At 63.6% G+C, this 111,193-nt stretch carries 112 protein-coding genes and 3 pseudogenes (1 of these 115 cut by a window edge); 54 read left to right on the forward strand and 61 right to left on the reverse strand.

Annotation, left to right across the window (positions count from 1 at the left end; translation table 11 throughout):
• Positions 1 to 107: 107 nt before the first annotated feature.
• From HCN50_RS26765 to HCN50_RS26780, 4 genes are all read left to right on the forward strand, one after another.
• Positions 108 to 578, forward strand: a complete 471-nt coding sequence (locus HCN50_RS26765; protein WP_171712896.1) for a chemotaxis protein CheW — start codon at positions 108 to 110, stop codon at positions 576 to 578.
• Between the two features lie 56 nt (positions 579 to 634).
• Positions 635 to 1,000, forward strand: coding sequence for a response regulator (locus HCN50_RS26770; protein ID WP_028347253.1), 366 nt, complete (start codon positions 635 to 637; stop codon positions 998 to 1,000).
• Positions 1,001 to 1,083: 83 nt separating this feature from the next.
• Positions 1,084 to 2,253, forward strand: coding sequence for a protein-glutamate methylesterase/protein-glutamine glutaminase (locus HCN50_RS26775; protein WP_171712897.1), 1,170 nt, complete (start codon positions 1,084 to 1,086; stop codon positions 2,251 to 2,253).
• The gene (locus HCN50_RS26780; RefSeq protein WP_171712898.1) at positions 2,250 to 3,128 is read left to right on the forward strand and encodes a CheR family methyltransferase; all 879 of its coding nucleotides are present in this window, start codon (positions 2,250 to 2,252) and stop codon (positions 3,126 to 3,128) included. Before HCN50_RS26775 ends, HCN50_RS26780 begins: the two co-directional genes overlap by 4 nt.
• A gap of 149 nt (positions 3,129 to 3,277) precedes the next feature.
• Here HCN50_RS26780 and HCN50_RS26785 read toward each other — a convergent pair whose 3' ends face one another.
• The 4 genes from HCN50_RS26785 to ctrA all read right to left on the reverse strand — a co-directional run bounded on the left by HCN50_RS26785 (position 3,278) and on the right by ctrA (position 6,136).
• On the reverse strand, positions 3,278 to 4,435 hold the full coding sequence (locus HCN50_RS26785; protein ID WP_171712899.1) for a glutathionylspermidine synthase family protein: 1,158 nt from the start codon (positions 4,433 to 4,435) through the stop codon (positions 3,278 to 3,280).
• 5 nt (positions 4,436 to 4,440) lie between these two features.
• Positions 4,441 to 4,863, reverse strand: a complete 423-nt coding sequence (locus HCN50_RS26790) for a hypothetical protein (protein WP_171712900.1) — start codon at positions 4,861 to 4,863, stop codon at positions 4,441 to 4,443.
• A gap of 2 nt (positions 4,864 to 4,865) precedes the next feature.
• Positions 4,866 to 5,270, reverse strand: a complete 405-nt coding sequence (locus HCN50_RS26795; RefSeq protein WP_171712901.1) for a DUF350 domain-containing protein — start codon at positions 5,268 to 5,270, stop codon at positions 4,866 to 4,868.
• Between the two features lie 164 nt (positions 5,271 to 5,434).
• Positions 5,435 to 6,136 (reverse strand): response regulator transcription factor CtrA, encoded by a 702-nt coding sequence (gene ctrA, locus HCN50_RS26800; RefSeq protein ID WP_016848562.1) that lies wholly within the window; start codon positions 6,134 to 6,136, stop codon positions 5,435 to 5,437.
• Positions 6,137 to 6,502: 366 nt separating this feature from the next.
• Here ctrA and fliI point away from each other — a divergent pair, with 366 nt between their 5' ends.
• The 4 genes from fliI (at position 6,503) to HCN50_RS26820 (ending at position 9,985) form a co-directional block, all read left to right on the forward strand.
• Entirely contained in the window at positions 6,503 to 7,828 is a 1,326-nt protein-coding gene (fliI, locus tag HCN50_RS26805) for a flagellar protein export ATPase FliI (RefSeq protein ID WP_171712902.1), read from the forward strand.
• A 108-nt stretch (positions 7,829 to 7,936) separates the two neighbouring features.
• Positions 7,937 to 8,353, forward strand: coding sequence for a flagellar export protein FliJ (fliJ, locus tag HCN50_RS26810; RefSeq protein ID WP_171712903.1), 417 nt, complete (start codon positions 7,937 to 7,939; stop codon positions 8,351 to 8,353).
• 180 nt (positions 8,354 to 8,533) lie between these two features.
• On the forward strand, positions 8,534 to 9,079 hold the full coding sequence (locus HCN50_RS26815; RefSeq protein ID WP_171712904.1) for a sigma-70 family RNA polymerase sigma factor: 546 nt from the start codon (positions 8,534 to 8,536) through the stop codon (positions 9,077 to 9,079).
• Between the two features lie 18 nt (positions 9,080 to 9,097).
• Entirely contained in the window at positions 9,098 to 9,985 is an 888-nt protein-coding gene (locus HCN50_RS26820; RefSeq protein ID WP_171712905.1) for an anti-sigma factor, read from the forward strand.
• Between the two features lie 322 nt (positions 9,986 to 10,307).
• Here HCN50_RS26820 and HCN50_RS26825 read toward each other — a convergent pair whose 3' ends face one another.
• Both HCN50_RS26825 and flhA read right to left on the reverse strand, forming a co-directional pair.
• Positions 10,308 to 10,514 (reverse strand): hypothetical protein, encoded by a 207-nt coding sequence (locus tag HCN50_RS26825; protein WP_171712906.1) that lies wholly within the window; start codon positions 10,512 to 10,514, stop codon positions 10,308 to 10,310.
• Between the two features lie 317 nt (positions 10,515 to 10,831).
• Positions 10,832 to 12,967, reverse strand: coding sequence for a flagellar biosynthesis protein FlhA (flhA, locus tag HCN50_RS26830; protein WP_171712907.1), 2,136 nt, complete (start codon positions 12,965 to 12,967; stop codon positions 10,832 to 10,834).
• 973 nt (positions 12,968 to 13,940) lie between these two features.
• Here flhA and HCN50_RS26835 point away from each other — a divergent pair.
• Entirely contained in the window at positions 13,941 to 14,228 is a 288-nt protein-coding gene (locus tag HCN50_RS26835; RefSeq protein WP_171712908.1) for a hypothetical protein, read from the forward strand.
• Between the two features lie 218 nt (positions 14,229 to 14,446).
• Here the strand turns inward: HCN50_RS26835 and HCN50_RS26840 are convergent, their stop codons facing one another.
• Together HCN50_RS26840 and HCN50_RS33800 are read right to left on the reverse strand one after the other, a co-directional pair.
• Positions 14,447 to 14,998 carry a hypothetical protein gene (locus HCN50_RS26840; protein ID WP_171712909.1) on the reverse strand — a complete coding sequence of 184 codons (552 nt, stop codon included), beginning with the start codon at positions 14,996 to 14,998 and terminating at the stop codon, positions 14,447 to 14,449.
• A gap of 117 nt (positions 14,999 to 15,115) precedes the next feature.
• Entirely contained in the window at positions 15,116 to 15,415 is a 300-nt protein-coding gene (locus HCN50_RS33800; RefSeq protein ID WP_235977257.1) for a hypothetical protein, read from the reverse strand.
• Between HCN50_RS33800 and HCN50_RS26845 the strand changes: the two genes are divergently transcribed.
• Positions 15,320 to 16,426, forward strand: coding sequence for an OpgC domain-containing protein (locus tag HCN50_RS26845; RefSeq protein ID WP_311968230.1), 1,107 nt, complete (start codon positions 15,320 to 15,322; stop codon positions 16,424 to 16,426). The genes HCN50_RS33800 and HCN50_RS26845 overlap by 96 nt on opposite strands.
• A gap of 50 nt (positions 16,427 to 16,476) precedes the next feature.
• On the opposite strand, the gene HCN50_RS26850 is transcribed toward HCN50_RS26845, so the two are convergent.
• The 4 genes from HCN50_RS26850 to HCN50_RS26865 form a co-directional block, all read right to left on the reverse strand.
• Complete coding sequence (locus HCN50_RS26850; protein WP_171712911.1) at positions 16,477 to 18,186, reverse strand: Na/Pi cotransporter family protein; 1,710 nt, start codon at positions 18,184 to 18,186, stop codon at positions 16,477 to 16,479.
• A gap of 233 nt (positions 18,187 to 18,419) precedes the next feature.
• Positions 18,420 to 18,845 carry a hypothetical protein gene (locus HCN50_RS26855; protein WP_171712912.1) on the reverse strand — a complete coding sequence of 142 codons (426 nt, stop codon included), beginning with the start codon at positions 18,843 to 18,845 and terminating at the stop codon, positions 18,420 to 18,422.
• Entirely contained in the window at positions 18,842 to 19,030 is a 189-nt protein-coding gene (locus HCN50_RS26860; protein WP_171712913.1) for a hypothetical protein, read from the reverse strand. Before HCN50_RS26860 ends, HCN50_RS26855 begins: the two co-directional genes overlap by 4 nt.
• Positions 19,031 to 19,553: 523 nt before the next feature.
• Positions 19,554 to 19,970 (reverse strand): hypothetical protein, encoded by a 417-nt coding sequence (locus HCN50_RS26865; RefSeq protein WP_171712914.1) that lies wholly within the window; start codon positions 19,968 to 19,970, stop codon positions 19,554 to 19,556.
• Between the two features lie 324 nt (positions 19,971 to 20,294).
• Between HCN50_RS26865 and HCN50_RS26870 the strand changes: the two genes are divergently transcribed.
• A complete protein-coding gene (locus tag HCN50_RS26870) occupies positions 20,295 to 21,137 on the forward strand; it encodes a GNAT family N-acetyltransferase (protein WP_171712915.1) in 843 nt (280 codons plus the stop codon).
• Positions 21,138 to 21,151: 14 nt separating this feature from the next.
• Here the strand turns inward: HCN50_RS26870 and HCN50_RS26875 are convergent, their stop codons facing one another.
• Both HCN50_RS26875 and HCN50_RS26880 read right to left on the reverse strand, forming a co-directional pair.
• Complete coding sequence (locus HCN50_RS26875; protein WP_171712916.1) at positions 21,152 to 22,222, reverse strand: AI-2E family transporter; 1,071 nt, start codon at positions 22,220 to 22,222, stop codon at positions 21,152 to 21,154.
• Between the two features lie 298 nt (positions 22,223 to 22,520).
• Complete coding sequence (locus HCN50_RS26880) at positions 22,521 to 23,273, reverse strand: hypothetical protein (RefSeq protein WP_171712917.1); 753 nt, start codon at positions 23,271 to 23,273, stop codon at positions 22,521 to 22,523.
• A gap of 289 nt (positions 23,274 to 23,562) precedes the next feature.
• Between HCN50_RS26880 and HCN50_RS26885 the strand changes: the two genes are divergently transcribed.
• Positions 23,563 to 24,762: an MFS transporter gene (locus HCN50_RS26885; RefSeq protein WP_235977243.1), complete on the forward strand. Its 1,200-nt coding sequence runs from the start codon at positions 23,563 to 23,565 to the stop codon at positions 24,760 to 24,762.
• Here the strand turns inward: HCN50_RS26885 and HCN50_RS26890 are convergent.
• Positions 24,713 to 25,000 (reverse strand): mercuric transporter MerT family protein, encoded by a 288-nt coding sequence (locus HCN50_RS26890; RefSeq protein WP_171712919.1) that lies wholly within the window; start codon positions 24,998 to 25,000, stop codon positions 24,713 to 24,715. The two genes, HCN50_RS26885 and HCN50_RS26890, sit on opposite strands and share 50 nt — an antisense overlap.
• A gap of 48 nt (positions 25,001 to 25,048) precedes the next feature.
• On the opposite strand from HCN50_RS26890, the pseudogene HCN50_RS33805 reads away from it, so the two are divergent.
• Both HCN50_RS33805 and HCN50_RS33810 read left to right on the forward strand, forming a co-directional pair.
• Positions 25,049 to 25,141, forward strand: a pseudogene (locus HCN50_RS33805) (MerR family transcriptional regulator); the annotation flags it as partial.
• Between the two features lie 92 nt (positions 25,142 to 25,233).
• A complete protein-coding gene (locus tag HCN50_RS33810; protein WP_311968231.1) occupies positions 25,234 to 25,485 on the forward strand; it encodes a MerR family DNA-binding protein in 252 nt (83 codons plus the stop codon).
• A gap of 22 nt (positions 25,486 to 25,507) precedes the next feature.
• Here HCN50_RS33810 and HCN50_RS26900 read toward each other — a convergent pair whose 3' ends face one another.
• Complete coding sequence (locus HCN50_RS26900) at positions 25,508 to 25,912, reverse strand: DUF4864 domain-containing protein (protein ID WP_171712920.1); 405 nt, start codon at positions 25,910 to 25,912, stop codon at positions 25,508 to 25,510.
• 153 nt (positions 25,913 to 26,065) lie between these two features.
• Here HCN50_RS26900 and HCN50_RS26905 point away from each other — a divergent pair, with 153 nt between their 5' ends.
• On the forward strand, positions 26,066 to 26,344 hold the full coding sequence (locus tag HCN50_RS26905; RefSeq protein ID WP_171712921.1) for a DUF1488 family protein: 279 nt from the start codon (positions 26,066 to 26,068) through the stop codon (positions 26,342 to 26,344).
• Between the two features lie 13 nt (positions 26,345 to 26,357).
• On the opposite strand, the gene HCN50_RS26910 is transcribed toward HCN50_RS26905, so the two are convergent.
• Positions 26,358 to 26,789: a cupin domain-containing protein gene (locus HCN50_RS26910; protein WP_171712922.1), complete on the reverse strand. Its 432-nt coding sequence runs from the start codon at positions 26,787 to 26,789 to the stop codon at positions 26,358 to 26,360.
• 111 nt (positions 26,790 to 26,900) lie between these two features.
• On the opposite strand from HCN50_RS26910, the gene HCN50_RS26915 reads away from it, so the two are divergent.
• Positions 26,901 to 27,791: a LysR family transcriptional regulator gene (locus HCN50_RS26915; protein ID WP_171712923.1), complete on the forward strand. Its 891-nt coding sequence runs from the start codon at positions 26,901 to 26,903 to the stop codon at positions 27,789 to 27,791.
• A gap of 24 nt (positions 27,792 to 27,815) precedes the next feature.
• Here the strand turns inward: HCN50_RS26915 and HCN50_RS26920 are convergent, their stop codons facing one another.
• Both HCN50_RS26920 and HCN50_RS26925 read right to left on the reverse strand, forming a co-directional pair.
• Positions 27,816 to 28,595, reverse strand: coding sequence for a crotonase/enoyl-CoA hydratase family protein (locus HCN50_RS26920; protein WP_171712924.1), 780 nt, complete (start codon positions 28,593 to 28,595; stop codon positions 27,816 to 27,818).
• A gap of 52 nt (positions 28,596 to 28,647) precedes the next feature.
• Positions 28,648 to 29,136, reverse strand: a complete 489-nt coding sequence (locus HCN50_RS26925) for a tautomerase family protein (protein WP_171712925.1) — start codon at positions 29,134 to 29,136, stop codon at positions 28,648 to 28,650.
• A 118-nt stretch (positions 29,137 to 29,254) separates the two neighbouring features.
• Between HCN50_RS26925 and HCN50_RS26930 the strand changes: the two genes are divergently transcribed.
• Positions 29,255 to 29,866: a TetR/AcrR family transcriptional regulator gene (locus HCN50_RS26930; protein ID WP_171712926.1), complete on the forward strand. Its 612-nt coding sequence runs from the start codon at positions 29,255 to 29,257 to the stop codon at positions 29,864 to 29,866.
• Between the two features lie 7 nt (positions 29,867 to 29,873).
• Here HCN50_RS26930 and HCN50_RS26935 read toward each other — a convergent pair whose 3' ends face one another.
• A complete protein-coding gene (locus HCN50_RS26935; protein ID WP_446471643.1) occupies positions 29,874 to 31,436 on the reverse strand; it encodes an ATP-binding protein in 1,563 nt (520 codons plus the stop codon).
• Here HCN50_RS26935 and HCN50_RS33815 point away from each other — a divergent pair.
• Together HCN50_RS33815 and HCN50_RS26940 are read left to right on the forward strand one after the other, a co-directional pair.
• Complete coding sequence (locus HCN50_RS33815) at positions 31,329 to 31,760, forward strand: hypothetical protein (protein ID WP_235977258.1); 432 nt, start codon at positions 31,329 to 31,331, stop codon at positions 31,758 to 31,760. The genes HCN50_RS26935 and HCN50_RS33815 overlap by 108 nt on opposite strands.
• Before the next feature lies 1 nt (position 31,761).
• Complete coding sequence (locus HCN50_RS26940; RefSeq protein WP_171712927.1) at positions 31,762 to 32,595, forward strand: protein-L-isoaspartate O-methyltransferase family protein; 834 nt, start codon at positions 31,762 to 31,764, stop codon at positions 32,593 to 32,595.
• 150 nt (positions 32,596 to 32,745) lie between these two features.
• Here the strand turns inward: HCN50_RS26940 and HCN50_RS26945 are convergent, their stop codons facing one another.
• Entirely contained in the window at positions 32,746 to 33,294 is a 549-nt protein-coding gene (locus HCN50_RS26945) for a cupin domain-containing protein (RefSeq protein WP_171712928.1), read from the reverse strand.
• Between the two features lie 154 nt (positions 33,295 to 33,448).
• Between HCN50_RS26945 and aptA the strand changes: the two genes are divergently transcribed.
• On the forward strand, positions 33,449 to 34,777 hold the full coding sequence (aptA, locus tag HCN50_RS26950; protein ID WP_171712929.1) for an omega-aminotransferase AptA: 1,329 nt from the start codon (positions 33,449 to 33,451) through the stop codon (positions 34,775 to 34,777).
• Between the two features lie 69 nt (positions 34,778 to 34,846).
• Entirely contained in the window at positions 34,847 to 36,112 is a 1,266-nt protein-coding gene (locus HCN50_RS26955; protein WP_171712930.1) for a D-amino acid dehydrogenase, read from the forward strand.
• Positions 36,113 to 36,203: 91 nt separating this feature from the next.
• Here the strand turns inward: HCN50_RS26955 and HCN50_RS26960 are convergent, their stop codons facing one another.
• The gene (locus HCN50_RS26960; protein WP_376700327.1) at positions 36,204 to 36,887 is read right to left on the reverse strand and encodes a cupin domain-containing protein; all 684 of its coding nucleotides are present in this window, start codon (positions 36,885 to 36,887) and stop codon (positions 36,204 to 36,206) included.
• A 163-nt stretch (positions 36,888 to 37,050) separates the two neighbouring features.
• Here HCN50_RS26960 and HCN50_RS26965 point away from each other — a divergent pair, with 163 nt between their 5' ends.
• The 5 genes from HCN50_RS26965 to HCN50_RS26985 all read left to right on the forward strand — a co-directional run bounded on the left by HCN50_RS26965 (position 37,051) and on the right by HCN50_RS26985 (position 41,935).
• Positions 37,051 to 37,818, forward strand: coding sequence for an ABC transporter substrate-binding protein (locus tag HCN50_RS26965; RefSeq protein ID WP_171712931.1), 768 nt, complete (start codon positions 37,051 to 37,053; stop codon positions 37,816 to 37,818).
• Positions 37,818 to 38,471, forward strand: coding sequence for an amino acid ABC transporter permease (locus HCN50_RS26970; protein ID WP_171712932.1), 654 nt, complete (start codon positions 37,818 to 37,820; stop codon positions 38,469 to 38,471). Before HCN50_RS26965 ends, HCN50_RS26970 begins: the two co-directional genes overlap by 1 nt.
• Entirely contained in the window at positions 38,468 to 39,199 is a 732-nt protein-coding gene (locus HCN50_RS26975; RefSeq protein ID WP_171712933.1) for an amino acid ABC transporter ATP-binding protein, read from the forward strand. The genes HCN50_RS26970 and HCN50_RS26975 overlap by 4 nt, the downstream gene beginning before the upstream one ends.
• 10 nt (positions 39,200 to 39,209) lie before the next feature.
• Positions 39,210 to 40,502, forward strand: a complete 1,293-nt coding sequence (locus HCN50_RS26980; RefSeq protein WP_171712934.1) for an NAD(P)/FAD-dependent oxidoreductase — start codon at positions 39,210 to 39,212, stop codon at positions 40,500 to 40,502.
• Between the two features lie 110 nt (positions 40,503 to 40,612).
• Positions 40,613 to 41,935 carry a DUF1236 domain-containing protein gene (locus tag HCN50_RS26985; RefSeq protein ID WP_171712935.1) on the forward strand — a complete coding sequence of 441 codons (1,323 nt, stop codon included), beginning with the start codon at positions 40,613 to 40,615 and terminating at the stop codon, positions 41,933 to 41,935.
• Positions 41,936 to 42,045: 110 nt separating this feature from the next.
• Here HCN50_RS26985 and HCN50_RS26990 read toward each other — a convergent pair whose 3' ends face one another.
• The gene (locus HCN50_RS26990; protein WP_171712936.1) at positions 42,046 to 43,638 is read right to left on the reverse strand and encodes a gamma-glutamyltransferase; all 1,593 of its coding nucleotides are present in this window, start codon (positions 43,636 to 43,638) and stop codon (positions 42,046 to 42,048) included.
• A 282-nt stretch (positions 43,639 to 43,920) separates the two neighbouring features.
• On the opposite strand from HCN50_RS26990, the gene HCN50_RS26995 reads away from it, so the two are divergent.
• From HCN50_RS26995 to HCN50_RS34835, 3 genes are all read left to right on the forward strand, one after another.
• Entirely contained in the window at positions 43,921 to 44,646 is a 726-nt protein-coding gene (locus HCN50_RS26995; RefSeq protein WP_171712937.1) for a Crp/Fnr family transcriptional regulator, read from the forward strand.
• Positions 44,647 to 44,855: 209 nt separating this feature from the next.
• Positions 44,856 to 45,134, forward strand: coding sequence for a DUF6894 family protein (locus HCN50_RS27000; protein WP_171712938.1), 279 nt, complete (start codon positions 44,856 to 44,858; stop codon positions 45,132 to 45,134).
• Between the two features lie 125 nt (positions 45,135 to 45,259).
• Positions 45,260 to 45,400: a gamma-glutamylcyclotransferase gene (locus HCN50_RS34835; protein WP_376700330.1), complete on the forward strand. Its 141-nt coding sequence runs from the start codon at positions 45,260 to 45,262 to the stop codon at positions 45,398 to 45,400.
• Positions 45,401 to 45,489: 89 nt separating this feature from the next.
• On the opposite strand, the gene HCN50_RS27010 is transcribed toward HCN50_RS34835, so the two are convergent.
• The 3 genes from HCN50_RS27010 to HCN50_RS27020 form a co-directional block, all read right to left on the reverse strand.
• Positions 45,490 to 46,341, reverse strand: a complete 852-nt coding sequence (locus HCN50_RS27010; protein ID WP_171712940.1) for a phytanoyl-CoA dioxygenase family protein — start codon at positions 46,339 to 46,341, stop codon at positions 45,490 to 45,492.
• A 67-nt stretch (positions 46,342 to 46,408) separates the two neighbouring features.
• Entirely contained in the window at positions 46,409 to 49,087 is a 2,679-nt protein-coding gene (locus HCN50_RS27015) for a flavin-containing monooxygenase (RefSeq protein ID WP_171712941.1), read from the reverse strand.
• A 166-nt stretch (positions 49,088 to 49,253) separates the two neighbouring features.
• Positions 49,254 to 50,198: a LysR family transcriptional regulator gene (locus tag HCN50_RS27020; RefSeq protein WP_171712942.1), complete on the reverse strand. Its 945-nt coding sequence runs from the start codon at positions 50,196 to 50,198 to the stop codon at positions 49,254 to 49,256.
• A 224-nt stretch (positions 50,199 to 50,422) separates the two neighbouring features.
• On the opposite strand from HCN50_RS27020, the gene HCN50_RS27025 reads away from it, so the two are divergent.
• Positions 50,423 to 51,400 carry a Bug family tripartite tricarboxylate transporter substrate binding protein gene (locus HCN50_RS27025; protein WP_171712943.1) on the forward strand — a complete coding sequence of 326 codons (978 nt, stop codon included), beginning with the start codon at positions 50,423 to 50,425 and terminating at the stop codon, positions 51,398 to 51,400.
• A 90-nt stretch (positions 51,401 to 51,490) separates the two neighbouring features.
• Positions 51,491 to 52,159 carry a thiaminase II gene (gene tenA / locus HCN50_RS27030; RefSeq protein WP_171712944.1) on the forward strand — a complete coding sequence of 223 codons (669 nt, stop codon included), beginning with the start codon at positions 51,491 to 51,493 and terminating at the stop codon, positions 52,157 to 52,159.
• 69 nt (positions 52,160 to 52,228) lie between these two features.
• Here tenA and HCN50_RS27035 read toward each other — a convergent pair whose 3' ends face one another.
• From HCN50_RS27035 to HCN50_RS27155, 25 genes are all read right to left on the reverse strand, one after another.
• Positions 52,229 to 53,419 carry an ABC transporter permease gene (locus HCN50_RS27035; RefSeq protein ID WP_171712945.1) on the reverse strand — a complete coding sequence of 397 codons (1,191 nt, stop codon included), beginning with the start codon at positions 53,417 to 53,419 and terminating at the stop codon, positions 52,229 to 52,231.
• A gap of 2 nt (positions 53,420 to 53,421) precedes the next feature.
• The gene (locus HCN50_RS27040; RefSeq protein ID WP_171712946.1) at positions 53,422 to 54,582 is read right to left on the reverse strand and encodes an ABC transporter permease; all 1,161 of its coding nucleotides are present in this window, start codon (positions 54,580 to 54,582) and stop codon (positions 53,422 to 53,424) included.
• Positions 54,579 to 55,259 carry an ABC transporter ATP-binding protein gene (locus tag HCN50_RS27045; RefSeq protein WP_171713119.1) on the reverse strand — a complete coding sequence of 227 codons (681 nt, stop codon included), beginning with the start codon at positions 55,257 to 55,259 and terminating at the stop codon, positions 54,579 to 54,581. Before HCN50_RS27045 ends, HCN50_RS27040 begins: the two co-directional genes overlap by 4 nt.
• Before the next feature lie 49 nt (positions 55,260 to 55,308).
• On the reverse strand, positions 55,309 to 56,382 hold the full coding sequence (locus HCN50_RS27050) for an efflux RND transporter periplasmic adaptor subunit (protein ID WP_171712947.1): 1,074 nt from the start codon (positions 56,380 to 56,382) through the stop codon (positions 55,309 to 55,311).
• A gap of 361 nt (positions 56,383 to 56,743) precedes the next feature.
• Positions 56,744 to 57,757 carry a zinc-dependent alcohol dehydrogenase family protein gene (locus HCN50_RS27055; RefSeq protein WP_171712948.1) on the reverse strand — a complete coding sequence of 338 codons (1,014 nt, stop codon included), beginning with the start codon at positions 57,755 to 57,757 and terminating at the stop codon, positions 56,744 to 56,746.
• Between the two features lie 75 nt (positions 57,758 to 57,832).
• A complete protein-coding gene (locus tag HCN50_RS27060) occupies positions 57,833 to 58,459 on the reverse strand; it encodes an FMN-dependent NADH-azoreductase (RefSeq protein ID WP_171712949.1) in 627 nt (208 codons plus the stop codon).
• A gap of 13 nt (positions 58,460 to 58,472) precedes the next feature.
• On the reverse strand, positions 58,473 to 60,050 hold the full coding sequence (locus HCN50_RS27065) for an isochorismatase family protein (RefSeq protein ID WP_171712950.1): 1,578 nt from the start codon (positions 60,048 to 60,050) through the stop codon (positions 58,473 to 58,475).
• Positions 60,051 to 60,070: 20 nt separating this feature from the next.
• Complete coding sequence (locus HCN50_RS27070) at positions 60,071 to 60,919, reverse strand: MBL fold metallo-hydrolase (RefSeq protein WP_171712951.1); 849 nt, start codon at positions 60,917 to 60,919, stop codon at positions 60,071 to 60,073.
• 39 nt (positions 60,920 to 60,958) lie between these two features.
• Positions 60,959 to 61,846 (reverse strand): amidohydrolase family protein, encoded by an 888-nt coding sequence (locus HCN50_RS27075; protein WP_171712952.1) that lies wholly within the window; start codon positions 61,844 to 61,846, stop codon positions 60,959 to 60,961.
• Positions 61,843 to 62,961: a vWA domain-containing protein gene (locus HCN50_RS27080; protein ID WP_171712953.1), complete on the reverse strand. Its 1,119-nt coding sequence runs from the start codon at positions 62,959 to 62,961 to the stop codon at positions 61,843 to 61,845. The genes HCN50_RS27075 and HCN50_RS27080 overlap by 4 nt, the downstream gene beginning before the upstream one ends.
• On the reverse strand, positions 62,958 to 63,839 hold the full coding sequence (locus HCN50_RS27085; RefSeq protein ID WP_171712954.1) for an AAA family ATPase: 882 nt from the start codon (positions 63,837 to 63,839) through the stop codon (positions 62,958 to 62,960). Before HCN50_RS27085 ends, HCN50_RS27080 begins: the two co-directional genes overlap by 4 nt.
• A gap of 9 nt (positions 63,840 to 63,848) precedes the next feature.
• Positions 63,849 to 64,871, reverse strand: a complete 1,023-nt coding sequence (locus HCN50_RS27090) for a xanthine dehydrogenase family protein molybdopterin-binding subunit (protein WP_171712955.1) — start codon at positions 64,869 to 64,871, stop codon at positions 63,849 to 63,851.
• Between the two features lie 2 nt (positions 64,872 to 64,873).
• Positions 64,874 to 66,460: a xanthine dehydrogenase family protein molybdopterin-binding subunit gene (locus HCN50_RS27095; protein WP_171712956.1), complete on the reverse strand. Its 1,587-nt coding sequence runs from the start codon at positions 66,458 to 66,460 to the stop codon at positions 64,874 to 64,876.
• A 12-nt stretch (positions 66,461 to 66,472) separates the two neighbouring features.
• Positions 66,473 to 66,952 carry a (2Fe-2S)-binding protein gene (locus tag HCN50_RS27100; RefSeq protein ID WP_171712957.1) on the reverse strand — a complete coding sequence of 160 codons (480 nt, stop codon included), beginning with the start codon at positions 66,950 to 66,952 and terminating at the stop codon, positions 66,473 to 66,475.
• Between the two features lie 3 nt (positions 66,953 to 66,955).
• Positions 66,956 to 67,774 carry an FAD binding domain-containing protein gene (locus HCN50_RS27105; RefSeq protein WP_171712958.1) on the reverse strand — a complete coding sequence of 273 codons (819 nt, stop codon included), beginning with the start codon at positions 67,772 to 67,774 and terminating at the stop codon, positions 66,956 to 66,958.
• A 16-nt stretch (positions 67,775 to 67,790) separates the two neighbouring features.
• A complete protein-coding gene (locus HCN50_RS27110) occupies positions 67,791 to 68,234 on the reverse strand; it encodes an SRPBCC family protein (protein ID WP_171712959.1) in 444 nt (147 codons plus the stop codon).
• A gap of 1 nt (position 68,235) precedes the next feature.
• Positions 68,236 to 68,673: an SRPBCC family protein gene (locus HCN50_RS27115; protein ID WP_171712960.1), complete on the reverse strand. Its 438-nt coding sequence runs from the start codon at positions 68,671 to 68,673 to the stop codon at positions 68,236 to 68,238.
• Positions 68,674 to 68,682: 9 nt separating this feature from the next.
• Positions 68,683 to 71,574, reverse strand: coding sequence for a flotillin family protein (locus HCN50_RS27120; protein WP_171712961.1), 2,892 nt, complete (start codon positions 71,572 to 71,574; stop codon positions 68,683 to 68,685).
• Positions 71,575 to 71,598: 24 nt separating this feature from the next.
• A complete protein-coding gene (locus tag HCN50_RS27125; protein WP_171712962.1) occupies positions 71,599 to 72,432 on the reverse strand; it encodes a phosphoenolpyruvate hydrolase family protein in 834 nt (277 codons plus the stop codon).
• 2 nt (positions 72,433 to 72,434) lie between these two features.
• Positions 72,435 to 74,666: an ABC transporter permease gene (locus tag HCN50_RS27130; protein ID WP_171712963.1), complete on the reverse strand. Its 2,232-nt coding sequence runs from the start codon at positions 74,664 to 74,666 to the stop codon at positions 72,435 to 72,437.
• Positions 74,659 to 75,441, reverse strand: coding sequence for an ABC transporter ATP-binding protein (locus tag HCN50_RS27135; RefSeq protein WP_171712964.1), 783 nt, complete (start codon positions 75,439 to 75,441; stop codon positions 74,659 to 74,661). The genes HCN50_RS27130 and HCN50_RS27135 overlap by 8 nt, the downstream gene beginning before the upstream one ends.
• Positions 75,434 to 76,519 (reverse strand): branched-chain amino acid ABC transporter permease, encoded by a 1,086-nt coding sequence (locus tag HCN50_RS27140; protein ID WP_171712965.1) that lies wholly within the window; start codon positions 76,517 to 76,519, stop codon positions 75,434 to 75,436. The genes HCN50_RS27135 and HCN50_RS27140 overlap by 8 nt, the downstream gene beginning before the upstream one ends.
• A 1-nt stretch (position 76,520) precedes the next feature.
• The gene (locus HCN50_RS27145; RefSeq protein ID WP_171712966.1) at positions 76,521 to 77,531 is read right to left on the reverse strand and encodes a branched-chain amino acid ABC transporter permease; all 1,011 of its coding nucleotides are present in this window, start codon (positions 77,529 to 77,531) and stop codon (positions 76,521 to 76,523) included.
• A 129-nt stretch (positions 77,532 to 77,660) separates the two neighbouring features.
• Positions 77,661 to 78,488: a helix-turn-helix transcriptional regulator gene (locus tag HCN50_RS27150; RefSeq protein ID WP_171712967.1), complete on the reverse strand. Its 828-nt coding sequence runs from the start codon at positions 78,486 to 78,488 to the stop codon at positions 77,661 to 77,663.
• Positions 78,489 to 78,642: 154 nt separating this feature from the next.
• On the reverse strand, positions 78,643 to 79,893 hold the full coding sequence (locus tag HCN50_RS27155; RefSeq protein ID WP_171712968.1) for an ABC transporter substrate-binding protein: 1,251 nt from the start codon (positions 79,891 to 79,893) through the stop codon (positions 78,643 to 78,645).
• 446 nt (positions 79,894 to 80,339) lie between these two features.
• Between HCN50_RS27155 and HCN50_RS27160 the strand changes: the two genes are divergently transcribed.
• Complete coding sequence (locus HCN50_RS27160) at positions 80,340 to 81,188, forward strand: DUF2066 domain-containing protein (protein ID WP_311968225.1); 849 nt, start codon at positions 80,340 to 80,342, stop codon at positions 81,186 to 81,188.
• Between the two features lie 11 nt (positions 81,189 to 81,199).
• Here the strand turns inward: HCN50_RS27160 and HCN50_RS27165 are convergent, their stop codons facing one another.
• The gene (locus tag HCN50_RS27165; protein WP_171712970.1) at positions 81,200 to 81,934 is read right to left on the reverse strand and encodes an SDR family NAD(P)-dependent oxidoreductase; all 735 of its coding nucleotides are present in this window, start codon (positions 81,932 to 81,934) and stop codon (positions 81,200 to 81,202) included.
• Positions 81,931 to 82,962: a LacI family DNA-binding transcriptional regulator gene (locus HCN50_RS27170; protein ID WP_235977229.1), complete on the reverse strand. Its 1,032-nt coding sequence runs from the start codon at positions 82,960 to 82,962 to the stop codon at positions 81,931 to 81,933. The genes HCN50_RS27165 and HCN50_RS27170 overlap by 4 nt, the downstream gene beginning before the upstream one ends.
• Positions 82,963 to 83,182: 220 nt before the next feature.
• On the opposite strand from HCN50_RS27170, the gene HCN50_RS27175 reads away from it, so the two are divergent.
• The 8 genes and pseudogenes from HCN50_RS27175 (at position 83,183) to HCN50_RS27210 (ending at position 91,528) form a co-directional block, all read left to right on the forward strand.
• A complete protein-coding gene (locus HCN50_RS27175) occupies positions 83,183 to 84,484 on the forward strand; it encodes an ABC transporter substrate-binding protein (RefSeq protein WP_171712972.1) in 1,302 nt (433 codons plus the stop codon).
• A 70-nt stretch (positions 84,485 to 84,554) separates the two neighbouring features.
• The gene (locus tag HCN50_RS27180; protein WP_171712973.1) at positions 84,555 to 85,442 is read left to right on the forward strand and encodes a carbohydrate ABC transporter permease; all 888 of its coding nucleotides are present in this window, start codon (positions 84,555 to 84,557) and stop codon (positions 85,440 to 85,442) included.
• Positions 85,443 to 85,449: 7 nt separating this feature from the next.
• Entirely contained in the window at positions 85,450 to 86,277 is an 828-nt protein-coding gene (locus tag HCN50_RS27185; protein ID WP_171712974.1) for a carbohydrate ABC transporter permease, read from the forward strand.
• An 8-nt stretch (positions 86,278 to 86,285) separates the two neighbouring features.
• Positions 86,286 to 87,290: an alcohol dehydrogenase catalytic domain-containing protein gene (locus HCN50_RS27190; protein WP_171712975.1), complete on the forward strand. Its 1,005-nt coding sequence runs from the start codon at positions 86,286 to 86,288 to the stop codon at positions 87,288 to 87,290.
• A 6-nt stretch (positions 87,291 to 87,296) separates the two neighbouring features.
• Positions 87,297 to 88,370 (forward strand): ABC transporter ATP-binding protein, encoded by a 1,074-nt coding sequence (locus HCN50_RS27195; RefSeq protein ID WP_171712976.1) that lies wholly within the window; start codon positions 87,297 to 87,299, stop codon positions 88,368 to 88,370.
• On the forward strand, positions 88,367 to 89,326 hold the full coding sequence (locus tag HCN50_RS27200; RefSeq protein ID WP_311968226.1) for a sugar kinase: 960 nt from the start codon (positions 88,367 to 88,369) through the stop codon (positions 89,324 to 89,326). The genes HCN50_RS27195 and HCN50_RS27200 overlap by 4 nt, the downstream gene beginning before the upstream one ends.
• Entirely contained in the window at positions 89,323 to 90,360 is a 1,038-nt protein-coding gene (locus HCN50_RS27205; RefSeq protein ID WP_171712977.1) for a tagatose 1,6-diphosphate aldolase, read from the forward strand. Before HCN50_RS27200 ends, HCN50_RS27205 begins: the two co-directional genes overlap by 4 nt.
• Positions 90,361 to 90,408: 48 nt before the next feature.
• Positions 90,409 to 91,528: pseudogene (locus HCN50_RS27210) on the forward strand (mandelate racemase/muconate lactonizing enzyme family protein).
• A gap of 121 nt (positions 91,529 to 91,649) precedes the next feature.
• Here the strand turns inward: HCN50_RS27210 and HCN50_RS27215 are convergent.
• From HCN50_RS27215 to HCN50_RS27240, 6 genes are all read right to left on the reverse strand, one after another.
• Complete coding sequence (locus HCN50_RS27215; RefSeq protein ID WP_235977230.1) at positions 91,650 to 92,624, reverse strand: TRAP transporter substrate-binding protein; 975 nt, start codon at positions 92,622 to 92,624, stop codon at positions 91,650 to 91,652.
• A 12-nt stretch (positions 92,625 to 92,636) separates the two neighbouring features.
• Positions 92,637 to 93,944: a TRAP transporter large permease gene (locus tag HCN50_RS27220; RefSeq protein WP_171712978.1), complete on the reverse strand. Its 1,308-nt coding sequence runs from the start codon at positions 93,942 to 93,944 to the stop codon at positions 92,637 to 92,639.
• A gap of 1 nt (position 93,945) precedes the next feature.
• The gene (locus HCN50_RS27225) at positions 93,946 to 94,491 is read right to left on the reverse strand and encodes a TRAP transporter small permease (RefSeq protein ID WP_171712979.1); all 546 of its coding nucleotides are present in this window, start codon (positions 94,489 to 94,491) and stop codon (positions 93,946 to 93,948) included.
• 317 nt (positions 94,492 to 94,808) lie between these two features.
• Positions 94,809 to 95,510, reverse strand: a complete 702-nt coding sequence (locus HCN50_RS27230; protein ID WP_171712980.1) for a DUF1045 domain-containing protein — start codon at positions 95,508 to 95,510, stop codon at positions 94,809 to 94,811.
• Positions 95,511 to 95,531: 21 nt separating this feature from the next.
• Positions 95,532 to 96,725, reverse strand: a complete 1,194-nt coding sequence (locus tag HCN50_RS27235) for an alpha-D-ribose 1-methylphosphonate 5-triphosphate diphosphatase (RefSeq protein ID WP_311968227.1) — start codon at positions 96,723 to 96,725, stop codon at positions 95,532 to 95,534.
• The gene (locus HCN50_RS27240) at positions 96,722 to 97,384 is read right to left on the reverse strand and encodes an LbetaH domain-containing protein (RefSeq protein WP_171712981.1); all 663 of its coding nucleotides are present in this window, start codon (positions 97,382 to 97,384) and stop codon (positions 96,722 to 96,724) included. Before HCN50_RS27240 ends, HCN50_RS27235 begins: the two co-directional genes overlap by 4 nt.
• 183 nt (positions 97,385 to 97,567) lie before the next feature.
• Here HCN50_RS27240 and phnC point away from each other — a divergent pair, with 183 nt between their 5' ends.
• The 4 genes from phnC to phnE (HCN50_RS27260) all read left to right on the forward strand — a co-directional run bounded on the left by phnC (position 97,568) and on the right by phnE (HCN50_RS27260) (position 101,202).
• On the forward strand, positions 97,568 to 98,383 hold the full coding sequence (gene phnC / locus HCN50_RS27245; protein ID WP_171712982.1) for a phosphonate ABC transporter ATP-binding protein: 816 nt from the start codon (positions 97,568 to 97,570) through the stop codon (positions 98,381 to 98,383).
• 81 nt (positions 98,384 to 98,464) lie between these two features.
• Positions 98,465 to 99,403, forward strand: a complete 939-nt coding sequence (phnD, locus tag HCN50_RS27250) for a phosphonate ABC transporter substrate-binding protein (protein WP_171712983.1) — start codon at positions 98,465 to 98,467, stop codon at positions 99,401 to 99,403.
• Between the two features lie 69 nt (positions 99,404 to 99,472).
• The gene (gene phnE, locus HCN50_RS27255; RefSeq protein ID WP_171712984.1) at positions 99,473 to 100,357 is read left to right on the forward strand and encodes a phosphonate ABC transporter, permease protein PhnE; all 885 of its coding nucleotides are present in this window, start codon (positions 99,473 to 99,475) and stop codon (positions 100,355 to 100,357) included.
• Positions 100,354 to 101,202 (forward strand): phosphonate ABC transporter, permease protein PhnE, encoded by an 849-nt coding sequence (gene phnE / locus HCN50_RS27260; RefSeq protein WP_171712985.1) that lies wholly within the window; start codon positions 100,354 to 100,356, stop codon positions 101,200 to 101,202. Before phnE (HCN50_RS27255) ends, phnE (HCN50_RS27260) begins: the two co-directional genes overlap by 4 nt.
• Positions 101,203 to 101,205: 3 nt before the next feature.
• Here phnE (HCN50_RS27260) and phnF read toward each other — a convergent pair whose 3' ends face one another.
• Entirely contained in the window at positions 101,206 to 101,931 is a 726-nt protein-coding gene (gene phnF / locus HCN50_RS27265; RefSeq protein WP_171712986.1) for a phosphonate metabolism transcriptional regulator PhnF, read from the reverse strand.
• A 146-nt stretch (positions 101,932 to 102,077) separates the two neighbouring features.
• Here phnF and phnG point away from each other — a divergent pair, with 146 nt between their 5' ends.
• Genes phnG through HCN50_RS27310 form a run of 9 tightly spaced genes read left to right on the forward strand, consistent with a single transcriptional unit; the run spans position 102,078 to position 109,010 of the window.
• Entirely contained in the window at positions 102,078 to 102,533 is a 456-nt protein-coding gene (gene phnG, locus HCN50_RS27270) for a phosphonate C-P lyase system protein PhnG (RefSeq protein WP_171712987.1), read from the forward strand.
• A 3-nt stretch (positions 102,534 to 102,536) separates the two neighbouring features.
• A complete protein-coding gene (gene phnH, locus HCN50_RS27275; protein WP_171712988.1) occupies positions 102,537 to 103,142 on the forward strand; it encodes a phosphonate C-P lyase system protein PhnH in 606 nt (201 codons plus the stop codon).
• Positions 103,143 to 103,145: 3 nt separating this feature from the next.
• A complete protein-coding gene (locus HCN50_RS27280) occupies positions 103,146 to 104,249 on the forward strand; it encodes a carbon-phosphorus lyase complex subunit (protein ID WP_171712989.1) in 1,104 nt (367 codons plus the stop codon).
• Positions 104,246 to 105,130: an alpha-D-ribose 1-methylphosphonate 5-phosphate C-P-lyase PhnJ gene (locus HCN50_RS27285; protein WP_171712990.1), complete on the forward strand. Its 885-nt coding sequence runs from the start codon at positions 104,246 to 104,248 to the stop codon at positions 105,128 to 105,130. Before HCN50_RS27280 ends, HCN50_RS27285 begins: the two co-directional genes overlap by 4 nt.
• A complete protein-coding gene (gene phnK, locus HCN50_RS27290) occupies positions 105,123 to 105,917 on the forward strand; it encodes a phosphonate C-P lyase system protein PhnK (protein ID WP_171712991.1) in 795 nt (264 codons plus the stop codon). The genes HCN50_RS27285 and phnK overlap by 8 nt, the downstream gene beginning before the upstream one ends.
• Positions 105,918 to 105,925: 8 nt before the next feature.
• Positions 105,926 to 106,624 (forward strand): phosphonate C-P lyase system protein PhnL, encoded by a 699-nt coding sequence (gene phnL / locus HCN50_RS27295; protein WP_171712992.1) that lies wholly within the window; start codon positions 105,926 to 105,928, stop codon positions 106,622 to 106,624.
• A gap of 11 nt (positions 106,625 to 106,635) precedes the next feature.
• Positions 106,636 to 107,790: an alpha-D-ribose 1-methylphosphonate 5-triphosphate diphosphatase gene (locus tag HCN50_RS27300; RefSeq protein WP_171712993.1), complete on the forward strand. Its 1,155-nt coding sequence runs from the start codon at positions 106,636 to 106,638 to the stop codon at positions 107,788 to 107,790.
• Positions 107,787 to 108,377, forward strand: coding sequence for a phosphonate metabolism protein/1,5-bisphosphokinase (PRPP-forming) PhnN (gene phnN, locus HCN50_RS27305; RefSeq protein WP_171712994.1), 591 nt, complete (start codon positions 107,787 to 107,789; stop codon positions 108,375 to 108,377). Before HCN50_RS27300 ends, phnN begins: the two co-directional genes overlap by 4 nt.
• A 21-nt stretch (positions 108,378 to 108,398) precedes the next feature.
• Positions 108,399 to 109,010, forward strand: a complete 612-nt coding sequence (locus HCN50_RS27310) for a pyridoxamine 5'-phosphate oxidase family protein (RefSeq protein ID WP_171712995.1) — start codon at positions 108,399 to 108,401, stop codon at positions 109,008 to 109,010.
• A gap of 23 nt (positions 109,011 to 109,033) precedes the next feature.
• Here the strand turns inward: HCN50_RS27310 and HCN50_RS33825 are convergent.
• Positions 109,034 to 109,399, reverse strand: a pseudogene (locus tag HCN50_RS33825) (LysR substrate-binding domain-containing protein); the annotation flags it as partial.
• 425 nt (positions 109,400 to 109,824) lie between these two features.
• Between HCN50_RS33825 and HCN50_RS27320 the strand changes: the two are divergent.
• Positions 109,825 to 111,193 carry the 5' portion of a DUF4403 family protein gene (locus HCN50_RS27320; RefSeq protein ID WP_171712997.1) on the forward strand. 77 nt of this gene lie beyond the right edge of the window, so only the first 1,369 of its 1,446 coding nucleotides appear in the window; its start codon is at positions 109,825 to 109,827; its stop codon lies off the right edge, out of view.

Here is a 111,193-nt window from a genome sequence, read left to right on the forward strand (position 1 = left end):
GTCGCCAAGTTCGACCGGCCCGGCCTGATCGCGGCGCTCAAGGAACAAACCGCCGACACCCGGAAAGCGGCCTAGGGCATCAGCGTGCTCAAACAAGGTAACTGCATATGACAACCAAGACCGAGACCATCGAGGGCACCGTGGCCGAATACGTCACCGCCGTGATCGGCGGCCAATTGTTCGGGCTGCCGATCTCCCGCGTCCAGGACGTGTTCATGCCGGAACGGCTGACGCGGGTGCCGCTGTCGTCTGCCGAGATCGCCGGCGTGCTCAATCTGCGCGGCCGCATCGTCACCGTAGTCGACATGCGCGCCCGGCTCGGCCTGCCGAAGAACGACGACGGCAAGCCGCCGATGGCGGTCGGCGTCGATCTGCGCGGCGAGTCCTACGGCCTTTTGATCGACCAGATCGGCGAGGTGCTGCGGCTGCCCGACGCGAGCTGCGAGGAAAACCCGGTCAACCTCGATCCCCGCATGGCAAAGCTCGCCGGCGGCGTGCACCGCCTCGACGGCCAGCTCATGGTCGTCCTCGACGTCGATCGCGTTCTCGAACTCGCGCCCGACCTGATGGCGGCATGAATCCAATCTCGAACGGAAGCTTCCCTCTTGGGAATTGATGTAACTGGAGGCCTAAAATGAAAACATGTCTGGTCGTTGATGACTCGAGCGTCATCCGGAAGGTCGCACGCCGCATTCTCGAAGGTCTCGACTTTCAGATCGTCGAGGCCGAGGACGGCGAGAAGGCGCTTGAAGTCTGCAAGCGCGCGATGCCTGAGGCGGTTCTGCTCGACTGGAACATGCCTGTCATGGACGGCTACGAATTCCTCGGCAATCTGCGCCGCATGCCCGGCGGCGACGCGCCCAAGGTGGTGTTCTGCACCACCGAAAACGATGTCGCGCACATCGCGCGCGCGCTGCATGCCGGCGCCAACGAATACATCATGAAGCCGTTCGACAAGGACATCGTGACCGCGAAGTTCCAGGAAGTCGGCCTGATCTGATCTCTCGCATGTGATCCCGGCGGCTCAACGGCCTTCGGCGTTGTTTTTGTAAGTGTGCCGCTTGAGTTGGGTCGGGTGAAGTAATGAGTGTTGCGTTAACGAGGTCACCGCCGCCAGTCTCGACACGGCAGGACAAGCTGCGTGTCATGGTGGTGGACGACTCCGTCGTGATCCGCGGGATGATCTCGCGCTGGATCGGCGCCGAGCCGGACATGGAGGTCTCGGCCTCGCTGCGCACCGGTCTCGACGCTGTCAACCAGATCGAGCGCGTCAAACCGGATGTTGCCGTGCTCGATATCGAAATGCCGGATCTCGACGGCATTTCGGCGCTGCCGCAACTGCTGGCGAAAAAGCGCGACCTTGTCATCATCATGGCGTCGACGCTGACCCGCCGCAATGCGGAGATCAGCTTCAAGGCGCTTTCGCTCGGCGCGGCCGATTATATTCCAAAGCCGGAAAGCACGCGCGAAGCCACCGCTGCCGAGACCTTCCACCACGATCTGATCCAGAAGATTCGTCATCTGGGCGCAAGGGCGCGCCGGCGCGCGTCGCCTGCCGCGAGCCCGTCCCCGGCGCCGGCCCTCGACCGGGTACGCGAAGTCGCGCCGCAGCCGGCCGCAGCACCGGCTCCGCAACTGCAGCTCGCGCGCCGGCCGTTCAGCATGCTGGCGCCGCGTGTGCTCCTGATCGGCTCCTCGACCGGTGGTCCGCAGGCCCTGATGACGCTGGTCGCCGACATCGGTCCGGTGATCGATCGCTTTCCGGTGCTGATCACCCAGCACATGCCGCCGACCTTCACCACCATTCTCGCCGAACATCTGGCGCGTGCCAGCCGCCGTCCGGCGCATGAGGCCGTCGATGGCGAGCTCGTCAAGCCTGGACGGATCTACCTTGCGCCCGGCGGCCGCCACATGCGCGTCGTGCGCCACGGCACTGATGCGGCGATCGCGCTTGACGACGGGCCGCCGGTGAATTTCTGCAAACCCGCGGTGGATCCGCTGTTCAATTCCGCCATCGATGTCTGGCAGGGCAGCATCATGTCCGTGATTTTGACCGGCATGGGCTCCGACGGCATGCGCGGCGGCAAGGAGATCGTCGCCGCCGGCGGCAGTGTGATTGCCCAGGACGAAGCGACCAGCGTGGTGTGGGGCATGCCGGGCGCGGCCACCAATGCAGGTATTTGCGCGGCGGTTCTGCCGCTCAATCAGATCGCGGCCAAACTGGTTCGGTTGTTTTCGGGAGATCGTTCGTGACGCCTTCAGACTATGAGTATTTGCGTAAGCTTCTGAAAGAGCGCTCCGGGCTCGATCTGTCGGCCGACAAGCAATATCTGGTTGAAAGCCGGCTGTTGCCGTTGGCGCGCAAGTCCAGCCTGCCGGGGATTTCCGAACTCGTCGCGAAGATGAGGAGCGGGGCCGAGACGTTGACGGCCGACGTGGTCGAGGCGATGACCACCAACGAAACGTTCTTCTTCCGCGACAAGATTCCGTTCGATCATTTGCGCGAGACGGTACTCCCGGCGCTGGCGCAGGCACGCGCGGCCCGCCGCTCCTTGCGCATCTGGTGCGCGGCCTCCTCCACCGGGCAGGAGCCCTATTCGATCGCGATGTGCCTGAAGGAAGCAGGACACATGCTGTCAGGCTGGCGCACCGAGATCATCGCGACGGATCTGTCACAGGCCGTGCTGGAAAAATCGAGGGCCGGAATCTTCAGCCAGTTCGAGGTGCAGCGCGGATTGCCGATCCAGTTGCTGGTGAAATATTTCACCCAGAACGGCGAACTCTGGCAGATCAATGCCGAGCTGCGCAGCATGGTGCAGCATCGTCAGCTCAATTTGCTGCAGGACTTCTCCCATCTCGGCGTGTTCGACATCATCTTCTGCCGCAACGTGCTCATCTATTTCGATCAGACCACCAAGGCCAACATCTTCGAGCGGCTCTCCCGCATGCTGGAGCCCGATGGCGTGCTGGCGCTGGGCGCAGCCGAATCCGTGGTCGGCATTACCAACACCTTCAAGCCCTATCCGGACCGCCGCGGACTTTACCGTCCGAACATCGCGCCGGTGATACGCGTGGGGGCATCGACCATGGTGCCGCAGACCTTGCGGGCGGTTGCTGCGGCGAGCTGACCTTCTTTACCTCGCCCGGCTCTTCGCGGGGAGAGGTCGGCGCGTAGCGCCGGGTGAGGGGTCGCTCGGCGCACTCCGGTTGTCATTGGGATTCGAGGATAGAGCGTCTCGCCCCGACCCTCTCCCCGCAAGAGCGGGGCGAGGGAGAACTACAATATCGCGTGCGGCAGGAAGCGTGACGTGTTGCCCGTGATCGGGTTCTCGTCCTCGCGGATTGACAGGCCGCATGGCGTATGATCGACCAGCCAGCTTCCGAGCACCGGATACTGGTCGGTGAAGCTTGGCAGCGGCGCGTATGCCTGCCGGATGAAGCCTTCCGCGCCATAGGGGCCCTCTAGCTCCGCCAGCGTGCTGCCGGCGCTGACCAATGCGACATTGGCGCCCTCGCGTGAGTAGAGCGGTTTGCGGACGAACGAGGAGCCGAGCATCGATGCTTTCGGGTCGTCCTCGAAATAGGCCGGCAGCAAATTTGGGTGCTTCGGAAACATCTCCCATAGCAGGGGAAGGATGCCCTTGTTGGAGAGGATCGCCTTCCATGGCGGTTCGATCCAGCGGGTCGGCGCGGTTGCGACGTTGGCGCCGAACGTGTCGCGGAACATCCATTCCCAGGGATAGAGCTTGAAGGCGAGCTCGATGGTGCGATCGGCGAGATCGACGAAACGGCCGTCGCCATCCAGGCCGACGTCCTTGATGTCCATCAACGTCGTCGTCAATCCGGCCTGGCTCGCAGTGTCCTGCAGATAGGCGAGCGTGCCGGCATCCTCGATATTGTCGGTCATTCCCGCGAGATGAAGATGCTTCACGCGACCATGTTTCTTCCAGGCGTCGATCAGCCGCTCGTGGATTGAATTGAACTGATCGGCGCGCTTGGGGATGATGTTGCGCTCCATCGCCTGTTCGAGCCAGGTCCACTGAAATACCGCTGCTTCGAACAGCGAGGTCGGCGTATCGGCGTTGTATTCCAGGAGTTTCGCCGGGCTCCAGCCGTCATAGCTCAGGTCCAGCCGGCCGTAGAGGCTGGCATCGCGGCGGCGCCAGCTTTCGGAAATCAGCGGCCAAAAGGACTCGGGTATTTTCAGTCGGCGCAGATATTTTTCATCGTTGACCGCGCGGCCGACCAGTTCGAGGCACATCGCCTCGATCTCGGCGGTGGGCGCCTCGATCCGCCGTTCGATCTCCTGCAGCGTGAACGCATAATAGGCCCGTTCGTCCCAATAGCGTTCGCCATCAATGGTGTGAAAGGTGAACCCGGCGCCTTCGGCGGTGGCACGCCAGTCGTCACGTTCGGAGCAGTCGATCCGCTGCATGAAATTCAACCGCCTGAGAAGCCGATGGCATGCCCGAAAGAGCCGAAGCCGCCGCGCTGCACCGCGTGTGGGCCCGAATCGGATGAGGAATGGCTTGAGGAGGAGTTGCTCGAGGAGGAGTAGTCGCTGCTGTAGTAGCCGCTACGCGAGGACGATCCGCCCCCGGAGCTGCCGCCATGGCTGGAGGAAGAACTGCGTGACGAGCATTCGGTCGCGTTTTGCGTTGGTGACGCCGTGTAGGCGTTCGAAGGTTGCTCGCAAGCGCGGCTCGGCATCAGCGTGTAAGCGGCGGATCCGACCGCAAACGTGCCCATCAGCAGCAGCGCAACGTGGCCCGAGCGCTTGGCCGGCGGCGGAACCGGGCGCGGCGAAGCCGGGACCGAGGCCGGTTTGCGCTTGCCGAAATCCTGGGGTGCGTTGTCGGCCATGGTCAGTAGACCATGCAGGCGGCGTTGATAGCGCCGGCGGCCAGCGAGGACAGCCCAAGCCAGATCGCGGCGGCAAGCTCGCCGGCGGCGATCCGCTCCGACAGCTTCGGCACCGGAACCCTGACGAGGTAATAAACGATGATCTGCACGACCAGCGCGATCCCGGCCCAGATCAGGCAATCCCAAACGTTGGCCGAATGGGTGATCGCGCTGACCAACGGCAGCACGAAGCCAAGCAGGCTGAGGCCCAGCGCGATCGCGGCTGCTGGCTCGTTGGCGCGGATCAGATCGAATTCGTTATGCGCGGTGATGCGGGTATAGACGAAGAGATAGGCCACCACGGCTGTTATCGCCGTGCAGAAGTAGACCAGGAATGCCGGCAGGCCGGCAAGCGATTGCAGAATCATGAATTCGCCCCAACTCGTGCGTCCGACAGGTTCGCACGATCTGTCAGTCGGTGCACCGAACCGGGCGGTTCAATCCAACGAATTCTGCCCAAGCAAAAACCCCGCCGTTTCGGGCGGGGTCCAGTCGGGAGTAGTGAGCCGTCCGGCTCGCTGCAAACCCTTGCTCAGGCGGGGATGCGCTCGTCCGCCTCGTGCGGCTCGCGCAGCACGTAGCCACGGCCCCACACCGTTTCGATGAAGTTGCGGCCTTCGGAAGCGTTGGCGAGCTTCTTGCGCAGCTTGCAGATGAAGACGTCGATGATCTTCAGCTCGGGCTCGTCCATGCCGCCATAGAGGTGGTTGAGGAACATTTCCTTGGTAAGGGTGGTTCCCTTGCGGAGCGAGAGCAGCTCCAGCATCTGGTATTCCTTGCCCGTCAGGTGCACGCGCTGGCCGCCGACCTCGACCGTCTTGGTGTCGAGATTGACCACGAGATCTCCGGTCTGGATGACCGACTGGGCGTGACCCTTGGAACGGCGCACGATCGCATGGATGCGGGCAACCAGTTCGTCCTTGTGGAACGGCTTGGTCATGTAGTCGTCGGCGCCGACGCCGAGACCCTTGACCTTGTCCTCGATGCCGGCGAGGCCGGAGAGGATCAGAATGGGAGTCTTGATTTTCGATACCCGGAGCTGCTTGAGCACGTCATAGCCAGACATGTCGGGCAGATTGAGGTCGAGAAGAATAATGTCGTAGTCGTAAAGCTTGCCTAGATCGACGCCTTCCTCCCCGAGGTCCGTCGTGTAGACGTTGAAACTCTCGGATTTCAGCATCAATTCGATCGACTGCGCGACGGCGCTGTCATCTTCTATCAGCAAAACGCGCATGCCAGTCCCCTTTAGTCCGCCGCTCCGGGCGTCAGGTCGGCCGCACTTGCGGCACTCAAAACGCCTTTAACAACTGATTCGGATCCTGACAGACACATGGTTAACAAAATCTGATTCCGGTTCGCAAGCTCTTTAAGTGCAATTTACAGCGAATCGCCCTAAGATGTTGCTCAGAAGCAGCTTTTCTCCATAGTGCCCACTCAGGTTCCAGATTAAGAGACGGGCCTAACCGACTCCCGCGTTTAGCCCTTCTTCTGACGGGCAAGCGCTCTCAGTCACCAAAGACAGTGACGCAATGATTAATGATGCGGGTAAACACGAGGTTAAGCGCGGTTTCTTAAAGTGCGGAAACTTAAGGTTTTCGCAATGAAGGCGCTCGCGGAGCAGATCGGCGATATCGACGGCGTCAATATATATGGCCGCGTGGTGGGCGTGCGCGGCCTGATGGTCGAGATCGCAGGCCCCATTCATGCGATGTCGGTCGGCGCCCGCATCGTCATCGATACCGGCGGGGATCGCTTGATCCCGGCTGAAGTCATCGGCTTCTCCGGCAGCAATGCGGTGGTGATGCCATTCGGAGGGCTTGACGGTGTCAGACGCGGTTGCCGCGCGGTCATTGCGACCGCCGCAAGCCAGGTGCGTCCGTCACCGGCCTGGCTCGGCCGCGTCATCAATGCCATGGGGGAGCCGATCGACGGCAAGGGGCCATTGGTGCAGGGCCCGTCGCCGATGCCTTACCGCAATGCGCCGCCGCCGGCGCATTCGCGCAAGCGCGTCGGGCCGCCGCTCGATCTCGGCGTCCGTGCGCTCAACACGTTCCTGACCTGCTGCCGCGGTCAACGGCTCGGCATCTTCGCAGGTTCCGGCGTCGGCAAATCGGTGCTGCTGTCGATGCTGGCGCGCAACGTCGATGCCGACATCACCATCATCGGGCTGATCGGCGAACGCGGCCGCGAGGTGCAGGAGTTTCTGCAGGAGGATCTCGGCGACGAGGGTCTGGCGCGCTCGGTCGTCGTGGTCGCAACGTCGGATGAGCCGGCCTTGATGCGGCGGCAGGCGGCCTACCTGACGCTCGCGATCGCGGAGTATTTCCGCGATGAGGACCGCGATGTGCTCTGCTTGATGGACTCGGTCACGCGCTTTGCGATGGCGCAGCGCGAGATCGGTTTGTCGGCCGGTGAGCCGCCGACCGCGAAAGGCTATACGCCGACCGTGTTCACCGAATTGCCGAAACTACTGGAGCGGGCAGGGCCGGGCACCGGCACCGGAACCATCACCGGCATTTTCACGGTGCTTGTCGATGGTGACGATCATAACGAACCTATCGCCGACGCCGTACGCGGCATCCTGGACGGCCATATCGTGATGCAACGCTCGATTGCAGAGCGCGGGCGGTTTCCCGCAATCAACATTCTGAAGTCGGTGTCTCGCACCATGCCGCGATCGGCCGATCCCGCCTATCTGCCCGTGATTACGCGGGCCCGGCAGGTGATGGCGACCTACGCCGACATGGAAGAGCTGATCCGGTTAGGAGCCTATCGCGCCGGTTCCAGTCCGGAGGTCGACGAGGCGGTCCGCCTGCATGAACCGCTGGAAGCATTCCTGCGCCAGGCCAAGGATGAAAAATCGAGCCTGGATGACGGCTATCGCCGATTGGCGCAAATCCTCAGCGATTTGGAAACGGAACGCTAACTTTGTCAGGCCATCATCCCCGGCACATGATTAACGCCGCCGGTGGGGCCCCCCGGGGAGCCGGCTCCGTCCCGCGTTCAGATTGGGACTTCTGGGGAGTATGAGTCGATGAAGTCACGAGAAACGCTGATCCGCCTGAAGAAATTTCAGGTCGACGAGAAGCGCCGAAGGGTTACCCAGATCGAAGGCATGATCGCCGACTTCCAACGCATGTCGGTCGATCTCGAGCGCGAAATCCAGACCGAGCAGGAGCGGGCCGGAATCAACGATCCCTCTCACTTCGCCTATCCGACCTACGCCAAGGCCGCGATCCAGCGCCGCGAAAACCTGACCCGCTCCGCCGACGAGCTGCGCATCCAGCTCGAGGATGCCAAGAACCTGCTCAGCGAGGCGTTCGAGGAGCTGAAGAAGGTCGAGCTGCTCGACGAGCGCGACCAGGCGCGCGAGCGCGCCGAGGAGAGCGCCAGGGAGCAGGCCGACATGGACAGTATCGGCCTGATGCGCGCCCGGCTTGGCGTCGCCTGACGCCTCTCACACCCGTCGGTTGAAGATCGAAGCCCGGGCCCCTCACGGCCCGGGTTTTTCTTGCCGATGGGGCGGAAATTGGGCGACTTGGTGCCCCCTGTGACGCAAGGTATGCTACGAAACTTCTCGTCGGCTCCGGCGTAGGACGCGATTGGAAATCGAGATTTTGGGGGACGCTGAATGCTGACGCCAGCGGAGCTGGTCTGGCTGATTGCCGCGGTGGCGAAGGGGGATGAGGCCGCATTCGAGCGCCTTTACGCCGCCACGCGCGCGAAACTCTTTGGCGTCGTGCTCCGTATCTTGCGCCGTCAGGACCTCGCGGAGGAGGTCATTCAGGAGGCCTACGTCAAGATCTGGAACAGCGCCGGCCAGTTCAACCCGGCCCTATCTTCGCCGATCACATGGATGGCGTCGATCGCGCGCAACCGGGCGATCGATGTGGTGCGCAAGCGGAGCGAAAGCTCGATCGAGGAGGAGCCGACCGCGATGGAAGTGGCGGCCGATTCACCCGATCCGCTGGCGCGGCGCGAGATGACGGAGGAGTTGAAGCGGTTGCTGGAATGCATCGGCCGTCTGGAGCCGGATCGGCAGAAGCTCGTGCTGCTCGCCTACTACAACGGCTGGAGCCGCGAGCAGCTCGCCACCAAATTCGCGACGCCGGTGAATACGGTGAAGACGTGGCTGCGCCGCAGCATGATGGATATAAGGGAGTGTCTCGGGCTCTAGAGGCCCGGATCTTGAACGATGGCCTATAGCGAAGACCATATCGCGCTCGCCGCGGAATATGCACTCGGCACCCTCGATGCCGATGAGCGCGCGCAGGTCGAGACCATGATGGCCGTCGATGCCGAATACAGCGCGCTCGTCCACGCCTGGGAATACCGGCTCGGCGTGCTGAACCAGATGGTGGGCTCGATCGAGCCGCGGCCGATCGTGTGGGAGAATATCAAGGCCGCGATCGGACATTCCACGCAAGCGCAGGCGCCCCTCACGCTGCCCGAGGCGCCGATGCCGGCTGCGACACCCGAACGTCCAGCCGAGCCTGTGGCGGCCGAGGTGCCGCCGGCGGTCGCGGATAATTCCAACATCATCCAGTTGGCGGGCCGGGCAAAGCGCTGGCGCAGCGTGGCGTCGGTTGTGACTGCGCTCGCCGCAGCGCTGGTCGCGATGCTGGCGGTGCAGGTCTATCAGCCGGATCTGCTGCCGGAGGCGCTGCGGCCGAAGCCGCGTATCCAGACGGTCGAGGTGAAGACGCCGGCGCCGCAGCCGGTGCCCTCGGCGCAATATGTCGCGCTGTTGCAGCGTGATGCCGGCTCGCCCGGCTTCATCCTGACGGTCGACGCCGCGACGAAAAACTTCACCGTGCGCAAGGTTGGCGCCGATGCCGAGCCCGGCAAGAGCTTTGAGCTCTGGCTGATCTCCGACCGCCTGCCGCGCCCGCGTTCGCTCGGCGTGATCGGCGGCAGCGATTTCACCGCGCGCTCGCTGCTCGCCGACTATGATGCCAGCACGATCAACACGGCGACATATGCGGTGACGGTCGAGCCGGCCGGCGGCTCGCCGACCGGCCAGCCGACTTCGACGCCGATCTATGCCGGCAAGCTGATCGAGACGGTGCCGGCGGCTCGCTAGTGCCTGCTCAATGAAGCTTCTCCTCATGGTGAGGAGCGCGCTCTTGCGCGCGTCTCGAACCATGAAGGCCGGTATCTCGCCCGCGGCCCATCCTTCGAGACGCAGGCTTCGCCTGCTCCTCAGGGATTGCTCCTTAGGAATGAGGTCGGTGGGTGTGTCAGCGGACCTCTGTCGCTCTGGCCGTAGGCTCGTAGCCAAAAAGAAAACGCCCGTGGGGAGCGGGCGTTTTCGCAGTCAACTTGGGGGTAGTTGGGGTCTTATTTATCCACGTGGCGACTTTGGGGGGCTGTAAAGGGCCGCGTGAATTCCGTGAATTTCTCCTCTAGCGAACGACTGAGTTGCCTGAGCTGGTAATCGCGACCGGCTTGCCGGCCTTCATCACGCGCGTGCTCGCGGTCTGCGTGAGACCTTCATCCGAGGTGGTGCGTGCGGAGATGCTGAAACCGGCGACCAAGATACCCGCGACCAAAGCCACGACCACGATCTTGAGATGGGTCGTGCGATCCGCGCTGTAGATCGAATGGTTCATGGAAGTCTCCTGCCGCCTTCCCGCCTGTGAATTCGTTGAATGCGTTCACAGGCCGGTTCAACGTCTCGCGTCACCAAACGTAGGAATCGGGCGATCCGTTCCAAAGAGGCGATCACAAGGCAGTGAAAAGACTTGAATGGCCGCGATCAGGAGTTCGCGAAAATGAACGATTGTTTATGCGTTACAGTACCTTATCTTCGCTGAAGCCTGGCAGCAGGGAATCCGGCCGAACTTGGCGATTTTGAACAAACCGTTTGCATGTGGCGAAAAGGCTTCGGGTTTTTGGCGCTGATTTGCACCGCGGCCGCCGCCGTGCCCTACACGCTGCCCACCGTCTTGAGCCGCGCGCGCGGATGAATTTCGGCCTGCGAAAGCACGGTGGTCTGCGAACGGAAACGCTCGACCAGCGAACGCACGAACGGGCGGATCGCCGCCGACGTCACCAGTACCGGCGCTTCGCCTTCGCGGGCGGCCTGCTCGAAGGCATTGCGGACCGAGGTCATGAACTCCGACAGTTTGGAAGGCTGCATGGCGAGGCTGCGCTCTTCGCCTTGGCCCACGATCGATTCCGCGAACGCCTGTTCCCAGCGCGCCGATAGCGCGATCAGCGGCAGATAGCCGTTGTATGTGGTATTCTGTGCACAGATCTGGCGGGCGAGGCGAGCGCGGACGTGCTCGACCATAGTGGCTGGGTTGCGTGAGAAGGCGAGCGCGTCGGCGATGCCTTCGAGGATCGTCGAGAGATCGCGGATCGAGATGCGCTCGGCGAGCAGCAGTTGCAGCACCCGCTGGATGCCCGACACCGTGACCTGGCTCGGCACGATGTCCTTGACCAGTTCGCCCTGTTCCTTCGGCAGCTCCTTCAGGAGCTTCTGCACCTCGCCATAGGACAACAAGTCGCTCATGTTGTTCTTGAGCAGCTCGGTCAGGTGCGTTGACAGCACGGTTGCGGCGTCGACCACGGTATAGCCCTTCAGCGAGGCCTCTTCCTTCAGCGCGGCATCGACCCAGGTCGCCGGCAGGCCGAACGTCGGCTCGACGGTGTGGATGCCGGGCACGCCGACCTGGTTGCCGGCGGGATCCATCACCATGAACTGGTTCGGCCAGATCTTGCCGGTGCCGGCGTCCACTTCCTTGATCTTGATGATGTAGGTGTTGGCCTCGAGCTGGACGTTGTCGAGAATGCGCACCGCCGGCATCACAAAACCCATTTCGATCGCAAGCGACCGGCGCAGCGCCTTGATCTGCTCGGTCAGGCGGTCGGTGCCATCAGGGCCGTTGACCAGCGGCAGCAGCGCATAGCCGAGCTCGATCTTGAGATCGTCGATCTTGAGCGCGGCGGAGATCGGTTCCTCCGCCGCGGCCTGGGCGGCCGCCGCAGCGACGTCGGGCGCGGCGGCCGCGGCGGCTTCCTGCGCCTTGACGACGTTCTTGTGGTTGCGCGCCTTCCAAGCCAGCGCCGCGGCGCCGCCGCCGAGCGCGAGGAAGGGCAGCATCGGGATGCCCGGCAACAGCGCCAGCACCAGCATCACGCCGGCCGACATGCCGAGCGCCTGCGGATAGCCTGAAAGCTGCTTCATCAGCGCCTTGTCGGCCGCGCCGGTGATGCCGGCCTTCGAGACCAGCAAGCCCGCGGCGGTGGAGACGATCAACGCCGGCACCTGCGTCACTAGACCGTCGCCGACGGTGAGCACGGTGTAGGTGCGGGCGGCATCGCCAAAGCTCATGCCTTGCTGCGCCACGCCGATGATGATGCCGCCGACGATATTGATGAAGACGATGAGCAAGCCCGCAATGGCATCGCCGCGGACGAATTTCGAGGCGCCGTCCATGGCGCCGAAGAAGCCGCTTTCGTCTTCCAGCGCCTTGCGGCGCTCCTTGGCGGTCTTCTCGTCGATCAGGCCGGCGGAGAGGTCGGCGTCGATCGCCATCTGCTTGCCCGGCATCGAGTCCAGTTGGAAGCGGGCTGCAACTTCGGCGATGCGGCCCGAACCCTTGGTGATGACGACGAAGTTGACGATGACCAGGATCGCGAACACGATAATTCCGATCACGAAATTACCGCTCATCACGAAATTGCCGAAGGCCTCGATGACGTGGCCGGCCGCCGCCGTGCCCTCATGGCCATGGGAGAGGATCAGCCGGGTCGAGGCCATGTTGAGCGACAGCCGCAGCATGGTCGAGATCAACAGCACGGTCGGAAACGCCGAGAATTCGAGCGGCGCCTGGATGAACAGCGAGGTCATCAGGATCAGGATCGAGACCGTGATCGAGATCGCCAGGAACAGGTCGAGCACCAGCGAAGGCAGCGGCAGAATCAAGACGACCAGGATGACAAGGACGCCGAACGCCAGCGCCAGGTCGCCGCGCTTCAAAATCTCGCCGATTTCGCCAAGGCTCGGAAACTTGACGCCTGGGCCCGCGCCGCCCTGACCCGCCGTGACATCGACCATGGTAGCCGCCCCCCGCGACTGGCGCCCGCGGGCGCCAAACGTCTTCGCGGCGGCCGAAGGGCCGCCGGTTCGAAAGTGAGGCACCGCACTGGCGTCCACGGGATCCCCCGTATCAAACGCGGCCGACGACACTCGACTTCACCCGGCAATTTTTGCCCGGTGTATGGTTAGCAAAGGGTTAACGGGTGGCGTGGAGAGGGGCATTCCGCTCTCTATGCTCGTCATTCCGGGATGGTCCGAAGGACCAGATCCCGAATGTCGAGATTCCGGGTTCGCTTCGCGCCCCGGAACGAGGACAAGACCCCGCATTCCCGCGGCGCGTTTCGCCCGGCCTTTGCCAATTTATCTTCGCCCATCGAGAGCAGGGCGCGGGGAATGCCGAGTGCCGGCTAGCACCCGCGTTTTCGTGTGCAAGAGATGCGCAAGGAGGCGCACATGAGCATACAGGTACAGCCCGTGCGTAGGATGGCGAAGCGAGACCCGCCAATCGCGTGTGTGGAAGCGCGATGGATATCGCTCCGCATGCACTGACGAAGATTGCTCGCGTGTTCGCCGAACGCATCAAGTGCCGCGATTGAAACAGTCTGGCCAGAGTTTGGTGGCTAGCTGCACTAGACGGAATTGCTCAGGGTGTTGAAGAGGCCGAGCTTGGCTTCAGGGTGCGTGGGCTGCTTGTTCGGTCTGCCAGCTCCCTCTCGCGCGCACCCAGAAATGGCGGTTCGGTGCAGACTGCTACCGCGTTCATCATTGTCCGCCGAGGCTGAAAAAGTTCCGACAAAAACGCCGCTCTTGGCGCGGAACAGCGGGCCCGGACGGCCATTGGCTTTGGGCTGACTTCCGCTCCCCTTGACGCAGTGCAATTGGAGAGGCCAGCATCAGGGACGCCAGCACTGCGAGAGCAGTGCTTGGCGGCTTTTGAGGTACTTAAGTGATTGAATGTTTTGCTGACCGGCTTCTATTTGGAGCATCGGAGATGACGACATATTTCAAGGCAGGTGCCTGGATTGCAGGCGCAATTCTCGGTGTTTTGGTTTGGAACGTATTTCCCGACTTTCGGCCACTCGTCACCTGGGTTCTCGGCGCCGCGTTCGTCTGCCACGTGTTGTCTGTCATCGTAGAAGCGACCGTCAAACGGCTGATCTCGGGCGAACTCCTGGAACTTCGCCGTCAATGCACTGCTACCGCCGCCCGTCTCGACATCCTGGATCGCAAAGTTACGGCGATTCTGAAAGATGCGCTTGAGCAGCGCCGCCTCCGCTGATGCAGGAAAGGCCACGCGCCGGCTGGTTAGCCCTCCCGACTGACCGGCGCGACGGATGTCACGAAGCCTGTCATCGGGCGCACATTCGTGTGATCCGTTGGCTCATCCAGGCTACGCTTGCTCATTCAACGTTCGCGCGTCAGGGAAAATCTGGACGGCGTTAACCCTGTCGGCAAACAGGCTGTACGTGGGTCGTGGGCCGCCGCCAACTTGCCTCATTAGATCGGAGAATTTTCATCGCCACTAACAGGTCGGAGGAGCATCATGCTGAGAATGGTGTTCGTGGGCCTCCTCATCCCGTTGGGTGTAGGAGTACTAGCGGCAATGGAACTCAGAGCTCCAGTGCGTAGTGCATCAACGGTCGTCCAGCCCGTTGCCGAAACCGTCGGCAATTCCGGTTCACATGTTGCGTTGGCAAAGGCTGATCGACTTGAAATTGCCGCTGCGAGCAGCGAGACACCAGTGCAGCCTGTGCTAATCGACGAACGCATTTCTCCGTCGGAGGACATCAGTGTCGGTCCTTCGGAGCCTCCGAGGGTGATCAACCGCCATCGACACGATCCCAAATCAAAGAAGGTCACCACCGTCGCGCGTCCAAAGAAGGTAACTCCCGTCGCCCATCCCACGCCGAAGGCAAAGACAACCCTTATCAGGCGAACTACCACGTCCGAGCGGCGAAGGGCCGCCAGCGATACTGAGCTCTGTCGGCTGAGCGCGTTTGGAGGCTTGCGCAAGGCTTTGAATTCAGTCGACTGCGAAATCTGATTCATTGGAACGGCTCCGGTGACTCTTGTCTCCAAAGCTTGGGAGCACGTAGCCCGATTGAACAACGCGTACGCGAAACCTGGTCTTCTTCTTCTCTAACAGCCGACATCGGACGGACTTCGTCAAGCGCCGAAGGACGGGCGGACGTAATCGCGCAGCTCAAATGATCGCGTGCAAAGCCGACAACGTTCAACGCTCGCGCGCAGATTTCCCTTAAAAAATAAGCCTTTGAAGGTGAACGAGCTCACACGATTGGCTCGAGCGGCAGGTCCATTTTGCTGGCTTGGGTGAACCAGATGCACGACCGAATTACAGTCCCCGAGTTCGTGGTCGGCGAGCTGCCGGAGCTGAAAGGCCAAGGCCGCGACTTGCGAATAGATGCCTGCAGAGGCATCGCGCTGTGGTTCATCTTTCTTGACCATGTTCCCAACAACATCGGAAGTTGGCTGACGCTGCGGAACTACGGCTTCAGCGATGCCGCGGAAGTGTTCATGTTCGTCTCGGGCATAACCTGCGCGCTGGCCTACGGCAGAGCATGGCGCTGCGAAGGCTGGACCGGAGTGATCAGCCGAACGCTGCGACGAAGCTGGGACATTTATATCGCATTTCTGTTGCTGACGCTCGCCTGCGCCATCCTGGTTCACCTCGCAGGTCGTATTGCTGACGAGAGCAATATGCGTATCTTGCTGGACCATCCCGGCGCAACGCTCGCACGCGCGGCGGTTCTGCAATACCGTCCCGTCAATACCGACGTGCTGCCGGTCTTCGTGTTGCTTCACCTCTTGTTCGCGCCGCTGCTGTGGCTGCTGTTGCGAGCGCCGAACGCGACGCTTGGCGCCTCGCTGTCGCTTTATGTGATGGTGCATGCCTTTGGCTGGACCGTCCCGGCCTGGCCGAATGGCCACTGGGCTTTCAATCCGCTGGCCTGGCAGTTGCTGTTCGTGCTTGGCGCGTGGTGGATGATCGAGGACAAGAGGCCACGGCCGTGGGTGACATCACGCAAGACGCTTGTGCTTGCCGTCCTGTATCTGCTCTTCAGCTTGCTCATTGCATTGAGCTGGCGCATCAAACCGCTGGAAGCACTGGTCCCGCAGGCGCTGGCGAATCTGCTTTACCCATTGGACAAATCGAATCTCGATCCCTTGCGACTGCTGCATTTTTTGGCCATCGCGGTTTTGGCGGCATGGTTCGTGCCTCGCAACTGGCGAGGGCTGACGAAGCCGGTAACGCGCGGCGCGATCCTCTGTGGCCAGAACTCGCTCCCAATTTATTGCGTCGGCGTTCTCTTGACGTTCGCCAGCCACGTGGCGTTGCTCGACATTTCGGACGGACTTGCGATGCAGATAGTGTTGAGTCTCGCGGGCATCGTAACGATGATCGCCACCGCAACGCTGCTGAACTCGATCAGCATCAAACCCAGGCAACGATCGTAATATTTGACGTGCTGTCCGTTCCAAGGGTGCTTAGCGTGATTTTCGCAAACTCAGCCGTAGTCTTGCTTCCCGCGCTCGCCGCGACCGACCAAATGAATTGCCGAGCGCCAGGCGTGCTGCGACAGCGCTTCGAGGTTTCGGATCGTTTCGATGCGAAGGAGTGCGGCGTCGGCGGTGAGCATTCCATTGGCGACTGCGCCAAGCGTCGCACTGCGGTGCGTGCGCAGCACTTCGTCGAGTTGCGTCGTACAACGCTCGAGCTCGGCGATGGCCTCGTCGGGCGGGATCGCGCGCGGACCGGCCATGGCGTCTTCGCCGCGTGATGCCGGCACAATCTGCGGCGATCCAGCAACGCGGGGCGGCGCCGCCACGCCGCGCGCAATCGCGGCTGCGGTGCGCATCACCTCTGCGCATAGCTCTCCGGCGCGGATGTCCTCCGGTCCGTCCCTCACCGAACTGAAATTGACCCCTCCATTCGCCAGGTCCGTCAGCCGAGACGCGCGGTCGAGTGCGCGCAATGTGCTCGTGAGACGCCGTTGCTCCTCGTCGGTATCAGGCGGTCCTGTCATGTCCGACAGGAATAATTCTGCCTGGCGCAGGGCGTCGGCCGCCTGCTGCACCGACACGGCATCCTTCCCAAGACGAACTGGTTTGGCGCGGCCGGTCAGTGCCGCCTCGACCGAAGCGCACACCGTTACGAGCACCAGCGCGATGGCTCGACGCACCGCTTCCACCGCCACGATCGGACTGGCGAGCGCCGAGGAATCGAGACACCGCGTGAGCGGTGAGCCACCCTCGGGCAGGATACGCTCGACCAGTCGCGTGAACCAGTTGACCAGCGGCAGCAGGACCATCACGCCGACAACGTTGTACGCCGTGTGATAGCCGGCCAGCAGCGTGACGCCATCGACGGTGCTCGAGGCGCGCAGAAGCCGAGGGACGACGACGGGAAAAAGCACCAGCGCGATCAGGGCGGCGATCAGCTTGAAAAGGACATAAGCAATCGACAGCCGCTTGGCCGTGGTGCTGGCGCCAAACGCGGCCAAAACCGAACTCGTCGCTGCTCCGAGGTTCTGGCCGATGATCAGCGCACAGGCCTGGTCCAGCCCGATCGCACCGGCGTAGTGACCGGACAAGGTCACGGCGACAGCCGCCGTCGACGACTGCATCAGCGCTGTCATCAAAAGTCCGATCACGACCAGCACCAGCACGCCGAACAGGCCAGACCACCACCGAACGTCCGGGGCGCCGAGAACCGCAGGCAGGTCCGCCGGGTGCAATCGCTCGGCCAGCCCACCCATCCCCTGCTGCAGGGTTGTCAGCCCAAGGAGCAAAAGCCCGAATCCGGCGAGCGCGGCGCCCATTCTGGCTGTTCGCCCGCGCGCCAGAAGCTTGGTCAGCGCGCCAACGAAGATCATCGGCAATGCCGCGGCCGTGAGCGAAACGCGAACACCGATGAGCGCGACCAGCCAGGCAGTGCCCGTGGTGCCGACATTCGCGCCGAAGACAAGGCCCAACCCTTGCGGCAACGTTAGCAAGCCGGCGCTGACGAGACCGATTGTCGTCGCGGTCGTTGCACGCGAGGACTGCACCAGAAGCGTCACGACAGCGCCCCAAAAAGAGCCGTGCAGCGGCGTCGCAGCCTTTGTGAGCATCGCGCGCAGGGCGGAGCCGGCCGGCGACTTCAGGCCTTCCGTCATCACGGTCATGCCAAGCAGGAAAAGGCCTACGCCGCCGAGTAGCGAGATTGCCGTAGACATGCGGGCTCCTGAGGTGAGGACAGTCAGGCCAGCTCTCGCACTGTAGCGCAGTTGCACAGCGAACGCAGCCGACAAGGCCGATGGCGCGCAGGGCCAGTATCCCCGCATGAGCAAAGCGATGCGGGACTCAGGCCAAAATAAACCCGGATGTCGCTTTCGCTCATCCGGGCTAACGCTTGCTTCATCAGAATCGCGCTGCTTGTTTGCGCGGCGGAACGCCGCGGGTCAACTTTCTAACGATCTAAGAGCCAAATCCTTGCGCTCCATAACGCATCAAACGTATCGGGGATGTAATTCGACGCCCGCGCTTGCACGGCTTCCTCCGGTACCCACGCCTGCACGGCATCCTTCGGTGCCCACGCTTGCGCCTCCAGCGGATTGCGACGCTTCTCCGCGACTGCGTTCACAATATTCTTGCGCGACGGTTGCGCGGAGGCGGCCTCGGGCCACTCCAACAGGGCTTTGGAAAGCCCTGGCTTGCCTTCGTACCAACATTTTCGTCCGTCGATCAGACGATACGACCACCATTTGCCGTTCGGATTTGACGGCATCGCGGCGCTGCATTGCTGTTTCGCTTCCGCCTTCGGTATCCCCAACAACAACAACAGCACCGCACCAATGAAAGCCGTCACGGCCATTGATGAAAGCTGTTTGCTCATTTGAGCGCCTCGAAGCAACCACGCTGCTGCAAGCGGCTTACGGCAGCCATCACATCGGGTCGTTCGAGAACTTCTACCAGCTTGTCGAGGACGCGCTCATTGTTCTGAGGACGGGGTTGCAGGTATTCTTCCAGTATGAGTTGCGCCTCGCCAATTGCCTGAATAGCCAATTGTTGATCAGTCATACTCGTTACTCACAAAGTGCCCCGCCAAAAAGAAAGGAGGCAAATCAAGACCTCATTGGGGTTTTTCCCCGCTTTTTTGCCAAGATTATATCAATTTTTGTTTCAGTCCTGCCCAACATCGGCGGTTCTGCTGCTTCAGTAATTAGCTGATTTTACGCAATAAATTTGTGTCGCTCGATGTGAGGGAAATAAAGTGCGGTGGTAGCACGATGCCGATAGGCTTGAGAGGGATTCAATCGGCCTGCGCGCGATCGATTACGGTTACGTACGCGACCCACTCGAATTCAAAGGGCCCGAGACCGAGCTTTAACGCGGAATCAAATTCCATTTTCGTACGCGAAATCGGACCACTGCACGCCAAGCTCTGTTCGCGAGAGCGGCAGTTGGCGAATTGACTGTTGCCGGATTGATTGCGTCGCTCCATTCGATGGCCGCTATTGCGCTAGCGAGCTACGGCGGACAACGCGCTCCACTCATCCTGCGCGCTGTCACCGCAATACACACCTGCGATCCTGCCGCCGGCTCAATCGCAATACGACCACCTGCCATAGCCGTCGTCGCATCGCGCGCGTGCGCGATAGGGCACGGGCAGCGGCGGCCGCGGCGCGTATTCCGTGGCATAATCGTAGTCCTGGGCGTAATAGCGCTCGGGATAGGCGGGCGCGCGGTCGACATAGACCGGGCGCGCGGCGTAGGCGGGGCCGTACTCACCATAGACCGCTGCCGGTGCGCGGTAGGCAGGGTCCGGCACATAAGAGGGCTGCCGATATCCGTAACCGGGTTCGGCGTACGGCCGATGAGCCGGGCCGGGGCGCACATAGACATTGGCGGATGGTGCGTAGATTCCGCCGGGCGCGACGTAGACGGATGACAGGTCGCTGGCCGCGGCGGCCCCGCAACACAGGACGGTACAAGCCAGCGTGAGCGATGATCGGTACATGTGTGAAGCCTCCAACTACTCAAGCCGCGCCAGCCAGCATGGTTAATTTTCGCTAAACAATTCGAAGGGCGCAATGATAATCTGCGCGAAGATGTGTGCCATTTCTGGACTGCCCACATGGATCCGCAGTGTGAGTTGAGGAACTGCGATCATCGCGCAGCCAAGTGCACAGTCTCGGCAATCGTCGTAATTGTGAATGCCTCAACGTAGCGGCGTCATTGCGAGCGAAGCGAAGCAATCCATCGCGCCACAGGCGGACAGATGGATTGCTTCGTCGCTCCTCGCAATGGCGGTGGAATGCACGGACGTCGAAGGATCGTCATCATGACTGACTTCACCATCCGCACCATGCGGCCGGACGAAATCTCGATCGCGATCGACTGGGCCGCGGCTGAAGGATGGAATCCCGGCCTTGCGGATGCCGTCTGCTTTGCGACCGTCGATCCGGGCGGCTTTCTCATCGGCGAGATCAATGGCGCGCCGGCCGCGACGATCTCCTGTGTCAATTACGACGCGCGGTTTGCCTTTCTCGGCTTTTACATCGTGCGGCCGGACTTGCGCGGGCGTGGCCATGGCTTGCGGATGTGGAATGCGGCAATCGCGCATGCCGGCGCGCGCGTGATCGGACTGGATGGCGTGGTGGCGCAGCAGGAGAACTACAAGAAGTCCGGCTTTCAGTTCGCTTACGCCAACATCCGATATGGCGGCACGGTGACGGCGCCAGAGGTGCGGCGGAGCGATGTCATGACGCTCGGCGACGTGCCGCCGGCTGATGTGGAGGCAGATGATGCGACGGTGTTTCCGGCGCCGCGAGCAGCGTTTCTGCGCGCGTGGATCGGCGCGCCCGGACACACCGGTTGCGCGATCGTGCGAGATGGCAGGCTTGCGGGGTGGGGTGTGATCCGCCCATGCCGAAGGGGTTTCAAGGTCGGGCCGCTGGTGGCCGACGATCGCGCCACCGCCGCAGCGGTGCTGTCGGCCTTGCTCGCAAGGGTGGGCGGCGGCGAGATTTTTCTGGACGCACCCGGCATCAACCGCGACGCGGTTGCGCTGGCGGAAGCTCTTGGTCTTGCGCCGGTGTTCGAGACCGCGCGCATGTACACCGGCGCAGTCCCGGCGCTGCGGCTGGAGCGGGTGTTTGGTGTTACGACGTTTGAGCTCGGGTAGACCCGCATCCTACGCTACACGTCTCCGGCCGGCTCGTCTCGCGATGCCCGCCGCGACGCGACAAAGATCTCCCAGCTCACCATGAAGATTGCCGCGATCAGCGGGCCGATGACGAAACCGTTGAGGCCGAACACTTCAATGCCGCCGAGAGTCGAGATCAGCACGACGTAGTCCGGCAGCTTGGTGTCCTTGCCGACCAGGAACGGCCGGAGCAGGTTGTCGACGAGACCGATGACGAGCACGCCGTACGCAATCAGCGCGACGCCCTGCCAGACGGCGCCGGTGGCGAGAAAGTAGATCGCGACGGGGACCCATACCAGCCCGGCGCCGACGGCGGGCACCAGCGACAGGAACGCCATCAGCACGGCCCACAACAGCGCGGCGTGAACGCCGAGAAACCAGAACGCCAGGCCGCCGAGCGCGCCCTGCGCCATTGCCACCAGAACGCCGCCCTTGACGGTGGCGCGAACGACGTCGGCAAACCTGGTGAAGAGCGCGGACTTCTGGTCGGCGCGAAGCGGCACGGCATCCTTGATCGTTTCGGCCAGCGCCCGGCCGTCACGCATCAGGAAGAACAACAGGTACAGCATGATGCCGAGGCTGATCATGAACTCGAACGTGTTCATGCCGATGCTGAGCGCCTGCGGCGCCAGCATCTGGCCGCCCTTCATCAGGCTGGACGACAGGGTGTCGCGAAGCGTCGAAAGATTGGTCAGGTTGAACCGTTCCAGCCAGCTCACGGCCCAGGCCGGCAGCGCATCGAAGATGCGCTGGATGTAGCCGGCAAGATCATATTCGCCCGACTGGATTTTGCCGAACAGGCTGGTGGCTTCGCGGACCAGGGAGGCCGCGACGATCGCAAGCGGCAGGATCACCATGGCAATGATGAGCAGGACGGTCACCGCCGCTGCGAGGTTGGGCCGGCCGCGCATCGACCTCAATAGCGCGCGGTTGACCGGAGCAAAGATGACGGCGATGACGATCGCCCACAGGACGGCGCCGTAGAACGGCTGCAGAACCCAGGCGAAAGCCAGCGTAACGGCAAACAGCAGCAGCAGGAAAATCGGTTCGTCAATCCGTCGCACGGGCATCTCGTTCGTTGGCTTCCATTCAGGCCACGGCCGTTCCGCGCTTGTCGCACGACCACGATGAAAAAGAAATGTAGGGGCGCAAAGGCGCACGGCGCCGTGCCCACCATCAGCGCGCTGCAACGAATGGTGGGCATTCCTCGCGCTTTGCCCGCCTAGGGACTCCTTCTCGAGGCTTCAATGGGTCCAGCCTCTGCGGAGCAGCGCTACGCGCTGCACCGCGTCCGGGACGCGCGTGGGACCTTGTCTTGTTTGCGAAGTTTCGCTTTCCGCCAAGGCGGAAGTCCGGCGATGTCTATATCTTGTCGACGATGTCAGCTTCGCTCCTTTGTACCGCGGTCTTGGCCAAGGTCTTCTTCAACTGCTCCGCAACGAGCCGCAGCTCGCGGTTCTTGACAAACCAGTAGGCGGCAAAGGCCCAGATGCCCGACCATTCCGCGAACAGAATGTACGACCCCCGCTTCTCATTCAGATAATGCAGAAGGACCGAGGTGCCGATCGCAAGCACCATATAGCAGCCGACCAGGAAGTAGGCAGTCTTGAAACGCTTGTGAGCCTTCGGGTTGGATGTTTTGAGTTGCGACAAAGTCGAATCCGAATACCAGAGGATCACGACCGCGATGCATGCAAATGCCAGCACCGCGCAAACACCATGTAACGAAAGCCACGGCATTCCCAGCCTTTCGAACAAATTCCAGTCGGACTTACCCTCAAGCGACATCGGAAATATCGCGACGCCAAGGGCGAAGAGTCCGGCAAGGCTGAGCCAGCGATCCTCGTTCTTGGAAAACCCGCGATACTTGAACAGGAAGACGCCGACGGCGAACAGGATGCCGCAGAACCAAAGTCTGACGGGAAATATGTCGATACGTGTCCCGGGAGGCTGGCCCGCAAAGTAATAATCGCTCAGCGTCGGCTGAATGCCGATTCCCCAATATATGCCCATGGCAATCACAACGACCGGGAATGCGAGGGTGATAACACCCATCCGGGTTCTCAACTTGCGATAATTTTCGACGATGGCCTTGTCGATATGTTCAATGTCCATGATGCCCCTCCAAACAATTGCGTAAAGCAGGAATAGTGTCCGTCGCTCAGATTGTGTGGAAGATCTTATGCACACAAAAGTAGTGGAAAAGGCCGGCTTTTGATGCGCCAGGCGGGCGAGACTGCATGTCGGCCCAGCCGTCGCGCTCGCGTGAAGAGGGTGGACAGCCGATCCGACCCTCCGCGATTGCATGCCCAACATCGCGGCATTGTGGCTTGACGTTGGGCAATTTGCCCCCGAAGTTGCGCCTGCCGTGGTAATTTCTTCTGAGCTTTCCCGAGAATCCGACCTGTTTATTCCCGACTCGCGCCGGGCGTGGATCCGGCTTGCCGTGGCCGTGCTGATCGGCTCGCTCGGCAGCGTCGGCATGTGGTCGGTGGTGGTGGCGCTGCCGGTGGTGCAGACCGAATTCGCCGCGAGCCGCGGCACCGCCTCGCTGGCCTTTACGATGATCATGCTCGGCTTCGGCTCCGGCGCGGTGCTGACCGGCAAGATCACCGACCGCTATGGCATCGTCACCGCGATCGGGCTCGGCATTGGCATTTTGGGCCTCGGCTATGTCGTCGCGGGGATGTCGACCTCGATCTGGCAATTCATCCTGGTGCATTTCGCCATCGGGCTTTCCTCCTCGGCGACCTTCGGCCCGCTGATGGCAGAAGCCTCGCACTGGTTCGATCGCTACCGCGGGCTTGCGGTCGCGGTGGCCGCCAGCGGCAATTACATCGGCGGCACGATCTGGCCGCCGGTGGTGAACTACGCCATCGAAGCGACGGGCTGGCGCACCACCCATATCGGGCTCGGCATCTTCACGGCGGTGGCAATGACGCTGGCGTTGGTCGGCTTGCGCATGCTGATGGGGGCGGGCGGGCAGCGCGACCATCAGAATGCGCCGCCGCCGCGCGTCGACTTGCGGATCTCCACCAACGCGCTGACGGCGATCCTGTCGCTGGCGGCGATTGCCTGCTGCGTGGCGATGTCGATGCCACAGGTGCATATCGTCGCCTATTGCGGCGATCTCGGCTACGGCGTGGCGCGCGGCGCCGAAATGCTGTCGCTGATGCTGGGCTTCGGCATCATCAGCCGGATCGGAAGCGGCTTCCTCGCGGACAAGATCGGCGGCATCCGAACGCTTTTGATCGGCTCGGTGGCGCAGGGCAGCGCGCTGCTGTTCTACCTGTTCTTCGACAGCCTGACCTCGCTCTACATTATCTCGGCGATGTTCGGCCTGTTCCAGGGCGGCATCGTGCCGAGCTACGCCATCATCGTGCGCGAGGCGATGCCGGCCTCCGAGGCCGCGACACGTGTGGGCATCGTGATCTTCGCTTCCGTATTCGGCATGTCGTTCGGCGGCTGGATCTCCGGAGCGATCTTCGACGCCACCGGCTCCTACATGGCGGCCTTCGCCAATGGCCTCGCCTGGAACGCGCTCAACATCGTGATCATGCTGCTGCTGTTGATGCGCGCGCGCCAGCGGCTGGCGATGGCGTAGGTAATTCGATCCAATAGCCAGTTCCAAGAAAGAGCAGTGTCGCCGCGAGGAAGTAGGGTTGATAGGGTGCAAGCCGTGTGAAATAGCCGATCCATGCACCGCTGACGCCGAGACTGAACAGAAGCACCCGCAAGACGCAACACGACGACGTAGCGAGCGCGCCCAGCAGGCCGCCTGTGGCCATCAACGCCTGTCCGTGCCCCGGGTCGGCGGCGATATGCTCTTTCTTGACCTTCATGCTAACGAGCCTACATCCTGTGGTGACTACAGGATCAAGAGGTTTTCCATGAGTGTGGTCACGGCTGCGCGAGCCGAAAAGCTGACAATCGGCAAGCTGTCGCACCTTAGCGGCGTGAACATCGAAACCATCCGCTACTATGAAAAGGTCAAGGTGCTGCCGGTCCCCTCGCGCGCGGAAAGAAAACGGGCGTCGCGTGTACGGCCCAATGGAAGCGCGCATCCTTGCTTTTCGTGCGGCGCTCGCGCGAGTTGGGATTTTCGCTCCAGGAGGTGCGCGCCTTGCTGCGGCTCGGCGGTCCTGAAAAAGCCTCGTGTCGTGAAGTCCGGGAGATCGCTGCCCACCACCTCGATGATATCCGCACAAAGATCGCCGATCTCCGCAAGCTGGAACACCTGCTGACCAAAACCGTCGCGCAATGCACCGGCACCGCAGCGCCGAGGTGTCCGGTATTGGATATTCTCGATATCCAGCGTTCCAGATAAGCGCTCGAGGACGGCTTGAGTCCTATGCCGCCTGGCCCGCCTTCAACAGCGAGCAGCCGGTGATCTTCAGGCTGCCGTCGGGCTGCTGCTCCAGCGTGTACATCGCTTCCCAGGCCTCGCCATTGTCATCGACGATGTAGACGCGCTGGGCGATATGGCCGCCGGCGGCGCGCGCCTCGCCGAATTCAAAACTTTTGTGGCGATAGACCGGCGCGTAGCCTTGCTTGACCATCTGCATGAAGATGTCGGCCTGCGGAAAGATCTGCCTGATTTCGGGCGCGGCATGCGAATAGGCGGCTGCGGCGTCGTCACGGCTGAACGCCTGCTCCTGCGCGCGGATCACGCTTTGCGCGGTGGCGACGTCATCGGCGAGGGCCTGGGCGCCCAAGCCGATGAGGAATGCGAGAACCACAACAACAGCGCGCATGCCAATACCTCCGGACTGGCGGTGCTTGCCAGGGTGCGGACCAGCCGAAACTTATACCTGCTGACGGGCGGGCGGAAGGACTATTCGCGCAGCGTCAGGAGGGATGAGGAACAAGCCGATGGGACCGTCGTTTCTCTCCAGGAGGATCACCCGATGACACTCACGCGCGGCAGTATCCAGGGATATGAAATCGACCGCATGGTGCTGCTGTTCTCCATGATGGACGGGTCGAAGGAAATACCTTGTGCCGTCAGCGCTTCGGCGATGGACAATCTGGAGCATGTGGCGCGGACGGCGCCGGAGGGACGCGAAGAACAATTCCTTCGATTGCGCGACCGGATCGAACAATGCGCAGCGCGCAAATTCGATGCCCGCGAGTTCGAGGGAAAGCCGCCCGGCATCATCATACGCAGCATCGATTTTCGCGGTTAGCGGCAGCATCAGCCTAATGCGCCATCATGTCGAGGAACGGTGTGTCGTTGGCGCTGACATAGAAGATGACGACCTTGGTTGGCTCGGTGGCGCTGCGGTTATAGCCAGTCATCGGCACCCTCGGCGGTTCGACCATTGCCTCGCCGGCCTTCACGTCAAGCGGCGGGCGGCCGTCGAGTTCGAGGGTGAAGGTGCCTTCGAGGACGTACACCGTCACCGGAAAGCGGTGGGTATGATAGACCGTCTTGTCGCCGGGCTTGAACGTCGCCGTCATCACCCGCACGGTCTGCTTGTCGTCCGTGGGAAGTCCCTCGACGACCTGCTGCAAGACCATGGTTGGCCGGGCGATATTGGGGGCTGCCCCGCCGTGCTGTTCCGACGCCGCCTGACTGCCGATGCCGAGGCTCGCGAGCAGGGCAACGCCCGGGACAAGATGGTTGCGCATATATCGCTCCTTTGATTCACCGCGCCGTTTGGAGCAAAGCCTACGCAGCGCGGCCAAGCCGCGGGAGCCGCAAGATTGCTAGGACCAGCTCCAAAAGTGCATAATGGGTGCATGTTCGACTGGAATGATCTGAAGTATTTTCTTGCCGTTGCGCGCCATGGCAGCACGATCGCGGCCGGCAAGGCGCTCGGCACCAGCCAGTCGACCGTGCACCGCCGGCTCGAGGAGCTCGAACGCCGGATGGGGCAGGTGCTGGTGACGCGGCAGGCCAGCGGCTATCGCCTCACCGAATACGGCACCGCGCTGTTACCATTCGCTGAGCGCGTCGAGGCGGCGGTCGGGGATTTCCAGCGGCGGGCCACTGATGTCGAGCAGGACATGAAGGGCACGATCCGCGTCACGTGCCCCGAGCCGATCGTCATCCGCATGACGCAGTCGGGGCTGATCGAGCGGTTTCATGCCCGCTATCCGCATCTGCGCGTCGAGTTCATCACCAGCGACCGTTATCTCGACCTCTCGAAGGGCGAGGTCGACGTCGCCTTCCGCTCGGGTGATACCGATGACGAGCTGATCGGCCGCAAGATCGCGGATTCGTACTGGGCCGTCTATGCCAGCCGCGATTATGTCGAGCGCCACGGCAGGCCCGATCGCGTCGAAGAATTGTCGCAACATCCCCTCATCGGCTTCGACGAGACGCTGGCGGGTCACCGTGCCGCCAAATGGCTGAAGGACGTTGCCCCCGACGCCAGGATGCCGGTGCGCAACAACAGCGTGCTCGGCCTCGTTTCCGCGGTGAAATCCGGCGCTGGAATAGGTCCGCTGCCGACGGCGCTCGGCGATGCAGAGCCGGATCTGGTCCGCCTGCTCGGGCCCGTGCCGGAATTGACGCGAAGCTGGCGGATCCTCACACATCCCGACATCCGCCGCGTGCCGCGCATTGCCGCATTTTTCGACTACGTCGTCGAGCAGCGCGAGGCGCTGAAGCCTGTCCTCACCGGGTGAGGCCGCCAGCATTCATGGCCGCGATCACTTTCCCTGAAACACTGCAGCGCGCCGCTCGATGAAGGACTGAATGCCCTCACGCGCATCGGCGCTGTTCAGCACGCGCTCGCGCACTTTCGGAATATAGGCGATGGCCGCCTGCTCGCCCTGTTCGACATATTTGAGCGCCGCTTCCTTGGTGACCTGAATGCCGAGCGGCGCATTGCCGGCGATGATCCTGGCGAGCGCCATCGCCCGCTCGACTTGTTGCCCCACCGGCACCACCTCCTGAACCAGGCCGATCTCGCGGGCGCGCGCTGCAGTGAACTCATCACATAGCAACAGGTGATACATTGCATTGCCCCAGCCGGTGCGCGACAGGAAACGGAAATGCGCGCCGCCAAGGGGAGCAATGCCGCGTTTGGCTTCCATTTGGCAGAAGCGGGCGTCATCGGCGGCAACGACGATGTCGCCCGCCAGCATCAGCTCGATCCCGATGGTGTAGACGATGCCCTGCACCGCTGAGACGATTGGCTTCCTGCAGCGCTTCTGCAGGCCGAAGACGTCGACATTGCCTTCCTTGAAGTTGCGCTTCTCGGCGGCGGGGCCGAAGAACTTCGGCATGTCGAGGCCGGCAGTGAAGTCCTTGCCCGCCGCGCAGATGACGCCGACCCAATGGCTGTCGTTGTTGTGCAGTTCGGTCAGCGCATCGGACAACTGCTCCATCATTGCCAGCGAGAACGCGTTCTTCTTCGCGGGATTGTCGATGATGATCTTGAAGATTCGATCATGGGTCTCGGTGAGGATCTTTCCTTCGGTGCTCATGTCTTCCTTCTCCATTCTGATTGTTCTGGAATGCAGTGCGGGACAGGCGCCTCTATCGTTCGTATTTGACGGCGAGCGCAGTGCGGATCGCAGCCGCCCGCTCCGGTGAGAAATGCGACGGCCCATGTTCCAGCAGGTCGAGGAACGACAGCACGCCGCCGCGCGAGCCCCAGCTACCTTCCTCGATGATGCGAAAGTTGATCCACCAGGCCGGCGAGGGCGCCTTCATCCCGCAGGCCTCGGCAAGCGCCGAATGGATGTTGCGGATCACGGCCGCGCGATCCTCGCGCGTCCAGCAGCAGTCCATCACCACGACATCGATCAACATGACGTCGCTCGGTCTGTCCGACAGCAGCTCTCCGCCGTGGGCGATCATGTCGAGCGGGCGCTCGACGAAATGAACCTGATAGCCGCGGCGTGCCTCGGGCGTGAGCTCGCCGACCTCCGGCACCAGCACGGCGTCCGTCAGCGTCTTGGCCAATACGCGCCGCTGATCGGCATTCAACCGTCCTTGCGGCGTCATCACGTGGATAAACGTCATCGCGCCCGTCCTTTCTGCCAGCGTCCAACTGACTATGACGACCGTCATAACTTCATATGGCGCTGGCTATGTCAAGCGTCATATTCTAGGATGCGCCATCCAGCCGACGAGGACCCCGATGACGTCAGATACCCGCGCGAAGATGGTGGCCGGCGCCGCCGACCTTTTCAGCCGCCGCGGCGTCAACGCCACCAGCATGCGCGAGGTGGTCCGCCACACCGGCACGCCGCGCGGCTCGATTGGCCATCATTTCCCGCGCGGCAAGCTGCAATTGATCGAGGATGCGGTGGTCTTCGCCGGCAAGCAGGTCAGCGGGCCGCTGGCGCATCTGACGGAGACGCGCGGCGCCATTGCTGGCTTGCGCACTTTCATCGCATTGTGGCGCCAGACGCTGGAGCGGACGAAGTTTCAGGCCGGCTGTCCGGTGCTCGCGGTCGCGGTCGAGCAGTATGTCAACGACGCCACCGACAAGGGCGGCGAGCCGGACGAAGCTGCGCAGCAACATCTGCTCGACCTTGCCGACGGCATCTTCGCCGACTGGCAGCGGATTATGTTCGCGGCGCTGCGGCGCGAAGGGGTGGCGCCGGCGCGTGCGCGGCGGCTGGCGGCGCTCGTCATCGCAGCAACGGAAGGAACGGTCGCGCTGTGCCGCGCAGCCCGCAGCGCCCAGCCCCTCGACGATGTCAGGCAGGAGCTCGAGCTGGTGCTTTCGAGCGTGCTGGAGAAGTGAGAAGAACTCACGATGCCAGCGCTGTTAGAAGGATCCGCGCGAGGTCGGCGCTGAGGTAAGGCTTCGGCAGCAGCAGCACGCCAGCATCGAGACGGCCATGGTGTATAAGGGCATTCTCGGCATAACCCGAGGTATAAAGCACTTTGAGTTCCGGGCGCCTTTTGACCGCCTCGGTCGCGAGCTGGCGGCCGTTCACTCCTCCGGGCAGCATTACGTCAGTGAACAGCAGGTCAATGCGCTCCGGTCCATCGATGATTGCCAGCGCCTCGGCAGCATTGCCGGCGGCAAGCGTGCGGAATCCGAAACGTGTGATTTGCGCCACGACGTATTCGCGGACCAGCGGGTCGTCCTCGACAATCAAGATGGACTGGTCGCTATGTTCGCCGGCGTATCCGCCGGTCTCGCCGGCGGGCTCTTCCGCGCCACCACCCGTGGCCTGCGGCAGATATAGCTTCACGGTCGTGCCGTGGCCCTCTTCGCTGTAGATCTTGATATGTCCATTGGACTGCTTGACGAAGCCATACACCATGCTGAGGCCGAGCCCCGATCCCTTCCCGGCCTCCTTGGTGGTAAAGAATGGTTCAAACACCTTTTCGAGCAGGTTGCCCGGAATTCCTTCACCGGTGTCACTCACTGCAATCATGACGTAGTTGCCAGGTCTAGCCTCACTATTCAGGCGCGCGTAACTTTCATCGAGCACCACGTTCTTGGTTTCCAACGTCAGCTTGCCGCCGTTAGGCATGGCGTCACGAGCATTCAGGGCGAGGTTCAGGATCGCGGTCGAGAGCTGACTGGGATCGATCAGAGCCGGCGCGGAATCGTGCGCCAGCATCGATTCAATCTCGATGTGCTCGCCGAGGGTGGGGCGCAGCAGACCCGCGGCATCGACTATCAACGCGTTGACGTCGGTATTGCGCGGTTGCAGCGGCTGGCGGCGGGAGAAGGCCAGCAAATGCTTCGTCAGCTCGGCCCCCCTTGCCGCAGCTCCGCTGATCAGATTGGTGATCTGAGCGAGATGTGGACGATCCTTGACAGCATCGCTGAGGATTTCGATGGTTCCCGTGATCACAGTCAGAATGTTGTTGAAGTCGTGCGCGACGCCACCAGTGAGCTGGCCGATGGCTTCCATCTTCTGCGCTTGCTGGATCTTGGATTCGGTGGCCTCTTTCTCCTCAAAACGCTTGACCATGGCCTCGGCCTCGCGGCGTTGCCTGACTTCTTCCTCAAGTGCGGCATAGGCATTCGCAAGCTGAATGCGCGTGGGCAGCACTAGGATCCGCGGCAGCAGCAGCAATAGTGCGGCCGTGATCGCGACCGAAATCAGCGCCAGGAAGGCTTTGGTCAGGGCCTCGATCTCATAGGCCGGCACCCATAGGGTGTAGATCGACAGCAGGCGGGTCACACCGCACACCGCAACGAAGATCGCGAATATTAGGAATACGCGCCGGAACATGAGCTCACGATGGCGCCGCCACAGAAAGAACGCGAGGACGAACGCCGTAGCAAAGAAGGCGCCGGCGACAATCGCGTCGGAAACGACATTGAGCCAGATGAGTTCCGGCTTCCACAACAGGCACGCGCCGTGCTCGGTGAGCTTCGACATGGAAAAAGCTCCAAGAAACGGCTGCACGCGTGCAACCGCAATCCTCCGACCTCGCTGCCGGACGAACGAAACTATTCAGCTTTTTGGCCACCCGCGCAAGCGCAGCGCTGGGCCGGCGAATATTATCGCGCCCATCTGAGCATCGGAGGCAGCATGTTGTTCCCGGGAACGAGCGGAGCGAAGGCGAAGATTGCTGCCTGCAGCGCAACAGCGGCTTCAGTAGCGAGCATTACGATATCGAAACAATCTGCTTTGACATATGACAGTTTAGTCAGTTTGAAGAGGCCTTAAGATGGATAGGTCGGAAAAGTATCGTTCGTTGTATGCCAAACTGATTTGCACCGCAGCCAAGCTCGATGATCCGCGCATCGAGGAGGCATTTCGCTCTGTGAAACGCGAGCCCTTCGCCGGACCGGGACCGTGGTGGCTGAATCTCGGCGCACACCCATACGTGCAGACACCCGACGATGATCCCGCATTTCTCTACCAAGACCTGCTCCTCGCATTGGACCACGAGCGAGGCATCAATATCGGCCAGCCCAGCGCTCACGCCTATTGGCTGGGAGCCTGCAATATCAAGGAGGGTGAGCGCGTGGTGCAGATTGGGGTGGGCAGCGGCTATTATACCGCGATCCTTGCCCACCTGGTCGGCGCAGCCGGTCGGGTCTACGGCTATGAAATCGACGAGGTGCTGGCGGCGCGTGCTCGCGAGAACCTCCGAGAGGTGCATCAGGCGGAGGTGCGAACGCAATCGGGCGTCGCGTCGGACTTGCCGCAGGTTGACCTGATCTATGTTTGCGCTGGTGCCGCGCGGCCATGCCGCATGTGGCTCGACGCATTGCGGCCTCGAGGGCGCCTCTTGTTTCCCTTGGCTCCCAAGGATGTCTTCGGAGGCATGTTGCTGGTCACGCGTCCCGACCAAGGCTCCGCGTGGTCCGCAAAGTTTGTCAGTCGCGCCGCATTCATCGGCTGCTTGGGTCTTCAGGACGAGGAGGTAGGTCATCGTCTAAAAGACGCGTTTTCGAAAAACTGGGATAACGTGCGTTCGCTCCGTCTCGATGGATCACCCGATGATAGCTGCTGGTTTGCGGGTGACGGCTGGTGGCTTTCAACGGCGGATGTCTGACGGGCAGCAAACGTCTCCCGCACCAATCGATATTCCTTTTGGCCCAGGCCGGACATGTTGGCAGACGATTCTGATCTCCGCTCGCGAGGCGAGGAGATAGATCGCAACCATTGCAGCGCTACAGCGAACCATGAGTAGACGTGTTGCTGCTCAAAACGTCGGCGGCGTGCAGGCGCTTATCACTTCGCAGGGTTTGGCGCCGACGCAGCGGAAGCGGTGCGGCCTTCGGCTTTCGAAATAATAGGCATCGCCCGGGTCGAGGATGCGGCGTTCGTCGTCGACAGTGACCTCGAGCCGGCCGCTCACCACGATGCCGCCTTCCTCGCCGTCATGGGTCAGCGGCACGCGGCCGGTATCGCTGCCGGGCTCGTAGCGCTCCTTCAGAATCTGCAACGCGCGGCCGAACAGGTTGTCGCCGACCTGGCGGTAGGAGATCGGCTGCTTGCCGATCTCGGTCAGTTCGTCGGCGCGGTAGAACGCCTTGCGCGGCCGCTCCGGCTCGATCGCGAAGAATTCGGCCAGTCCCATCGGAAGCCCGTCGAGAATGCGCTTGAGCGCGCCCACGCTCGGGTTCATCTGGTTCGATTCGATCAGCGAGATCGTCGAATTGGTCACGCCGGAGCGTTTTGCCAGTTCGCGTTGCGACAGCTTGTGACGCGACCGAACAAAGCGGAGTCGCCCGCCGATGTCGACACTCATGGCCAATCCCTGTTGCAGGTGTTTCGGATCGAACAAATATGCCTTGGCAGGGTTAGCAAAATCAATGGGTTGCAGGACCGCAGAAAAGGACTTGTTATGGAGTTCCGAGCGTGGCCCGGTGGCAGCTTGAGCTGCCAGCAAAGGAGCTAAGCCCGTGACCGTTCACCAAAAGCCGAACACCCTGCAGACCGACTCGTTCTGGATGCCTTTCACGGCCAACCGGCAGTTCAAGAAAGCGCCGCGCCTGTTCGCCTCCGCCGAGGGCATGCATTACACCACCGTCGACGGCCGCAAGGTGATCGACGGCTCGGCCGGCCTGTGGTGCGTCAATGCCGGCCACGGCCGCCGGCAGATCGCCGCCGCCGTCGAACGGCAGTTGATGAATCTCGATTTCGCGCCCTCGTTCAACATGGGCCATCCGCTGGCGTTCGACTTCGCCGAGCGGCTCACCGAGATCGCGCCGAAGGGACTGGATCGCGTCTTCTTCACCAATTCGGGCTCGGAATCGGTTGATACCGCGCTGAAGATCGCGCTGGCCTATCAGCGCGCCATCGGGCAGGGCACCCGGACGCGCCTGATCGGCCGCGAGCGCGGCTATCACGGCGTCGGCTTCGGCGGCATGTCGGTCGGCGGCATGGTGGCGAACCGCCGCGCCTTCGCGACCCATCTGCCTGGCGTCGATCACATCCGTCACACCCATGACCTCACCCGTAACGCCTTCGCCAAGGACATGCCGGAGCATGGCGCCGAGCTCGCCGACGATCTCGAGCGGATGGTGGCGCTGCACGGCGCCGACACCATTGCCGCCGTCATCGTCGAGCCGGTGCCAGGCTCGACCGCGGTGCTGCCGCCGCCGAAGGGTTACCTGAAGCGCCTGCGCGAAATCGCCGACAAGCACGGTATCTTGCTGATCTTCGACGAGGTGATCACCGGCTTTGGCCGCCTCGGCACGCCGTTCGCGGCGGATTATTTCGGTGTCACGCCCGACATGATGACGACCGCCAAGGGCATCACCAACGGAACGGTGCCCTGCGGTGCAGTGTTCGCGACCCGCAAGGTCCACGACGGGCTGATGACGGGTCCTGAGGGCACCATCGAGCTGTTTCACGGCTACACCTATTCGGCGCATCCGACTGCCTGCGCTGCGGGGCTCGCGACGCTCGACATCTACAAGGACGAAGGCCTTCTGACGCGCGGCGCATCCCTCGCCGAGTACTGGCGCGATGCGCTGCATTCGCTGAAGGGCCTGCCCAACGTGATCGACATTCGCAATGTCGGCCTGATGGGCGCGGTCGAGCTGTCGCCGCGCAGCGACGGCGTCGGCGCACGCGGCTATGACGTGATGGTGGATTGCTTCAACCGCGGGCTCTATCTGCGCATGAGCGGCGACAGCTTTGCGATGTCGCCACCTTTGATCGTCGAGAAGAGCCATATCGACGACATCGTCTCCATCCTCGGCGACGCGATCAAGCGAGTGGCCTGATCCTTGCTCACAGAGAAAATGAAAAATAGAAGCCGCGGCGACGTCGCCGCGGCAAATGCGTGAGGGATCGTGAAAGTCATCGTTCTCGGCAGTGGCGTGATCGGCGTCACGACCGCCTATTATCTCGCGCGTGCCGGCCATGAAGTCGTTGTCGTCGACCGCCAGGGCGCGCCTGCGCTCGAAACCTCCTTCGCCAATGCCGGCGAGGTCTCGCCCGGCTATTCCTCGCCCTGGGCCGGCCCGGGCGTGCCGGTCAAGGCGATCAAATGGCTCTTGATGCGGCACGGGCCCCTGGTGATCTGGCCGAAGCTAGATCCCGTGATGTGGCTGTGGATGCTCAAGATGCTACGCAACTGCACGGCGGAGCGCTACGCGATCAACAAAAGCCGGATGATCCCGATCGCCGAATATAGCCGCGATTGCCTCCGCACGCTGCGCGACGAGACCGGCATCGCATATGACGAGCGCAGCCGCGGCACGCTGCAGCTCTTCCGCAAGCAGAAGCAGCTCGATTCGACCGGGGGCGATATCGCGGTGCTCAAGCAGTACGGCGTGCCGTACGAACTCCTGGATCGCAGCGGCTGCATCGGCGCGGAACCCGCGCTGGCGAACGTGAAGGAAAAGTTCGTCGGGGGGCTGCGCCTGCCGCAGGACGAGACCGGCGATTGCCACATGTTCACACAGTCGCTGGCGCAGGAAGCGGCAAAGCTCGGCGTGCAGTTCAGGTTCAACACCAGGATCGACCGGCTGGTTGCGGATGGCAACAAGATCACTGGCGTCGTCACCGGCGACGGCCTGTTGCAGGCGGACGCCTATGTCGCGGCGCTCGGAAGCTGGTCGCCGCGATTGCTCAAACCCATCGGCATTTTCGTTCCAGTCTATCCGGTGAAGGGCTATTCGATCACGGTGCCGGTCACCAATCCCGACGGCGCGCCGGTGTCGACTGTGATGGATGAGAGCTACAAGGTCGCGATCACGCGGCTGGGCGATCGCATCCGCGTCGGCGGCACCGCGGAAATCTCCGGCTATTCCGATCGGCTCGACGCGGCGCGGCGCGCGACGCTGGATCACTCGCTGTCTGACATGTTTCCGCACGGCGGCGACTTGCGCGAGGCGAGCTTCTGGTGCGGCCTGCGCCCGATGACCCCGGACGGCCCGCCGATCATCGGTGCCACGCGCTATGGCAATCTGTATCTCAACACCGGCCACGGCACGCTCGGCTGGACCATGGCGTGCGGCTCGGGAAGGGTGCTGGCGGATCTGATCTCGGGACGCAAGCCGGATATCGATGTGCGCGAGCTCAATGTGAGCCGGTACGATCAGCGGTTTGGGTAACACTGTCATTCCGGGATGGTGCGCAAGCACCAGACCCGGAATCTCGAGATTCCGGGTTGGCCTCTGAGGCGCCCCGGAACGACAAGCTGACTCAGCCCGCCTGCGTCACGCAGTTCACCCACAGCACCACTGCTTTCGTATCATCCGCCGGATTTGAAAAGCGGTGCGGCCTGCGGCTGGCGAACCGAAAACTGTCGCCCTGCTTCAACGTCCAGGTCTCGGCGTCCACCGTCAGCGTCATCTCGCCTTCCAGCACGAGGCCGGCCTCTTCGCCGTCATGGGTGTAGAGCTCGTCGCCGGTGTTGCCGCCTGGCTCCATGTGCACGAGAAACAGGTTGAGGCGGCTTTCCGTTCCGGCCGGGCTCAGCAATTGCTTTGAGATGCCGGTGCGCCAGAGTTTCAGTTCAGCGCGCTGCAATTGCCGCGTCACAACACCGCCGGACGTGGCATCATCGCCTGACTTCGAGCCGAACAGCGCGGCAATGCCGACGCCAAGCACGTCGGCGAGCGTGGCAAGCACACGCAGCGACGGCGACGACAGGCCGCGCTCGATCTGGCTGAGAAAGCCGATCGACAGATCGGTCCGCGCCGCAATGGTTTGCAGCGAAAGCTTGTGCTCGCGGCGCAGATCGCGAATGCGGCGGCCGACCGCGAGATCCATCGCCGGCTCGGCAGGCGTTGCGGCGGACTTCGCCTTCTGCCCGCGCACGGCCCTTCCGGCGGCCTTCGCTTTGGCTTTGGGTACCGCCGTCCTGATTCTCTTGCCTCCGCTCACGTCAGGCTGCTTCCTTCATGTGCATGAAAATTACTTGCAATGGCGGGCGAAGTGTGACCACAATTTCATAATGGTGAAAATAGGCTCGAACAGCATCGCCCGCAACTCTTTGGTTTTAAGGTTGGCGAAAGTTCGGGCGGCGTTCAGATCGGGAGGTGGTGCGATGGCTCTGAAGCGTCTCGTTCAGGCCGCGATGGTGGCCCTTGTTCTCACGGCTGCGATGCCGGTAGCAGCGCAGCAGGTGCTGAAGGTGGGCTCGACGCCGACCGGCGTGCCCTTCACCTTCCTCGACACCAAGACCAACAGCATTCAAGGCATCATGGTCGATCTGATCACCGAGATCGGCAAGGATGCCGGCTTTAAGGTGCAGATCGAGCCGATGCAGTTCTCGACGCTGATCGCCTCGCTCACCTCGAACAAGATCGACATCATCTCGGCCGCGATGTTCGTCACGCCGGCACGCAAGGAAGTGATCGATTTCTCCGAACCATTCTACAGCTATGGCGAGGGGCTCCTGGTGCCGAAGAGCGACAGCAAGGTCTACACCACGCAGGAGGATCTGAAGGGCGAGGTGGTCGGCGCGCAGGTCGGGACTGCCTTTGTCGATGCGCTGAAGAAGTCCGGCCTGTTCAGCGAAGTGAAGGCCTATGACACGATTCCCGACATTCTGCGCGACGTGAACGCCGGGCGCCTCAAGGCCGGCTTCGCCGATTATCCGATCCTTGCCTACAATCTCAAGCAGGGCGGTTTTCCCGAGGCACGTATCGTCGAGAGCTACAAGCCGACCACGATCGGTTCGGTCGGCATCGGCGTACGCAAGGGTGACACCGAACTTCTCGCCAAGATCAACGCCTCGCTGGCGAAGCTGAAGGCGAACGGCACGGTTGCAAAGATCCTCGATAAATGGGGCCTGAAGGCGCAGGGTGCCTGATGCAAGCCTTCTGGCGCGACGCGGTCGAGTTCCTGCCGATTCTGATGAGCGGCGTGGCGCTGACGATCATCGTCACGATCGGCTCGCTGTTGCTGTCGACCACGCTCGGCCTAGTCTGGGCCTTGATGCGCGTATCCGGCATCGGCGTCTTCGCAGGCTTCAGCGCCGGGCTGATCAACGTCATCCGCGGCATCCCGATCATCGTGCTGTTGTTCTATCTCTATTTCGTGATGCCCGAACTCGGCCTGACGCTGACCGCGCTGCAGGCTGCAATTCTCGGCCTCGGTATCGCCTATTCGGCCTACCAGGCCGAGAACTTTCGCGCCGGCATCGAGGCCATCGACAAGGGGCAGATCGAGGCAGCGCAGGCGATCGGCATGGGCTGGTGGCAGACCATGCGCCGCGTGGTGCTGCCGCAGGCGGTTAGAATCGTGCTGCCGCCCTACGGCAACATCATGATCATGATGCTGAAGGATTCCTCGCAAGCCTCGACCATCACGGTTGCGGAACTTGCGCTGCAGGGCAAGCTGATCGCATCCTCGACCTTCAAGAACACCAGCGTGTTCACGCTTGTCGCATTGATGTATCTCACCATGAGCATTCCGCTCATTCTCCTGGTCCGTCACTTCGAAAAGCGCGCGGGCCAGAAATGATCGAGCTTACCAACGTTCACAAGAGCTTCGGCAAGGTCGAAGTGCTCAAGGGCATCACCGCCTCCGTCGAGAAGGGCGAAGTGGTCTGCATCATCGGCCCCTCGGGCTCGGGAAAATCCACCATCCTGCGCTGCATCAACGGGCTGGAGAGCTATGACAGCGGCGACATCCTAGTCGAGGGCGCGCGGGTCGATCGCCATGCGGCTTCGATCATTGCGATCCGGACCCAAGTCTCGATGGTGTTTCAGCGCTTCAACCTGTTTCCGCACCGGACCGCGCTGGAAAACGTCATCGAAGGGCCGGTCTATGTGAAGCGAGAACCACACGCGCAAGCGGTTGAGCGCGGCCATGATCTGCTGGCGCAGGTCGGACTCGCGGAGAAGGCCGATGCCTATCCGCCGCAGCTCTCGGGCGGACAGCAGCAGCGCGTTGCGATTGCGCGGGCGCTCGCGATGCAGCCGAAGGCGATATTGTTCGACGAGCCGACCTCGGCGCTCGATCCCGAACTGGTTGGCGACGTGCTTTCGGTGATGCGCAAGCTTGCCGACGACGGCATGACCATGGTCGTCGTCACCCACGAGATGGGATTTGCCCGGGATGTCGCCGACCGCGTGCTGTTCATCGACGGCGGCGTGATCGTCGAGCAGGGGGCGGCGAAATCGGTCCTCAACCAGCCGCAGCATGCGCGCACGCAGGATTTCTTGCGGCGCGTGCTGCATCCGCTCTGAGTTTGCCAGCATGAATGCGCCTGTCCAATTGCCGCTGCCGCCAAGCCTTTACGCCGATACGGCGGTCGCGCCCATACCGACGCCGCCGCTTGCCGCCGACAAGAAGGTTTCGGTCGCGATCATCGGCGGCGGTTTCACCGGGCTTTCCACCGCGCTGCATCTGGCCGAGCAGGGCGTCGATGTCGCCGTATTGGAAGCGCAACAGCCGGGCTGGGGCGCCTCGGGCAACAATGGCGGCCAGGTCAATCCAGGGCTCAAGCACGACCCCGACCAGATCGAGGCCGATTTTGGTGCCGAGCTTGGCGGCCGCATGATCGCTTTCGCCTACGGCACCACGAACTACACGTTCGATCTGATCCGCCGTTACCAGATTCCCTGCGACGCGCGGCAGAACGGCACGCTGCGCGCAGCTTACAATGAAGCAAGCGCAGCGGGAATCGAAAACACGGCAAAGCAATGCATCCGCCTCGGCATGCCGGTGACGCTGTTGAACAGCGAGCAGATCCGCGAGATGACCGGCACCGATCGCTATCTCTGCGCCATGCTGGACAATCGCGGCGGCGACCTGCATCCCTTGAGTTACGCGCGCGGGCTGGCGCGCGCTGCGATCGCGGCCGGTGCCGCCGTCCATGGCGAGACGCCGGCGCTCTCCTTGTCGCGAGAAGGCGCGCATTGGCGCGTTGCGACGCCGCGCGGGATCGTGCGCGCCGACAAGGTGCTGCTGGCAACCAACGGCTTCACCGATGATCTTTGGCCGGCGCTCCGCCGCAGCATCGTGCCGGTATTCTCGTCGATCACCGCCACCGCGCCTTTATCCCAGGCGGTCGCGCGCGAGATCATGCCGACGCGCTCGGCGTTGTACGAGAGCGGCCACATCACAGTGTACTATCGGATCGATGCGCACAATCGCCTGTTGATGGGCGGGCGCGGGCCGATGCGCTGGATCAGCAAGCCGGCCGAAGTTGCCTATCTCATCCGCTATGCGGAGCGCCTATGGCCGCAATTGAAGGGCGTGAGCTGGACGCACGGCTGGAACAGCCGGCTCGCGATTACGCCGGATCATTATCCCCATGTGCATGAGCCGGTGGAGAATCTGTTGATCTCGCTCGGTTGCAACGGCCGAGGTGTCGCGCTTTCGACCGCGATGGGCGCGCAACTGGCGCGCCGCCTCATCGGCGGAAAGAATGCCGAAATCGACATGCCCATCACCGGCATCAAGCCGATGGCGTTGCACGCCTTCTGGCCGCTCGGCGTCACTGCCGCCGTGCTGATGGGAAGGTTGCGGGACCGGCTGGGAACGTAGCGACGCGGCGATCGCGGACTTCATCGAACGACATATCGAAGCGGCGGGCCTGGAACCTCCAGCATCGGCGAGCGTTCGCTTGCGTGACGCCCATACGGAGGAAGTTTCACATGCGCAAGCAGCTATTATTGTCGACTGGAATTATCTGCCTGATGCTGGCGCCCGCCGTTTCCTACGGCCAGGCGCCCGGCGCAAGAGGCGAAGAGCAGAAACAGATGCGGCCCAGCGATTCTGGCAGAGGCGGGGCATCGCAGGAACGCGGTGGCGAGCGAGCGCAGGAACGTGGACCGGCTGCGGAACAAAGGACGCAAGGCGCCGCAGGCCGTGAGGAAAGAGGCGCCGGTTCCCGGCAAACTGAGGAGAGAGGCAAGGCCGCGCCATCATCCGAGCGCCCGGCAGCCGCCGCCGACGACAGCAAGCGCGGCCGCGGCGACGATGCAAAGTCCGGCGAGCGTGCGCAGGATTCCCGCCAGGGAGGCCGCGACGCGCAGACGGCACGTGAAGGCAAGGACGCCAAAGACAGCGGCAAGGGCAGCGCCGAGATGAAGCGCGACAGTGATCGGGAAAAATCGCACGCCGAATCCGACAAGGGCAAGGAAGGAACGACCGCCCAGAAGGAGCGCGAGGGCACGGGCCAGAAAGACGTTCAAAAAGACGTCCAGAAAGACACCGGCCGCGATCAGCGTGAAGGCTCCAAGGGCGCCGCTGAGCAGGGCAAGGATGCGAATCGGCCGTCGACCGCGACCGACACCTCGCGCACGCAGCCGTCAACGAACGCGCAGACCGCGCCAGGTACCTCGACCACCCAGACCAACCAAAGCCAGACGACGCAGAGCCAGACCGGACAAACGCAAACCGGTCAGCAGTCCGGCATCTCCGTCGAAAAGCAGGAGCGCATTTCCCAGACCTTGACACGCGAGCGGCTGGCGCCGCCCGAGCGCAATCTCAACATCTCGATCCACGTCGGTGAAACGTTGCCTCGGGACGTGCGGGTGCATCGTCTGCCGCCTGAAATCGTTTCGATCGAGCCTGCATATCGCGACTATGACTACTTCACGACCGAAGAGGACATCGTGATCGTCGAGCCGCGCACGCATCGAATCGTGAGTCAGATTCCGCGCGATGCGTCGCGTATTCGCGCGGCCGGCGGCGGCACCAGCACTGGCACGGCGACCGGCGGGACCGGCACGATGGCCGCCGGCGGCAGCGCGCCCTGCCGCATCATGCGCCGCGACGCCGCGGGCAACGTCACCGAAGTGACGCCGCAAACGGTCGGCTCGACCGCGCAGCAGGAATCCATCAGCGTGACCGTGCGCATGCCCGGTGGCGTATCCACGGCGCCGATCCCGTTGGGCGCGCCGGACGGACAGATCGTGGTCTCTGCGCAAGGCGGCGCTGATTGCATGGTAACGCTTGAGCCGCAGACACGGTAGGTACGTCGCGCTGGCGCTTTCAGACCCGTGATCGAGAAAAAGTGCGGCACCTGGTTGCCGCACTTTTTGTTGTCCGAGCCGTTCGCGTTATTCCCGTCATCTCGGGCGCCTCACCTCTCCGCCACCGCCTCGCTCCAGGCGTGGAATGGCTCGGTGGCGCCGCTGTTGGTTTCGCCGTTGCGCATTACGATGCTGGGGCAGGCGAATTTCATCGGCAGCGCCTGGATGCGGGCTTCCTCGTAGTCGAAGCGAGCGCGCAATGCCTCGCGCGCGGCTTGCGGCAGGCGCGCGTCGCCGATCACGACCGCGCCTTCGCTGGCGTCAATGCGCGGCTGATGGATTGCGGCATCGAGGTCCATCCCATAGTCCATCACGAAGGAGAGAAGCTGGCTGACCGCAGGCAGGATGCGCCGGCCACCGGAGGCGCCGACCGCCACGCGGCGTCCGTCGCTCGCCTGCGCCAGCACCGGCGTGTAGTTGGTGAGGCAGCGTTTGCCCGGCGCCAGCGAATTCGGCGTGCCCGGCGTCGGGTCGAACCACATGATGCCGTTGTTCATGGTGATACCGGTCTGCCCTGACACGAATTTGGAACCGAAGGTCGACAACAGCGTCTGCGTCACCGCCGCCATGTTGCCCTCGCGATCGACCGCCGAAAAATGCGTGGTGCAAGCCGGCGCAAGCGTTTCCGCACCGAGCGAGCGCCGGCCGTCTTCGTCTCCCATGTCCTTGAGGCGTTCGCGATAGGCGGCCTGCAATGCCGATGCAAAGGCGGCATAGGCCGCCGCATCCGGTCCGCCGCGCGCGGGCGCAAGGTCCTTTTGCAGCAGACCGAGCGTACGCGACAGCGTCGGGCCTGCGGTGAGCTCGGGCGTCGCGAACACTTTGCCGCCGCGATAGGGGATAACCAGCGGTTCACGCAGGTGCGCGCGGAATGGCGCGAGGTCCTCGACCGACAGCGCGCCGCCGGACGCCTGGATATCGGCGGCCAGGCTCTTCGCCAGATCACCTTCGTAGAAATCGCGTGGCCCAGCGCTGGCAAGCTGCGCCATCGTGGCCTTGAGCCTGTCCTGCGGCATGCGGACGATCGACCTGATGCCCCATTGCGGGTTCGGCGGAAGCCCATCCAACAGGTACGCGGCGGCGCTGGCGGGATAGCGCCTGAGATCCGCCGCCGCGCTGGAAATCATCACCGTGGTCCACCAGTCGACCGCGAGACCTTCGCCGGCGAGCCTGACACTCGGCGCCAACAATTCATTCCACGGCAGCATGGCGTGGCGGCGGTGGGCCTCCTCCATGCCGGCGACCACGCCGGGCACCGCGATCGAGCCGGGACCGTGAATGTTGCGGTCGTCCTTCACGCGCGGCCAGGGGAAGATGTCGGAAGCCGCGCCACCGCCGGTCAGCGGATAATCTGCAGGGTTCAGGCTCCGCGGTGCGCGCATGCCGTAGTCGATCACCTCATAGCGATCTTCGCGCGCGCGGTAGAGTACCATCGCGCCGCCGCCGCCGAGCCCGCTCATCCAGGGCTCGAGCACGCCAAGCGCAAACGTGGTCGCGATAACAGCATCGACGCAGTCGCCGCCTGCGGCCAGGACTTCGGCGCCGACCTGTGCCGCTCGACTCGATTGCGCAGCGACGATGCCGCCGTTGGAGGTGACCGCCGGCTTGCGGACTTGCTGGTTGCTGGAGAACTGGTCGCGCATCGGCTTCGCCCTGGTTATTATGGTTACGTGGCCGGTGCACTCGATCGGACATCGGCTGATCGATCGCCGTTCTAGGCGAAATTCGTCTATGGAGGAAGGACTTGCGGCAGATAAGGGTTTCCTCCGGCAGAAGCCGCAGTCCTCAGGTCCCCGACGGTTGACAAAATTTGGCTTGAATTATCGGCGGCGCGGCGCAATGTTTTCTCGGTCACCGGCGCCTGGTTCGCGTGGCGTCAGTGGGCTCAGAACTGTCGCGTCAATTGCCAGGCAAGAGCACAACAAATGCCACACGGCTCCAACTTGCTGCTGGGCCGACTTGCATTAGCAACCTTTGCTCGTGTCGTGCCGCATTTGTCAGTGGTCGAACTCTCCGCCGCGGAGGTGCTTGCCGAGCCCCATCGACATATCCAGCGAGTCTATTTTCCGCATTCAGGCATCATCTCCTGCGTCGTCGAACTGGCCGATGGCGGCATGATTGAGACCGGCATGATCGGAAATGACGGCGTCTTTGGCGCGAGTCAGGCGCTTGACGACAAGGTGTCGCTTAACCTCGTCGCCGTCCAGATTGCCGGCAGGGCTTCCGTCATGGCGGCGGACAGGCTGCGCACCTTGGCCGGCGAACTGCCCGACTTCAAGGCATTGCTGACGAAGTACGAGCAGTTCTTTGTTGCACAGGTTCAACAGACCGCGGCCTGCAACGCGGTCCATGACATTGAGGCGCGCACCTGCAAATGGCTGTCGCGGATGCACGACCTGGTCGGCGCCGATCTGCTGATGACGCAGGAGTTCTTTGCCGGGATGATGGGCGTGCGGCGCACCAGCGTGACGACGGTGGCCGGTGCATTGCAGGCCGCCGGTCTGATCTCCTACAGCCGGGGACGGCTCCACGTCATCGATATCGAACAGATACGGAAGCGGGCCTGCGAATGCGATGATGTGGTTCGGTCCCACTATCAGCAGATGTTCCCGCCGGCTGAAGCCGACGCCAGTAGACACAGATGCATCTGACACGCATACCTTGATCAGTACACAAGCGTTCGTTTCAAGTAGCAGCAATCCATACCGTCGCATCTTTCCCTGACAATGTTGGTCAGGAACAAGAATCAGCTTGTGAAATTTATTTGAAAAGAGCGCGGGGACCGCGAGTTAAGGAGTCCGGGTTAGGCGGTTTCGAAAACCTTCGTGATCGACCGAAGCGTTCCCGCACAGGAGGATTCATGCCGCTGTTCTATTTTATCCTGAAAGCGGGCCATCACACCTATCCAGATACCGAGGGCCAGGAATTTGCCGACGAGGCCGGCGCGCGGGCGCATGCCCATGCCGTCGCGCGCGAACTCATGCGCAACCGGGAGAGCAGGACCGGCCACTGGCGCATGCAGGTCTGCGACGACTATCTCGAGCCGCGCTATGAGTGCCTCTTTGCCGATCTAGACCAGATATCGCTGGGCTATGGCAGCACGGGAACTGGCTACCCCGATTGTCGAAATGGCGGGTAACCTCTGTGCATCGCCTTCCGCGTGGCGAGATCCTAAAATCTTGGTCAGGCCATGAAATAAAGACCTGCGAAGCGTTCGCGGTTTGGATTGGCGTCGGCGAACTGCCGCTCGCCGAAACCGCGCGCATGATCGCAAGTGGAAAAGGCGTCCTCGGCACCAACCGCGAATACCTCGTGCAACTGGCGACGCAACTGGAAGCGCTCGATATAGAGGACCCTTATGTCGCGCAATTGTATGCGCAGATGGATGCAGGCCCGGCTGCCTGAGATCGCGCTGCGTACAGTCGCCTCAGGGAGACGGATCACATTGATATTGCCGGGACGATCCCCTAATGGTCCAGCTCGCTTTATTATGCTCACTGCGTCCGCAGCAACCGCTTCGGGTGAACGCCGTCGACATAGCCCATGAACGGCGGATGGATCGAATAGCCGATCAACTCGCGTACGCGCTCGGGCAATTTGCTGGCGATCTCGGCCGGGACGGCGAGCGCCATGTTCTCCAACTGTCGCACCCAGCCGACGCAATATTGCGGGGTGACGATCAAACGCGGCCGGTCTGATCGGTTGGCGCCGCCACGGTGCCAGAGCGTTCCCTTGGCGATGGCGAGCGAGCCGGACGGCATGGTCAGCTTGGTGGCATCCGGTCGGTCGCCGTCCTCATGATCGGCCTCGTTGGTGAAGTGAGCCGGCTTCACGGCGCCCTCGATATACTGTCCGTCCCATAAATGGCTTCCCGGGATGATTTCCGTGGAGCCGTTTTGTTCGGTCGTATCATCGATCGCCCAGAACGTGCTGATGCCGAGGGCAGGGCGGGGCCGGGAAATCTTGATGCCGCTGTCGTCGAAGTGCCAAGGCTGCACGGTTTCACCGGGATGCAGGTTGATTGCGAGCAGGGCAGACAGCAGGCAGCTCTCACCGAGCTCGGCTTCGACAAAGGCCAGGGCGAGCGGGTGGATCACGAGCTCCGCAAAAACCGGGGATTTCGCCAGGAGAGCGTAGACCCGGTTCGTTCTGGTGCCTTCAAAGTCGTTGCGACCGAATAGATCGCGCGCCAGATGCGGCGCCAGCGCTGCCCGGATTTCCGCAACGCGATCCGGCGCAAGAACGCGTTCGAAGATCAGGTAACCGCGCTGGTCGAACTCTTCTCGCCAGGACGTGAACGTTCGTCCCTGGAGCCAGGGTGACGCTTGCTCCGCTGTCGTCGCCATCGGCGCTCTCCTTGCACGACCTTGCAGTCTCCCTGCATGCAGCCAAACGGTCGCATTGCCTCGCGCGTCAGCCGGCAGCGGCGTTGACGGCAATCGGCGCGATATCCTGCTCGCTCTCCTCCAGCTTGCGCGGCAATCCGGCGAAAGCGCGCAGCGCTTTCGCCATCTTCGCGCGGCTGCTGACGCCGGTGATCACCACATCCACCATCATCAGCGACGAGTGGATGTGACCGCGCGCCTGCAACTGCTCGACCGGCACGCCGGCGGCGGCCAGCGCTTCGGCATATTCGATGCCTTCGTCGCGCAGCGGATCGAACTCGCAGGTCGCCACGAACGCCGGCGGCAGGTTTGCCAAATTGCCGCGCAGGGGCGAGGCGCGCGGATCGGTACGGTCCGCGGGCGAACAATAGATGTCCCAGAACCAGAACATCAGCGCGCGCGTCAGGAAATAGCCGATCGCATTGTCGGTGTAGGATGGACGGTCGAACCTGCAATCGGTGACCGGGCATACCAGCAATTGGCCCGCGATCTCCGGACCGCCGCGGTCGCGCGCGAGCTGGCAGGTGACAGCGGCGATGTTGGCGCCGGCGCTCCAGCCCGCGACCAGCACCGGCCCCGGCCGGCCACCGAGCTCGGCCGCATGCTCGGCGATCCAGCGCGTCGCCGCATAGCCGTCTTCGGCTGCCGCTGGGAAGCGATGTTCGGGCGCGTGGCGGTAGCCGACGCTGACGACGATCATGCCGCTGCGGCGGCAGATGTCGCGGCAGAACGGATCGTCGGATTGCTCGTCGCCGAGCACCCAGCCGCCGCCGTGGAAATAGACCACGATCGGATGCGGCCCTGATGTTGCCGGCCGGTACAGGCGATACTGCAGCAGACCATCGGCGCCGTGCAGCACGCCGTCGCCGACCTCGCCGACAGGACGGCCGGCGGGACGGCTCTTGTTGAACTCGGTGAGGAAGTCGCGCGCGCCCTGCACCCCGAGCGACTCGATCGCCGGGAGGTTCATCTCCGCCAGCATGCCGAGGACGAGCCGCACGTCCGGTTGCAGGCGAACGACCTGGCCGTCGTTGCATTGCTCAGCAACGTTCGGGCCGGTCAGCCGGAAGCCGAGCATGCCGCGGCCGACGACCTCGTTGCAGATGCTGCGATAGGAACCGACACCGCCTGTGTACGGCATTACGCCCTGCGCCTTGCCGGGAACGTTGGCGCCGGTGTACCAGGTGTTGGCGAGCCGATGCAGCGTCAGCATCGAGCAGTCGGCCATGTGCTGCGCCCAGCCGGCCTGCGCCGTCTCGGTTGCGTCAATGGTGGTGAAGCCGGCCTCGCGCATCGCCGCCAGCCGGTCGACCACCCAGTCGACATGCTGCTCGATAGAGACGGCCATGTTGGACAGCACCGATGGACTTCCGGGGCCTGTGATCAGGAACAGATTGGGAAAGCCGGCCACCGTGAGCCCGAGATAGGTCTGCGGACCGTTGGCCCAGACGTCGGACAGCGATTTGCCGTCGCGTCCGGTGATCGGGTGCACCGCCCTGATGGCGCCGGTCATGGCGTCGAAGCCGGTCGCGAACACGATCATGTCGACGTCGAATGTGCGCTTGTCGGTCTTGACGCCGGAAGCCGTGATCTCCGTGATCGGCTCCTGCCGTAAATTCACCAGCGTGACGTTGGGGCGGTTGTAGGTGGCGTAGTAGTTGGTATCGAGGCAGGGACGCTTGGCGCCGAACGGGTGGTCGCGCGGGGTCAGCGCTTCGGCCGTCTCCGGGTCCTTGACGATCTCTCGGATTTTCTCGCGGATCAGATCGGCAAGCAGCTTGTTGCCGTCGACGTCGACGCCCTGGTCGGCCCAGAGCTGGGTCAGGATATGGACAAGATCGCCGGCGGCCCACGCCTGCTCGAACCGCTCGCGGCGCTCGGCGTCGGTTAGTTGCCAGCTCACCGCCATTTGCTGCGGATAGGGGACGCCCGCGAGCGACCAGCGCGCCTGCTCGCGATAGGCAGCGCGGTCGCCCTGCAGCATCGTGAGGCGGTCCGCCGGCGCCGGGCCGTTATGGGCGGGCAGGGCGAAATTCGGCGTGCGCTGAAACACGGTGAGATGCGCCGCCTGTTCGGCGAGCAGCGGGATCGACTGGATGCCCGACGATCCCGTGCCGATGACGGCGATGCGCTTGCCGGCAAGCGTGACCTCGTCATGCGGCCAGCGGCCGGTGAAATAGACCTCGCCCTTGAAGTCCTTGACGCCGTCGACCTCCGGCGGCTTGGGTGTGGATAGGCAGCCGGTCGCCATGATGTAATAGCGGCAAGACACGCCGGCGCCGTTGCTCGTGGTGAGCTGCCAGCGCTGTGTGGTCTCATTCCAATTGGCCGCCGTGACCTTGGTGTTAAAGCGGATGTCGCGCCGAAGATCGTATCGGTCGGCGACGAAGCCGAGGTAGCGGAGGATTTCCGGTTGGGTGGCGTATTTCTCCGACCATTGCCACGCGCTCTCCAGCTCGGGATCGAACGTGTAGCTGTAATCGATGGTCTGGATATCGCAGCGTGCGCCGGGATAGCGGTTCCAGTACCAGGTGCCGCCGACGTCGCCGGCCTCTTCGATCACGACCGCCGAGAAGCCGGCCTTGCGCAAACGATGCAGGAGGTAAAGGCCGGCAAATCCGGCGCCGACCACGGCGACATCGACCTGTTGCGTCGTGCCGCTGTTTGTCGTTTCAGAAGAACGTGCTGCGACCGCTGCGTCTGGCATGCCACTCCTCCCGTATGTTTTATATTTGGGAGGAGGCTACTGCCGAGTATTCGGTTTGTCATCATCGCAAATGCAATCGTTGGATGTTTGCTCCAGGCGCGCGCTGCCGCGTCCGATGTCGCGAATTTCTCCGTGCGAAGCAGCGACTTACGCGCAACGCTCTTCGCTAGACGCGCTTTCGTCTTTCGCTCGCACGGCGGCGCTCGCTTCCGACATTCGCCCAGTTCGGGCTGAAATCGAGCGTGAAGTCGCGAAAACTCTCCACGGCAGGCGAGAGCGATGCGCTGTTCCGCACGAACATTGCAATCTTCCATTTGACGGTGGGTTGCGTGAGCGGCAGGAATCTCAACCCGAAGCCGCGCACCAGCGGCTCCGCCATCGATGGGCAGATCACCGCGCCCTGTCGCACCCGCAACATCGAGAGCGCGGTGTTCACCCGGTGCACCGGCACCAATTCTTTGGGATGATGCCGGGGCGGCACGTGGCTCAGCACGTTGATGGCGATGTTGGGCATGTAGTTGAGCAGCGGCCGCTCGTGCAAGTCTTTCCAATTCACCGATTTGCCTTTCGCCAGGGGATCATCGCCGCGCAACGCCACCCAGAGCGGATCGGCGCAGATCATATTCACTTCGACGGATTGATCGGGAACGACGCCGGCCGGTCCGAAGCCGATGTCAATAGAGCCGTTCTGCAGGCCCGCCAGCACCTCCTGGATCGGCACATCGTCGAAGCGGACATCGACGCCGGGAAGGCTGTCGTTGTAGGCGGCGATCAGTTCGGGCAGCAGCGTGCAGGATGGCGTTTCGGGCGCTGCGACGCGCACCAGCCCGCGACGCAGCTCCTTGAGATTAGTGAGACTCTCCAGTGCCTCGTCGAGATTCGAAAGCACGCGCCGCGCCATCGGGGCAAAGGTCTCGCCGACCGCCGAGGGGGAAACCTTGCGCGTGGTGCGGTCGAGCAGGCGGACGCCGACGCGGCTTTCGAGCTCTTTGATCAGGCCCGAGAGCGCGGCCTGCGACAGGTGCATCGCCCTGGCGGCCTCCGAGAAGCTCGCGGCATCAAGCACGGCGAGATAGGCGCGCAACTGCCGCAGTGTCACATCCATCGCCATCGCTCGCGCTCCCCGCAGCGTCGTTTCATAGGACAAGCTTATCAATCGGTCAAAAAATACACATTGTTCGATAGAAGGCGCGTCTCTATCGTTGCGGCCTCGACAAGACGAAGGGCGCAGCGATCTCGAGATCGCGCCATGCGGCTCGATGAAAAATGGGACGGAACGGGATACGCCGGGTTACGCCGCACTTTCAGACGGTCCTGCATTCCCGGGAGGCATTCATGAAAGTTACGCGACGAACCCTGCTCGGGACTATCGCTGCGGGCTTTGCCGCAAACTCCGGTTTCGAGGCGCTTGCCGAGGGCGATTGGCCGTCCCGCCTGGTGCGGCTGATCTCCCCCTATGGTGCCGGCGGGGCCAACGACATCTCGTTGCGCATTCTCGCCGAGCAGTTCGGCCGCAGCTTCAACCAGCAGTTCATCGTCGAGAACAAGCCGGGGGCGGGCACCCGCATCGCCAACGAACTGGTCGCGCGCGCGGCGCCGGATGGATACACCTTCCTCTATGCGGCCGCGCCTTTTGCCACCGCCGAAGCCTTGTTCGGAAAATTGAAATACGAGCGCAAGGATCTGCAGCCGGTGGCGATGGCGGCCATGGCGCCGCTCTTCCTGATCGTCAACGCCAAGGCGAACTTCAAGAGCCTGCAGGAGCTGATCGAGCACGGCAAGTCGCAGGCGGACGGGCTGACCTTTGCCTCTCCGGGCGCGGGGTCGCAGCCGCATCTGGCAGCCGAGCTGTGGCTGAGGGACGCCGGCCTCAAAGGCCTCAACGTGCAATACCGCGGCGATGCGATGGCCTACACCGAACTGCTCGCCGGCCGGGTCGATGCCACATTGACCGCGATCAGCACCGCGCTACCGCACATCCGCAGCGGCGATTTTCGCGTGCTCGGCGTCGCTTCCGCCGAGCGCAGCGCGATCTATCCGGACGCGCCGACCTTGCGCGAGCAGGGCTTTCCCAACGTGGTCGCTTCCGGCTGGTTCGGCTTCATGGCGCCATCGGCCACACCGGAGCCGATCGTCGGGCGGATGCAGGAGGAGATCATTCGCGCGCTCGCCGATCCTGAGGTGAAGCAGAAGCTGCTCGCCCAGGGGCTGGAAGCGCGCCCTGGCACCGCCGCCGATTTCGGAAAGTTCGTCAATGATGAGACGCGCAAATGGGGCGAATTGATCCGCGCCACCGGCCTCAAGGGAGAATAGGCAAGTCATGCCAGAGGAACTGTGGCCAAGTCCAAATCAAGCTACTATTGGTGGTAGCGTTACCCTGGAGGGCTGGTCCGGCGAGGGATCGTGAGTTTCTTCGAGCGTCTGAAAAAAGAAGCGTCCGCGGAGTGGCGCGCCTACACCGAGCATCCCTTTACGGACGGCTTGGCGGATGGCTCGCTCCCCGAAGCGGCGTTTCGTCACTACCTCGTTCAGGACTACCTGTTCCTGATCGAGTTTGCCCGCGCTTACGCGCTCGCCGTCTACAAGTCGCCCGGGCTCGCGGACATGCGCGAAGCGGCGACAGGCCTCTCGGCGATTCTCGATGTCGAGATGAACCTGCATGTGGAGCTCTGCGCCGGCTGGGGCCTGTCGCCGGACGACCTCGAACGAGCCGCGCCGGCGGTCGAGGTACTGGCCTATACACGCTATGTGCTCGATGCGGGGATGCGCGGCGATCTGCTGGCGCTCAAAGTGGCGCTGGCGCCCTGCGTTATCGGCTACGCCGAGATCGCGACGCGGCTCGCCGCGCGGCCCAATGCGAGCGCTACGACGAATCCCTATCGCGTCTGGATCGCCGAATATGCCGGTGCGCCGTACCAGGCGGTCGCAGCGAATGCGCGGGCGCACTTGGATAGTCTCGCCGAACGCTACGTCACGCCGGCCCGCCATGCCGAACTGATCGCAATCTTCAAGGAAGCCGCCCGGCTCGAGGCAGATTTCTGGGAAATGGGTTGGCGAGCGGGGCCGGCCTGAATAGCCATCGACGTGCGCGGCCGGCAAGCCCGCGAAACGCGCTTGCCGGCATCCTGGGGATTAGAAAGTTCAGTTCGCGTACAGGCTTTCGACGATCGGCAATCGCGCGGCCCGCAGCGCCGGAAACAATCCGCCGATCAAGCCCACGATCAGCGCGAGCATCACGCCCTCGGCGATCAGCCAGGGACTGAGCTTGAAGTCGAACACCACTTGCGTGAAGTTGCCGCCAAGCGTCGAGGCCGTGACGCCATCAAAGATCAGGTAGGTTGCGGCGGCACCCAACAGGCCGCCGATGACGGCGAGCAGCAGCGATTCGGCCAGCGTCCCGACAAAGGCGGGGAAGCCGCCGAAACCGATGGCGCGCAACGTTGCGATTTCCGTCGCCCGCGACGCGACCGACGAATACATCGTGTTGAGCGCGCCGGCGATCGCACCGAGCGCCATCGCGATCGCGAGCGGCCAGCCGAGCTTCTGAATCAGGTCGGAGGTCTGCGATGCCTGTTCGGCGAAATAGGCTGCTTCGGATTTGACATCGAGCTTCAGCCGCGGATCGTTGTCGCTGTAGCTTTTCAACTCATTCAGTGCGGCCGGCCCGGTGAGGCGCGCGCGCACGGTCTGGACGATGTTGTTGCGGTTGAACAGGCTCTGCACCACGCTGAGATCGGCCCAGATTTCGGATTCGAACACGCTGCCGCCGGCCTCGAACACGCCGACGACATTCCAGCGCGTGGCGCCGAACGATACAGTAGAGCCGAGATCCAGCCCTTCGAACTCCCGCAGCAGCGCTTTACCGACCACCACCTCGTTGCTGCCGCGGTTGAACATGCGGCCCGCGGTGATGTTGATGCCCTTGCGCAATTCGGAGCCCTGTTCGCCGATCCCGCGCAGCGGCAGGTTGGCCTTGGTCTTGGTGGTGCGTTTGATGCCGTCGACCACGAGATAGAGTTCCGGCGAGATCAGCGGCTTGCCGTCGCTGCCGCGCGCAATCCCGGGACCATCCTCGATCAGCCGCACCTGATCGCGGCTCACCGTGCTGTTGATCTCGGCCTGCGAGCCGGCCCGCAGCACGATCGCGATGTCGTCGGCGCCGGAGCCCGCGATGGTGCGCTGGAAGCCGTTGGCCATCGCCAGGAAAGCGAGCAGCACGATCACCACCAGCGCGATCGCAATCACCGTCGAGAGCGAGAGCCAGCGTCGCTGCGTGATGCTTTTGAGATTGATGGCGGTAACGGCCGCCACTTGTAGCCAGAGCGAACGCATGCCTATCCCCGTCCGAGCGCGGTTGCAATTTTGAGCCGCATGGCGTTGAGCGCCGGAATGATCCCGGTGATCAGCCCGAGCGCGATCATCAATGCCAACCCCTGCAGGGCAATGGTCGGCGAAACCGCAAAGGCGGGCGCAACGTTGGCGAGGCTGTTGCGGAGCGCCATCGCGATCAGCGCGGCGATCGCAAGGCCAGGAATGCCGCCGAGCAGCGCCAGCAGCACGGATTCGCCGAGCACCATCGTCAGGATGCGAGGCCCTGAGAAGCCGAGCGTCTTCAATACACCGATCTCGCGCGTCCGCTCGCGGATCGACAGCGCCATGGTGTTGCCGACGATCATCAGGATGGTGACGAAAGCGGCGCCGACCACCAGGAGCACGATCAGCGCGATGTTGCCGAACTGTGCCGCGAACGCCTTGCCGAACGCCTTTTCGGTGTCGGTCGATGTTTCCGCAGTGGAGTTGGCGAACATCGCATCGATCGTCTTGGCCACGCGATCGTTGTTTTCAGGCGAAGTGGTCTGCAGGATCATCCAGCCGATGGTGTCCTTGCCGAAACTACGGGTCTCGTCAAAATAGGGGTATTGGAATAGCAGGAAGTTGGTGTCGACGTGCTCGGCCTTGCCCTTGACGATGCCGGCAATGGTGAGATCCCAGGTATGGCCGCCACTCTTCTGGCTGAAGATGTTGCTGTTGAGAGGAACGCGGTCGCCGATCTTCCAGCCCCACTTCTGCGCCAGCTTTTCGCCGACCACCGCGCTGCCGCGGTCGCGGATAAAGGCCTGTAGCTGATCGGGCGGGACCTCGAACTCGCTGCGATAGACGTCGAAATATGTGTTCGGCTCGATCGCGAGCGCCATGATGAAGTTCTTCGGGTCCTGATAATAGCCGCCGAACCAGTTGGCGAAGGTCACCTGCCGGACCCCGTCCACCGCCTTCACACGGTTGAAGTAGGCGATCGGCATCGGCTGGGTGAAGTTGATCTTGTTGACGGTGATCATGCGGTCAGCGGCGGCGCGGTCCTCGCCAGCGGTGAAGGCGCGGTAGAATCCGGCGAGCACGCCGAAGATCATGAAGGCGATCAGGATCGAAATGATCATCAGGCTCGCGCGCAATTTGCGGCGGAACAGGTTTTTCCGCACCAGATCGAAATCGTTCACGCGGCAAGCTCCCGTTCGACGAAGCGGCCCTTGTCGAGATGCAGCACGCGCTTGGCGTAGTTCGCCGCTGCCGGATCGTGCGTCACCATCACGATGGTCTTGCCGAGTTCGCCATTGAGCAGTTGCAGGATGGAAAGAATCTCATCGGCGGACTGCCGGTCGAGGTCGCCGGTCGGCTCGTCGCACAATAGCAGGTTTGGGTCGGACACGATGGCGCGCGCAATCGCCACACGCTGCTGCTGGCCGCCCGACATTTCGCGCGGACGGTGCTTCATGCGATCGGCGAGGCCCACCACGGAAAGCGCGGTTTGGACGCGCTCGGCGCGCTCTTTCTTGCGCAATCTGGTGAGCAACAGCGGCAGTTCGACGTTCTGCGCCGCGGTTAGCATCGGCATCAGATTATAGAACTGGAAGATGAAGCCGATATTGGCGGCCCGCCAGGCCGCCAGTTCGCCCTCGGAAAGGCCATCGATGCGCTGGTCGGCCACCGTAATCTCGCCGGCATCCGCGCGATCGATCCCGCCGAGCAGGTTGAGCAGTGTCGTCTTGCCCGAGCCGGAGGGCCCCATCACGGCGATGAAATCGCCTCGGGGTATCGCCAGATCGAGATGATCGAAGATCGAGATCATTTCCTTTCCCTTGGTAAAACGCTTAGCTACGCCGGCAAGGCGAACCATCGGGTGTTGGGCTGTCACGTTTGTCTCCTCTTCTAAATTCGGCCGGGAGCTAGTTCGCGGCAGTGGCTTCAGCGGTGCCGTTCGCCTTGGCCTCGCGCATGAAATTCACCTTGACCGCCATGTCGGGCAGAATGCGTGGGTCCTTCTTGTCGAAGCGGATACGGACCTTCACCGTGGCTTTCTCGCGGTTGGCGGTCGGCACAATCGCGATCACCGAGGCGGGTATGGTCCAATCCGGATAGGCGTCGAGCACCGCGTTCACGGGGCCGCCGGGCTGGACCCGGCCGATAAAGGCCTCGTTGACGTCGACCTCGATTTCAATCGAATCCATGTCGACGATGGTGCAGATGCCGGTGCGGGTGTAGCCGCCGACCGACATCGGCGAAATCATCTCGCCGGGCTGCGCGCTGCGGTCGACGACGACGCCGGCGAACGGCGCGCGGATTTGATGCTTGTCGAGCATCGAGGCGCTGCGCTTGGCGTCGATCTTGGCAGTTTCATATTGCGACTGCGCCTGGCGCAATTGCGCGCTGAGCACGCCGACGCGCGCTTGCGCCTTGGTCAAATCGGCCTCGGTGGCAAAGTTCTTTTGCGACAATGTCTGTACCCGCGACATGATCCGGGTCGCATCCTCCAGATCGGCGGTGATCGCGGCGACCGCGGCGTCGGCGGTCTCGACGCGCGAACGCGCCAGCTCATAGTCCTTTTCGGCCAGCACGCTGTCGAGCCGCGCGACGACTTGCCCTTCGGTCACCGTCCGGCCTTCGTCGGTGAAGACCTCGACCACTTTGCCGGTGATCTCGGCCGCCACCGTCGCCTTGCGGCGCGCCACCACATAGCCGGAGGCCGCGAGACTGCCGGCCGCCTTGCCATTCGTGGTGGCCTGCGGAGCGGGGGGCGGTGTCTGCGGTTGCGGGGCGGGCTGGGTCGCGGTCTGCGATGCAGTCTCTTTGGTGGAATCCTGCCTGCTGAATTCGTATGCGGCAAAGGCGGCGAATGCGACGACCACGCAGACAGCAGCCGTCATCACGATCGGCAGCCAGCGGCGGTCACGGCGATCCGCTTTGGCGGCGCTGCGATCGATGGTCAGCGACCTCAGGAGTTGGCTCTTGTCTTTAGTCATTGCTCATTTCCATCCGGCGGCTCGCTGCAGCTCCCGCGCGAACGGCATCATTCTCGCGCCGGTGGTCCCGCTCACAGCCGGTCTTTGTCTCGCTACAGAACGGGGCAAGCGGTCGGCGCTTCCCAACGCCGCGTCCCAGCTCGGTTGTAGATCCCGTTCAACTCTCGCGAGCGCCAGGCGGCGCCCGTTGTCGACGAGGCGAATGACATGAATTTAAAGCCTAATGGTGACGGAGGCAATTGCTGAAACCAGCAAGAGTTGTATGTGCGCCTCGCCAATCCTGGAGTGAGCAACGTCGAAATGCGTTCAAAACCCGGTAAAATCCTGCAGGGGAACCGGCGGCCACGGCCAAATGTCGCGTTCAATCGATCGCAATTGCCACCTTCCCGAAATGCGCGCCGCTTTCCATGTGGCGAAACGCCTCTCGAGCCTGATCGAACGAGAAGGTCTTGTCGATCACCGGCTTCATCCGATGAACCGCGATGGCGTCCACCATCGCCTTCAGATCCTCGACCGATCCGACGGTGACGCCCTGCAGCCGCTGCTGCTGCATCACCATCAGTGGAAGCCGTAGGTCTGAGGGCGGCGGGCCGGCGAGCACGCCGATGAAGGCGATGGTGCCGCCGATCCTGGTCGCCCGGATCGATTCGTTCAGTGTGCCGACGCCGCCGATCTCGACGACGAGGTCGACGCCCTGGCCGCTCCATTCGCGGGCCTTCTTTCCCCAATCGGGCGTCGCCTTGTAGTTCAAGGTGAAGTGTGCCCCGAGATGTTTGAGGCGTTCGATCTTGGCGGCGCTGGACGATGTCGCGACGACGCGCGCGCCGCACATCTTCGCAAACTGAAGAGCAAAGAGGGATACTCCGCCAGTGCCCTGTGTCAGAACGGTCTGACCGGGCCTTACGCCACCTAACTTGACGACCGCGCTCCAGGCCGTGACGCCGGCGCAGGGGAGCGCGGCGGCTTCGATGTCGTTGAGATGCTCCGGCGTTCTGACCAGCGCGTGCTTTGGAAAGATCCGATACTGCGTCAGGACCCCGTCCACCGAGCCACCGAGGGCTGAGCGCATCTTGGCTTCGCTGGGTTCGCCGCTGAGCCAGCCTTCGAAGAAGCTGCCGATGACGCGGTCGCCAGCTGCGAATTCCCGCACGCCCGGGCCGACGCGTTCGACGATACCAGCGCCATCCGATACCGGCACAAGCGGAAATTTCTGGCGCGAGCCGTAGCCGCCCTTCACGGTGAGGAGATCGCGATAGTTCAGCGTGGCCGCTTTGAGCCGGACCAGCACCTGGCCGTCCCCAGGTTCGGGCACAGGCTTGTCGACGAGGGCAAGTCCATCGATTCCGTTCGGTCCCTGGAGCTCATAGCACTTCAACGGGGTTCTCCTCCGGCGCGGGTCGGATAACCGCATTATTGTCGCAGATGTTCCGGTCCTGCCAAGCCTGTTGCATTAGAACCGTGCGGCCATCTCGGCGAGCCGGCGATGCGCGCCCTCGCGCGCCGCCCGGATCGGTTCGGCTGGTCCCGTCGTCGGTCCGATCGGTACGAACCGCACATCGCGGACGCCGATGAAGCGCAGCGCCTCGCGCAAGTATGGCGTTGCCATGTCGATGCGGCCCCGGTTCATGCCGGTGATGAAATCGCTGCCGCTGGCGAGAATGACGACCGTCGGCCGGTCCTTGAACAGCGGCAGGTAGCCCTGCGCCGGATCGAAGCGAAACGCCAGCCCGGGCTGTGTGATCACGTCGATCCACTGCTTCAGCTTGTAGGGAATGCCGAAATTCCACATCGGCGTCGAGATCAGAACGCGATCAGCGAGCGCGAAGCGGATCGCGATGCGCTCGACGACCGCAAAGGCGTCGCGCTGCGAATCCGTGAAGTTCCGCCCATTGATGCGCGCATACTTCGCCTCCAGCACATAACCCTCGAAATCGGGAAGGTGGTCCTTCCATAGGTTCATCACGTCGATGTCCCAGTCCGGTCGCGCGTCGCGGAAGCGATCGATGAAGATGCGCGCGCCAGCGGAAGATTCCGAGTCCGCGCGAGGGGAGCAGCTCAGGTGAAAGAGTTTTGGCATGGCCGGCCCCCGGTCATCCCAGTCCCCTGATGACGGCATCCGCGTTGGTGACGACGGCCACGTTCTGCATCGCAAAATTGATCGAGGCGTTGTGCCAGTCGGCGTTCATGGTCGAGCAGCAGTCTTCGGGCACGATCATGAAGTAGCCCTTGTCGGCGCCGGTGCGGGCGGTGTGCTCGATCGACATATTAGTCCAGGCGCCGGTGTTGATGATCATGTCGCGGCCGGTCGCCTTGAGGATGGTCTCCAGCCGCGTGCCTTCCCAGGCGCTCATCCGCATCTTCTCGACGATGAAGTCGCCGGCACGCGGTTCGAGCCCGGGAACCGGAGCGGCACCCCAGCTTCCGCGCACCATTGCCCCGCTATCGACTAGTCCCTCGAACAGCGGTGCATTGAGCGTGACGCCGGGCGCGCCGGGTTCGACGATGAACCAGACATGGATGATGACGACGCCGCGCGCCCGCGCGGCGTCCGCAAGCCGGCGGACATTGTCGACGACCCGCTGCTGGCGCGCATGGACGGGCGAACCAGAATCGGCGAACGCGCCGCCTTCCATGATCACATCGTTCTGCAGATCCTGAATGATCATCGCGCAGCGCCGCGGATCGAGCTGCATGTCGCCGCTGGCCAGCTGTGGCGAGGCGGGCTGCGGATAGCCGGTATCGGGGCCGGTCGAAATCCGCCCGCTCATATAGGGTTCGTGGCGCGGTCCCGCCTTGACCGGGATGGCATAGACCGAATGGGTCGCGGTGAGATAGAGCGTGCGGAAATCCGGTCCGCCCCAGGTGAGATTGGCGACGAGCTCGGGAAGGCGTACCTTGCCGAGCAACTCGCCTGATGGCGCATAGACCCAGACGCCGCCGGGCGCGGTGACCCACACATTGCCGCGCTGATCGCACTTCATGCCGTCGGGCAGGCCGGGCTCGAGCTCGGAACGGATGCCGCTGGCGAAGACGCGCGCATTGGAGAGCGAGCCATCAGCTTCGACATCGAAGGCGCGGATCAGCGCCTGCACGGTGTCGTTGACATAAAGCAGCCGCTCGTCGGGCGAGAAGCAGAGGCCGTTCGGCTGATCGAACAGATGGCGGTCGACGACGAGTTTTGGTGGGCCGCCGCCGGGCGGAACACGATACACACCCTGGAAGCCGAGCTGGCGCGGCCGTTCGACGCCGTAGACCGGCATGCGGCCATACCAGGGATCGCTGAAATAGATCGCGCCGCTGGAATGCACGCAGACATCATTCGGGCTATTGAGCTCCTGATGATCGAAGTGCGAGGCGATCACCTCGCGGCGCCCATCGGGGCGTTCGCGGATCAATGACGACGTAGCATGCTCGCAGACAATCAAATTGAGCTCGGCATCATAGGTCATGCCGTTGCATTTATTCGAGGGGCGCTTGACCTCGACGACGCCGCGCCTCGCATCCCATCGCCGGCGCACGTCGCCTGGCATATCCGAGAACAAGAGATAATGATGGACCGGGTGCCAGATCGGTCCCTCCGTGAATTCGAACCCGGTGCCGACCTGACCGACCGGCGCGTAGGGGTCGATCAGGTTTTCGAATTCCGGGCGCAGCGTGACGTGCGTCATCGACCGATCCTTTCAGCGCTTTACGCCGGGAACCAGTGACGCTGCGGCAGGCTCTGAACGATAGGGCCCGGCACCTGATCGTGCAGCCGGCCGACCACCATGCCGCCTTCGATCTTGGCGGGCCGGTCGTGCACCGGGAGCAAATAGCGCGAGTTGCTCAGGAGCTTCTTGATCGCCGCCTTCTCCGCGCGTTTGCTGGTGCCGTGGTTGCCTGTCGTTCGCGGTTCCCAGTCGTGAATCTCGTTGAAGGGGTTCACGATCTGGTCGTTGAAGTCGTAGATCACGTCGCCGCAGATGGTGGCGATGCCGTCGGCGGTGTGAACATGGATGTTCATCGAGCCCTCGGTGTGGGCGTTGGCGGCCTCGCAATAGACGCCCGGCATCAGCTCGATCGGGCCGGTCACCTCGAGATCGAGGAAGCGCAGCGCGCTCTTGGTGTGCAGGCGATCGATCAGATGCTTGATGTCGGGCGCCGGATATTGCGGATGCATCAAGCCGGAGACCGAGTATTCCAGCTCCTTGCGATTCAGCACGACCGTCGTGTTCATCGGAAACAGATCGTCCTTGCCGGCGTGGTCGATATGCAGGTGGGTGTGGCAGACGAAACGGACATCGCCCATGCGCACGCCGTGGCGCGCGAGCTGGTTCTCGATCATGTTTTCGTGGAATTGCAGCCCGCGCATGCCCAGCGTTTCCATGATCTGATTGGAGCGGTAGCCGGTGTCGACCACGACCGGATAGGGACCGCCGACGATCAGGAAGCCGAGCGTCAGGACGCGGCGAGTGCGCCCGCAGTCGCGGCCGAGCACCAGAAAGCTCGATTCCAGTTCGATGTCCCCATAGTCCAGGATCCTGATTTCAAGCGGCATCTGTTCCCTCCGTATTCTTTTGATTGGCACGCGCCGTCATCAGTCGAGCCGGTAGACGCGCAAAGCTGTCGTTCGCAGAACGGCATCGCGTTGATCCGTGGCAAGCGAAGCTGTTGCGGCGAGAAAGGCGTCGATCAGTTCACGATAAGTCGTCCAGAGCTTTTCGATCGGAAAATTAGAGCCGAACAGGCAGCGATCGGCGCCGAACATCGCAACCGTCTCGTTGAGGATGCTGGCGATGTGCGCGGGATCGTTGCGGTGGATGAAGGTGCCGAGGCCGGAAAGTTTTGCGACGATATTCGGGCAGGCTGCGAGCCGGGTCATTCCGGCGCGCCACGCAGACCGTCCCTGCGGCGAAAGGTCTTCCAGCATGCCGGCGTGCTGCAGGATGAAGGTGACATCGGGACAGGCCTCGGCGAGGCCGGCGGCATCCGCCATCTGTGGCGCGAACACCTGCAAGTCGAAGCTGAAACCATAGTCGGCAAGCCGCGCGACGTTACGGCGGATTTTCGGATCGGCGCAGAGGTCTGGCCGGGCCGCAAAGCGATAGAGCGGGTTGTCGTGCCAATGCAGTTGCATCCGCACGCCGCGCACCAACGGATAGCGCGCCAGACGATCCAATTGCGGTCGAACGTCATCGACGTTGAAATCAGCATAGGAAACAATGGCGTGCGGCCAGCCATGGTCCTTTACAGTCTCTTGCACCCAGGCCGTTTCCTCCTCGAAGCGATCATTGGCCCAGTTGGTCTGCACATAGACCGAGCGTGTGACGCCGGAGTCGGCGAGGTCGCCGAGATATTCCTGGATCGGATAGTCGCGACGGATCGGCTCGTAGGGGCCAAAGATGCGCGGCTGCATCGGGCCGATCAGCCAGGGCAGGTCGGCCTGGCGCCAGATATGATGATGGGCATCGACGATTTCGGTCACGCGGCCTTCCTTTGTCCGAGCGAGAGCACATGAGAGACGATCGCGGCGGTGGATCCGCCGTCGACCAGATCGTCCACGAAATGACGGATCGCGATCAGCGCTTCGGTTTGCGGCTGAAAGGCGGGGCCATTCGCCAGCGGTGTCAGCCAGCTCAGCCGCCAGGCGCGCCGTGACAATTTTGCGACGGCGTCGCGCAACGCAGAGGGATCGCCGCGCTCGAGGCCGTCAGAGAGAATGACCACCGCAGCACCCCGCGCATAACCACCGAAGCGAGGCACCGCCAGAAACGCCTGCAGCGCATCGCCGATCCTTGTGCCACCATCCCAGTCGCTAACGAGATGGGCAGCCGCCGACAGGGCCTGCTCGCGGCGCTTAAGACGGAGTGCGCGGGTAACGCGGGTGAGGCGGGTGCCGAAGGTGAATACCTCGACATTAGGAGCCGCATGCACCACGGCGTGCGCGAGCTTCATGTTGTCGTCGGTCCGTTCCTTCATCGAACCGGAGACATCGATCAGCAACAACACCTTGCGCGGGCGGCTGCGCCGCTTCAGCCGTCCGAGCCGCAGCACCTCGCCGTCGTTGCGTACGCTTTCGCGCAAGGTGCGGCGTAGATCGGCCCACGGCCCGCGGCGGGCGCGCATGCGCCGGTGGCCGCGGCGTCGCGGCAGGCGCGCGGGTGCTTCGCGTGAGAGCCGTCGCAAGGCGTCGCCAGTGGCGCCCGGCGCGAAGCGCCGTTCGACCAGCGCTTCCGCGCGCGCCGCGGCAAGCCCGGATTGGTTGGCCTCATCAGCCAGCAATGTTTCGTCTTCGCCGCGGCCTTGCTCCTGCAGGCGAACCACTTCCTCGTCTTCCGCGCCGGCATGATCGACCGTTTCGCTGCCGAGGAAATGGAGGTCGAACAGCCGATCATAGGTCGCGCGCCGCTCGGGCGGCGGGGCGAGCGTCGCCAGCCCGGCCTGCCGGATCGCTTCCATGCTGCGCGGTCCCAATAGTTCGATAGCGGCCAGGAAAGCTGTTGTCTGTTCCGGCGCCACGGCAAAGCCATTGGCGCGCAACAGAGCGACAAAGGACACGAAGACACTGATAGCACGCGGTAGCTGAAGCTCGTTGTTCACGCGGCGGCCTCCGCAATCAGCGCGTCGAGCCGGCCAGAAATGAAGGTGAGATCCTCCTCGTCCTTGAGCGCGACCCCAATCGAGCGCTTGAAGGCATCCGGCCAGCGCGCGCCGCGCGCGTGTAATAGTGTTGCCGCTTCGGCCCAATCCACAGCTTCGGCAATGCCCGGAGCCTTGCTGAGCGGCTCGCGCCGGAGTTTGCCGACGGCGGCGACGACGGCACGTGCCGTCGATTCGGCGACGCTCGACGCCCGCAACATCACGATGCGCGCCTCGCGCTCTGCGGTGGGGTACTCGATCCAGTGATAGACGCAGCGGCGGCGCAGCGCTTCGTGTAGATCGCGGGTGCGGTTGGAGGTCAGCACGACGGCGGGGCGCTCGGCCGCGCGCACGGTGCCGCGTTCAGGGATCGATATCTGAAAGTCGGAAAGGAATTCGAGCAGGAATGCCTCGAATTCCTGGTCGGCGCGGTCGATTTCATCGATCAGCAGCACGGTGGAGTCTGGTGCACGCAGCGCGGCGAGCATTGGCCGTTCGATCAGAAACGTCTCGCCATAGATATCGATGCTTTCCTCGCCGGCCTGGCGGATTGCGAGCATCTGGCGCGGATAGTTCCACTCGTAGAGCGCCGCTGATGCGTCGATGCCTTCATAACATTGCAGGCGGATCAGGCGGCGGCCGAGCACAGCGGCGATCGCCTTGGCCGCTTCGGTCTTGCCGACGCCCGGCGCGCCCTCAAGCAGCAGCGGCTTGCCGAGCGCAAGCGCGAGATAGGAGGCCGTCGCGAGGCCCTCGTCGGCGAGGTAATAGGCGGTCCGCAACGCCCTTTCGAGCGCCTCCGGGCTATCGATGCCGACGATGTTTGAGCGGACCGTCATGGAAAAACCTCAGCGCCGCGCCTGCGGCCGTGCGCCGCCCTGGGCCTTAATCGCGCGCAGCACTTTTTCCGGCGTGATCGGCAGTTCATCCATCCGCACGCCGACGGCATTGAAGATGGCGTTGGCAACCGCGGGCAGCACGGGATTGGCGCACATCTCGCCGGGGCCCTTGGCGCCGAACGGTCCGTCGGCGGCGGGACGTTCCAGCACCGCGATGTCATGCGGGCAGATGTCGCCGGGGCCGGGCATCAGATATTCGACGAAGTCGCGCGGGCCATGCGAGGGATCGGGATAGTAGGGCTCCGGGGTTTCAAACAGCGCATGGCTGATTCCCATCCATGCGCCGCCGACGAGTTGCTGCTCCACCAGCCGCGGATTGAGCGCGCGGCCGAGCTCGTAGGCACTGTCCATGCGCACCATGGCGACTTCGCCGGTCTCATCGTCGACCTCGACCTCGGCAACTAGGCAGGCGTGCGCGTAACAGGTGGCGGGCGACATCTCGCCAGTTTCGGGATTCACCTCCGAAAGCGGCACCAGAAAAATGCCGCGCCCCGAGATGGTCTTGCCTTGCCTGAACTGCGCCGCGATCGCGACGTCCTTGGTGGAGATCGAGCGGTGCGGCGCGCCCTTGACGTGGATATTGCCGCGCCCGTCGGTATCGAGATCGGCGGCGTTGACCTCCAGCTCCTCGGCGGCGGCCTCCATCATAACGCCGCGCGCCTCTTTGGCCGCCGCCATCACGGCATTGCCGACGCGATGCGTGCCGCGCGAGGCGAACGAGCCCATGCAGTGCGGCCCGGTATCGGAGTCGGCGGTATCGACATAGACGTCCTCGACGGGAACGCCGAGCGTTTCCGCGCAGATCTGCCGCGTCACCGATTTCATGCCCTGGCCGAGATCGATCGACGACAGCGACACCGTGAATTTGCCGCTCGGGTTGGAGTGAACCAGCGCCTGGCTGGGGTCGCCGCCGAGGTTCATGCCGATGGGATAGTTGATCGAGGCGATGCCGCGTCCGCGATGCTTGGCCATGATCAGCGCCTCCTGGTGCCGAAGACGGAAGAGAAACGGGTGGCGCCATGCGACGGCGACGGAGCCGGCGGCCGTGGGGGAGGCGGCGTCGCCGCGGGCGGCGGTGGCGGCTGGATCGTGGCAGGCGGCGCGCGGTCGTAGGTGGTGCGCTGCTGCGACACCGCGGCGCGTTGCGGCGCGGGCTCGAGCGGCGTCGGCGATATCGCCGCCCGGCTGCCGCCGCCATCCTTGCGCGACGACATGCGCTTCATCTCCTCGCGAAGCGGCCACTTGGCTTTTTCGGCAGCGACCTGGACGCATTCGATCAACGCGGTGTTCTTGGCCTCGCGCCGGTGCGCCTTCATGTCGCCATCGCGATAGGCGTTGAGGATACGGAACTCCATCGGATCGATGCCGACGAGATGGGCGAGCTTGTCCATCTGGCATTCGAGCGCAAAGTCCATCGCCGTGACGCCGAAGCCGCGCATCGCGGTTGCCGGCGTCCGGTTGGTGAACACGCAGTAGACGTCGCCGTGAACGTTCGGGATCGTGTAAGGACCTGGCAGATGCGCCACGCATTTGACCACGGCGTAGCTAGAGAGCCGCGTGTAGGCGCCGCTGTCGAAATAGGCGCGGATCTTGCGCGCGATGATGCGTCCGTCGCGCATCACGCCGTCCTTGATGTAGATGCGCTCGGCGCCGCGCGGCGAGCCGAACTGCATCTCCTCCTCACGGCCGAGCTGATAGCGCACCGGACGCCCCGTGAGCATGGCGCCGAGAATGGCGAGCGGTTCGGTGAGCGTGTCCACCTTGCCGCCGAAACCGCCGCCGACGGTGCCGCCGATGAAATGGAAGGTATTGGAAGGGACGTCGAGGATTTTCGCGCAGGTGTCGAGCGAGAAGAACAGCGCCTGCGTCGAGGTGTAGACGACATAGCGGCCGTTGGTATCGGGCGCTGCGATCGAGCCGTTGGTTTCGGTCGGCGCATGCTCGATCGGCGACATCTGGTAGCGCTGTTCGAGAATGTGATCGGCTTCGGCAAATCCGCGCTCGACATCGCCGAAGCGCAGCTTCTGGTGGTCGTAGACGTCGTGATAGACGAAGGTGTTCTTGGGGTAGACCTCGTTGACGACGGGCGCGCCCGGCTTCAAGGCTTCCTCGACGTCGAACACGGCGGGCAAAAGCTCGTAGTCGACACGCACTTTTGCCATCGCTTCAAAGGCCTCGCGCGGGCTGTCGGCGACAATGGCGACGATGGGTTCGCCCTTGTAGCGCACCTTATCGACGGCCAGCGATGGCTCGTCATCCTTGCCGAAATTGATCAGGCTGAGCAGGGTGTTGAGATTGCGCGGCACGTCGGCGCCGCGGATGATGCGCCGCACGCCGGGCGAACGTTCCGCTTCCATCATGTCGACGCGGCGCAGACGAGCATGGGCGTGCGGGCTGCGCAGCACCTTGAGATGCAGCATGCCCTGCAGCTTGTGATCGTCGAAATAAGTCGAGGTGCCCGTGACATGGCCGAGCATGTCCTGGCGCTGCGTGCCTTTGCCGATTTCTTTCAGGTTATCGTCGCGCTCGTCGGCGAAGATGTCCTTGCGCAATTCCAGCATAGCGGTGTCCTCTCAGGCGCGGGCGCGTCCGCTCGTGGCGACGGCAAGCACGGCGTTGATGATCGGCTCGTAGCCAGTGCAGCGGCAGATATTGCCCGAGATCGCCTCGATGACCTCGGCGCGGGTCGGCGAGGGATTGCGGTCGAGCAGCGCCTTCGCGGCCATCAGCATTCCCGGCGTGCAATAGCCGCACTGGGCGGCAAAATGCTCCATGAAGGCGCGCTGCAGCGGATGCAGGTTGGGGCCGTCCCTCAGCCCATCGAGCGTCTCGACGGCGCGGCCGTTCACCGTTTCCGCCAGCGTCAGGCAGGAGAGATGCAGTTCGCCGTCGATCAGCACGCTGCAGGCGCCGCAGCCGCCCTGGCCGCAACCGAATTTTGGCGTCATGTCGCCGATCAGTTCCCGCAGCGCGACCAGGAGATTGACGCCGCCATCGACGAACAAGGCGACGTCGCGGCCATTGTGACGAAACTGGAGCGGGGTCTTGGTCATATCTTACTCCAGGCCGGACAAGAGACGGCGCAGATGAACGCCGACGATCTCACGGCGATACCAAGCGCTGCCGAGGGCATTATCGGTGGGGGACGCGCCTTCCGCTGCGACCGAGGCTGCAGCGTTGATCGTCGCATCGTCTAGCGCGCGTCCCTCCAACGCGCGTTCGGCGGCTCGCGCGCGAATTTGTGTTGCGGCCATCGAGCCGAGCGCGATGCGGGCGCCCGAGATGCGGCCGCCGCTCGAGGGCAGATGCGCGGCCAGCGTGATCACCGAGCCGCCCTTCGGCTTGATACGCGCGATCTTGCGAAAGCGGAAGGCATCGGCGCTCGCGGGGCGCTGGCACGAGACGGCCAGCACCAGCGCGCCGCTCTGCCGTTCGCGGGATTGCAGGAACTCCTCGATCGTCATGTCGCGCGCGCCAAGGCCGCCCTGGACAGAGATAGTCGCGTCGAGCGCCAGCAGCGCGACGGTGAAATCGCCGTAGGGAGCGGGCGCAAACAAATTGCCGCCCACCGTGCCCATGTTGCGCACCGCCGGCCCGCCGATCGAACGTGCCGGTGCGTGCAGAAACGCAAGATCGCGTTCGGCCAGGATCCTGGCGAAAGTGACGCCCGCCCCGATCGTGATGCGTGAACTCGACATATCGATACGAGTGAGCGCCCGGTCGGTTGCGCGCACCACGGTTGAGATCGAGACGTCGCCCTCGTTGAGGGCGCGCATGACAAGCGTGCCGCCGCCGAGATAGCGCGCGCTGCGGTCGGACGATAGCGCCGATGCCGCCTCGCCAAAACTCGCGAATGTCTTCACCGTGACGGGCATGGCTTCGTCTCCGCTTTTATGCGGCCTCCTTCAGGTGCCGGCGAATGGCATCGAAGCCGGCTTGATAGATCTGTTCGGCGACCATCTGCGTCAGCCTCTCGGCATCCGCCGGCCGCGTGGTGAACCTGGATTCCCAGTGCCAGAATGTGCGGTCGCCATCGGTCACCGGGAGCAGCCGGACATGGGCAACATAGTTGAACAGCGGGATCGGCGTATCGAGCAGGCAGTAGCTGAAGGTCTGTTCGAGGTCGGACAGCGCCAGCAATTGTTCGCGCAGCTCCGAGCCGTCCTGCAGCTTGAAGCGTCTGATACACCCGATCTTGTCGGAGGCTTGCGCCCGCTCGATCGTGCTGGTGGCGACCGCCGGATGCCAGCGATCGTGGCCGTTGAAATCGCGCAGCACATTCCAGACGGCACCGGTCGGCGCGTCGAGGATCGTGCTTTTGACGATATGGCCCACGCTAGCCTCCGAAGGCGCGCTTCAGCGCATCGAAACCGCCCTGAAACACGCCGCTTCCGATATTGTTGACAAGCTCGTTTTCGCGCTCCGGCGCGCAGTCGAACTCGGCGGTCCATTCCAGAAAAGTCTGGTCGCCATCGGTGACCGGCGTCAGCCGCAGCGTCGCGACGTAGTTCTCCACCCCCATCGGCGATTCCAGGATCGAGTAGGTGCAGAACATGTCGTAATCGGAGAGCCCGAGCAGCTTTTCGCGGATGCGGTCGCCGTTGCGCAGGCGAAAATCGCGCACGCAGCCGATCTTGTCCGCGGGCTCGCCGCCCTCGATCCGGCTCTCAGCAATCGCGGGATGCCAGTTCGGCAGGCCGTTGAAGTCGCGCAGGCGCGCCCAGACGCGGTCGTTGCGGGCGTTGACGACGGTGGAGACGTAGACGCGGGCCATGGCGTGATCTCAACCCTTCTTGCGTGGTCCGCGTTCGGCAGGTGGCTCGCCGGGGGCTGGGGGAGGCGCATCGGGTTTGCCGGGACCGGCCTTGCGGGCCGAATCCTTGATGCCCTGCATGTCGCGCGCCTCGCGGATGAGGCCAGGCATCTTGGCGAGGCTGCCGCCCTCGACGCCGATATCGGAGAGAATCGAGTCGATCAGCGGCGCCTGCACCCGGTAGCGCAGCGCTGAATCGATCACCTCGTCGGTGGCGCTGCGACCGGCGCCGTTTCCGCCGCCATTGCCGTTGAGGCCGTCGACCTGAAGGATACGGATACCCTCGATCTTCTCCATCGGCTTGACGCTCTCGCGCACGATGCCCTCGATGCGATCAAGCAGCTTGCGGCGGAACAGCGAGTAGCGCGCCTGGTCGGTGAGCACGTTCTCGGCTTCGTTGAGCAGCCGCTGCGCTTCGGCTTCGACGGCGGCGCGCACGCGCTCCGCCTCGGCCGCGATCCTGGTCTCCTCGGCCTGCTTCTCGGCAAGCAGCACCTCGACGGTCTTGCGTCGTTTGGCGATCTCGCTTTCGCGGGCAGTAACGACACGTTCGGCCGCTTCGGTCGCCCGGACACGCGCGTCCTCGGCCGCTACCTTGGCGGCGGATTCCTCCAGCGACTTCTGATAGAGCGCGATCGCCTTCTCCATCAGCGCCGTCTCGACGTCTTTCTCGCGGTTGACTTCCAGCCTGCGCAGATCGCGCTCGCGGCCGATGCGGGCTTCGTCGAGGCCGCGGTCGGAGGCGATGCGGGCACGCTCGACTTCCTCGCGGGACGCGATCTCGGCCTCCTGCAAAGCCTGGACGCACGCGACTTCGAGCTGCTCGATCGCGCGCCGACGCGCCAGCCGTGCGGCCTCGAGCGCCTGCTCGCGCGAGACATCGGTGGTCTCGACTTCCTTGCGCGCGTTGATCTCGGCCTGCTTGACCTGCCGGTCGGCATCGATGCGCTCGGAGCGCTTGGCGGCGAGCGCGATCACGCGGTCCTCGTCGGCGATTTCGACCGCCTTCTTCTGGTCGATATTGAGCACCTCGCGGGTCCTCGACGAAGCGATCCGTTCTGCTTCGAGAGCCAGTTCAACTTCGACGCGGCGCCGCTCGATAGCATCGCGCCGCTTGAGCTCGGCGGCCTCGATGGCTTCGGTGCGCTCGATCTCAAGTGCCCTGGTTTCCCTTTCGGACCGAATGCGCTGGGCGGCGACGGCCTTCTCCTGGGCAATGCGTGCGGCTTCGATCGCTTCGCGCGAGGCGATGTCGGCCTCCTCGACGGCACGGTTGCGCGCGATTTCGAGCGAGCGGATGCGCTCTTCCTGGGCGATGCGGGAGGCTTCGGTGGTCTCTCGCGCCGTGATCCCTGCGACTTCCAACGCCTGGTTTCGCTCGATCTCCAGCTTGCGCGTGGTGTGCTCGGCGCCGATCCGCTCGGCCGCGAGCGTCCGCTCCCGCGCGATCCGTGCGGCTTCCACCGCCTTCTGCGCCTCGATCTCCGCTTCCTGGATGGTGCGAACCTGCGCAATCTCCAGCGCGCGGGTGCGCTCGTCGGAGGCGATGCGCTCGAGATTGACTATCGTGGTCTGGGCGATGCGGGCCTTTTCGGTGGCCTCGCGGGCCGCGATTTCCGCTTCCTCGACCGCGCGGGTGCGCTCGATCTCGCGCCGTCGGGTTTCCTCCTCATTGGCGATCCGCGCGTCAGTGACGGCGCGATCCTGCTGGATGCGCGCCTTCTCGACCGCTTCACGCGCCGCGATCTCGGCTTCCTCGACCGTTCGCGTACGCTCGATGTCGCGCTGCCGCACTTCGCGCTCGGAGGCGATGCGGGCCGTATCGACCGCGCGCTGATTGGCGATTTTTGCCTTCTCGATTTCCTCGCGGGCCAATAGTTCCTTTTCTTCGACCGCGCGCGTGCGCTCGATCTCGCGGTGCCTGGTCTCGCGCTCGGAGGCGATGCGGGCTTCGGCGATCGCAAGCTCGTTGGCGATGCGGGCTTTCTCGATGGCTTCGCGGGCGGTGATCTGCGCCTGTTCGGCCTCGGTCTCGCGCAACGCACGCTCGCGCGCCACCTCCGTGCGTTGCAGCGCCCGGCGCATTTCGATGTCGCGTTCCTGTTCGAGGCGGGCAGTCTCGCTCTCGCGCTCGATCTCCAGCGCCTGCCGCTCGGCTTCGAGGTTGCGGGTGCGGATCTTGATCATCGAATCCTGCTCGATGTCATTGCGCAGCTTGCGCCTGGCCTCGATGTCCTCCATCAGGCGGGTCAGACCTTCGGCATCGAACCGATTCGACGGGTTGAAATATTCGAGATCGGTCTGATCGAGATCGGTGATGGCGACGGATTCGAGCTCGAGGCCGTTCTGCGCCAGCGCCTCGGCGGCGGCGGCCTTGACGCGAGCGACATACTCGCCGCGCTGCTCATGCATCTGCTCCATGGTCATTTCGGCGGCGACGGAGCGGATCGCGGAGACGAACTTGCCGGAGAGCAGGGCATGCAACTGCCCCGGTTCGAGTGTGCGCCGTCCGAGCGTGGCGGCGGCAATCGCGACCGCCTCGCGCGTCGGCTGCACGCGCACGTAAAAATCGGCCTCGATGTCGACGCGCATGCGGTCGCGGGTGATGACGGCATCATGCTGCGACCGTACGATCCCCATCGGCAGCACGTTCATGTTGACGGGCGTGTAGTCGTGAATGAACGGCAGCACGAAGGCGCCGCCGTTGATCACCACGCGCTCGCCCAAAAGACCGGTTCGGACGAAGGATACTTCCTTCGACGAACGGTGATAGAGCCAGTTCACGATGTAGACGACGATGGCGATCACGACGACCGCGACGATCAGCCAGAGAATCAATTCGCCAACCAGAGTCCCCGACATCTTCTCCTCCCTTTGCTCTCGGCGTTATCGCGCGCCGATCGCCTTGAATTTGCGAACCTGTTCCGTGAGCGCGCGCTCCACCGGCAGGCGCTCCATCGAGGAGGCGCCGTAAAAGCCGTGACACTTGCGCGTGTGTTTCATGATGAAGTCGGCATCGTCAGGCTCGGCGATCGGGCCGCCATGAGCCAGCACCAATATGTCCGGATTGACGCTGAGCGCCGCTGCGGCCCAGGTATCGATCTGTTCCGGGCAGTCTTCGAGCTTTGGCGCGGTATGCGCTCCGATCGCGCCACCGGTGGTCAGGCCGAGATGGCAGACGATGATGTCGGCGCCGGCGATCGCCATGGCAGCAGCCTGGCTTTCGCTGAACACATAAGGCGTGGTCAACATGTCCTTGTCACGCGCCTTGGCGATCATGTCGATCTCCAGCGCATAGGACATTCCGGTTTCCTCGAGATTGGCGCGGAAGACGCCGTCGATCAGCCCCACCGTCGGAAAGTTCTGCACGCCGGCAAAGCCGAGCGCCTTCAACTCGTCCAGGAAATGGTCCATGTCGCGGAACGGGTCGGTGCCGTTGACGCCGGCCAGCACCGGCGTCTTCATGACGACCGGGAGCACTTCGCCGGCCATCTCCACCACGATCGCGTTGGCATCGCCATAGGGCATCAGCCCGGCCAACGAGCCGCGTCCGGCCATGCGGTAGCGGCCGGAATTATAGATCACGATCAAATCGACGCCGCCGGCTTCCTCGCATTTGGCCGATAGGCCGGTGCCGGCGCCGCCGCCTACGATCGGCTCGCCCCTGGCGGCCATGTTGCGAAACTTCTTCAGGATCGCTGAGCGTTCGAACTTCGCCATGGTCACCTCGCAACTTTCCGACGGGTCCCCGGCCGTCCGACCAGGGGACGGAGCGCGGCGACGATGGCGGATGCAAATTCGGGATCGTTGATGTGGCGCTTGATGCGAATGAGCTGGCGATTGCGGGTCTGACGCACGCTGCGCTCCAGCGCGGTGTAGAGCGCAGCATCGGCTTCCGGATCCCAGAACGGCTGCCCCGGCGCATCGAGCGCGGAGATCCCGCCTTCGGGTAAGAAGAAGCGGACCGGCCCATCCATCCGGTTGAGCCTGTCGCCGATCCAGCGCCCGATGCGATCGTTCTCTTCCGCCGTGGTGCGCATCAAGGTCACCTGCGGATTGTGAACGTGCAGCTTGCGTTGGTGATAGCGCTCGGGAATGGTGTCGGGCGCGCCGAAATTGACCATGTCGAGTGCGCCGACCGAGCCGATGAAGGGCAGGCGGGTGCGGATGATCGCGCCGAAGCGGTCCTCGGTGGCCGGGAACACGCCGCCCATCAGGAGGTCGCAGACTTCGGTCGTGGTGAGGTCGACGACGGCGGCGAGCATACCGGAATCGACCAGCTTCTCCATCGAGCGGCCGCCGACGCCGGTGGCGTGGAAGACCAGGCATTCGAAATCGCTGCGCAGGTCGGCGGCGATCTTCTGCACGGCCGGCGTCGTCACACCGAACATGGTGATGCCGACTGCGGGCAATCTGGCCGGCGCAGTTCGCTCGGCCACGCCTTGATTGTCCAGCCGCGCCTTCACCATGCCGGCGATGGCGTTGGCGCCGTTTGCCAGCACGGCACGCGAAATCGAGTTGAGGCCCTGCACGTCGGTTACCGAATACATCATCGCGATATCGGCAGGCCCGACATAGGGACCGACATCACCCGACGCGACCGAGGAGATGATCAGCTTCGGCACGCCGACGGGAAGGGCGCGCATGCCGGGCGCGACCAGCGAGGCGCCGCCAGAACCGCCGGCCGAGATGATGCCCTCGACATTACCCTGACGGCGCAGCCAGTTGGCGAAGGCGTCCGCCATCGCCGTCACCGACGCGCCGCGGTCGGCGCCGAACACGCTTGCGCCGCCGCGCCCGTGGTTGAGTGCGATTTCCTGGGCGGAAACGTCGCAAGTGGCGAGCTTGCCACTGGTGGACACGTCGACCAACCGAGTCCGCAAGCCCTGTCCGGCGATCACGTCGCGAATGAAGCGCAGCTCCTCCGCCTTGGTATCGAGCGTGCCGACGACGAGAACAACCGGTGGTCCGGAGGCGGTTTGCACGCCGCTGCCGGGCTGGCGTCGCTGCCTGGCAACATCTTCGATGCGCGTCACGCCAGCAGAGAGCGTGCGCGCAGCAGCCTCGATGCGTGCGATCGGTGCCGGCTGCGACCAACGCGTCGGCAGCGTAGGGTTGGAGATATAGATCCGGATCGGCGCCGTGGTCGGGGCGCGGGGCGGCGCTGGATGCCCCTTGGCTTCCGCGCTCGCATCGCCGGCTTCGAGGTCCGTTTCCGGCTCGGCGCCGTGGACGCCGACACCAAGCAGACGCTGCTGCAGCTCGCGGTCGGCGGCAAGGCGTGCGGAATCGATGATGCGATTGACGCGGCCATTGACCATGATCGCGACGTTCTTCGAGATCGCGGTGGCAACCCCGATATTCTGCTCGATCACCAGCACCGACATGTCGCCGTCTTCGGCAAGCCGCACCAGCATGTCTTCGACCTGGGCGACGATGACTGGCGCGAGCCCTTCGGTCGGCTCGTCCATGATGAGAAGGTGCGGATTGGTCAGGAGCGCGCGCGAGATCGCCAGCATCTGTTGCTCGCCGCCGGAGAGCTGGCCGCCGCCATGATCCTTGCGTTCGGCCAGACGGGGGAATGTCTCGTAGATCCGGTCGATGCTCCAGGTGCCGCGGCGCATCCCGGCGGCCAGCCGCAAATGCTCGTCAACGCTGAGCGAGCGCCACAGCCGCCGCCCCTGCGGCACATAGCCGACGCCTGCTTGCGCGATCCGCGTCGGGCTAAAGCGCGTGATATCCTCGCCGCGAACGCGAACCGAACCGCCGCTCGCCCGCAGCAAGCCCATAATGGTCTTGCACAGCGTGGTCTTGCCCATGCCGTTGCGGCCGACCACCGAGAACACGCCTGAATCGAGGGTGAGATCGACGCCCTGCAGCGCATGGGAATGGCCGTAATAGACGTCGAGACCCCTGACTTCGAGGGCGGGCGCGGAGCGGCGGATATCACTCATGGCCGGCCCCCAGGTAAAGCTCCTGCACTTCGGGGTCGGCTTCGATCTCGTGCGGCAGGCCTTCCTTGAATACGCGTCCATTGTGCATCATCGTCACGCTTTCGACGACGCGCAGCGCGACGTCCATGTCGTGCTCAATAATGATGTAGCCGATGTGAGCGGGTAGCGACGTCAGGATTTCGATCAGCTCGCGCCGCTCGGTGGGGGAGAGGCCCGCGGCCGGTTCGTCGAACAGGATGAAGCGCGGCGCGCCGGCAAGCGCGAGCGCGATCTCGAGCTGCCGCTGCTGGCCGTGCGCCAGTTCGGAGACCCGCTGCTCCCGCACCGGCATCAAGTGCACTGCCTGGATCAGCGTCTCCGCCGCGCTCATGAGGGCGTCGTTTGTGCCCGGGCGCAGCGGAGAGAACCGCCCGCGGGAAACGCCGCGGCAGGCGAGATAGACATTGTCGCGCACCGTGAGGCCGGGAAACAGTGCCGATATCTGGTAGGTGCGGCGCAGACCGCGCCTGATCCGTTCATAGGGCGGGAAGTGGGTGATGTCCTCGCCGAAGAAGCGGATGGTGCCGGACGACGGGGGAAAGTCGCCGGTCACGCAATTGAACAGCGTGGTCTTGCCGGCGCCGTTGGATCCGAGCACGGCGCGGCGCTCGCCCGGGCGAACTGTGATGGTGACGTCGGTGAGCGCCGCAAGCGCGCCGAACAGCCGCGTGACGCCGCGCAGCTCCAGCGCCGCGCCGGCAGCGACGGCTGAAAAGCGTGGCGTGGTGCTATCCATGGCCGTGACCTCTGGCGGCCCTTTTTTCTGGAGCGGCGGTGTGGCGTCGCCAGCGCTCCCACAGCCCGATCACGCCGTCCGACGACCAGAACACGATGGCGAGGAATCCGAGGCCGATCAGCAGCCGGAAGCGGTTGCCGTCGAGCCCGAACTTGACCAGCAGATCGAGCGCGAAGGTACGCAGGATGACGAAGATGAAGGCGCCGATATAGGGGCCGACGGGACGGGTGATGCCGCCGACCACGGCGATGATCAGGATATCGATGCAGGCGCCGACGCTGACCGAGCCCGGCGAAATCTGCCGGTAGTTCCACACCTGCAGCACGCCGCCGAGGGCTGCGATAAAGGCCGCGAATGCGTAGGCGGCCACGCGGTGCGCATTGACATTGAAGCCGAGCGCCGCCATGCGGCGGGGATTATCGCGCACGCCCTGCAGCGCAAGCCCGAACGGCGCACGCGAGACGTATTGAACGGCGAAATAGCAGAACGCCGCCACGCCGAGCGTGACGTAATAGAACGGGATATCGGCGCGCCAGTCGACGCCCCAGAATTTCGGCGTTGCGACGGTGTTGATGCCGGTGTGGCCGCCGAAGATCGGCCAGTTCTGGTTGGTGAAATAATAGAACGCAGCGCCGATCGCGAGCGTGATCATGATGGTGTAGATGCCCTCGGTGCGCACCGCGAGCGCGCCGCCGAGCGTGCCGAAGACCGTCGCCAGCAGCAAGGCCGTCGGCGTGGCGAGCCACCACGGCCAGCCGAGGCTGATATTGGTGTTGGCGCTCATGCCGAACACTGCGACCATGTAGGCGGCAAAGCCGGCGACGGTGAGCTGCATCAGGCTGACCATGCCGCCATAGCCGGCGAGAAACATCAGGCTGAGGGCGATGGTCCCGAGGATCAGGGTCGTCGCGAAGATCTCGATCAGGAAGAAGCCGTTTGCAATGAGCGGCATGATCACGAGGATCACGGCCGCCAGCCAGGCCGCGGGCGTGTTGAATTCCGGCAGCGTCATGAACGTTGCGCGCTGCGCGGCGGGCGGCTGGCTGGTCTGAGGATGCGCGCCCTGAACCAACGACATGTCAGCGCCTCGCCAAGAGGCCCTGCGGCCGCAATGCCAGCACCAGCACCATGATGAGGAATGTCACCACGATCGCGTAGGTCGGGATGTAGACGGAGCCGAGCTGCTCGGCGAGGCCGATGATCACAGCGCCCAGCGCCGCGCCGGGGATCGATCCCATGCCGCCGACAATGACGACGACAAGGGAGGCGAGCAGAAAGCGGGTATCCTCGCCGGGCGAGATCGACTGAAAGGTTCCTCCGACGACGCCCGCGATCCCGGCGAGCCCCGCGCCGAGCGCGAACACGGCAACGAAGACGAGCTGGATCGGGACGCCGGTGGCGGCGAGCATATCGCGGTCATCGACGCCGGCACGCACCATCATGCCGACGCGGGTGCGGTTGAGCGCGAGCCACATCACGATTCCGATCACGATCGCCGCGACGAAGATCACGAGCCGCACCAGCGGATAGCGCAGGTAGACCGCTTCGCCCGATGATTTGACCGCGGTGACGAGCGGCAGTTCGACCGGGCCGATCAGCCAGCTCGGCGTCTGGATCTGATAGAAGTCGCCGCCGAATGCCCACAGCATCAGGTCCGCGAACACGATCGAAAGCCCGATCGTAACCATGGTCTGGCGCAGATCCTGCCCCTCCATGCGGCGGAAGACGGCGATTTGCAGGACGATGCCAACCAGCGCCACCGCGACGAAGGCGATGATGAAGCCGAGGATCCAGGAACCGGTCCAGACGCTGATGGCGTAGCCGACATAGCCGCCGAACAGATAGAGCGAGCCGTGCGCCAGATTGACATTGCGCATCAGGCCGAAGATCAGGGTGAAACCGCTTGCCACCAGGAAATAGAGGGCGCCGAGCGTGATGCCGTTGAGGACGGCGTTGAGAAAGACCCGCTTCCGGCCGATCGCCTCCTCGAGGCCGGGTGGCCAGACGGCAAGGATCAGCCACAGCAGCAGCGCGACCGCGATCAGCGCGATCAGTGCCCATGCCGGATGGCGTTCGATGAACCTCGTCACGGCAATAGCCCGGCCGTCGCCATACCGTCCTCCCAGACGCCGCGGCCGTTTCGGCTCGCGTTTTGGGCCATCCTAACGGCGTCGCGAACCCTGCACTTGATTGTCAGTATCTTTTCGCGCTGGTCGCGCTTACGGCCGCAAGACTTTGGCGGCGCGGCGGTATTCCGTCGGTGCCATTCCGACATTGGCGGCAAAGAAGCGGGTGAAACCGCTCTGTGAGGAGAAGCCGAGATCGAAGCCGATATCGGCGATCGGCACCTCGGTCGCGACCAGTGCGTCCAATGCCTGTTCCATGATGAGGGTGTTGAGATAGAGGTTTGGCGTGACGCCGGTCTGGGTGCGGAACAGCCGGTAGAAGTGCGGACGCGACAAGCCGGCGGCCCGCGCGATCGAGTCCAGCTCGATCTCGGCGCCCGGGCTTTCGGACATCAGCTTGATGGATTTGCGGACGCGGAAGTCGGTGATGGCGGTGGCGGTGCGCGTCTCCTGAACCGGCTCGGAACGCTGCCAGCTTTCCTCATAGCAACTGTCGATCAGTTGCCGGAGTTCGCAATCGAGGCTGCTCAGCGAGGGGGCACCGCAGACCAATGCTGCGGTGCGCCGAATATGTCTGTCGAGGGTAACGGTGCGCTTGAAGCAGGTGCGGCCGAACCGCAAGGAGTGGGCCCGCGCGGCGTCGGGGGCAAACCATTCGGCGTTGACGTAAAGGACGAAGAAGATCGCGCCGTTGTCAACGTCGGTCGGGACAAAGTTGTGTGGTTCCCAAGGGTTGACGGCGACAATGGAGTCTTCGCCGAGCAGCCATCGCTCGTCGCACACATCAATGCGCGCGGGTGTTCCGCCGACATGAAAGATCAGATGCCCTTCGCGATGCGCATGCATGTTGAAGGGGCGGTTCAACTGATAGACCGTCGCGCGACCAAACCGGCCGTGGAAGACGGCGAGCGCCTTGCTCATGCCTTCCCTCCCGCGGGATGTTCTTGTCTTTTTCAACCAGCGTTCAACATCCGCCGCGAGAATGCAAGGGCAGACACATCAGGGCTAGATCAGGTCCTGCCGGCCGTGCTGCGGGCCCCCGCCGCGCCGGGGCCCGTTCGCACATGCGAAGACCTCAGTACTTCTTGCACTCCGGAACCGTTCGGCTCGGCAGGCCGATCTTGGAGAACACGGCCGGGTCGTAGCCCAAGGTCTGGTTCACGTTCGGGATCACCTTCACGACCTTGCTGAACAGCGCGCCCTTGCCGTCATCGACCACTTCGGTGACGAAATTGGTTCCGATGGCCTGGCGGTTGGAGTCGAGCTTGATCTTGCCGTTGGGCGCGTCGAGCTCGATCTTGGCGAGGGCTTCCTTGAATTTTGCCTGGTTGTTGCTGAGATCACCGTTGACCTGACGCAGCGCGAGGATGAGCGCCATCGTCGAGCCGTAATAATTGGTGGCGAGCAGCGAGGGGCTCGGGAACCGCTTGTTCGGCGGGAAGGCGTCCTGATAGGCCTTCACGAACTTCTGCCAGCCCGGATCCTCCCAGGTATCGGCCTGGCCGCTCGCGGCAATGGTGCCGAGCAGCGCATTCTTGGCGTTGCCCTTGGCGGAGAGGATGGTCTGGTCGACCATGATCGAGCCGCCCATCAGATGCGCCTTGCCGCCGGCCTGCTGATACTGGTTCAGGAAGTTGACGGCGTCCGCGCCGCCAAGGCCGAGATAGATTGCATCGACGTCGTCGGGCAGGGCGGCGATGACGGAGGCGAAGTCCTTGGTGCCGAGCGGCACCCATTGCCGGTTGGTGATCTGTCCGCCGGCGCCGCAGAATTCGAGCACGAGCCCGAACACCTGCGTGTAGATGAACGAATAGTCTTCGCCCACCGTGGCGATCTTCCGATATCCCTTGGTCTCATAGGCGTATTTGCCGAGACCTACCTGCCACTGGGCGCCGTCCATGTTGTAGCGGAAGAAGTTTGGTGACGGATCGACGTAAGTCGTTTCCTGTGCACCGGAAGCGGCGTTGATGAAGGTCAGTTCGGGGCGCGTCTTGGCGAAGTTCTTGACCGCGATGCCTTCGTCGCCGGACAGCGGCGAAAGCAGGATCTGAACCTTGTCCTGCTCGATTAGCTTGCGCACGGCGCGAACGGCGGAGTCGGGCGTGGCATCGGTGGAGGCGATGATGAATTCGAGTTCCTTGTCGCCAACCTTCTTGCCGAAGGTATTGATCGCCGTCTGGTGGCCACGGATTCCGTCCTCGCCGAGCACCGTGTAAGTGCCTTCGAGCGTCGCGGTGACGCCGACCTTGATCTTCTCTTGGGCTATGGCAGCGCTGGAAAGCAACAGGGTGCTCAGCGCGACCAATCCCGCACAGCTTCTAAACATCGAACCCCTCCCTTGTATCGCCAGGTCTTTAAATCGCTGGATCTTGTATCGTCAGGCCTTGATTCCGAGGTCGTTTTCACAGTCGCATGCGGTCGATGCGCATTGTGCGTCGTGCAACTGGAATGCATCGGGACCGCGGGGAAGAAAGCTAGCTGATCACTGAGGCGGCGCGTGCAGCTTCGCCGGCCGCAACTTGACCGGTAGTCTCATTTTGCATGTTGCGCCGCGAAGGTGGTCGGGCGCAGGCCGGCCGGCCGAACGCGCGAAAGCCTAGCCACGCCTCCCATCAATTGGCTGGGGCGCCCCACCGAAAGTTGCGTTTCCGCAAAAACGGACGAATGTTCGAAGAGAAGAGCACCTTAAGCGGAATCGCAGGAGACGCGGTCGTGGTTGGTCTGCATTTGACGAGACGCCGGCTCGTCTTGAGATGCGCCGGGGTGGGCCGCGTGATCGTCAGGATATTTGTGGCAGTCTTCCTGACCTGGTGCGCCAGCGCCATGGCGGTGGCGGCGGAAAGCGAGCTCTACCGCACCAAGGTCACCGTGACCGGCCAGCGCGAGGCGAACCGCATGATCGGCTTTGCCGCGTGCCTGGAAGATGTCCTCATCAAGGCTTCCGGCGCGCAGAAGCTCAGCGGTGACCGGCGATTGGCAGCCTACAAGTCGAATGCAAAAAGTCTTGTCAGGGCATTCAGCTATCGCGACCAGTTCTCGGGCAAGCCGATCCGTGACGAGCAGGGCACCCGCGACCGTCCCTACGACCTGACGGTCGAATTTGAGGAAAGCAAGATCGACGACATCCTCAAGACGCTCGGCCTCAAGCCCTGGCTTTCACATCGGCCGCGCCTCGCGGTCTTTGTCGAAATGGAGCAAGGCGCGAGAAACTATCTCGTCACTTCGGACGGAACCCAGTCCGACCTGCAGCGTGACGCGCTGCTCGCCGCCGCGGACAAGCGCGGGATGGATATCGTGCTGCCGAGCACGGCGATGTTGGCGAAATCGAATATCACCGGCGCGGAGCTCAGGACCGCGCCATTCCCGGCACTGGCGCCGATTGCGGCCGAGCAGGGCGGCGAAGTTGTCCTGGTCGGACGACTGGTCTGGGATGACCAGGCGCTTGGCTGGGCCACGCTGTGGCAGATGGACTGGCGCGGCCGGACGCACCGCTGGCAAATTCGCGGCGTGACATTTGATGAAGCGTTCCGGCGCGGCATCGGCAGCGCGGCCCAGATCCTATCCGGCAACGGCGATCCGGTTGCCAGATCGCAATCCGCTGAGGGCAACAAGCGTCATTGATCGTCCGCCCGCTAGCCTGCGAGAAAGCCGCCATCGACCGCGACCACCGTCCCGGTCGCATAGTGTGATGCCGGCATGCAGAGGAAAACGACGGCGCCGGCAACATCTTCCGGCTGTCCCCAGCGCTTGAACGCGGTGCGGTCGGCGATGCGCTGGTAATGCGCATGGTCGGACCGGCCGGCGGCGTTGATCGAGGTCTCGATATAGCCTGGCGCCACCGCATTGACGCGGATGCCGTCCTCGGCCCAGGCCAGCGCGAGCGCCTTGGTCAGCATCACGACGCCGCCTTTGCTGGCGCAATAGGCGGGAATGCGCGGGAGCGCCAGCGTAGCGTTCATGGATGCAATATTGACGATCGAGCCGTTGCTTTTGGCGAGCAGCGGGCGGAAAGCCATGCAGGTACGGAACGTGCCGGTGAGATTGACGTCGAGCACCTTGGTAAAGGTCTCGATCTCATATTCCTTGTCACGCATGAGGATGCCGGCGCAATTGACCAGCGCGTCGACGCGGCGATGCCGTTGCGCAAGCGAAGCGACCGCAGCGTCGTCGGTGACGTCGAGCGTCGTCAGTTCAAGTCCTGCCCGCGGCTTCAGCGGCGTGCGGGCAAGATCGGTGTCGTTGACGGCCGTAGCGGTGACCGTTGCGCCCATCTCGCAGAGCAAATTGCTGATGGCCGCGCCGATATCGCCCGCGCCGCCGATCACGACGGCATGAAAGCCTTGAGCCAGCGAGAAGCTAGTGGTCATCGGGATCTTCCCTGTCGTTTCAGAGACGGAGGCGGAGCCGTCGACTCGCGAACGACGAGCGAATAGTCCACCTCGTGATGCATGATGGTCTGCTCGCCGGCCAGCCGCCGGACCAGATATTCGCCGGCGCGCTGCCAGGTCTCGCCGGTGGGGACGTGAATGGTGGTCAGGCTGGGCCGCAGATGCCGGCTCCAGTCGAGATCGTCGAAGCCGACAACGGAGAGGTCGCGCGGCACCGCGAACCCGCTGCGCTCGGCTTCCAGCAGCACGCCATAGGCAATGACGTCGTTGCCGCAGACCACCGCCGTCGGGCGATCATCGAGACTGAGCAGGTAGCGCGCCGCCTCGCGCGCATCGTCGAGCGTGTAGGGCACCTCGACATGCCATTTTTCCGGCAGCTCGATGCCGCCTTCGGCAAGGGCGCGACGGAAGCCGGCGACACGCGCGCTGGCGCGATCATTGTTGCGCTGGAGCGCTGAGACGACCCCGATCCTGACATGTCCGAGTTCAATCACATGCGCGGCAGCGCGGTAGGCCGCGGCCTCATTGTCGGTGCCGACGCAGGGGTAGGGACGATCGGGCCGATAGATGCCGACATTGATGAAGGGCACCGCATTGTCGGCCAGCATCTTGCGCAAGGCGTCGTGATGGCAATCGCCGCGCAGCACCAGACCATCGACGCCGCGGCTGATCAGGTTGCGCGCCTGTTCGAGCTCGGCATCGAGGTCGTAGCCGCTGGTGGTCAGGAGCAGCATGTAGCCAACGGAAGAGAGATATTTTTGCAGCGAGGCGATGCCGCGGGCGAACATCGTGTTGTCGATGGTCGGCACGATCGCGCCCAGCGTGCGCGAGCGGCGCGACGACAGAATGCGCGCCGGCGCGTGCGGGATGTAGCCGACGGCTTCGATCGCCTGCGAGATGCGTGCGCGCAAGGAGGGGCTGACCGCTTCGGGGTTATTGATCGCGCGCGAGACCGACGCCGTCGATACGCCGGCCCGCGCCGCGACGGCGCGAATGCCTTGTTTCAACGATGCGGCGTGTGGCGGGCTCATGATTGCGGTAGATGTAACGTTACATAGATTGTTGGGATGTCTATCGAGCGAACGCCAGCGATTTTGCTAGATGTTCGATGGATTGTCCATCGCTTGACACGCGTGAGGTGACGCTTAGGATGAAACCGTTTACAGGCGGCGACGAAATAGAAGGCGCCACCGAACGGGCGGACAAGCCGGGTCAGGGAGGAGTTCAATGAACGCCAGGATGTTTGCGGCGCGCGCAGCGTTGCCGGTTGTCGCGGCAGTCGCCGTCGGCGCGCAGGCGCATGCGGCTGATTTCGATTGGAAGAAATTCCAGGGCAAGACCGTCACGTTCCTCGCCAACAACAACCCCGTCGGGCTGGCGCTGCTGACCTACAAGGCCGATTTCGAAAAGCTCACGGGGATGACGCTCAAGGTCGACGGCTACCAGGAGCAGCAGATGCGCCAGCGCCTGGTCACGGTCATGAACGCGCGCAGCGACGAGGTCGACGTCTTCATGACCCTGCCGTCGCGCGAAGGCGAGCAGTTCGCCGCCGCGGGCTGGTATGCGGATCTCTCGGCGATGTCGAAGAACGAGGCGGCGGCGGAGTATGATCTCGCTGGCCTGAGCCAAGCACTGCTCAAGGCCGGGACGTTCAATGGCAAGCTGACCAGCATGCCCATGAACATCGAGGGCCCGATCCTCTATTACCGCACCGACATCCTCAAGAAATGCGGTGTCGAGAAGCCGGCGACCATCAAGGATCTCGAAGCCGCGGCGCAGAAGATCAAGGCCTGCGACAGCACCATCACGCCGTTTGTCTCGCGCGGGCTGAAGCCCGCTGTCGCCTACACCTTCAGCAACATGCTGCACAACATCGGCGGCACGTACATGGCGAACGGGAAGTCAAATCTTTGCTCGCCAAAGGGCAAGCAGACGCTGGACACCTATAGCCGGCTGTTGCGCGAGTACGGCCCGCCCGGCGTCGTCAATTACAGCTTCCAGCAGATATCGGCGCTCTATCGTGGCGGCCGCGCCGCGATGTCGTTCGAATCTTCCAACGAGTTGCGCACCGTGATGGACGGCGGCGAGCGGCTGAAGGATACCGGCCTGGCGCCATTCCCGGCGGGCGAGGCCGGACAGGTGCCGACCGCGATCGGCTGGGGCATCGCCGTGTCCGCGTACAGCAGGCAGCCGGAGGCCGCCTGGTACTTCGTGCAATGGGCGACAAGCCCGGAGATTCAGAAGCGCATGGCGCTGCAGGGCATCGCGCCGCCGCGGCCGGCGGTCGCCAACGATCCCGAATACCGCAAATGGATCGACGCCGAACCGGTCCGCAAGGAATGGCAGGCCGCGCTCGACGTGCTCGCGACGAAGGGGTCTTCCGAGGTCGGTTATCCGATCGTCGCCAACCCTCAATCGCGCGAATTTATCGGCCAGGCTGTGCAGGACCTGATCCTGAAGCAGAAGACCGTCGATCAGGCCTGTGCCGAGGCGGACAAGGCGCTCGATGCGCTGATTGCGCAAAAGTAGCGACCAGCGCGCCGCGTGGAGCCAATGCCGGCGCGAGATCGATGACCGGAATCTGAAAGGAAGCGGAAGCATGTCGGATGCCGCTGCGACATTGACGCAGGATCGGCAAAGGTTGGAACTGTCGGCGCTCTCGGCGCCGGCAGTAATCTTCACTGTCGCGATGATCGCGTTTCCTGTCGTCTACACGATATGGCTCGGTTTCCAGAGCTTCTCGTCAACCGGCAAGCAGTCCTTCGCAGGTATCGCGAACTACTCGAAGCTCGCCTCCGACTATGAGTTCTGGCACGGCCTTTGGATCACCATCGCGCTCTACATTCTCGCGTTGGTCCTGCAACTCGTGTTCGGCGTCTGGCTGGCGCTGGTGCTGTTTCACGCCAAGCGCCTGCCTGGCATCGTGCGATCGATGTTCATCTCGCCCTTCATGATGCCGCCGGTGGTCGCCGGCATGATGTGGCTGGTGATCCTCGATCCCTCGCTCGGAGCGGCAAACTACATCCTGCAATCGCTCGGCTTGCCGCCGTCGGAGTGGCTGGCCTCGCCGACCTGGGTTATTCCGACCGTCGCGTTGATCGACAGCTGGCAGTGGACGCCCTACGTCGCGCTGATCGTGCTCGGGGGGCTGCAGTCATTGCCGCCAAGCGTCTATGAGGCTGCCCAGATCGACGGCGCGTCACCGTTCAAGACCTTCCAGCGCATTACGCTGCCGCTGTTGCTGCCGACCATCGTCACTGCCGCGATCCTGCGCAGCGTCGATCTCCTGCGCTTCTTCGACATCATCTACATCACGACCCAGGGCGGTCCCGGCAACGCATCGAACACGCTCAACGTCTACGGCTTCCGCGTCGGATTCGAATTTTTCAACATCGGCTATGCCAGCGCATTGATGCTGACGCTGACCGCGATCGTGTTCGGCGCGGTGCTCGCGTTCAACCGCCTGCGCGGCGCGGTCGCCTGGTAGCTGCCGCATGACCGACGCGCCGACCACCGATCGCTGGATCCGCTATCTCAACCTGCTGCAGCTCGCGCTTGCCGGCATCATCATCCTGGCGCCGACGGTGTGGATGGTGCTGTCGTCGCTAAAACCTTCGTTCGAGGTGACGGCCTACCCGCCGACGCTGGTCTTCACCCCGACGCTGGAGAACTACGTTCAGCTTATGAAGACGACGCCGTTCGCAAGCTATGCCGTCAACAGCCTGATCGTCACCATCGGCTCGACCAGCCTCGGACTTCTGTTCGGAATCCCGGCGGCCTTCGCCGTGTCATGGACCCGGGTTTCATGGCCGGCGATCTTGACGCTGGCGGCGCGCATGGCGCCAGGCACGCTGTTCCTGCTGCCGTGGTACGTCATGTTCCGGCAGGTCGGCATGATCGGCTCGTACACGGCGCTCATTCTCAGCCACGCCGTCATCACGCTGCCGATCGTGATCTGGGTGCTGCTGCCGTCCTTCGACGGCATCCCGCGCAGCGTTTATGAGGCCGCGCAGGTCGACGGCTGCAGCGTCACGCGGATCCTGTGGCGGATCGCGCTCCCGCTGGTCGGCTCGGGCATCGCGGTGGCGGCGATCCTGGCCTTCGTCTTCTCGTGGAACTACTTCCTGTTCGCGCTGGTGCTGTCGAACGGCGACAGCAAGACGCTGATCGCGGCCGCCTTCAACTTCATCGGCGAAGGCTCGACGCAATGGGGCGCGCTGATGGCTGCGGCAACGCTGATCGCGCTGCCGCCGCTCATTCTTGCCGCGCTGGTTCAGCGGTGGCTGGTCTCCGGGCTGACGCTCGGCGCGGTCAAAGGTTAGGTGCTCCGATGAACGTCTCTCCGCTCAGCAATTCGATCATGCGGGCTGCCGTCTTCCACGGCCACGAACGCATCACTATCGAGCGCGTGGCGATACCGGAAGTGGCGACCGGCGAGGTGCTGGTGCGCATCTCGCGCACGGCGCTGTGCGGCTCCGATTTCAAGCTCTGGCACAAGGGTGCGGAGTTCACCGCCGGTCACGAAATCTTCGGCGTGGTCGAGCAGCCGGACCACCGGCTGCATGGTCGCCGCTGCGCCGTCTATATCCCGCTTCATTGCGACCGCTGCGATGCCTGCAAGCGCGGCGACACGCAGATGTGTCTGGAAGTGTCGAGCCTGATCGGCTGGAACCGGCCGGGCGGATATGCCGAATATGTGCCGGTGCCGGAGAACTGCCTGTTGCCGGTGCCCGACGATATCGAGGACAGCCTTGCACCGTTGCTGCTCGACGTGATCGGCACCTCGGGGCACGCCGTGCGGTTTGTCAGCCGCGTGGTGCCGCCCAAAGAGGCTGGCCCTGTGTTGGTGATGGGCGCGGGACCCGTCGGCCTTGGCGTTGTGCTGGTGTTGCGCAGCCTCGGCTATGGCGACATCCATGTCGCCGATCCGAACGTGGCACGGCTTGCGATCGCGCAGTCCTTCGGCGCGACGGCGCATCCGGTCGGCGATACCTCGAAACGCTTTGCGCTGATCATGGAATGCTCGGGGGCGCATGCAGCGCGCAACCTTGGCATCGAGCTCGTTCTGCCCCGCGGCGCGCTGGTGCTGGTTGGCGAGAACGCCGCACCCTGGACCATCGAGGAAGGCAAGGTGTTCCGCCGCAAGGACTTCTACATGATCCGCACCTTCTATTTCCCGATCGCCGATTTCGAGCCGAACGTCGCGCTGCTGCGCCGCTACAAGGACGAGTATCGCGTCCTGGTCGACGGCGAGTTTGGCCTTTCGAGCCTGCCGGAGAATTTCGCACGTTTCGCCAAGGGCGAATTGATCAAGCCCGTGCTGGCGCTGGACTGAACGCTCATGGCCTCGATCTCGATCCGCAATCTCGTCAAGCGCTACGGCAACTTTGCCGTGATCCCCGATCTCAATCTCGAGATCGCCGATCACGAGTTCGTCGTCTTCGTCGGTCCTTCCGGCTGCGGCAAGTCCACGCTGCTGCGGATCATCGCAGGGCTTGAGCCGATTACGGCAGGTGAGCTCTATATCGGCGACAAGCGGGTCAACGGCATTCCGGCTGCGCAGCGCGACATCGCCATGGTGTTCCAGGACTACGCGCTCTATCCGCATATGCGCGTCTACGAGAACATGTCCTTTGCGCTCGAGCTGCGGGGAACGCCGAAGGCCGAGATCGATGCGCGGGTGAAGCGCGCCGCGGCGTTGTTGCATATCGAACCCTATCTCGACCGCAAGCCGAAGGAATTGTCCGGCGGTCAGCGGCAGCGCGTGGCGATGGGACGCGCGATCGTGCGCAATCCGAAAGCGTTCCTGTTCGATGAGCCGCTTTCCAATCTCGATGCAAAGCTGCGCGGGCAGGTGCGGGCCGAAATCAAGGCATTGTCGCAGGAGCTGAAGACCACGATGGTCTTCGTTACCCATGACCAGATCGAGGCCATGACCATGGCCGACCGCATCGTGGTGTTGCAAAGCGGCGCCGTGCAGCAATACGACACGCCGGAGGCGGTGTATGAGCGGCCGGCCAACCAGTTTGTGGCGGGCTTCATCGGCTCGCCGGCGATGAATTTCTTTCCCGTCGAGTGGCGCGGCGAGGCCGTCGTATTTTCGCAAGATGGCGCGAGGGTTCCGCTCGGGCTGGAGAGTTGTGGCCCGCTGCGCCAGGCGGGCAAGGGCGTGCTCGGAATCCGGCCTGAGCATTTCGCCGTGGCGGCCGATCCCGCCGACGGCATGGCTGTGATGATCAAGCTGGTCGAGCCGCTCGGCTCGGATACGCTGATCCATTTCGATCTTGCCGGCGCTTCCGCCATTGCGCGCGTCGATCCGTCGCTGCGGCCGAAGGTCGGCGATCGCGTCAGCCTTCGCCCGCAGCCCGGCAAGACGCATCTGTTCGACAGTACCGATGGCCGGGTGCTGCAGTGACCGTGCGGGAAGGGACCGAAGATCGCGGGGCGATTGCGGATATGGCGGCGAAGGCCGGGCGGGTGCGCATCATCTGCCTTGGGCTCTCCGCGCTTGATCAGGTCTGGCGTGTCGAGCGGTTCTTTGCCGGCGAGGGCGCGAAGCTCCGGGGATTCGACTATTCGACGCTCGGCGGCGGGATGGCCGCAAACGCTGCCGTCACCGGCGCGCGCCTTGGTGGCTCAGTCGCATTCTGGGGGCGCGCGGGCGATGATGCGGCGGGGCGCGAAATGCGCGCGGCGATGGCTGCCGAGGGGATCGACGTCGCAAACTTCAAGCTGTTTGCGGATGGACGCTCCTCGGTGTCGGGAATCATCGTCGACGCATCCGGAGAGCGGCAGATCGTGAATTTTCGTGGAGCCTTTCCGGCGGCGGCCGATTGGCTTCCCCTGGATGAAGTAGCCCATGTCTCGGCGGTGCTTGCCGATCCGCGTTGGGTCGAGGGCGCTGTCGCGCTGTTCGGTAGAGCGCGCGCCCTCGGCATTCCGACCGTGCTCGATGGCGACGTTGCCGACGCTGACGTGTTCGAGCGCCTGCTGCCGCTCACCGACCACGCCATCTTCTCCGAGCCTGCACTAGCCGCCTTCGCGGGGTCAGCGGACGACGCGGCGCTGGGCAAGCTCGCGCGGTTCAATTGCCGTGTCACGGCGGTCACGCGCGGCAGCGAAGGGGTGAGTTGGTCCGAGCACGGCCACGTGCACCGGCGCGCCGCATACACCGTTCCCGTCGTCGACACGACCGGCGCCGGCGACGTCTTTCATGGCGCCTATGTCTTTGCGATCGGAGCCGGCCTCGCGGTGCGGGACGCCATGGCATTCGCCGCCGCGGCCGCCGCACTGAAATGCACCCATTCGGGCGGCCGCGCCGGAATTCCTTCCATCCACGACTGTCTTGCCTTGATGAGGACGCACCAATGAGAACAATCGGAAAGAACCGTGGCCTTGCGCGCCTCGCCGATGCGGATGGGCACTTTCGCATGGTTGCCCTGGACCAGCGGCCGCCGCTGTTCGACGCCATCGCGCAGGCGAAGGGCATTACGCGCGAGCAGGTCGAATATGCCGACGTAACCGCCGCCAAGCGGCTGCTCGTCGAAAACCTGTCGCCGTATTGCAGCTCGATGCTGTTCGATCCGAATTTCGCGGTGCCCGCCGCGATCGATCTCTTGCCCGCGCGCTGCGGTCTCATCATGACGCTGGAAGAGCACCGCGTCGAGGAGACCGCCGGAGGCCGCAAGTCGCGGGCCATCGCCAACTGGAGCGTGGAGAAGATCCGCGCGATCGGCGGCGACGCGGTCAAGGTGCTTGCCTGGTACCGTCCTGATGCCGACACTGCCGTCAACGAACACCAGAAGAGGTTCGTGCGCGAGATCGGACAGGACTGCGCGCGCTACGACATTCCCTATGTGCTGGAGCTCCTGGTCTATCCATTCCTCGGTAGCGCCAACCACACTGCGGATTATGTCGAATCGCCCGGCAAGCTGCCGGGACTGGTGATCCAAAGCGTGCGCGAGTTCGCCAAGCCGGAATATGGCGTCGACCTCCTGAAGCTGGAGAGCCCGCTCGCCGCCAACAGCCTGCCGCCGCGGGATGGCAGCGCGGCGGCGCAAGCTGCGCAGGAGCAGTTCGATGCCATCGGCGCGGTCTGCCGCGAGCGGAACATTCCCTGGGTGCTGCTGTCGGCCGGCGCGGCGCCCGAGAAATTCGAGCGGGTGCTGGAGTTTGCCTATGCGGCCGGCGCCGGCGGCTTCCTTGCGGGGCGTACGATCTGGCTTGACGCCGTTCGCAAGCACTTCCCGGATCGTGCAGCGGTTGCGGCGAGCCTGCGGAAGGACGGCGTTGCCGTGCTTGAAGGGCTTAATGCGCTGACCAAGGCAAAGGCTGCCCGATGGAAGGCACGCTTTCCCGCCTTTGGCGATATCAAGAAGGAAGGCGATTTCGCCCGCGCCTATTAGCCATGTCGTGAACTTGATCGCCAACAGGATAAGTTCGGGATCCGGAAAATGGCCTTCACCATTCGCACAATCGAGGCGTTCTGCTACCGCTACCCGCTGTCGACACCGGTGGTGACGTCGTTCGGCCGGATGCTGAACCGCCCGGCGGTGTTCGTTCGCGCCGAGGACAAGGACGGCGTGGTCGGCTGGGGCGAGGTCTGGTCGAATTTTCCTTCGACGGGCGCCGAACATCGGGCGCGCCTGGTCAATGAGGTGCTCGCGCCGGCGGTGACGGGAAGCAGGTTTGATGATCCCGCGCACGCGTTCGAGACGCTCACGCAAAGGCACCGCGGTGCTGGCGCTGCAATGCGGAGAGCCCGGGCCGTTTGCGCAGGCCATTGCGGGAATCGACCTTGCGCTGTGGGATCTCCATGCGCGTCGGCACAAGCAGCCTCTGTGGCGTGTGCTGGGCGGTCGTTCTGCCAGGATCAAGGTCTATGCCAGCGGCATCAATCCGGGCGGGGCGCAGCAGACGGCCGAAGCGGCGCTGAAACGCGGACATCGCGCGCTGAAGCTGAAGGTCGGCTTCGATACGGCAACGGATATCGCCAACCTGACAGCGCTGCGCGCCGTCATCGGCAAAGGCATGCTGGCGGCGGATGCCAACCAGGGCTGGTCGATCGACCAGGCGCTGGAGATCGTGCCACGCCTCGGCGAGTTCGACTTGCGTTGGCTGGAAGAGCCGCTTCGCGCCGATCGTCCGCAGGAGGAGTGGCGAAGGCTGCGCACCAGCGCCGGCATGCCGCTTGCGGCAGGCGAGAACATTGCGAGCCGGGACGGCTTCGAGCAGGTTCTTGCAGGGAACGTGCTTGATGTCGTTCAGCCCGATATCGCCAAATGGGGCGGGCTGACGATCTGCGGCGGATTGGCAAACGACATTCTGACCGCCGCCAAGACCTTTTGTCCGCATTATCTCGGTGGTGGCATAGGACTGCTGGCGTCCGCCCATCTGCTTGCCGGCGTCGGAGGTGGCGGCTGGCTGGAAGTGGACGTCAACGACAATCCGCTGCGCGATCAATTCTGCGGACCGGTCTTGCATATTTCCGACGGAACTGTCGCTCTGACCGAGGAGCCTGGCCTCGGAATAGCGCCCGACCTTGCATCGATCGAGCGCTGCCGCACGCTGTGATTGAAAACCCGCCGCGGCCAAGCCGGGCGGGTTTTCAAGTCTTCGATGAGGAGCGCTTCGCGCGGGAGATCGGATGTACCGGACACGGTGCTCGCGCGTCCCCACGAGATAGTGACAGCCCTTACTTCTTGTACGCAGCGATCACGGCTTCACCATCGCTGCCGGCCTTCTTCAGCCAATCGGCGGTCAACTGCTCGCCGATTTTCTCGAGGCCGGACTTCAACGCGGGAGGCGGCGGCAGCACCTTCATCTTGTTGGCCTGAAGCTGTTCGAGATACCACTTCGCCTTTTCTTCCGCGAGCTTCCAACCGCGCTCTTCGGCAACCGCCGACGCTTTCAGGATCGCTTCCTGGGTCGGCTTGTCGAGCGCGTCGAAAGCCGCCTTGTTCACGAAGGTGACGTTCTTCGGAATCCAGGCTTGTGTATCATAGAAATGCGTCATGGTTTCCCAGGACTTGCTGTCGTAGCCGGTCGAGCCCGAGGTCATGAATGCGTTGACGACTCCGGTGGCCAGCGCTTGCGGCAGTTCCGCGGCCTGGATGGTGACGGGCTGCGCACCGACGAGTTCGGCGATGCGCGAGGTGCCGACATTGTAGGCGCGCCACTTCAGGCCCTTCATATCCTCGACCGTGTTGAGGTCCTTCTTGGCATAAATGCCTTGCGGACCCCACGGCACCGCGAACAGAAGCATAAGTCCCTGCGAGGCGAGCTTCTTTTCGATGGCAGGTTTCGAGGCGAGCCACAGCTTCTTGGCTGCCGGATAGCTCGTCGCCAGAAAGGGGATCACGTCGATGCCGAACATCGGATCTTCGTTCTCGTGCAGCGAGATCAAAACCTCGCCCGCCTGCGCCTGTCCGGTGGCGACCGCGCGCTTGATTTCCGGCGCCTTGAACAGCGACGCCGCGGGATGCACGGTGATCTGCAGCTTGTTGCCGGTGGCATCGGCAACGTCCTTGGCGAACGCGATCAGATTGACCGAATGCGGATTATCCGCCGGATAGGCCGCCGGAAGATTCCATTTTGTCTGCGCCATTGCGGGAACGGCAAGGGCCGCGACGCAGGCCGCCAGTGCGAATGTTTTAAAAAGTCTGGACATGACAATACCTCTCTAGCCAGGGAACGCTATCTGCGGCAGCACCATCACGATATCAGGAAAAACCGTGATGAGGGCAACCGCCAGAACGAGCAAGAAGAAGAACGGCAGGGCGGCCTTGGCGACCGTGTTGGAATCCTTGCCGCTCATGGTCTGCAGAACAAACAGGTTGAAGCCGACGGGCGGCGAGACTTCTGCCATTTCCACCACCAGCACTAGGAAAATGCCGAACCAGACCAGATCGAAGCCGGCCTGCTTCACCATCGGAATGACGATGGCGGTCGTCAGCACGATCATGGAGATGCCGTCGAGTGCCGTGCCGAGCACGATGTACATGACGGTAAGCGCCGCGATCAGCGCATAGGGGCTGAGCTGCAGGCTGTTCACCCAGTTCGCGAGCGCCATCGGGATGCCGGTATAGGCCATCGAGGTGCCCATGTAGGAGGCGCCAGCCAAGATCAGGAGGATCATGCAATTGACCCTTGTTGCGCCCATCACGCTGGCCCAGAAGGATTGCCAGGTCAGCGCGCCCTGCCACCATGCAATCGCGAGCGATCCCAGTACGCCCCAGGCTGCGCATTCCGTGGCCGTCGCCCAGCCCATCAAGAGCGACAGGAAGACGAAGATGATCAGCAGCAGGCAGGGGATGAGATTGAGCGATTCGGCGATGCGCCGGTGTAAGCTCATGGCCGGTTCGGCCGGCGGCGTGCGCTTGGGATTGGCAAGCGACCAGATCGCGATGTAGCCGGAATAGAGCGCCATCACCAGGAGGCCCGGCAGAAACCCGGCAAGGAAAACCTGAATGATCGAGACGTTCGCCTGCACGGCGTAGACCACCATGGTGATCGACGGCGGGATGAGAATGCCGAGCGTGCCGGCACCGGCCAAAGATCCAAGGCTCAGATCTTCGTCATAGCCGCGCTTCTTCAGCTCCGGCAGCGCGATCTTGGCGACGGTGGCGCAGGTCGCGGCCGATGATCCCGATACCGAGCCGAACACGCCGCAGGCGAGCACGTTGACGTGCATGAGGCGGCCCGGCAGCCAGTTCAGCCACGGCGCAAATCCGCGAAACATCTCTTCCGACAGGCGTGTGCGGAACAGAATTTCGCCCATCCAGATGAAGAGCGGCAACGCCGCGAGCGACCATGATGCGCTGTTGCCCCACACCGTTGTCGCCAGCACGCTGCCTGCCGGAATGCCGCCCGCGGCGAACTGCATGCCGGCCCAGCCCGTCGCCATCAAAGCGACGGCGATCCAGACGCCGGCGCCGAGCAGCAGCGCCAGAAATCCGAGCAGGATGGCGGCGATGGAAAGAAGCTCCATGTCAGACCCCGCTCTGCATGGCGCGTTCGACAATTTCCTCAGCGCTCTGCGGCTTTGGCAATTCGTAGCGCGGCGCGAAGCCGCGCAGCACATGCACCAGCTCATCCACAAAGGCGATGAAGAGAATCACCAGGCCGCTGCTGTAGCCGAGCTGCGGGATCCACAGCGGGACCGCGATGACGCCTTGCGAAATGTCGGCAAATTTCCACGACTGCCAGGTCATAACGGCGGCGTGCCAGGCGAAAAAGCCGATGAAGCCGACGCCGATCAGGAGCGCTGCGATCTCGACATAGTGGCGCACGCTGTCGTTGAGGCGGTCGATCAGAAGGCCGACGCGGATCATCTCGCCATGTTTGAATGTGTGGGCGAGCCCGAGGAAGGCCGTCGCCGCCATGCACCAGGAGATGAAGTCGTCGCCCGCCGGAATATTGAGGCCAAGCGGCCGGCCAGCCGACAACAGCATCATCAGCACGAAAATCGCAATGAGGAAAAGCCCAGCGAGATAGCCCGAGAATAGGTAGAGCCGATCAAGAAACACGCGGATCATAATGTTGCTTTTCCTCTCGCACGCATGCTGGCCTGGAAGCAATAGCCGTACCACTTCCGGTAACCATTCTCATCTGGTACCGCGTGTTGCTCCGCACCCGCCGAACACGGATCGCTGAGGTCAGCCGCCCAAAGCGACAGGTTTTCGGAGTTGCCCGGGACAGTCAAGCCGGGAGGCCAAGTCCCGCGGCCGCGCCGGTTGCGCCAAGGCGTGCGGCGACTTTCTCACCCGAAGGTAGCGGGTCTGGTCGTGCTCGCGAAGCGAGTGAAAGGCTGCCTGCCGACCGAGATAGCGGTCCAGGGGGACTGCACCGATTCTCAGAGAGATGCGCTCTGAAGCGGCCATTGGCCGATGACATGAAATCGCTGATCGTGGTCGTCCTGACGAAACAGCGCAATTCTATCGATGGCTAGATCGTCCACACCGCAATCTCGAAAACGGCTGCGCAACATCTCGAGAATAGGGACGCGCAAGCCTGCATCCAGCCGGCCGGTCAACGTCATGTGAAAGCGGAATTCCTCGAACACGTACGGATAGCCCCAGCGATCGAGATAGTCGCGTTGCCGTGGCGTCAGCTTCGATGGGTTGCGCCGGGCGCGATCCACTTCCGTCAGCGCCGCGCGAAACGGCTCGAATTCGCGGACACAGTCGGCAGCGAAGTGTTCGAGATCGACGGAAGTCGCGGCGGGCACCACCGCAACGAAGCCGCTGATGATATCGACGACCGGCTTGATCGTTGCAATGACGCGAGGCGCACGGGCAAACGCTGCGCACGCTGCGATCAATTCGTCTTCGCTCTTGTCAGGCGACAGCGCCATTGGCGGCTTCAACGTAGCATGGAAGCCGTATTTGCGCGGATCCTGCGTCAGTTCGTGCCAGCGCGGCAACTCTATCGCGGGCGGGAAGGGCAGGTCGATGCCCCGATGGGCATCGTAGCCAAGCAGTTCGGCCCCGAATCGATCGAGGATGCTACCGGGCTCAGCAGCGTAGTAGATGGCGTAGCGGGGATATTTCGACATCGGCGCAAGAATAGAGCCGCGTCAGGCAATCGCAACTGCCCGGCGCGATGCTGCGGCCGGCTGCACCACGCGGCTGGCTTCGGTCAGGTGGACCAGCCTGCCGCCGGCAATGACTGCGACGATGCGCGGCCGCAATGGCACCTCGTCGTCCGCGAGGATGATGTCGGCGCGTTGCCCCGCGGCGAGCCGGCCACGGTCGGCGAGGCCGGCAGCCTCTGCGGGCGCTGTCGAGATCAGGTGCCAGGCCTGCGCTAGTGGCAGCACGCGGTCAGCGGCCAGGCGAAAGGCCGCGAGCAACGGCGCGGGATAGTAGTAGTCGGAGGCAAGTACGGAGCACAGGCCTTTTTCGATCATCTCGGAAGCCTTTGTCCAGCCGGTGTGGCTGCCGCCGCGAACGACATTGGGGGCACCGAACACGATGAAATCGCCGGCTGCGGCGGCCTCGCGGGCTGTCGGTTCGTTGACCGGAAATTCCGCGATGGCGACACCCTGCGCCCTGAACGCCCTGCGCATGTCAGGGCTTTCGTCATCGTGAGAAAGCATCCTTGTGCCTGCGGCGCGGGCGATGCCGGCCAGCCGCGAGACCGATGCCCGCACCTCATGGGCACGCGCGACGACGCGCTGTACCAACTCGTCGAAGGCATTGCCGGACAAACCGGTGCGCTCGACCATGCGGTTGCGCTTTTGCGGCTTGGCCAGGCTCGCAACCGTCGAATCCATGTGATCGTTGAACGCGAGCAGGTCGACGCGACCGTCCGACAGCCATTGTCCGATCTCGGTTTCCGCGTCGAGATTGTAGGTCTCGTGGCGGAGATGGAAGCGGGTATCCGCCGCAAATCTGGGCCTTAAGCTCTCGATCGCTTCGAGCAACTTCCGTGCATTGTCGCCGCTGCGCAGGCCCGGCTCCCACGACCAGGTCGTGGCGTGAAATACCGTGGTGATGCCATTGGCGATCGCCTGCCGGTCGCTGTCGGCGAGCGCGACGTCAACCGGAAAGTCGACGCCGGGGCGGGGCATCATCTGCCGTTCGAAAGCATCGCCATGCAGGTCGACGATGCCGGGCAGCACCAGGAGCCCGCGTGCATCGATGGTGAAGGCGCTGCGCCCCTGATCGTCGCCAATCGCGCCGATATCGCGGCCTGCAATCCGCAGCGAGGTTTCGGCAAATTCGCCACCGAGCAGGGCCCGGCCGCCTTCAACAAGAATGTCGGTCACGATGTCGCACTTCGTCGTTTGTTGTGAATAAGTCCGCCGGTAGTTTCATACTTGTCGAGGAAGTCTTCGACAGGTAGCTTCCTGAAATCGGGCAGCGCCCGTCGCAGCGCTTCATGGTCCCAGTCCCACCATGCGAGATCGACGAGACGGCTGGCGATATCTTCCGCAAATCGCCGCTTGATCGGCCGCGCCGGATTGCCGGCGACGATGGTGTAGGCCGGAACGTCCTTGGTGACGATCGCGCCGGCGGCGACGACCGCGCCGGTGCCAATGCTGCGGCCCGGCAGCACCACCGCGCCATGGCCGATCCATACGTCGTGGCCAATATGGACGTGATGGGCGCGGCGCCAGGCGAAGAACTCGGCCTCGTCGTCTTCGCCGGGAAAATACGCACTGGCGCGATAGGCAAAATGCGCCTGCGAGGCGCGGTGCATCGGGTGATTGCCGGGATTGATCCGCGTCATCGCGGCGATCGAGCAGAACTTTCCGATCGTGGTGTAGGTGATCTGGGCGTCGTTCACGACATAGGAGTAGTCACCTATGGTCACTTCGAGCAGAATGGTGCGCGCGCCGACTTCGCTGTAAGCGCCGAGCCTGCTGTCGCGGACAGAAGCCGTGGAGTCGACGGTAGGTTGGACTGAAAGCTGCTGGCCGGCCATCCAAATTTTCCATGCGCGAGCGATACGGGAAGTGCCACGTCTTCGGCGTGCTTGATGACATTGTCATGACGCTTCGATGACGGATGGCGGTGTGGACTGTCGCCGCAGCGCAGTGCGGCCGTCACACAACTGTAAAATCCCTCCATTAGCGATCGAGCCAGAACGACGCGGGTGGAGCATTGCATGCTGGTGGTTGAAGGTTTGACGTGTCGCTTCGGCACAAAGGCGGCCGTCGACAATGCTTCCTTTTCGGTTGCGCCGGGCAGCTTTGTCGGCGTGATCGGCCGTTCCGGTGCCGGCAAGTCTACCCTGCTGCGCATGATCAACCGGCTCGCCGATCCCTCCGAGGGCCGCATCCTGTTCGACGGCGTTGATATCACCGCGTTACGCGGCCGCGACTTGCGCGAGTGGCGTGCGCGCTCGGCCATGATCTTCCAGCAATTCAACCTAGTGGGCCGGCTCGACGTGCTGACCAATGTGCTGATGGGGCGGCTCGCCGAAATTCCGGCGTGGCGGTCGCTGGCCCAGCTCTGGCCCGAAGCCGACAAGGCGCTGGCGATGTCGGCGCTCGAGCAGTTCGACATGGCGACACTGGCTGCGCAGCGCGCCGATCAGCTTTCCGGCGGTCAGCAGCAGCGCGTTGCGATTGCGCGTGCGCTGGTGCAAGAGCCGGACATCATCCTGGCGGACGAGCCGATCGCCTCGCTCGATCCGCGCAACACGCGCATCGTCATGGACGCGCTGCTGCGCATCAACAAGCATTTCGGCATCACCGTGCTTTGCAACCTGCATTCGCTCGACCTGGCGCGCAGTTATTGCGACCGCCTGATCGGCATGGCGGCGGGGCGCGTGGTATTTGACGGCGCGCCGGCGACATTGACCGACCGCATCGCGCGCGAGCTCTACGACCTCGAAGCCGATGAGGTGATGGGCGGGGCGCCAGTGGAGACGCCGGACGCGACGACTATTCCGGCACTCGGCACCGCGGCCGCGGCCTGAGCCGGCGCACCAGGACAGGACGGCCGTTCGTAGGACGCGATCGGCCGAAACGGGTGAATTACAACGGAAGGGACGAACTCCATGATCAACCGTCGCATCGTGCTTGCCGGCGCTGCCGCGCTGGCCTTCAGTGCCACCGCCGTCTCCGCGCAGGACTGGAAGGCAAAATATCCGGAGCTGACTTTCGCAGTCGTGCCGGCCGAGAACGCTTCCGGCGTGACTGAGCGCTGGACGCCGTTCGTCGCCTATCTCTCCAAGGAGCTTGGGGTAAAGGTCACGCTGCGCATCGCCAACGACTACGCGGCCGTCATCGAGGGCCAGCGTGCCGGCAACATCCATATCGCCAGCTACGGCTCGGCCTCCTTTGCGCGCGCCAGGTTGACCGGCGTCAAAAGCGACGCGTTCGCCAACGACATCAATGCAGATGGCTCGACCGGCTATTACTCGGTGTTCTTCGTCAAGGCGTCGAGCCCGTACAAGACCATCGATGACGTGAAGAGCAAGAACCTCGGTCTGGTCGATCCGAATTCGACCTCTGGCAACAACGTGCCGCGCTTTGAGCTCAACAAACTGGGCGTTCCCGACGCTGAGCAATATTTCGGCAAGGTCGTGTTTACGGGCAGCCACGAGAACGCGATGCTGGCGCTGGCCCAGGGCACGGTCGACGTCGCCGCCAACCAGTGGACGAGCGATGACGACTCGACGCTGGCGCAGATGCTGACCAAGGGGATGCTGAAGAACTCTGACGGTTCGCCGATGAAAAAGGATGACTTCCGCATCATCCACAAGTCGGCGCCGATCATCAACGGACCCTATGCCTACAATTCGGACCTGCCGGAGGAGTTGAAGGCCGCGATCGCAAAGGCCTTCTTCGATGCGCCGGGCAAGGACAAGGCGGCATTCGATCGTCTCTCCGATGGCCAGAAGAAGGGCTTTCATCCCGCCACCACCAAGGATTGGGACGGCACCATCGAATTGATCAAGTTCGTGGACGCCCTGCGCAAGAAGAAGGCGTCCTGATCGATCCGCACAGAGGAACAGGGCCGGGCGGCGAGTCCGGCCCTTTTCATACATACTCGATCGCCCAGCATGACCAGCGCCGTCTCTATCCTCCCGGAATCGCAGCTTGCGAGCCTCACCGAGGCCTATCGCATGGCGGTGCGGCGCAAGCGTCTCCGGGCGCTGCTTTCGACGGCGTTGTTCTTGGCGGCATTGACACTGGCCGCCGTCGGCTCCGAGGTGAATCTGCGGACGCTCTTTACCTATTTTGGAAACTTCGTCAGCTATTTCGACCGCATCCTGACGCTGGACGATGGCACCAGGATCTGGACCAATTTCGGCGAGTGGTTCTGGGGTTGGCAAAAATGGCTCAAGCTTCTCGGCGAGACGATTCTGATCAGCTATGTCGGTACCCTGGCCGGTGCGGTGCTGGCGTTCGCGCTGAATTTTCTCGCGGCTGAAAACACCTCGCCCTCGCCGTGGCTCCGGTTCGTGGTGCGCCGCGCGCTGGAATTCGCGCGTACCGTCCCGGGCATCGTGTTCGCGCTGATCTTCGTCATCGCCTTCGGGCTCGGGCCGATGGCCGGCGTGCTCGCGATCGCGATCCATTCGACCGGCGCGCTCGGGAAGCTCTTCTCCGAGATCGTCGAGAATGCGGACATGAAGCCGGTCGAGGGTGTACGCTCTACCGGCGCGAGCTGGCCCTCCTGCATGCGCTTCGCGATACTGCCGCAGGTCACCGCGGGTTATGCGAGCTACGCGCTGTTGCGCTTCGAGATCAATGTGCGCGAGGCGTCGGTGATGGGTTTCGTTGGCGCCGGCGGCATCGGGCAGGAACTCGTCGTCGCCATCAGGAAATTCTACTATTCCGACGTCAGCGCGATCCTTGTCACCATCATCGTGACCGTATTCCTGATCGACATCGCGACCGGTTGGCTGCGCGCAAGGCTGTTCGGCAGGGGAGCGCGCGCATGACGCGGCTACCTTCCGAGGCCACGCGCGAGATGCGGGAGCGCTATCCCGACGTGTTCGATCGTCCGGCTTCTTCGCGCCTGGCGACGCCACTGGTGATTATCGTCGCCCTTGCGGTCTTTATCTTCGGCCTGGTCGATCTCGATTTCGCGCCGTCGCGCCTGATTGCGGGAATCAGCCAACTCGGCTGGATCACGCTAATGATGCTGCCGCCCGATCCCGGCTCATCGCTGCCGGCCTATCTCGCCGCGCTTGGCGAGACACTGTCGATCGCCTTGCTTGGAACCACGCTGGCGGCGATTGCCGCATTGCCGGTCAGCCTGCTTGCGGCCAGCAACATTGTTCCGTCCGCCATCTTCCGCTTTCCGGTGCGGCGCTTTCTCGATTCCATCCGCGGCGTCGATACGCTGATCTGGGCGCTGGTGTGGATCAACGTGGTTGGGCTCGGGCCTTTTGCCGGCGTACTCGCGATTGCGGTCGCCGATTTCGGCGCGTTCGGAAAGCTGTTTTCGGAGGCGATCGAGGCCGCCGATCGCAAGGAAGTGGAGGGCATCCGCGCATCCGGTGGCGGCAAGCTGCACGAGATCCGGTTCGGGCTGATGCCGCAGGTGCTGCCGGTTATCGCCGGCCAGGTGCTCTATTTCATCGAATCCAACACGCGCTCGGCGACCATCATCGGCATTGTCGGCGCCGGCGGCATCGGCCTGCAATTGGCCGAACAAATCCGCGTGCTGGAATGGCAAAAGGTGTCATTCCTGATCCTGATGATCCTGGTTGCGGTTGCCGTCATCGATTGGATCTCGAACCGCCTGCGCTTCGCCATCATCGGCCGGCGCGCCATCGCCTGAGCTTCAGCTTTCCACCAGGAACTGCACCCGCTCCGCGGCAAATCGCACGCGCTTGGTGATCAGCGGCTGGCCGCGGGTATCCACGTCGGTGGAATCGACCACGAGAATCGGGCGGCCAAGCGCTAGATCGAGCCGCGCGGCATCCGTCGCATCGACGATGCCGGCGGTGATCCTGGTTGATGCGCGGCGATAATCGCGGACGCCGTAATGCGCCAGCAGTTTCGTCATCGAGCGCGCGCCGGCATAGACCTTTCCGGCGTCCGGGAACCGTTCGGCCGAGAGCCAATGCGTGCCGATGCAGATCGGCGTCCGGTCGGCGAGACGCAGCGCCTCGATCCGGGCCAGCGGTGCGCCGGCTTTGAGGCCGAGCTCGCGCGCCAGCTCGCGGCTGGCGATTTCCTCCGAGGCGCCGATCAATTGCCCGCGCGGCTCGCGGCCGCCGGCGCCGACGATCTCGGAAAACCGCGTGCGTGAGCGCAAGGGATAGGCAAGCCGAGGCGCCTCCACATAGGTACCGCTGCCGCGCTCAGCGCGCACCAGCCCGCGTTCGGCGAGGGCTGCCAAGGCGCGGCGCACGGTGTGGCGGTTGACGCGGTAGGTTTCCGCGATCTCGATCTCGCCCGGCAGTTTCTCGCCGGCGGCGAAACGTCCGTCGGCGATGCCGCGCTCGATGCCGTCGGCAACCTGGCGCCACAGCGCCACGCCGGATGCAACGTCCTGCACGGTCATGGCGCGCTGCCGAAAGCTGGCATCGGGGAAATCATTGGCGGTGTCACGAAACGGTCATTTACCTTGGCTATGAAGTTGTCTATTATCATAGACAACTTGAATCAGGCAAGACCTTCAATCAAGCAAGGCAAGACCGGGAATTGGGAATGGTGACGGAAACCGCGATGCAGGCTCGGCGCAAGGCGGCGATGACGGTGCTGGCGCATTCCGATGCCGCCGGGATCGCCGAATGCCTCGGTGCCATCGCCGTGCCCGCCCACGAACATCTAAGAGAACCCGAGAACGGCCTCGTCATGGTGCGCGGCCGCATCGGCGGCGACGGCGCGCCGTTCAATCTCGGCGAAGCCACAGTGTCGCGCGCCGCGGTGCGGCTCGCCACCGGGGAGGTCGGCTTCGGCTACACGCTCGGCCGCGATCTGGAGAAAGCGCGCATGATCGCGCTGTGCGACGCCATGGTGCAGTCGCATGAGCTGGCCGATGCGGTCGAAGCCAACGTGCTGGCGCCGCTTCGCTCCTCGATGCTCGCCAGCCGCGAGCGCCAGGCCGCGCAAGCGGCAGCGACGCGGGTGGATTTCTACACCATGGTACGCGGTGGGGGATAAACGATGGTGACAGTCGCCGAATTGCCGGCAGGATTTGCGGACAAGGTCTTGTCCGCGCAATCGACCTTCCGCTCCGTCATGGACGCGATGGCGCGGCCCGGCAGTGTGCAACGCATTTGCGCGGTCGCGGGCGCGCCAGGTCCGATGATGCGGGGCACGGCGGCGATCGCGCTGACGTTATTCGATCACGATACGCCGGTCTGGCTCGATGCGGCGGTGTCGTCGACGCCTGACGTGGCCAAATGGCTGAAATTCCACACCAGCGCGCCGGTCGTCACCGATCCCTCGACAAGCAGTTTCGCCGTGATCGGCGATACGCAGCACATGCCGCCGCTCGATCGCTTCGCGCTCGGCAGCAGCGAGTACCCCGACCGCTCGACCACGCTGATCCTGCAGGTCGACAGCCTGAGCGCGGGACCCGCTTGCGAACTGACTGGCCCCGGCATCAACGGCACCGCTGTGTTGCAGGCGACATGCCCCGGAAGTCTGTTCGAGCAGCTTGCCGCCAACGCAACCCATTTTCCGCGCGGCATCGACGTCGTGCTGGTGCACGACGACGCCATCGTCGCAATTCCCAGAACCACGCGGCTCGCCGCGTACGGAGCTTGACCCATGTATGTTGCCGTCAAGGGTGGGGAACGCGCCATCGAGAACGCGCATCGCCTGCTTGCGCATGAGCGGCGCGGCGATCGCGATGTGGCGGAGATTTCGCTGGCGCAGATCTCCGGACAGCTCAGTCTCGGTGTTGATCGCGTGATGACCGAAGGCTCGCTCTATGATCGCGAGCTGGCGGCGCTTGCCATCAAGCAGGCGCGCGGCGACCTGATCGAGGCAATCTTTCTGGTGCGCGCCTTTCGCGCCACGCTGCCGCGCTTCGGGGCGACCGAGCCGGTCGATACCGGCACCATGCAGGTGCGCCGCCGTATCTCGTCAACGTTCAAGGATATTCCGGGCGGGCAAGTGCTCGGTCCGACCTTTGATTACACCCACCGTTTGCTCGATCCGCAGCTCGCGGAGGGCAGCGCGCCCGAAGCGCCGGTTGCCGCCGAGCCGCTGGCGGCAATGCCGCGCGTAACAGACATACTGGGCCGCGACGGGCTGATCGAAGCCTCGCCCCAAACTGACGACGGCGCGCCGGTCGGCGATCTCACGCGCGAGCCGCTGAGCTTTCCGGCCGACCGTGACCTGCGCTTGCAGAATCTCGCCCGCGCTGACGAAGGTTTTCTGCTCGCCCTCGGCTATTCGACCCAGCGCGGCTATGGCCGCAGCCATCCGTTCGCCGGCGAGATCCGGTTCGGCGAGGTCGAGGTCGAATTCTTTGCCGAGGACGCCGGCTTTACCGTACCGCTCGGTGCGATCGCGATGACCGAATGCCAGATGGTCAACCAGTTCAAGGGCTCGGCGACGGAAGCGCCGTGTTTCACCCGGGGCTATGGCCTCGCCTTCGGGCAGAGCGAGCGAAAGACCATGTCGATGGCGCTGGTCGATCGCTCCTTGCGCGCGCGCGAGCTCTCCGAAGAGATCAAGGCGCCCGCGCAGGACGAGGAATTCGTCATGTCGCATTCCGACAATGTGCAGGCGACCGGCTTTGTCGAGCATCTCAAGCTGCCGCATTATGTCGACTTCCAGTCCGAGCTTGGCCTGCTGCGCAAGCTGCGTGCGGAGTTCTTCGAGGCCGCAGCCAGCGCCGAGCCGTTGCAGGAGGCCGCCGAGTGAACGCGTCAGCCTATAATTTCGCCTATCTGGACGAGCAGACCAAGCGCATGATCCGCCGCGCCATCCTGAAGGCGATCGCCATCCCCGGCTATCAGGTGCCGTTCGCCAGCCGGGAGATGCCGATGCCCTATGGCTGGGGCACCGGCGGCGTGCAGGTGACGGCGGCGATCCTCGGTCCCGACGACGTGCTGAAGGTGATCGACCAGGGTTCGGACGACACCACCAATGCGATCTCGATCCGCAAGTTCTTCGCGAAGACCGCAGGCGTTGCGACCACGACATCGACCGAAGACGCGACCGTGATCCAGACCCGTCACCGCATTCCAGAGGCGCCGCTGCATGCTGGCCAGGTGTTGGTCTATCAGGTGCCAATTCCGGAGCCGCTGCGGTTCCTGGAGCCGCGCGAGACCGAGACGCGGCGCATGCATGCGCTTGGCGAATACGGGCTGATGCATGTCAAGCTCTATGAGGACATCGCGCGCTTTGGCCATATCGCGACCTCCTACGCCTATCCGGTGAAGGTCAACGCGCGCTACGTGATGGACCCGTCGCCCACGCCGAAGTTCGATAATCCCAAGATGGACGATTGTCCGGCGCTGCAATTGTTCGGCGCCGGTCGTGAAAAGCGCATCTATGCGATTCCGCCGCACACCACGGTGGTGTCGCTCGATTTCGAGGATCACCCGTTCACGCGGTACCGTTTCGACGCGCCGTGCGCGCTGTGCGGGGCTGATGATACCTACCTTGACGAGATCGTCAGGGATGACCAGGGCAGCCGGATGTTCGTCTGTTCCGACACCGACTATTGCGAAGGCCGGCAGGCAGCCGGCCATCGCGGGACCGAAAGTGCGGCGCCTCACAAGGAGAGGGCGCATGGCTGAACCTTTGACCGGGAACGACGAACCGCTGCTGGTCGCCGAGGGGCTCGCCAAGAACTACGGCCGCTTGATCGCCTGCCGCGACATTTCCTTTGCGCTCTATCCCGGCGAGGTGCTGGCAGTTGTCGGCGAGTCCGGCTCGGGTAAGTCGACGCTGCTGCAGCTCCTGTCGGCGCAGCTCGCGCCGAGCGCCGGCCGCGTGTCCTATCGCATGCGCGACGGCGTGCTGCGCGATCTGGCGTCGCTGGGTGAGGCCGAGCGACGTTTCCTGTTCCGCACCGACTGGGGCTTTGTGCATCAGGACCCGGCGCAGGGCCTGCGCATGGCGGTCTCCGCCGGCGCCAATGTCGGCGAGCGATTGATGGCGGTCGGCTGGAATCATTATGGGCGTATCCGAAAGGCCGCCTCGAGCTGGCTCGAGCGCGTTGAGATCGAGGTTTCCCGGATCGACGACGTGCCGCGCACCTATTCGGGCGGCATGCGTCAGCGTCTGCAGATCGCGCGCAACCTCGTTACCGAGCCGCGGCTGGTCTTCATGGACGAGCCGACTGGCGGGCTCGACGTATCGGTGCAGGCGCGCCTGCTCGATCTCATGCGTAACCTCGTCAGCGAGCTGGGGCTCGCCGCCATCATCATCACGCACGATCTCGCAGTGGCGCGCCTGCTGTCGCATCGCGTGATGGTGATGAAGGGCGGGCAGGTGATCGAAACCGGGTTGACCGACCAGGTGCTCGACGACCCACGCGAACCCTACACCCAACTGCTCGTTTCCTCGATCCTGCCGCCATGAGCCTGCCAATGACACCCATGATCGAAATCAGCCATGCGGAAAAGACGTTCACCATGCACCTGCAGGGTGGCATCGAACTGCCTGTGGTGCGCGGGGTGTCATTCCATGTCGATGCCGGCGAATGCGTCGTGCTCTCGGGCCCTTCCGGCGCCGGAAAGTCGTCGATCCTGAAAATGATCTACGGCAATTATCGCTGCGATGGCGGCCGCATCGGCATCCGCCATCAAGGTGCGGTGATCGATCTCGCCCGCGCCGAGCCACGCCAGGTGCTCGGCGTCCGACGCTCCACTATTGGCTATGTCAGCCAGTTCCTGCGCGCGGTGCCGCGGGTGCCGACCATCGACGTCGTCGCCGAGCCCCTGATCGCGAACGGCGTGGCGCGGGAGGAAGCGCGCGAGTGCGCCGGCCGCCTGCTGCGCCGTCTTAACATCCCCGAGCGACTTTGGCGGCTGCCTCCCTCGACCTTTTCCGGTGGCGAGCAGCAGCGCGTCAACATCGCCCACGGCTTCATCTCGGAATATCCGATCCTGCTGCTCGACGAGCCGACCGCCTCGCTCGATGCCGCCAACCGCAGTGTTGTCGTTGAGTTGATCGAGGAAAAGAAGCGCAAGGGCGTCGCGATGGTTGCGATCGTCCATGATGACGAAATCCGCCAGTTGATTGCCGATCGCATTATCGATGTGACGGCCTTCGCCGCGGCGGCGTGAGGAACACTCAGATGACGTCGAAGTCCGAAACCGTTCTTGGCAATGCCCGCCTGGTCCTCGCCGACTGCGTGATCGAGCAGGGCTGGATTGCCTTTGCCGATGGCCGTATCGCCGAGTTCGGCGAGGGCAAGGCGCCCGCCGGCAGCGAGGATGCCCGCGGCGATCTCGTGATGCCGGGTCTGATCGAGCTGCACACCGATCATCTCGAAGCCCACTATGTGCCGCGTCCAAAGGTGTTTTGGGATGCGACCGCCGCCGTCGTCTCTTATGATGGCCAGCTTGCCACCTGCGGCATCACCACGGTGCTGGATTCCCTTCGAGTCTGGCGCGAGGACGGTGCGGAGGATGTCGACGGCCGCGCCGGCGTGCTTGCTGCCGCCATCACGTCGGCCCGCGAGGCCGATCTTCTGCGTGCCGATCATTTCCTGCATCTGCGCTGCGAGATCCCGATGCCTGACGTCGTCGCGGAGGCCAGGGAGCTGATCGATCGGCCCGACGTGCGGCTGATGTCGCTGATGGACCACACGCCCGGCCAGCGCCAGTTTCGGGACGAGGTCAAGTTGCGCGATTACTACCGTGGCAAGGGCGGCGGCATGACTGACGCCGAGCTCGATGTGTTGTTCGCGCGGCGCTTCGCCTACCAGAAGACCTATGCCGAAACCAATATGCGCGCGATCGTCGCGCTGGCGCATGAATACAACATACCGCTCGCGAGCCATGACGACACGACGGAGGAGAACGTCGCCGACGCGGTACGCGATCGGGTCGCGGTGGCGGAGTTTCCGACCACCAAGGAAGCCGCGCGCGGCTTGCACGAGGCCGGTATAGATATCCTGATGGGCGCGCCGAACGTGGTGCGCGGCGGATCGCATTCCGGCAACATCGCCGCGATCGATCTTGCCCGCGAGGGTCTCCTGGACATCCTGTCGTCGGACTACATTCCCTCGAGCCTGCTGATGGCCGCGCTGCGATTGCCGCGGGACGTGCCGGCGATCGATCTGGCTGCCGCCGTTCGCACCGTCACCAAAACGCCGGCCGATGCGGTGGGTCTTTCGGACCGCGGCGAGATCGCGGTGGGCCGGCGCGCCGACCTGATCCGCGTGCATGTTGCACACGATATCCCGGTCGTGCGAAGCGTGTGGCGGGAAGGGCGGCGCGTGGCATGAGCGAAGCGCTTACGATACCGCAAACGGATGCGGGCGCGATCGGTCCAGGCAAGCTGGTGCTAGTGGTGGGGCCGAGCGGCGCCGGCAAGGACACATTGCTGGGTCTGGCGCAGGCCGCCTGTGCCGAAGATCGTAACGTCGTATTCTCCCGGCGCGTGGTGACGCGGGAGGCCTCGAGCGCGGAAGACAATGAACAGATCAGCATTGAAGGTTTTCGCGAAGCGCAGGCGCGCGGCGCCTTTGCGGTTCATTGGGAGGCGCATGGTCATGCCTACGCCCTGCCGCGCAGCATCGAGGACGACATCGGCGCCGGCCGTACGGTCGTCGCCAATGTTTCGCGTACGGTGATAGCCGCGCTACGCCATGCCTATGCCAATGTCTTGGTTGTCTCGATCACGGCGCCGGCGGAGGTGCTTGCCGAGCGTCTTGCGATGCGCAGGCGCGGCAGCGACGGCAATATCGCAGACCGGCTCGCGCGCACGGTCGCGGATGCCGAGCCGGACGTCACCATTGTCAATGTCAGCAGCGCGGAATATCACGCGCGTCAGTTGCTTCGCATCATCGGCGGGGACAAGTGGGACCGCTAAAGGCGGGTATTTGGGGGGATGATGACCGTAATTTCGACGATCGAGCAGCTTGAAGCGATCTACGGCTTTCCGAACGATGCTTCGACGGTGAAAGTCGCCGACTGCGTCACGCCGGCCTATCGCATGCTGATCGAAAGATCGCCGTTCGCAGCGCTCGCCACCAGCGGTCCGGAGGGGTTGGACTGCTCGCCGCGCGGCGATCTCGCGGGCTTCGTCCGTATCCACGACGACAAGACGCTGATGCTGCCGGACCGCCGCGGCAACAACCGCGTCGATTCCTTGCGCAACATCGTGCGCGATCCCCGTGTGGCGCTGCTGTTTCTGATCCCCGGCTCCGGCACGACGCTGCGCGTCAATGGCCGCGCCCATCTCTCCGCCGATCCTGGGCTGCTTGCGTCTTTCGCGATGGAAGGCAAGATGCCGCGCTCGGTGATCGTGATGACGATAGAAGAGCTGTACTTTCAGTGCGCCCGCGCCATCGTGCGTTCCGATCTCTGGAATCCGGAGAAGCGCGTCGATCCGAAGACGCTGCCGACGCCGGGCGAAATCCTCGCCGGCATGAGCGACAACAAGGTCGGCGGCGAGAAATACGACAGGGAATGGCCGGAGCGTGCCGCGCAGACGCTCTGGTAATCATGCGAACGGGCCGCGTAAACTCAAATAGAGAGGTCGCAGCCCTCGCGTAATTCCCGATGTATCTGATCCGCAGCCAGCCCGTCGAGCGCCTCTCGCATCGTCTGCACCAGATCCAAGGCCACCGGCGGGGAACTGCGCTGCGCAGGAAAAACGGCGGCAAATTCGAAATCGATCCGCGGCACGAACCGGCGCACAAGCCCTGACGAGACCAACCCGCACATAATTTCCGATAGCGTGGTTTCGACTCGCAGCACACGGCGAACGTCGTCGCGGTGAAAGCCTGGTCGATCAGATGTCGGCCGGTGGATCCAGCCGACAGTGATATAAACGTCTCGCCCTCGAAATCGTGCGGCTCCAAAACTTCCCTTTGCCGCAAGGCGATGTCCGGCGCGCCGTCGCCGGCAGCCGCAGGCGGGACGATATAGGTCAGTTTCGTTGATCTTTCTGTGGCTTCAGTCGATTTCGGCCGCGTTCATAGCGTTTTTGTCCAGGCTATTTCTGGTGCCAAACTGGCGCGGTAAGGCCGAGCGTCTGCAACGCTGGTGTCATTTGTCTGTTAGGAGACATTAGGCGTTCACCGTGAAGTTGCTTTGAAGTTTTCAAGCTCGAGGGCCGGGTCCGCCCAACACTTGTCGAAAACTGATGCAGAATCGAGGTAGCTCGATCTCGGCAGTCACGGGAGCTGCCAGCTTGCCGATCCGGATCGCGAAACAGCTTCCGCGTCCATGCATCCCGTATCGTGCCGTTGTTGCTTGGGCGTGCACTGAATGCCGACCGTGGTTCTGGTTTTTCTTGAAACTGGAGCACTAGAATGATTCCTCCATTACGCACATGCCGGCCGGAATACGATTCGATCGCGAGCACATCACGCGCAGGCCTAGCCCGTCTGGCCGCGCTCGCTCTGGCGCTCCCGTCGATCGCGTTTGGCGCCGAAAAGCCGGCGCTGAGCCCGGACACAGCAACGCCGCTCGCAACGACTTCGCGCATCTCTGCGACGGTCGAGTTCGGGTTGCCGGCCCTGGCCGCGGCGATCGAGCGGGATATTCCAAAGCGGCTTGCCACCATCGACGAGCGCGTCAACTGCGTGCATCGTCGTGTTTTCATCTTCCGCATAAACGCCAATTGCGACGTTTGGGGTTTCGTCGACCGGACGAGCCCGGTCTCGCTGTATGGCCGGGGCGACCGCGTCTTCGGAGCGGTCTCTATATATGGCGCCGCCGAGGGCCAGGGAGCCAATCGTTTCACGGCGCGCATTCGCGGCGACACCGAGGCGCGCGCGACGATCGAGGTTGAAGCACGCCCCGAACTGCGGAGGGACGGATCGCTACAACTGAACATCAGCGACTCGTTCCACTGGAGCGAACATCCCTATCTTCACGTGCTTGGCCGCGAGTTTGACCTGGCGCCCTATGTCGAGCCCAATATCCGGACGCAACTGGGCCGCATTCGCTCGCGGGCGCTGGCGGCGGCGCGCGCACTCGACCTGCACGGCAAGGCCGAGACAGCGTGGCGTCACGCGTTTGAACCCGTCAAACTCGCGGAGGATCCGCCGGTCTGGCTGCAGCTGACCCCGCAGAGCGCGGCCTTCGCGGGGGTCCGCGCCAATGCCAAGCTGTTGTGGGGATCGCTTGAGCTTGTCGGCTCCGCGGAAACCGTGATCGGGCAGCAGCCGCCGGCTGTCGCGGTGACGGCCCTGCCGCCGCTCGGCACCGCGGTGGCCGAGCCGGGCACTTTCGACGTCATTCTTCCCGTCCGCATCAACTACGACACGCTCAAGGACAAGGTAAGCCAGGCGATCGCAGCCGCGCCGGCCCAGGACACATCTGTGCGCGAGGTTCAGGTTTATCCATCATCGGGTAAACTCGTGATCGGCCTGCGCCTCGCAAAGAACCCGGACACCGATTCCAGCGCGGGCCAATGGACCTATCTCTCCGCCACGCCAACAGTCGATACGAACGCCAGGACCTTCAGTCTGGGCGAAATCGACCTGACAACTTCATCAGACGACAGCCAGATTCGATCTGCCGTGCAACAGCTCGCGGCGCAATTGAAGAATGTCGCCAATCTCGATTACGGCATCTCCTACCAGAACCTGCTCATGGCAGCGAACGAACGCCTGACGCGCCCGCTGAAGGACGGCTTTCGCATGGAGGGCCGCCTCGACTCGGCAAGACTCGAAA

Origin of the sequence: Bradyrhizobium archetypum (genome assembly GCF_013114835.1) — a bacterium.
In the GTDB taxonomy this organism is placed as follows: domain Bacteria; phylum Pseudomonadota; class Alphaproteobacteria; order Rhizobiales; family Xanthobacteraceae; genus Bradyrhizobium; species Bradyrhizobium archetypum.

What these genes read in the sequence shown, in the direction of transcription:
- HCN50_RS26765 (WP_171712896.1), top strand. Translation starts at nt 108, where the DNA reads ATGACAACCAAGACCGAGACCATCGAGGGCACCGTGGCCGAATACGTC.
- HCN50_RS26770 (WP_028347253.1), top strand. Translation starts at nt 635, where the DNA reads ATGAAAACATGTCTGGTCGTTGATGACTCGAGCGTCATCCGGAAGGTC.
- HCN50_RS26775 (WP_171712897.1), top strand. Translation starts at nt 1,084, where the DNA reads ATGAGTGTTGCGTTAACGAGGTCACCGCCGCCAGTCTCGACACGGCAG.
- HCN50_RS26785 (WP_171712899.1), bottom strand. Translation starts at nt 4,435, where the DNA reads ATGCAGCGGATCGACTGCTCCGAACGTGACGACTGGCGTGCCACCGCC.
- HCN50_RS26790 (WP_171712900.1), bottom strand. Translation starts at nt 4,863, where the DNA reads ATGGCCGACAACGCACCCCAGGATTTCGGCAAGCGCAAACCGGCCTCG.
- HCN50_RS26795 (WP_171712901.1), bottom strand. Translation starts at nt 5,270, where the DNA reads ATGATTCTGCAATCGCTTGCCGGCCTGCCGGCATTCCTGGTCTACTTC.
- ctrA (WP_016848562.1), bottom strand. Translation starts at nt 6,136, where the DNA reads ATGCGCGTTTTGCTGATAGAAGATGACAGCGCCGTCGCGCAGTCGATC.
- fliI (WP_171712902.1), top strand. Translation starts at nt 6,503, where the DNA reads ATGAAGGCGCTCGCGGAGCAGATCGGCGATATCGACGGCGTCAATATA.
- fliJ (WP_171712903.1), top strand. Translation starts at nt 7,937, where the DNA reads ATGAAGTCACGAGAAACGCTGATCCGCCTGAAGAAATTTCAGGTCGAC.
- HCN50_RS26815 (WP_171712904.1), top strand. Translation starts at nt 8,534, where the DNA reads ATGCTGACGCCAGCGGAGCTGGTCTGGCTGATTGCCGCGGTGGCGAAG.
- HCN50_RS26820 (WP_171712905.1), top strand. Translation starts at nt 9,098, where the DNA reads ATGGCCTATAGCGAAGACCATATCGCGCTCGCCGCGGAATATGCACTC.
- HCN50_RS26825 (WP_171712906.1), bottom strand. Translation starts at nt 10,514, where the DNA reads ATGAACCATTCGATCTACAGCGCGGATCGCACGACCCATCTCAAGATC.
- flhA (WP_171712907.1), bottom strand. Translation starts at nt 12,967, where the DNA reads ATGGTCGATGTCACGGCGGGTCAGGGCGGCGCGGGCCCAGGCGTCAAG.
- HCN50_RS26835 (WP_171712908.1), top strand. Translation starts at nt 13,941, where the DNA reads ATGACGACATATTTCAAGGCAGGTGCCTGGATTGCAGGCGCAATTCTC.
- HCN50_RS26840 (WP_171712909.1), bottom strand. Translation starts at nt 14,998, where the DNA reads ATGAATCAGATTTCGCAGTCGACTGAATTCAAAGCCTTGCGCAAGCCT.
- HCN50_RS33800 (WP_235977257.1), bottom strand. Translation starts at nt 15,415, where the DNA reads ATGGTCAAGAAAGATGAACCACAGCGCGATGCCTCTGCAGGCATCTAT.
- HCN50_RS26850 (WP_171712911.1), bottom strand. Translation starts at nt 18,186, where the DNA reads ATGTCTACGGCAATCTCGCTACTCGGCGGCGTAGGCCTTTTCCTGCTT.
- HCN50_RS26855 (WP_171712912.1), bottom strand. Translation starts at nt 18,845, where the DNA reads ATGAGCAAACAGCTTTCATCAATGGCCGTGACGGCTTTCATTGGTGCG.
- HCN50_RS26860 (WP_171712913.1), bottom strand. Translation starts at nt 19,030, where the DNA reads ATGACTGATCAACAATTGGCTATTCAGGCAATTGGCGAGGCGCAACTC.
- HCN50_RS26865 (WP_171712914.1), bottom strand. Translation starts at nt 19,970, where the DNA reads ATGTACCGATCATCGCTCACGCTGGCTTGTACCGTCCTGTGTTGCGGG.
- HCN50_RS26870 (WP_171712915.1), top strand. Translation starts at nt 20,295, where the DNA reads ATGACTGACTTCACCATCCGCACCATGCGGCCGGACGAAATCTCGATC.
- HCN50_RS26880 (WP_171712917.1), bottom strand. Translation starts at nt 23,273, where the DNA reads ATGGACATTGAACATATCGACAAGGCCATCGTCGAAAATTATCGCAAG.
- HCN50_RS26890 (WP_171712919.1), bottom strand. Translation starts at nt 25,000, where the DNA reads ATGAAGGTCAAGAAAGAGCATATCGCCGCCGACCCGGGGCACGGACAG.
- HCN50_RS26900 (WP_171712920.1), bottom strand. Translation starts at nt 25,912, where the DNA reads ATGCGCGCTGTTGTTGTGGTTCTCGCATTCCTCATCGGCTTGGGCGCC.
- HCN50_RS26905 (WP_171712921.1), top strand. Translation starts at nt 26,066, where the DNA reads ATGACACTCACGCGCGGCAGTATCCAGGGATATGAAATCGACCGCATG.
- HCN50_RS26910 (WP_171712922.1), bottom strand. Translation starts at nt 26,789, where the DNA reads ATGCGCAACCATCTTGTCCCGGGCGTTGCCCTGCTCGCGAGCCTCGGC.
- HCN50_RS26915 (WP_171712923.1), top strand. Translation starts at nt 26,901, where the DNA reads ATGTTCGACTGGAATGATCTGAAGTATTTTCTTGCCGTTGCGCGCCAT.
- HCN50_RS26920 (WP_171712924.1), bottom strand. Translation starts at nt 28,595, where the DNA reads ATGAGCACCGAAGGAAAGATCCTCACCGAGACCCATGATCGAATCTTC.
- HCN50_RS26925 (WP_171712925.1), bottom strand. Translation starts at nt 29,136, where the DNA reads ATGACGTTTATCCACGTGATGACGCCGCAAGGACGGTTGAATGCCGAT.
- HCN50_RS26930 (WP_171712926.1), top strand. Translation starts at nt 29,255, where the DNA reads ATGACGTCAGATACCCGCGCGAAGATGGTGGCCGGCGCCGCCGACCTT.
- HCN50_RS33815 (WP_235977258.1), top strand. Translation starts at nt 31,329, where the DNA reads ATGGCGCCGCCACAGAAAGAACGCGAGGACGAACGCCGTAGCAAAGAA.
- HCN50_RS26940 (WP_171712927.1), top strand. Translation starts at nt 31,762, where the DNA reads ATGGATAGGTCGGAAAAGTATCGTTCGTTGTATGCCAAACTGATTTGC.
- HCN50_RS26945 (WP_171712928.1), bottom strand. Translation starts at nt 33,294, where the DNA reads ATGAGTGTCGACATCGGCGGGCGACTCCGCTTTGTTCGGTCGCGTCAC.
- HCN50_RS26965 (WP_171712931.1), top strand. Translation starts at nt 37,051, where the DNA reads ATGGCTCTGAAGCGTCTCGTTCAGGCCGCGATGGTGGCCCTTGTTCTC.
- HCN50_RS26970 (WP_171712932.1), top strand. Translation starts at nt 37,818, where the DNA reads ATGCAAGCCTTCTGGCGCGACGCGGTCGAGTTCCTGCCGATTCTGATG.
- HCN50_RS26975 (WP_171712933.1), top strand. Translation starts at nt 38,468, where the DNA reads ATGATCGAGCTTACCAACGTTCACAAGAGCTTCGGCAAGGTCGAAGTG.
- HCN50_RS26980 (WP_171712934.1), top strand. Translation starts at nt 39,210, where the DNA reads ATGAATGCGCCTGTCCAATTGCCGCTGCCGCCAAGCCTTTACGCCGAT.
- HCN50_RS26985 (WP_171712935.1), top strand. Translation starts at nt 40,613, where the DNA reads ATGCGCAAGCAGCTATTATTGTCGACTGGAATTATCTGCCTGATGCTG.
- HCN50_RS26990 (WP_171712936.1), bottom strand. Translation starts at nt 43,638, where the DNA reads ATGCGCGACCAGTTCTCCAGCAACCAGCAAGTCCGCAAGCCGGCGGTC.
- HCN50_RS26995 (WP_171712937.1), top strand. Translation starts at nt 43,921, where the DNA reads ATGCCACACGGCTCCAACTTGCTGCTGGGCCGACTTGCATTAGCAACC.
- HCN50_RS27000 (WP_171712938.1), top strand. Translation starts at nt 44,856, where the DNA reads ATGCCGCTGTTCTATTTTATCCTGAAAGCGGGCCATCACACCTATCCA.
- HCN50_RS34835 (WP_376700330.1), top strand. Translation starts at nt 45,260, where the DNA reads ATGATCGCAAGTGGAAAAGGCGTCCTCGGCACCAACCGCGAATACCTC.
- HCN50_RS27010 (WP_171712940.1), bottom strand. Translation starts at nt 46,341, where the DNA reads ATGGCGACGACAGCGGAGCAAGCGTCACCCTGGCTCCAGGGACGAACG.
- HCN50_RS27015 (WP_171712941.1), bottom strand. Translation starts at nt 49,087, where the DNA reads ATGCCAGACGCAGCGGTCGCAGCACGTTCTTCTGAAACGACAAACAGC.
- HCN50_RS27020 (WP_171712942.1), bottom strand. Translation starts at nt 50,198, where the DNA reads ATGGCGATGGATGTGACACTGCGGCAGTTGCGCGCCTATCTCGCCGTG.
- HCN50_RS27025 (WP_171712943.1), top strand. Translation starts at nt 50,423, where the DNA reads ATGAAAGTTACGCGACGAACCCTGCTCGGGACTATCGCTGCGGGCTTT.
- HCN50_RS27035 (WP_171712945.1), bottom strand. Translation starts at nt 53,419, where the DNA reads ATGCGTTCGCTCTGGCTACAAGTGGCGGCCGTTACCGCCATCAATCTC.
- HCN50_RS27045 (WP_171713119.1), bottom strand. Translation starts at nt 55,259, where the DNA reads ATGGTTCGCCTTGCCGGCGTAGCTAAGCGTTTTACCAAGGGAAAGGAA.
- HCN50_RS27050 (WP_171712947.1), bottom strand. Translation starts at nt 56,382, where the DNA reads ATGACTAAAGACAAGAGCCAACTCCTGAGGTCGCTGACCATCGATCGC.
- HCN50_RS27060 (WP_171712949.1), bottom strand. Translation starts at nt 58,459, where the DNA reads ATGCCAAAACTCTTTCACCTGAGCTGCTCCCCTCGCGCGGACTCGGAA.
- HCN50_RS27065 (WP_171712950.1), bottom strand. Translation starts at nt 60,050, where the DNA reads ATGACGCACGTCACGCTGCGCCCGGAATTCGAAAACCTGATCGACCCC.
- HCN50_RS27070 (WP_171712951.1), bottom strand. Translation starts at nt 60,919, where the DNA reads ATGCCGCTTGAAATCAGGATCCTGGACTATGGGGACATCGAACTGGAA.
- HCN50_RS27085 (WP_171712954.1), bottom strand. Translation starts at nt 63,839, where the DNA reads ATGACGGTCCGCTCAAACATCGTCGGCATCGATAGCCCGGAGGCGCTC.
- HCN50_RS27090 (WP_171712955.1), bottom strand. Translation starts at nt 64,871, where the DNA reads ATGGCCAAGCATCGCGGACGCGGCATCGCCTCGATCAACTATCCCATC.
- HCN50_RS27095 (WP_171712956.1), bottom strand. Translation starts at nt 66,460, where the DNA reads ATGCTGGAATTGCGCAAGGACATCTTCGCCGACGAGCGCGACGATAAC.
- HCN50_RS27100 (WP_171712957.1), bottom strand. Translation starts at nt 66,952, where the DNA reads ATGACCAAGACCCCGCTCCAGTTTCGTCACAATGGCCGCGACGTCGCC.
- HCN50_RS27105 (WP_171712958.1), bottom strand. Translation starts at nt 67,774, where the DNA reads ATGCCCGTCACGGTGAAGACATTCGCGAGTTTTGGCGAGGCGGCATCG.
- HCN50_RS27115 (WP_171712960.1), bottom strand. Translation starts at nt 68,673, where the DNA reads ATGGCCCGCGTCTACGTCTCCACCGTCGTCAACGCCCGCAACGACCGC.
- HCN50_RS27120 (WP_171712961.1), bottom strand. Translation starts at nt 71,574, where the DNA reads ATGTCGGGGACTCTGGTTGGCGAATTGATTCTCTGGCTGATCGTCGCG.
- HCN50_RS27125 (WP_171712962.1), bottom strand. Translation starts at nt 72,432, where the DNA reads ATGGCGAAGTTCGAACGCTCAGCGATCCTGAAGAAGTTTCGCAACATG.
- HCN50_RS27130 (WP_171712963.1), bottom strand. Translation starts at nt 74,666, where the DNA reads ATGAGTGATATCCGCCGCTCCGCGCCCGCCCTCGAAGTCAGGGGTCTC.
- HCN50_RS27135 (WP_171712964.1), bottom strand. Translation starts at nt 75,441, where the DNA reads ATGGATAGCACCACGCCACGCTTTTCAGCCGTCGCTGCCGGCGCGGCG.
- HCN50_RS27140 (WP_171712965.1), bottom strand. Translation starts at nt 76,519, where the DNA reads ATGTCGTTGGTTCAGGGCGCGCATCCTCAGACCAGCCAGCCGCCCGCC.
- HCN50_RS27150 (WP_171712967.1), bottom strand. Translation starts at nt 78,488, where the DNA reads ATGAGCAAGGCGCTCGCCGTCTTCCACGGCCGGTTTGGTCGCGCGACG.
- HCN50_RS27155 (WP_171712968.1), bottom strand. Translation starts at nt 79,893, where the DNA reads ATGTTTAGAAGCTGTGCGGGATTGGTCGCGCTGAGCACCCTGTTGCTT.
- HCN50_RS27165 (WP_171712970.1), bottom strand. Translation starts at nt 81,934, where the DNA reads ATGACCACTAGCTTCTCGCTGGCTCAAGGCTTTCATGCCGTCGTGATC.
- HCN50_RS27175 (WP_171712972.1), top strand. Translation starts at nt 83,183, where the DNA reads ATGAACGCCAGGATGTTTGCGGCGCGCGCAGCGTTGCCGGTTGTCGCG.
- HCN50_RS27180 (WP_171712973.1), top strand. Translation starts at nt 84,555, where the DNA reads ATGTCGGATGCCGCTGCGACATTGACGCAGGATCGGCAAAGGTTGGAA.
- HCN50_RS27185 (WP_171712974.1), top strand. Translation starts at nt 85,450, where the DNA reads ATGACCGACGCGCCGACCACCGATCGCTGGATCCGCTATCTCAACCTG.
- HCN50_RS27190 (WP_171712975.1), top strand. Translation starts at nt 86,286, where the DNA reads ATGAACGTCTCTCCGCTCAGCAATTCGATCATGCGGGCTGCCGTCTTC.
- HCN50_RS27195 (WP_171712976.1), top strand. Translation starts at nt 87,297, where the DNA reads ATGGCCTCGATCTCGATCCGCAATCTCGTCAAGCGCTACGGCAACTTT.
- HCN50_RS27205 (WP_171712977.1), top strand. Translation starts at nt 89,323, where the DNA reads ATGAGAACAATCGGAAAGAACCGTGGCCTTGCGCGCCTCGCCGATGCG.
- HCN50_RS27215 (WP_235977230.1), bottom strand. Translation starts at nt 92,624, where the DNA reads ATGTCCAGACTTTTTAAAACATTCGCACTGGCGGCCTGCGTCGCGGCC.
- HCN50_RS27220 (WP_171712978.1), bottom strand. Translation starts at nt 93,944, where the DNA reads ATGGAGCTTCTTTCCATCGCCGCCATCCTGCTCGGATTTCTGGCGCTG.
- HCN50_RS27225 (WP_171712979.1), bottom strand. Translation starts at nt 94,491, where the DNA reads ATGATCCGCGTGTTTCTTGATCGGCTCTACCTATTCTCGGGCTATCTC.
- HCN50_RS27230 (WP_171712980.1), bottom strand. Translation starts at nt 95,510, where the DNA reads ATGTCGAAATATCCCCGCTACGCCATCTACTACGCTGCTGAGCCCGGT.
- HCN50_RS27240 (WP_171712981.1), bottom strand. Translation starts at nt 97,384, where the DNA reads ATGGCCGGCCAGCAGCTTTCAGTCCAACCTACCGTCGACTCCACGGCT.
- phnC (WP_171712982.1), top strand. Translation starts at nt 97,568, where the DNA reads ATGCTGGTGGTTGAAGGTTTGACGTGTCGCTTCGGCACAAAGGCGGCC.
- phnD (WP_171712983.1), top strand. Translation starts at nt 98,465, where the DNA reads ATGATCAACCGTCGCATCGTGCTTGCCGGCGCTGCCGCGCTGGCCTTC.
- phnE (WP_171712984.1), top strand. Translation starts at nt 99,473, where the DNA reads ATGACCAGCGCCGTCTCTATCCTCCCGGAATCGCAGCTTGCGAGCCTC.
- phnE (WP_171712985.1), top strand. Translation starts at nt 100,354, where the DNA reads ATGACGCGGCTACCTTCCGAGGCCACGCGCGAGATGCGGGAGCGCTAT.
- phnF (WP_171712986.1), bottom strand. Translation starts at nt 101,931, where the DNA reads ATGACCGTGCAGGACGTTGCATCCGGCGTGGCGCTGTGGCGCCAGGTT.
- phnG (WP_171712987.1), top strand. Translation starts at nt 102,078, where the DNA reads ATGGTGACGGAAACCGCGATGCAGGCTCGGCGCAAGGCGGCGATGACG.
- phnH (WP_171712988.1), top strand. Translation starts at nt 102,537, where the DNA reads ATGGTGACAGTCGCCGAATTGCCGGCAGGATTTGCGGACAAGGTCTTG.
- HCN50_RS27280 (WP_171712989.1), top strand. Translation starts at nt 103,146, where the DNA reads ATGTATGTTGCCGTCAAGGGTGGGGAACGCGCCATCGAGAACGCGCAT.
- phnK (WP_171712991.1), top strand. Translation starts at nt 105,123, where the DNA reads ATGGCTGAACCTTTGACCGGGAACGACGAACCGCTGCTGGTCGCCGAG.
- phnL (WP_171712992.1), top strand. Translation starts at nt 105,926, where the DNA reads ATGACACCCATGATCGAAATCAGCCATGCGGAAAAGACGTTCACCATG.
- HCN50_RS27300 (WP_171712993.1), top strand. Translation starts at nt 106,636, where the DNA reads ATGACGTCGAAGTCCGAAACCGTTCTTGGCAATGCCCGCCTGGTCCTC.
- phnN (WP_171712994.1), top strand. Translation starts at nt 107,787, where the DNA reads ATGAGCGAAGCGCTTACGATACCGCAAACGGATGCGGGCGCGATCGGT.
- HCN50_RS27310 (WP_171712995.1), top strand. Translation starts at nt 108,399, where the DNA reads ATGACCGTAATTTCGACGATCGAGCAGCTTGAAGCGATCTACGGCTTT.